The sequence below is a fragment of the Amycolatopsis sp. NPDC051373 genome (assembly GCF_040689465.1).
Lineage (GTDB): Bacteria > Actinomycetota > Actinomycetes > Mycobacteriales > Pseudonocardiaceae > Amycolatopsis.
The window spans coordinates 1-110,467 of record NZ_JBFBAE010000034.1; the positions used below are offsets into that span (position 1 = coordinate 1).

The window sequence follows — 110,467 nt, forward strand, 5'->3', positions numbered from 1 at the left end:
ACTTCGACGACCCGTTCGCCCTGTTCGCTGAGGAAGGCGGCGAGTCCGGCACCGTAGCTGCTGGTTCCTTCGACGGCCCAGCACCGCTGGCCGGGCACCTGCGCTCGCGCGAAGTCGAGCAGTTGCTGGTAGCCCTCGGCGCTGGCCGGGGCATCGGCATGTCCCAGTGTTGCGCCGACCGCGGTGACCGCGGCCGCGGCGAGAGTGTCGCGGTGGGTGTCGACGCCGATGACGCCTTCGAGCGACTCGAACAGCATGTTCACGCGGTACCTTCCAGCAGACGACGTTGTCTATGGGCGTCGGCCGTGGTGGGCACCCAGGCGAAACTGTGACGAGTCACGCCGTGCGGGCGGACGGGCTGCTTATCAAGCCACTGGGTGGGCCAGGCCGGCCCGAACGGCTTGGGAGACGTGTCATAGGCAAGGCACGCCCGAAAACGGCCAAGTTGTCAACGAGTCATCCCGCACCGCCGGACCATCCTGACAGCGACCACCAGGCCGCCCGCGCAGTCTCACAGCAGTTGTCAAACAGCGAGTGGGACGATGGGGTCATGCCACGCGAAGAACCCCGTCCCTCCGACACCTCGGCCGAGCGCCGCCGGGTCGACGAGATCTTCGGTGACGTACTGCCCGAGACCACCTCGGACGAGCGAGGCCTGAGCGGGGACGCCCCTGACTCCTGGTACCTGGAGAACCGGCCACCGCACCACGACCGCTGACCCTCAGTCGCCCGACCTGGTGGTCTGCGCGCGCAGCAGGTCGCGGATCTCCTTGAGCAGCTCGACGTCGGTGGGCTCCGCCGGACCCGGCTCCTGACCGCGCTTGCGGCGCTCCTGCAGGTGCTTCACCGGCAGCACGAACAGGAAGTACACGATCGCGGCGACGATCACGAAGTTGATCGCCGCGTTGATCACCGAGCCGAAGTCCAGGAACGTGCCCTTGTTCGACTCGAAGATGTAGAAGCCGAGGCCCTGAGCGGCGTCGCTGCCCCCGATCGCGTTGATCAGCGGCTTGATCAGACCCGTGGTGAACGCGGTGACGATCGCGGTGAACGCGGCGCCGATCACGACCGCGACCGCGAGGTCCACGACGTTTCCGCGCATCAGGAAGTCTTTGAAGCCCTTCAGCATGTGCCACTCCTCGAGAGGTTCAGATGGGGGTGCCGTCGCCCATCGGAACAGGGACGGGTTAGCGGAGAGTAACCGTAATCGGTCGTTCCAGCGACGTCGCAGCGACCTCGGTGGCAACGCTCACAGGGAGCGCGAGGAGCACCAACGGGCCTTTGTCGGGTGCGATCACCCCCTGACCCCCGCGTTCGGGACGGTGCACGGTGACCACCATGGCGTCCTTCACCAGCTCAGCGGCGGTGTGCGTGGCGTCGGGAGCCGCCACGACGGCCACGTGCTGGCCGGGCTGCAGCAGCTCCGCCACGCCCGCGTCGGCGAGTCGGACGGCGACCGTGACCGTGCCGGATTCACCCTTGGCAGCCGGCGTTGTTCCCAGTAGGCGGACGTCTGTGAGCGGCTCACCCGCACGAGCGGCACCGGACAGCATCCGGCCCACGGCCGCCCCGACGTCGCCGAGCGCGCCGGCCGGCCGGACGTCGTCGGGAAGGTCGGCCAGCCGGAGATCGGTGGCGCGCAGCATCGCGCCCGCGGGCAGATCCCGCGCGGCTACGGCGGTGGCGGTGGAAGGTGCACCACGCGCGGAAGCGGGGTGCAGAAGGACGAGCAAGCCGGCCAGCAGCAGGGCCGCGGCCAGGAACCGGCGAAGCAGCCGGGCGCGCCTGCCGCGCAGCAAGTGCAGATCGGTCAGGCGGTTGAGCAAGGTGTCCACGGTCGTCCCCTCGTCGGTTCCCGTGCGGCGCGATGCCGCACGAAACCGACGTTAGAGACGGTGATGACCAGCGGAAAGAGGAACTTCCGCGACCTGTGGACAACTACCCCCTTGTGGATAACTCCGGGGTCAGGAGGCGGTCGAAGCCGTTTTCGTCGTGGTCGAGGAGGACGATGAAGAGTCCGTCTTCGACTCGCTCTTGGTCTCCGTCTTGGTCTCGGACTTCGCCGGGGTGGCGGCCGTGGTCGAGGACTTCGACGCGTCGCGCGAGTCGGTGCGGTAGAACCCGCTGCCCTTGAAGACCACGCCGACCGAGCTGAAGACCTTGCGCAGCGGACCGGAGCACTGGGGGCAGACGGTCAGGCTGGCGTCGGAAAAGGATTGCACCGCCTCGAAGCGGTGGTCGCATTCCTTGCAGGCGTACTGGTACGTGGGCACTGGAGCTCCTTCATGCAACTGGCACTCGTGAGACAAGAGTGCCAACCCAATTGTGCTGGACGGCATTCCCCGTGCGCAATTCCCCCTGGCTCACATCACTGTGGCAGTGGGCAACCGAACCAGGCCCGCAGGGGTCAGTGCCCCGGTCATCGGGACATCGTGGGCCTCACCTGGGAGCGAATCCACCAGCTCCTCGGCCCGGACCACGGCGAACCGGTCCGCGTGGCCCGAAGTGAGCGACCGGTCGTAGTGACCAGCGCCACGTCCGAGCCGTACCCCGTGGCGGTCCACGGCGAGCGCGGGCACGAGCACCACATCGGCCTCCGACACGGCGTCGACCCCCAACCTCGGCCCCGACGGCTCGAGGATGCCGCGCAGCCGACCGGGCACGAGCGTCGACTCGTCCGTGTAGACGGCCCAATCCAGCGGTCCGACGACGTCCGGGATCACCGGCAGCAATACGCGTGAACCCGCCTTGACCAGGGCGTTGAGCAGCGAAACGGACCCAGGCTCGGTTTCGAAGGGCACATACGCGCATACGGTTCCCGCCGCCACCGAAGCAGCCGCAGAAGCTAGCGCCTCGGCCTCCGCCGCGTGCTCCGAACGGCTCACTGAGGCGCGCGCCTGAAGAACTCGCGCACGCCACTCCGCCTTGCTCAGGTGCTCATTGCCCGGTGCCAGCATGCGACCACGTTAGGCTTTGCGCCCATGACGGGCGCCTCAACCTCCCAGACGTTCAGAACAGCCATCGTGCCTGCGGCCGGCCTCGGGACCCGGTTCCTGCCGACCACGAAGGCGGTGCCGAAAGAGCTGCTGCCCGTGGTCGACACACCGGGGATCGAGCTCGTCGCGAGCGAAGCCGCGGCTGCGGGGGCGAAACGCCTGGTGATCGTGACCTCGCCCGGCAAGGACGCCGTGGTCAAGTACTTCGAAACGCAGCCCGAGCTGGAGAAGACGCTCGAGGCCAAGGGCAAGACCGAGCTGCTCGAGAAGGTGCGCCGCGGGCCGGGGCTGCTCGAAGTCGAGGTCGCGATCCAGGAGCAGGCCCTGGGGCTGGGCCACGCCGTCGCGCAGGCCGAGCCGAACCTGACCGACGCGGACAAGGCCGTCGCCGTGCTGCTGCCCGACGACCTTGTGCTGCCCACCGGCGTGCTCGACCGCATGTCGGCCGTGCGCGCGCAGCACGGCGGCAGCGTGCTCTGCGCGTTCGACATCCCCAAGGAGCAGATCTCGCCCTACGGCGTGTTCGACGTCTCCGACACCGACGACCCGGACGTGAAGCAGGTTCACGGCATGGTCGAGAAGCCGCGGCCGGAAGACGCGCCGTCGACGTACGCGGCGGCCGGACGTTACCTGCTCGACCGGGCGATCTTCGACGCGCTGCGCCGGATCGAGCCGGGCTCGGGCGGCGAGCTCCAGCTGACCGACGCCGTGGCCCTGCTGATCAAGGAAGGCCACCCCGTTCACGTGGTCGTGCACCGCGGCGGACGACACGACCTGGGGAATCCGGGTGGTTTCCTGCGCGCCGCCGTCGATTTCGCGCTTGAAACGCCCGAATACGGGCCATCGTTACGGACGTGGCTGACCGAACGGATCGGGACCGAACGCCCATGACGGACTCCCTCGACGCTGCCCCGGCCGAAGAGGCCCCGGAACCCGTGGAGGCGGAGCTGCGCTCTGTCGACGCGCAGATCGCGCTGACGCTGGACGCCGCCGTCCGGCCGCGGCCGGTCCGCGTGGCGATCTCCGAGGCGCAGGGCCTGCTGTGCGCGGAGGAGGTGGTCGCCGAGCACGCCCTGCCCGGCTTCGACCAGGCCGCCGTGGACGGTTACGCGGTGCGCAGCGTCGACGTCCGCGCCGCCGGCGAGGAGCCGGTGCAGCTGCCGGTGGTCGGCGAGATCCAGGCCGGCTCCCGCCAGCCGCGGCGGCTGCAGCCGGGGCAGGCGGTGCGCGTGGATACCGGCGCGCCGCTGCCGACGCTCGCCGATGCCGTCGTGCCCACCGCGTACACCGACGGGCACCAGGCCAAGCTCACCGTGCACAAGTCCGTGCCTTCGGCCGCGTACGTGCGCCGCGCGGGCGAAGACGTGCAGATCGGCGACGTCGCCGTGCGCAAGGGCGACACCATCGGGTCCGCGCAGGTGGGCCTGCTGGCCGCCGTCGGACGCGCGAAGGTGCTGGTCTACCCGCGTCCGCGCGTGTCGATCGTGTCTGTGGGCGACGAGCTCGTCGACGTCGACCGCACGCCGTCGGTGGGGCAGGTCTACGACGTCAACTCCTACGCACTGGCCGCGGCCGCGCGCGACGCCGGGGCCGAGGTGAGCCGCGTCGGCATCGTGCCGAGCGACCCGAAGCGGCTTCGCGAGATCGTCGAGGGCCGGCTGCTGATGTCGGAGATCGTGGTGGTCGCGGGCGGCGCCGGCGGCGCTTCCGGCGACGAGGTGCACGCCGCGCTGTCCGACCTCGGCCACATCGACATGACGCGAGTGGGGATGCACCCGGGCTCGGTGCAGGGCTTCGGACGGCTCGGCCCGGACTCCGTGCCGACGTTCCTCATTCCCGGCAACCCGATGAGCGCCCTGGTGGTGTTCGAGGTCCTCGTCAGGCCGCTGATCCGCGCCGCGCGCGGCACGCGCAACCCGCACCGGCGGATCGTCGGCGCGCGCCTGCTGTCGCCGATCACGTCGACGAAGGGACGGCGCGGCTACCTGCGCGGCCAGCTGCTGCGCGACGAGGCGAACGGCGAGTACCTCGTGCAGCCGCTCGGCACGTCGGGCGCGCACCTGCTGGCGTCGCTGGCGGAGGCGAACTGCCTGATCACGGTGGACGAGGAACTCACCGAGGTGGCCGCGGGCGAACAGGTGAAGGTCACGTTCCTCGCGCAGCGGGCGTAGTGGGCTCGTACTCGTACCCGGTCGAGAGCCGCCACCCGGGCTGGCCCGCGAAGCTCGGCGGACTGCGCGTGCCGGCCGGCGTCGTCAGCGTGCGGCCCGTGCGGCTGCGCGACGCCGGCGAGTGGAGCCGCATCCGCCTGCGCGACCGCGACCACCTCGAGCAATGGGAGCCGACGGGGATCGGGCCGTGGCCCGACCGCAACGCGTTCTGGTCGTGGCCCTCGCAGTGGGCGGCCCTGAGGGGTCTCGCGCGGCGCGGGCAGTGCCTGCCGTTCACGATCACGGTCGACGGAAAGTTCGCGGGCCAGATCACGGTGGGTAACGTCATCCGCGCCTCGCTGCGATCGGCCTGGATCGGGTACTGGGTGTCGTCGGACATCGTGCGCGGCGGGGTCGCGACAGCGGCTGTGGCGCTCGTGACGGATCACGCCTTCGAAGCGTCCGGCCTGCACCGGCTCGAGGCGACCGTGCGGCCGGAGAACAACGCGAGCATCCGTGTCCTCACCAAGGCCGGCTACCGGCAGGAGGGCCTCTTCGAGCGCTACCTCGACGTCGCCGGCGCCTGGCGCGACCACCTCTGCTTCGCCGTGACGAAAGAGGAGATCGGCGACGGCCTCGTCTCCCGGCTCGTGGCCATGGGACGCGCCGACCTGCTCTGATGGTGACTACGGGTCCGGTTCCGATCACGCGCTACCACATACAGTGAGATTCACCTAATCCGGTGAGGCAATTTCGTGATCGAACCCGGCGAGTCTGCGTCCCGTGTGTGACTGTTGTGGCTAGCGTGACTACAGCAGAGGATCGGGGGAGGTGCGGGGGATGCCCAGCTCGCTGATCATCGTGGCGCTCGCCGCGGCATGGCTCGTCGTTCTCGTGCCCATGGTGGCTCGCAAGCGCCAGCAGGTGGCACGGACGCCGTCGTCCGCGCTCGCAGCGCGCGTCGTGCGCAGCGGGGGAGCTCGCAATGAAGGACAGGAGGAGTTCGCCGTGTCCGAAAGTGCGAAACCTTCGGTGGAGGACGACCTCGCCGAACTAGAGGCGGAGCTCGACGCCGACCTCGAAGAGGAAGAACCGGAACCCGAGCCGCTGCCCCAGCCGGCCGCCGACGTGCGCGACGAGCCATCGCGCGCCCGGTCCTCCGGCTACCGCCCGGGCCGCGGCGGCTTCGACCCGGAGGCGGCGGAGATCGCCGCGCGGGCGAAGTACGCGTTCCGCCAGCGGATCGTCGTGATCCTGCTGATCCTCGCCGTCGCGTCGGCCGCTTTCGCGGGCTTCGTGATGTCCGTGGTGTGGTGGGGCAACGCCGTGGTCGACGTGATCCTGGTCGGGTACCTCGCCTACCTGCGCCGCCAGGTCCGCATCGAAGACGACATCCGTCAGCGGCGGATGGCGCGGTATGCGCGGGAGGGCTCTCGAGAAGCTCGCGAGCCGCTCCCGGCGCCGCGCCGCACGGAACGCCCCGCTGCTTCGACCTCCGCCGCGGCTCCGGTCGCCGAGGAAGACGACGACTTGGAGGTCGTCTCCCCGACGCCCCGCGAGATCGTGGAGCGCAAGCCGTCGCCCATGTCCCGCATCCGCCGCCAGGCCGTCGTAGTCGACCTGGACGACGAAGACCCGGCCTTCGAGGAGCTCGACGAGCCGGGGACCAGCCCGTACCGCCGGGCGGTCGGGGAGTGACCCCCGAAGTTCGGTGCTCTTGGGGTAGCTGATACGCTCTGCGAGCACTGAACAAGGGGCTCACGCTCCTTGGGGGCTGTAGCGCAGTTGGTAGCGCGTCTCGTTCGCATCGAGAAGGTCAGGGGTTCGATTCCCCTCAGCTCCACCGTCACTCGGGGCGGGTTATGTTCGCTGAAAGCGCGAACTGGCTCGCTCCGTTTTGTTTTCTGGGGGTGCAATCCCCCAGGCCCCGCCCGGGGAGGGCTTCGCCCCCCCCCGGACCCCCCAGCGAGGTTCTTGGTTGCGGCGGTGAGATGGCAGCCGATGGTGATCCCGACGAGGGTTTGTTTGTCGGTGCCGAACTGGATGCAGCCGGCGTCGGTCTGGTTGTGGAAGAAGGTGTCGTGCGAGCCTGGGCATCGTGCATGCGTTGTGGCTGGGCTGTGAATCCGTACTTCGCCGCGACAGTACGACCTGGAGAAGATCATCAGCCTGCCGCTGGTCCTGCCAGGCATGTCGTCGGGCAGCCTGCGCCGGTTGCTGCGCGCACTCGTGCCGGAACAGACCACCGAAGACCGATCCCTCCCCGAGTCGCCGCCCCGGTCGACCGTTACGCAGCAAACCGTTTCGGACATCGAAGACGGGTCCGAAGTGGACGGTCGGCGGAGTCCCGGGCGAGGAGGACTTGCGCAGGTGTCGGCCGCGCTGGAGGTCGACGGTCTCGCCAACTTCCAGAAGTGGGTTCCGGTGATCCGCCGGTTCTCCTACGTACTCGCGCCGGCTGCCTGAACTTACGCCGGGATGCGGGCCGATTCACCAGGTGTGTCAGCGCCGAAGCGGGCGACGTCCGTGGCGAGGTCCAGAGGTCCGTTGTGGGCGCGATCGGCGTCCGTGATTTGCGACTGCGGGACCAGCCAGCAGATCTCGAACTCCAGGCCGTCCGGGTCCTTGGCGTAGAGGGCTTTCGTGGTGCCGTGGTCGGTGGAGCCGACGAGGGCGCCGGCGGCCCGCAAAGCGTCGAGGTAGGTCTGGAGGTCCGCGAGGGTGGGGACTTCCCAGGCCAGGTGGTAGAGGCCGACGGAACCGGAAGGGGCCGCGGTGGCGTCGGGGAGGGTGAAAAGGCCCAGGTCGTGGTCGTTGTGGGAGTCGGGGGCCTGGAGGAAGACGGCGCGGTCCGAGGTGTGCACCGCGCGGAAGCCCAGGACGTCGACGTAGAAGGCGCTGCTGCGGGCGGCGTCGCGGACCCAGAGGACGGCGTGGTTCAGGCCGCGGATCGGCATGGCGACTCCTTCACAGCGACGACTTCACAGTGGCAACTTCCCTGCGGGCAATTTTCACAGCGGCAGCGCGAACGCGGAACCGCCGTCGTGCCACCACTTCCGGTAGAACTGCGAGTCCTCGACCAGGGCGAGGTACCCGGCGTCGATCTTGGCACACATCTCGTCCACCAGTGAAGCGATCGGGGAGTCGGTGCGCCACGCGAGGACGAGCTCGCGGTAGAGCGGGGTGCCGGTCAGCGACACCGTCGAGATGCCCGTGCGGTCGGTGCCGATGGGGTAGAGCAGGCAGATCGCGCGGCCCTCAGCGGTGAGGGCGAACGCGACGTGCGCCTCGTTCGTCAGGTGCGTGATGCGCTGGTCGAAGCCGGCCGACGTGCAGGTGCGGGCGAAGAACTCGTTCATCCCGCTGTCGTCCGGGTCGGGCATCACCCACTTCTCGCCCGCCAGGTCGGCCAGCGCGACCTCGCCGCGCGCGGCCAAGGCGTGGTGGTCCGCGACGCCGATGAAAAACGGTTCCCGCAGCAGCACGCGGTACTCGACGCCGTCGGGCGGGATCAGCGGGAAGCCGGGGAACGCGCGCATCACGGCGACGTCGAGCTCACCCGAGCGCAGCAACGCCGTCAGCGCGCTGGTTTCGCGGATCGTGCGGCTGGTGACGTCGCGCCGGGGCAGCATGGTCGTCAACGCGTTCACCAGCAGGCTGAACTGCTGCGCCGGAATCCCGCCGACGCGCACCGGCGCGCCCGCTTCGTGTTGCGCGTTGAGGCGCGCGGCGCGTTGCAGGGTGTCGAAGCCGTGCAGCACTTTCTGCGCGTCGCGCACCAGTTCGGTGCCGGTGTGGGTGGGCAGCACACCTTCGGCCGAACGGACGAACAGCGGCCCGCCGAGGAATTGCTCGATCCGTTTGAGCTGCGTGGTCACCGCCGGCTGCGTGAGGTGCAGGCGGGCCGCGGCTCTGCGCAGGCTGCCGGCCTCGGCGATCGCGACCACGAGTTCGAGGTGCCGGATTTCCAGGCGCATGGGGAAAACATTATCGCCGGATGCAATAGGGCCGATCCCGTGATGATCATGGCCACACCGCATCGCGCCTGGTTACGGTGCCCGGCGTGACATCTCTGGTCTCCGTTCCGCTCATCGGGAAAACAACGCTTCCCGTGCTGTTCTCCGACGAAGTGCTGCAGCGGTTCCTCGACGCGGCAGCCATCGAATACGCGTTCATCACGCCCGAGGAACCGAGACCGTGCTTCGCTGTGCTGCTCGGCACCTTCGCCGAGGACGCGCTGATCGTCTCGGACCTCGCGTTCGGCCGCAACGCGCGGGTCACCGACCCCAGCGCGCGTGAAGAGTTCGCGACCACGATCGTGCCGAAATTCGGCTCCGCGTATGAGAATTCGGTGCGCGCGTGGTGGCTGGATCCCGCCGATCTGCTGCGCATCACCCGCGAGGCCGACGCGCGTGGTCTGGACGTGCTCGGGTCCGTCCACCTGCACCCGGACTGGCATCGCCTCGGGCCTGAATGCGAACGCGGCCGCCCGCTCAGCGAACGCCCGACGCCGATGGACGCGTACGTCTTCCACAGCGCGGGCTGGCCGCTCAACGTCGTGTGTTATCTCGAACGGCAGCACGGCGAGTTCTATTACTCGCTGGCCGCGTGGAATGGCGACTGCGAATCGCTCCCGCTGCGCGTCGGGATGGTGACGGCGTGAACGAGTCGATTCGCGCGCTCTGGCGCACCATGGCCGACGGCTGGGCCCGCGGCGACGCAACGCAGTTCGCTTCCGTCTTCGCGTCCGACGTCGACTTCGTCAACGTGCGCGGCGAAGCGCTCGTCGGGCGCGAAGCCGTGGAGACGGGCCACGCGCAGCTGTTCGCCGCGGCGTACCGCGGCACCACGTTGTCCGCCGAGGTCACGTTGATCCGCCGCCTTTCGCCGGAGCTTTCCCTCGTGCACGCGACGTCGGAGATCGGGCCCGCCGGCGTGGTGACGCACGCGCAAGCTGTGGTTCGCCACGACGGCGAGCCGACGATCGCCGCTTTTCACAACATGATCCCGAAGGGACCCACCGCATGACCCGCCCTCGCCTGCGTCACCTCGCCTTCGTCGTGCAGGACGCGAAGCGCATGGCCGCGTTCTACTGCGAGCAGTTCGGCATGGAGCTGTTTCACACCGACCCCGACGGCAGCCACTTCGTGACCGACGGCTACCTCAACCTGGCGTTGATCCAGCAGCAGCTCGACGGCGACGTCGCCACCGGCTTCAACCACTTCGGTTTCCAGGTCCCGGAAATCCCGCCGATCGCGGAGAAGCTCGCCGAAGCGGGCGTGCCCCGACCGGTGCTGCGCGGCGGGGACCGCCCGTTCGCCGAGTACCGCGCGATCGATCCGGAAGGCAACTGGTTCGACCTGTCCGAGCACGGTTTCCTGCCGCCAGGCCTGGAGAAGTAGCTAGCGCAACGCGGCGACCAGATCGGTCGCGATGCGGTGCTCCACATCCGCGGGCACGGGCTGCACCTCGTCGGCCAGCCCACCCGCGGCGACGGCGGCGAGGCTGCGGGCCTGCAGCGTGAGGCCGAGGTCCATGGCCTGGATGGAGTTCCCGTTGGCGGCCGTGAGGTTGAGCATCCGGCCCTGGTCGAGCAGCACGATCTCGCGGCCGTCGTCGAGGACGTGGCCCGTGCGTCGCGAAGGCGCGCCGTACTCGACGGTGCGGACGGTCCGCGCGTCGAGCTCCGCCCGGTCGATCTCCCACGCGAAGTGCCCGACGCCGGCGAGCACCGCGCCGTCGCGCAACGCCGCGAGCTCGGCCGCGCCCAGCACGCCGGGGTGGCCGGTGGCGGTGAACACCAGCTGCGCTTCGACCACGACCTCGGTGGCAGTGCCGACGCGGTGGCCGTTGAGGATCGCCTCGAGCGCCCGCATCGGGTCGGTGTCGCAGACCGAAACGCGCGCGCCGAGGCGGCTCAACGTGTCGGCGACGCCCTTGCCACACGGGCCGTAGCCGAGCACCGCGGCCCGCGTTCCCGGCACCATGAGGTTGGTGGCGTTGAGGAAGCCCTGCACCACGCTCTGGCCGACACCGAACTCGTTCTCCACCAGGAGCTTCAGCCGCGAGTCGTTGATCACGACCACGGGTTTGCCGAGCCGTACTTTTGTTTCGCGCAGCCGGATTCCGCCGGTGGTGGTCTCCTCGGTGCCGCCGAGGTAACCCGCCGGCGTGCCGGAGCCGAGGAGTGAAACGGTGAGGTCACCGCCGTTGTCCAGCGTGAGGTCGGGCTCGACGTCGAGCACACGCTCGATGTTGCGGATGTGTTCGGCCTCGCCGTCGCCCCGGCGGGTGAACACGGCGACGCCCAGCTCGCCAAGCGCGTCGGCGACGTCGTCGTGGGTGGTGCCGGGCGAGCCGGTGAGCCGCACGTCGACGCCGGCGCGCACGAGCAGCGTCACGAGCGCAGCGGTCTTCGGCTCGACGTGCAGGCACATCGCCAGCCGCTTCCCGGCGAGCACCGGGGTCAGTTCGGCGACCGCCTGCGCGGTGAGGGGCATGTGCTTGAGAGCCCAGGCCGTGGCGGGATGGGTTTCAGGCATGACTGTGTTCCTCTTCGGTTGTGGTGACCTTCGAACGGGGACGGAAGACGTCGTCAGCCGTAGAAGTCACACCGGTAGGAGTGGTCGCCGAAGATCGGCGTCACGAGCTCCTGCCGACGAGTGCACACGCCACCACGATAACCGAGGTCAGAGCGGGTGCTCCAGCCACACGTTCGGCTCCACGTACACACCGAGGTCTTGCGCCACCGACCCCAGTACGGGCGCGATCCCGCCGGGCACGGTCGTGAGGCCGTCGCCGGGCCGCACGCCGGTCCACTCCTCCCACTGGTCCAGCGTGCCGATCACGGTCATCGCGAACGGCGCGATCTTCACCAGCCGCGCGCCCAGCCGTTCGTGGTTGCGCAGCCACGGGTCCGCCGGCCGGCCCCGCTCGTCTCGCCGCGCCACGTAGTCCACAATGGACTCGACGGCGTGGTCCGCCTTGCCCGTCGGCCGCACCGGCACCACGAGTCGCGACAGCCCCGCGCGCCGGGCGCGGTTCTTCAGCTCCGTGAGCGCCAGCGCCGCGACGCCCTGGCCCCGCGCGCGCTCGGCGACGTTGACCTCCAGCGCCACCAGCGTGGTCGGCTCGCGGTCGTCCATCACGTCCTGCGCGGCCCACAACAGCGCGCCGTCCCACCCGTGGTCGGGCAGCTCGGTGCGCTCGTCCGTCGGATACGCCACGGGAACCGCCGCCGCACGGGCGACCGGCACGTCGTCTTCCAGCAGCACCAAGAAGAACTCCGGCCAGCGTGCCGCCAGCCTTGCGGACGCCGCGAGGTCGCCGATCACGTCGTGCGCCAGGAACTCTCCGCCGACCACACCCAGCTTCAGCGCGGGCCGGCGCAGATCCGGACGCGTCGCGAGGTCTTCGACTCGCACGGCCGGCTCGCCGCTCACGACCGGGCACCGCTTCTCCCGCCGGAAGCCGAGGGCGGCTCCGAACGAGGGACGAGGTGACCGGCAACATTCATGGCTCGCAGGGTAAACCGCGAAGCCTCGGGACAGCCCCAGAATTTGATCAACGCACCGGCAGGGCCTGCCTGCGCCGGGCCAGCGCGGCCGGGTCGAGCGTGGCGCGCGTGCCCGCCTGATGGCCTTCGCGGTACCCCGAACCGGAGAGCCGGCGCGGCGCGGCCGCGCGCAAGTCGCCGTATTCGCGGTCGAACGCACTTTGCACGAGCGTGTTCCGGTCGCGCACCACCAGCTCGGCCGACTGCCCGCCCGAACCCGGGTGCTCGCGCGCCGCCGTGTCCTCCGCGCGCACCAGCCGATCGTGGACGGCGCGCGCGAAACCGTGCAGCCAGGTGCGGCGGTAGGCGGCGAGCGATTCTCGGAACACCCGGTCGTCGGGTCGCACGCGCGTGAGCTGGGTGCTCGCCTGCAGCAACAGGCTTGTGAACAGCAGCTCCACGCGCCCGAGATCGGACTTGAAGCCGAACACCGTGACCGCGTCCACGCCCTGGCCCACGCGGTGCAGCAACGTGCGGCAGCGCAACGGGTACGCGATGTTCGTGAGCAGGCTCGCCTTGTCACGGCTGTACGGGTTTTCGATGGGGATCTTCAGCACGGCGATGTCGTCCGAGCCCTGCCCCGCGGCGGCGAGCATCGCGTTGTCGATGCCGTACCGGGCGATCAGCTCGGCCGCCTTCGTGTTGTACAGCTCGGCTTCTTCCGCGGTCACCGCCGGGTCTTCGGCCTTGGCGAGCAGCTTGCGGATGCGCTCCAGCTGCGTGTCGTGGGCGGGCATGATCCCCCTCTCCTGCTGGGCCGGGCCCGGACGGGCCGGCGTGGGGTCCAAGGTAGGCGCGGGGTACGACAATATTCGATCAGGTGTTCGGGCAAGTGGCAGGGTGCCCGCGTGTCGATACGATCCGTGAGTGGATTCGCCCGCGGACGTCCCTGATGCCGTGGTCGTCGGCTCCGGCCCCAACGGCCTGGCCGCCGCCGTGCTGCTGGCCCGCGCCGGTCTCGCGGTCGACCTGCACGAAACCGCGGCGGAGCTCGGCGGGGGCGCGCGGTCGGCGCGGCTGTTCGACGCCGACGTCGTCCACGACGTCTGCTCGGCTGTGCACCCGATGGCCGTCGCTTCGCCGTTCTTCCAGGGCTTCGACCTCGCCGCGCACGGCGTCGAGCTGTGCCGGCCTGAAGTCGCGTACGGGCACCCCGTCGACGAACGCCGCACCGGCCTCGCCTACGCGGACCTCGACCGCACCTGCGCCCGCCTCGGCGCCGACAGCGAGCGCTGGCGCCGCCTGATGGGACCGCTCGTCGAGCACACCGCCGAGATCACCGACCTGCTGCTGGGCGACCTGAGACGGCCACCGCGGCCGTCCGTCGCCGCTCTGCTCGCGCCGCGGATCGTCGCACTCGGCACCGGCATCGACGAGGTCCTGTTCCGCGGTCCCGAAGCCCCCGCGTTGCTCGCCGGCGTCGCCGCGCACCCGATGGGTCGGCTGCCGTCGTTGGCCGGCGGGGGCACCGCCGTGCTGCTCGGCCACCTCGCGCACGCGGGCGGCTGGCCGGTCCCGCGCGGAGGCACGCAGGTGCTCACCGACGTGCTCGCCGCCGATTTCGTCGCACACGGCGGCCGCGTCCACACCTCCAGCCGCGTCACGGACCTGCGGGAGTTCGCGAAAACGCGCGCCGTGCTGCTCGACGTCAGCCCGCGTGGCCTGCTTGAACTCGCGGGTCCCTTCGCGCCACCCGGCTACCGTCGTGCGCTCGAGAACGTGCGCTACGGACCGGGCGCGGCGAAGGTCGACTTCCTCGTGTCGGAGCCGATCCCGTGGCGCGAGCCGGAGCTGGCCAGGGCCGCGACCGTCCACATCGGAGGGACGGCCGCGCAGGTCCGCGCCGGCGAGAACACCGTGGCCGGCGGGCAGCGCGCCGAGGAGCCGTACGTGCTGCTCGCCCAGCCGATGGCAGCCGACCCCTCCCGCGGACTTCCGCACAAGCAGCCGATCTGGGCCTACGCGCACGTGCCCAACGGCGATCCGCTCGACGCCACCGACGTCGTCCGCCGCCGCATCGAACGCTTCGCCCCGGGGTTCGGCGACACGATCCTCGCGTCACGCGGGGTTCCCGCGGTCGAATTGGAGAACTACAACGCGAACTACGTCGGCGGCGACATCTCCGGCGCCGCCGTGACCCTGCGGCAGCTGCTCGCCCGCCCGGTCATCCGCTGGAATCCCCACACAACCCCGTTGAGCGGTGTCTACCTCTGCTCCGGCGCGACCCCGCCGGGCCCCGGTGTGCACGGCATGGCCGGCCTGCACGCCGCGAAAGCCGCGCTGCGCAGAGAGTTCGGCCTCGCGCTGCCCGCCGGCTGGTGATCAGCCGCGCGGCCGCACCATGCCCGTCTCGTACGCCACGACCACGGCCTGCGCGCGGCTCGAAACGCCGAGCTTCGTCATCAGCCGGTTGAGGTGCGTCTTCACGGTCGCCTCGCTCACCAGCAGCTCGGCCGCGATGTCCGCGTTGGTCGCGCCGGTGCCGACGAACCAGAGCACCTCCAGCTCGCGCTCGGTCAGGCACCTCACGTCTCCGGCGGGCTGTCCTTGAGCAGGAACCCGGCCGCCCCCGCGCGCAGGGCCGCGTAGACGTACTCGTCGAGGTCGAGCACGGTCAGGATCAGCACGCGCGGCTTCTCCGGCCCGGCCGCGCCGAGGATGCGTCCCGTGGCGGTGACACCGTCGAGCCCGGGCAGGCGGATGTCCATCAGGATCACTTCGGGCTTCAGCCGCAACGCCTTGTCCACGGCTTCGAGCCCGTCGCGCGCTTCGCCGAGCACGTCGATGCCGGGCACCGCACCGAGCAGCGCGACGAAGCCCGCGCGGACGAGATCCTGGTCGTCCACCACGAGCACACTGGTCACGACGGTTCTCCGGTGTCCGCCCGGTGGCCGGGTAGGGCAGGGTCAGCTCGATGGCGAACCCCGCGGGTTCGCGCGGTCCGATCTCGATCACGCCACCGTACATACGCGCGCGTTCCCGCATCCCCACCAGCCCGTTGTCAGCGTGGTTGACGCGCGGCGGCGGCCCGCCGCCGGAGTCGACGACCAGCACGCGCAGGCCCTCGTCGCGGTAGTCCGGCGTGAGCTCTGCGGTGGCGTCGGCGGCGTGCTTGAGCACGTCGGTGAGGGCCTCTTGCGCCACGCGGTACGCGCACAACTGCTGGCCGGGCGGCAACGGCCGCGGCGTGCCGGTGACGCGCAGCCCGAGCGTAAGGCCGGCGTCGCTCAGCCTCGCGACGAGCGCGGGCAGGTCGGCGAGACCCGGTTGCGGGCGGTACTCGCCGGGTTCGTACCGCGGCGGCTGAAGCACGCTGAGCAGGCGGCGCAGCTCGTCGAGGGCTTCGGTGGTGGTTCCGGTGATCGTGTCGAGCGCGCCACGAGCCGTGTCCGGTGCGTTCTCGAAGACGTACTTAGGCGACGGCCTGCTGCGCCTCCAGCTCGATCTCGCGTTCGGCCCGATCGGCGCGTTCGGCGGTGGCGCGCAAGCGGTTCGCGCGGACGTGGGCCGAGTGTCCGATCAGGATGGTCGCGGACGCCTGCAGCAGGGCGATCACCGAATCGCCGACGGGGTGCGACGCGCCGCCGGCGATCATTGTCGCCTCGTACGCGGCCATCGCGAGCGCCGAAGACGGCCATGCCTTGCTCGCCGGGTAGCGCGCCCACACCGTGTACGCGGCGATCAAGATGCCGGGCTGGCCGAGTGTCGCGCGGAAACCGCAGAGGTAGAACGCGCCCATCAGCGCCGTGACGGCCAGCAGCGAGCCGATCGGGAACCGGCGGCGGACGAGTAGCGGCGCGGCGCCGACGGCCGCGAGGACCAGCCCGAACGCGCCCGGCCGGTCGCCCAGCTCGCCGCCGCGCACGGCCGCGCCCGCCAGCAGGAACACGGCGACCGCGGCCGCGAGCAGGTTGTCCGCCAGCACCGGGTGCATGCGAAGCCCGCGCACCACCCCCACCCCGTACACCGGCACGGAGGCGAAGCTACCGGCCTGACCGGCGGAAACCCAGTCGGCTACGACCGGCGCGGTAGTACGGCGCGGCGCGTACCGCCAAGGTTTACCGCCGGCTGCGGCGGAAGAGGGATTCGAGCGGGCGGTTCGTCCGGATAGCGTCTGGCGCGAATGGTCACCCATTCGGCGTTGCTCGGCGGGGAGCGCCCGAGGCCGGGGAGGTCCCCGGAGCTGCTCCCCGCCGAGCATCAGCCCAGGTATGCGTCGAGCGTCACCGCGAGGGCCGATTCCGGAGACGGTGCGAAGCTGGCGCCGGCCAGGCCGCCCCACAGCCACAGCTGCGCGAGCCCGTGCAGCGCTGCCCACAGCGAAGCTGCGACGAGCCGCGGGTCGGTGCCGGGCTTGAGCCGGTCGTCGTACGCGGCTTCGCGGTCGAGGCGCACGAGGTCGGCGAAGTAGTCGAAGACGGCGCTGCTCGCGGCCACAAGCCCGGGTTCGGCCGGGTCGATGAGGTCGCGGCGGAACATCAGCTCGAACATCGCGGGGTTGGCCAGCGCGAAGGCCACGTACGCGTGGCAGGCAGCCGTCACGCGCTCACGCGGGTTGCCTTCGGGCAGCTTCGCGCCGCGTTCGAGCAGCTGCGCGAAGCCGAGCGTCGCGACGGCCGACAGCAGTTGGGCGCGGCCGGAGAAGTGCCGCAGGGGCGCGCCGTGGGAGACGCCGGCGGCCTTCGCGATGCCCCGCAGCGTCACCGCGTCCACGCCTTCGTCGGCGAGCAGAGTCTCCGCGGTGGTGATCAGCCGCTGGCGGGCGCTCATAGCTGCGCTTCGGAGAACGCGACGGGCAGCAGGTCGGGGCGCTTGGGGAAAAAGCCGTCGCCGGGCGAGCGGCCGATCAGGCGGTTGTGCAGACGGGTGAAGGCGACCGGCATGACCTCCTGCCAAAACCACTGCAGGTCCGCGCGCAGGCTCGGGCGCGCGGGCAAGCCGGGGAGCGGCTGGAGCCAGCCGTCGTTGTGGCCGATGTGGAGGCGGTTCAGGACGTGGCCGGCCACCCGCAGGTGGCCCGCTTCGGACAGGTGCAGGCGGTCGGGGCCGAAGTAGCGCGAGTCGTGGGCGGCGTGGTCGGGCCACAGGTCCACAAGCTTGGCGCCGTAGCTCACGGACGCTTCGCGGATGGCGTCGTTGAGGGCGGTCACGCGCGGGTGCATGCGGGCGCCGAAGGGCATCCGGTGGGCGATGTCGCTCAAGGTGAAGGTGATCACCGTAGGCGCGATGTGCGTGCACCGGCGGATCGCGGCGTCGACGCGGCGCGCGACGGTGCGGGGGTTCCAGCCGCCGCTCATCACATCGTTGCCGCCGCCGAACAGGGCGATCAGGTCGGGCGCGTGGCGCTCCGCGGCCGGCAGCTGCTCGACGATGATCTGGTCGAGGCGCCGGCCGCGCACCGCGAGGTTGGCGTAGCGGAAATCGGGCTCATCCTGCGCGAGGCGGCCCGCGACGAAGTCCGCCCAGCCGCGGTACTGGCTGTGGTCCGGGTACGGATCGTCGAGCCCTTCGGCGCAGCTGTCGCCGACGGCGACGAATTTCTGAAAGCTCATGTCGATCTCCGTAACCCGTGGTTCACCTTGTAGACACTGTCTATCAAACTCTAGTAGACGGTGTCTACGTGAGGTTCACTTCTTCACGGGGTTCCGGAGTTTCACCCGGATCAGTTTTGCCGACATATATCGTCCGGCGATACATTGGGTCCATGGCGATGTCCGAGCAGGTCTTCTTCATCCTCACCGCGCTGGTCGGCGAGCCGCGGCACGGCTACGGCATCGTCGGCGAAGTCGCGGAACTGTCGGAGGGGCGTGTGAGGCTCAAGGTCGGCACGCTCTACGGCGCCCTCGACCGCCTCACCGCGGAGGGCCTCGTGGAGCACGACCGCGAAGAGGTCCTGCAGGGCAGGCTGCGCCGCTACTACCGCCTGACCCGCTCAGGCGCCGACGCGGTCGCAACCGAGGCCGCCCGCCAACACGCCAACGCCGAGGCGGCGACGGCCCGCCTGCGCGGCCGGCAGACAAGACACGCGTGAACTTCGTAGCCGGGGAGGGAAAGTGACGGAACTGGAGAGACGGTACCGAGCCGTCCTGCGGCTTTTGCCGCGGTGGTACCGGGAGCGCTGGGAGGAGGACATGGTCGCGACTCTCCTGGGAGGGGAGCTGGGGCGGGTCGGAGTTCTTTCTGGTGGAAACGTTGTGGTGGTGGGGAAACCACCGGTGGCGGTTTCGGCTGGGTCGACCGCGCTGGGGTGAGGGGTGTGGCCGGAAACGGCTTGGCTGCGGGGATTGGCAGACGGCGAGGGCGCTGGGGCACCTGGTTTCGGTGGACGTGAGCCGGGGCGAGGCGCTGGGAGTTCTGTGAGCCCGGGAAAAACGGTCGGCGAGGCCGACGCGGACGCCGGGTTGCCCGGGGCTCTGCCGAGCGGCCTGGCGGGCGAAACTTCGGAGAGCGGTTCGGCCGGGGCAGGGATACACGGTCGTGCGGCTGCACCCGGAAGGGGCGTGGCCGCAGGCGAAAAAGGCGACGAGACCGGTTCGGCACCCGAATTGAGGCAGCCGTCGTCCGAGGGCGTGGCCGGCCGCCGCGTGGGTGCCGGCGATGCGTCGGAAGGCGACTTGCGTGGCCGTGCCGTCGGGCCGAGGCGGTCCGCCGGTGATGAAGCTGGAGAGGCATCGCGGCCGCGACCCGGCGTGAGGGTGGGGTGAAGGCCGCTGGACCATGGCCGGGCCCGTCCGCGATGATCTTCGCCATGAAAATCCTGGTGGTGGGTGGAAGCGGCTTGCTGGGGCACCACGTGCTGGAGCAGCTGAGGCTGCGCGGGCACGAGGCGACCACGGTGGCCCGCACGCCCCGCGAAGGCGTCGACCGAGTCCTCGACGTCACGACGGCCTCGGAAGACGACCTGCGTGAGCTCCTCGCCGGCCACGACGGCGTGGTGTTCGCCGGCGGCAGCGACGACCGGAGGGTCGACAAGGGACCGGTCGCGCCGCGGCTGCACGCGGGCAACGTCGCGCCGGTGGTCGCGCTGCTGAAGGCGGCGCGCGAGGTCAGGTGCACCAGGGCGGCGGTGCTCGCGTCGTACTACACGTACTTCGACCGCGTGCACCCCGAGTGGGGCCTGGCGGCGAAGCACCCGTACGTGCGCAGCCGGATCGAGCAGGCGAAGCTCGCCCGCGAGACGGCCGGGCCGGACCTGCCGGTGGCGATCATCGAGGTGCCGTACGTGTTCGGCGTCGCGCCCGGGCGGGTGCCGGAGTGGTCGGTGCCGGTGGTGAAGTGGGTGCGGTCGTCGGCACCGCTGTTCGCGCCCCGGGGCGGCAGCGCGGCGACGAGTGCGCGGGGCGTCGGCGTCGTGACCGTCGACGCTCTCGAGGACTGCTCGGGCGCGGACCTCCCCGTGGTCGAGGAAAACCTGCGCTGGACGGACATGCTCACCCGCATGGCCGGCGCCGCCGGAAAGCCTCGCTCGGTTCGCACGGTGCCCGCCGGCGTCGTCCGGGCGATGTTCCGCCTCGGCGGTCGCGTGAACGGCCTCACCGGCAAGCAGCCCGGTCTCACCATCGAGCACCTCGACGGGCTGTTCCTGCGCGAGCTGTTCGTCGACCCGCCCGTCCACCGCTCGGTCGACGAGGCCATCCGGGAGACGGCGAAAGCCTGACGCAACGCCGGAACAAGGCCGAGGCCGCGACATCCCCAGCAGACGAAGAACATGCTCGTGTCGTACTCCGATCAGGCGCTGGGATTCTTCTGATGGATGTCTCCCGAGTGGACTTCACCGAGGCCTCGGTGAAGTCCTGCGCACGCTAGTGACGCGGAGTCGGCGGCACTCATCGGCTGAGCCCGAGGGGGCAGGCGTGGCCCGGATCCGGCGAAGAAGCCGGGGTCCGGGCCACACCCGGTGCGCCGGTGCCGTTTCCCGTGGGAGGAAACGATTCCGGTGAGACGCCCTCCGCCCATCTCCCGAATCCACCGGTTCGGACCGGTGCGGCCGCGGATGCCGCTGTGCTCACGCCGTCAGGCGGCCCGCGACGTCGGCGATCAGGGCGAGCCGGTCGCGCTGGGGCTGGATGAGGTTTTCGAGCTGCACGCTCGCCCCGTCCCGGATATCGGCGTTGAGCGGATCAGTGGCGTCGTCCTCGACGCGGCCGATGTGCCACTCCTCGATGTTGTCGATACCCAGCTCGACGCTCAGCTGTTTGCGAAGCTCGGTCAGCTCACCGCAGCTGTAGGTCAGCTCGGCGCCGACAGTGACCAGTTTGCGGGCGTGGACGTGCTCCCAGTTCTCCACGATGGGCCTCGCGTGGTCATGGGCATCGAGCAGGCGCTTGACCGCGACTTCCCAGCTGTGCGGTGGGTCGTCGAGGTCCGACCAGGCCTGGCCGATCCGGGCGAAGGCCTCGGCGACCTCGGGCCAGGCCGACGCGGCGGCGCGCAGCACCGGCGTGGCCTCACGCCGGTAGACCGCCTTCGCCCACAACGCGCGAGCCACGTCGAACTCGTCGCAGACCAGGCGCCGCCGCTCGTCATCGGTGTCGCCGCGCTCGGGCATGGCCGGTTCCGGCTCGTCGCCGGTGAACTCGGCGAAGTGGAACTTCACCCGATCGACGGGCTGCCCACCGGCCGTCATCCGGGTGGCCTTGATGAACTTGTCGTGGTGCGCGATCGGGGAGTCGTCGCCCGCTTCGGCCAGCACGACTTCCTTCGGCTGCCGCGCTTCCCACGCGGCTTTCTCCGCTCGCACCGCTTCGAGGACCTGCTCGGCCTCGAGGGCGTGGCGGGCCGCCAGATCCTTGGCGCTCGGCGGGGCCAGTTCGGCCATCAGCGCGGTGATCTCGGGCGGCAGCCCGACGTGCCGTGTTCCGTCCGCGTGGAGGTAGGAGCCCTCGACATCCGGCTCGAAAGCGCTGCGTCGGTCGTGGAGGAGCACGCTCGTCAGAGTGGGAGCGTGCTGCTGCCACGCGGTGTGGCACCGCGTTGCCTCGTCGGGGTCGGTGAAACAGCAATACGCGACGTTTCGCCCTTCGGCACCAGGCTCGAGGGAGTCGTCGCGGACGCGCACGGAGGAATACGGGCCGTAGGGCATCAGCGCTGCGATGTCGTCGCGGGCGCGCCGCGAAGATCGGGAGGCGCGGCGCCGGGGCCACAGTCTCATCGTCGGAACCCTCCTTCCGGCGTGCAGTAGTGCTCCAGACCACACCGCAGGACTCCCCGAATCAAGATCAATCGGCTCGTGTCGCCACCAAAACGACCGAATTCTGCCGATCGCACCAGTCGGGCCGGGTCGTGTGCCGACCGTGCCGACGAGGTTCTGCGACGCTCGGCGCAAGCGTTTGCGACCACTGCGTCGGCACGCTTCGCGGTCCGGCTTCAGCGGCGGCCAAAAGCACCTGACCTGCAGCGGGCCGCGTGCTAGCTTCGCGAACGTGACCACACTCGAACTCGCCGGTGTTTTCGTCGGACGGCCCGCCGTGCTCGGGCAGCGACGGGAGCGCCCGGTGCTCAGCGCGATCGTCAAGGACCGCGTGGCCGCGCGCGAGCTGGAGCTCACGCGGCTGAACCTCGACGGCGACGAGCAGGCCGACCTGCGCGTGCACGGCGGGATCGACAAAGCCGTTTACGTCTACCCCGCGCAGCACTACGCGGCGTGGGCGGCCGATGGGTTCGACGTCGAGCTCGGGACGTTCGGGGAGAACCTCGCGGTGAGCGGCGCGGACGAGACGCGCGTGCGAATCGGCGATGTCTGGGAGTGGGGCGACGCGCGGCTGCAGGTGTCGCAGCCGCGGCAGCCGTGTTTCAAGCTGGCCATGCGGACGGGACGCAAGGACCTCGTGCCGGCGATGATCGACTCCGGGCGGTGTGGCTGGTACCTGCGGGTGCTGCGGCCGGGTCGCGTACCGACGTCCGGGGCCGTGCGCGTGGTCGAGTCCGACGCCCAGGCGCCGACCGTGGCCGAGGTGCACCTGATCGCGTTCGCCAATTTCGCGCAGCTCGAGCCGCGCATCGCGGAAGCGGGAGTCCAACGCGCGGAGAAGATCCTGGCGACGCCGGCGCTTTCGTCGTCGTACTCGGGCGGCATCCGCTCGTCGGTGAAGCGCTGGCGGATGCGCAACGCGGGCTGAAAAAGGGCCCCTCCCCTGAGAACCCAGGGAAGGGGCCCTTCGGCAAAGAACTACTTCCAGTCCACCTGCGGGGAGCGGTAGAAGTCGATCCCCTGCGCCACCCAGCGCGGCGCCTGCTTCGCCAGCCGGACGCGGTAGGTGTCCCAGTCGCGTCCGGACTGCTGCGACCAGCCGATCTCGGCCAGGCCAGGCAGGCGCGGGAACGCCATGTACTCGATGTTGTCGTTGGTGCGGATGGTCTCCGTCCACAGTGGAGCCTCGACACCGGAGACGGAGCTCTCGCCGACGCCCGGCACGAGCGTCGCGGGATCCCAGTCGTAGGAGTCCTTGACCTCCACGAGACCGGCCCAGTCCTGGCCCAGCGGCGTGTCCTCGGTGTACTTCATGTCGAGGTACGCGTGGTTCGACGGCGCCATCAGCACCTTGCCGCCGCGCGCGGCGAACGCGGCGAGGTCGGGGTTCGCGCCGCCCTGGTCCCAGTACTCCGGCATGGCCGTGGCGGGCAGGTCCGACTTCGTGATCTCGTGCCAGCCCGTGATGAGCTTGCCGTACTTCGCGACGAGCGGGTTCACCTTGGCGTAGAAGGCTTTGTAGTCCGGGTCGGACGTCGAGTGTGCCTCGTCGCCGCCGATGCCGAGGTACTTGCCGGGCGTGATGGCGGCCAGCTCGCGGATCACGTCTTCCACGAACTTGTACGTCGTCGGCGAGTCGATGCACAGCGAGCTGTAGCCGACCTCGGTGTCGGTGCGCGGCGGGACCGCGACGCCGTCGCAGTTGAGCTCCGCGTACACCGACTGGGCCGCGTTCGTGTGACCGGGCATGTCGATCTCCGGCACGATCGTGATGTGCCGCGACGCCGCGTAGGCGACGATGTCCTTGTACTGCGCCTGCGTGTAGTAGCCGCCGGGGTCGCCGTCCGCGGCGCCCTTGCCGCCCTCGGTCGCCAGGCGCGGCCAGCTCTTGATCTCGATGCGCCAGCCCTGGTCGTCGGCCAGGTGCAGGTGCAGCGTGTTGATCTTGTACTGCGCCAGCTGGTCGATGTACGTCTTCACCTGTGCCGGGTTGAAGAAGTGCCGCGCGACGTCGAGCATCGCGCCGCGCGTGCCGAAGCGCGGGTAGTCGAGCACGGTGCCGCCCGCGATCGTCCACTTGCGGAACTGCACGCTCTTCGCCTCGATCGCCGACGGCAGCAGCTGCCGCAGCGACTGCACACCCTCGAACAGGCCGTCGGCGGTGTTGGCCTTCAGCGTCACGCCCGATTTCGCCACGGACAGCTGGTAACCCTCGGTGCCCACGCGGCTGTCGGCGTGACCAAGGTCGAGCGAGATGGCGGGCAGGCCGGCGTTCACCGGCACGACCGGCAGCGGGTATCCGGTGGCGGGGCGCAGCAGGCCGCGCAGGTAGTCGGCCACCTGGTTCGTGCCCTTGCCCGCGCGGATCACGGTCAGCGGGGACAGTGTGAAGTTCGCCTTCGGGTCGGCCTTGGCCTGCACGGGCAGCGGGACGATGTCGGTGACGCTGCGTTCGGGTGCGGCGGTTGCGGCCGTCGCCGACGCCGGCAGGCCGAGCGCCGCGAGGCTCAGCACGGTCGCCCCCAGCACGGCTCTGGACAAGCTCTTCCTCACGGACTACCTCCGGTCGGGGAGAAGACAGACCTTAAGAGGTATAGACCACTAGGCAGGCCGCGGACAACAGCCGAAAGGATCGCCCGGACCTCCCGCACCCGGTTGCCCCCCGTCACGCCCGTCACGCCCGTCACGAACGGTTCGGCGCGGCCGGCCACGCGACGTCGTCGATCGCCAGCCACGGCGCCACCGCGACGGCCGCGGGCGTCAGTCCCGAAAACGCCCTCACCTCGTGGTGCAGGTGCGACTGGTCGGAGAACCCGCTCTCCGCGGCAACCTCGGCAGGCGCCCGCCCCGACGCCAGCAAATGCGCGGCATGGTCGAACCGCACCAGGCGAGCGGCGCGTTTCGGCGTGATGCCGAGCTGCGTCCGGAACCGCGCCCACAGCCGTTTGCGGCTCCACCCGACCTCGTCCGCCAGCCCCTCGACACGCGCGAGCCCCCGAGCCGCCAACGTCTGCCGCCAGCTCTGGGCCACCTCCGGATCGACGCGGCGGGACCCCAGCCGCCGCCTCAGCAACTCGGCCGCGAGTGCGAACCGGTCGTCCCACGACGCCGCCGCGCGTAGCCGATCCTCCCAGCGCGCGGCGTCGCGGCCCACGACGTCCTCGAGCGAGACCGCCCCACTCAGCGTGTCCCCGAGCACCGCCGCGGCCACGGCCGGGTCGAGCCGGATCTGCAAGCACTCGCCGATCCGGCCGGCGGCCCGAAGCTCGCCGGGACACAGCCCGACGACGACGCTGCCGCGCCCACGCCGTCCGAAAGCCTCGTAGCCGAGGCCGTCGCTCAGGTCCACGAGCACCGTGACGGCCGGGTGCGCCACCATCGTGATGTCGACGGGCGCCGGCACGGCCTGCCGGAACCCGGCCATGCGGATGCCCGGCAGCCGTCGCGTCGGGACCGCGATGTCCACGCCCGTCCAGTCGAAGGCCTGCACGTGACCACGCTAGGCGTCGCGGGTCACAGGCGGGTTGCCGCGAAGGCCAGCAGCAGCTCGCCGGTCTTCGCGGGCTCCTCGACGAGCGGCACGTGCCCCACGCCCGGCAGGTACTCGACGCGCGCCACGGCGTCGTAGTCGTGCGCCGACGACGGGTCCCATCGCGGGTCCGCCGCGCCGAACACCACCAGCGCCGGCACGTCGAGCGCGGCCAGCCGCTCGGGCATGGTCCGCTCGGCGAGGTACGCGCCGTTGTGGTGCAGCACTTGCCGGAACGCGCGATAGGTGGTCCCGCGAAGTTCGGTGACCATGTCGTCCGGGATGGCCACGGGGCGGGCCATCGTCGCCCCGATTCCGCGTCGGATGACCGCGTCCGAACGCCTCCGCCACAGCAACGGGCCGAAGGGCGGCGCCAGCAGCAGCCGCAGGATGAGCGGCTGCGGCAGGAGTGCGTCGAGCCGCGGGCCGGTGCTGATCAACGCGAGCGAGCCCACCAGGTCGGGCCGCTGTTCCGCGAGCGAGGTGGCGACGTAGCCGCCGCTCGAATGCCCGGCGACGACCACGCGGGCGACGCCCAGCTCGTCGAGCACCGCCGCGACCCGGCTCGCCTGCCGCGGCACGGCGAACGACGGTGGTGGCGTCGAGCGCCCGCAGCCGGGCAGATCGACGCGGATGACGTGGTGGTGCTCGGCCAACGCCGGCACCACCTCGCTCCAGGAGCCGCTCGTGGCTCCCGAGCCATGGATGAGCAGCAGCGGCGGCGCGTCGGCCGGGCCGTCGTGGACCACGTGGAGGTAGTCGTTCATGCCGGCGACGATGCGCCCGCGCACCGCCGCCCGTCTTGGAGAAATGTCAGCGCTGCAGCACGGCCCGCAGGGCGTCGAGCACCGCCGGGTCCTCGATCGTCGAGGGCACCGGCTCCTCGCGCCCGTTGGCGATCCCGCGCATGGTCTTGCGCAGGATCTTCCCCGAACGCGTCTTCGGCAGCGCCTCGACCACGGCGACGTCGCGGAACGCCGCCACCGGCCCGACGTCGCGGCGCACCACGGCCACGAGCTCGTCGCGCAGCTGGCCCTCGTCGACGTCCACGCCCGCCTTCAGCACGACGAACCCGCGCGGCACCTGGCCTTTGAGCTCGTCGGCGACCCCGATCACCGCGCACTCCGCCACGGCCGGGTGCGACGCGAGCGCGGCCTCCATCGATCCCGTCGACAGGCGGTGGCCGGCCACGTTGATCACGTCGTCGGTGCGGCCCATCACGAAGAGGTAGCCGTCTTCGTCGAGGTAACCGGAGTCGCCGGTGAGGTAGTAGCCGGGGAAGCGCGACAGGTAGGCCTCGCGGTAGCGCTCGTCGTCGCCCCACAACGTCGGCAGTGAGCCGGGCGGCAGCGGCAGCTTGATCACGATCGCGCCTTCGCGGCCGGCGGGCAGCTCGTCGCCGCCCTGGTCGAGCACCCGCACGTCCCAGCCCGGCACGGGCTTCGTCGCCGACCCGGGCTTCACGGGCATCGGCTCGAGGCCGCGCGGGTTGGCGGCGATCGGCCAGCCCGTTTCCGTCTGCCACCAGTGGTCGATCACGGGCGTGCCGAGGATGTCGCTCGCCCAGTGGTAGGTCTCGGGGTCGAGGCGCTCGCCGGCCATGAAGAGCGTGCGGAACTTGGCCAGGTCGTACTTCTTGAGCTCCGCCGCGCCCGGGTCGATCTTCTTCACCGCGCGCAACGCCGTCGGCGCGGTGAACAGCGCCTCCACGCCGTGCTCGGCGATGACGCGCCAGAACGCGCCAGCGTCGGGCGTGCCGACGGGCTTGCCTTCGTACAGGACGGTTGTCGCCCCGATCAGCAGCGGTGCGTAGACGATGTAGGAGTGCCCGACGACCCACCCGACGTCGGACGCCGTCCACCACGTGTCGCCCGCGTGGACGTCGTAGACCGCACCCATCGACCAGGCCAGGGCGACGGCGTGGCCGCCCGCGTCGCGCACCACGCCCTTCGGCTTCCCGGTGGTGCCGGACGTGTAGAGGATGTAGAGCGGATCCGTCGCCTTCACCGGCACGGGATCGGCCGGCTGCGCGGTCTCGACGAGGTCCACCCAGTCCAGGTCCGTGCCCGAGAGCTCCGCGGGCGCCTGCTCGCGCTGGAACACCACGACGTGGTCGGGCTGGTGCTCGGTCAGCTCCAGCGCCGCGTCGATGATCGGCTTGTACTCGACCACCCGCGTCGGCTCGATCCCGCACGACGCGGCGAGCACGAGCTTGGGCTTCGCGTCCTCGATGCGCGCCGCCAGCTCCTTCGGCGCGAAGCCGCCGAACACCACCGAGTGCACCGCCCCGATCCGCGCGCACGCCAGCATCGCGACGACCGCCTCGGGGATCATCGGCAGGTACAGGATCACGCGGTCGCCCCGCGTCACGCCGAGCGCCTTGAGGGCCCCCGCGAACACCGCCACCTCGTCGCGCAGCTCGGCGTAGGTGTAGCGCCGCTTCTGCCCCGTGACCGGGGAGTCCCAGATCAACGCGGGCTGTCCGCCGCGGCCGCCGTCGGCGTGGCGGTCGAGCGCGTTGTACGCCGTGTTCAGCTCGCCGTCGGGGAACCAGCGGTAGAAGGGTTCCCGTGAGGCGTCCAGGGCCTTCGTCGGTGGCTTCGTCCAGTCGATCGCCCTCGCCGCGTCCAGCCAGAATCCCTCGGGATCGTCCAGGCTGCGCCGGTAGGTCTCGGAATAAGCGCCCACGGTGTCTCCCTCGACAGCGTCACTCGATCCGGTCGGCCGGACCCGTCACTCATGATGGCCCTGGCGAGGGTGTCGCGCAGGTTTCACGACGGTCACGACCCACTGACCCGGCAACCCCGCGAAGGTGGCGTGCGTCCTAAGCTGGACTACGGAGTTCGGCCGCGTGGCGGTACCACGTGACCACCGAGAGTGAGGGGAACCAGGCGGTGAGCGGATTCGCGAGCGCGCTGCTCTCGTTCGCCCACACCCTGTTCGGCCCGGGGTTCTGCCCGGGTGACTGGGTTTGGGCGACGACCACAGCCGGTGCGCTCGTCGCGCTGTTCCCCGCGCTGGGGGCGCTGGTGGTGGCCATCGTCCGCAAGGGCACGGGCAACCGCTACGACGCGACGACGCTCACCGTGTTCGGGTTGATCGGCGTGGTCACCGTGCTGGTGCTGCCGTGGGTGCTGTCCAACGGCATCTCCGAGACGTTCCGTGCGATCAACGCTGGTGGCAGCGGCGGTCTGTCGCACGCCGAAGCCGCGTCGCTGAGCACCAACTACTGCTTCGCCGGCGTGCAGAAGACGTACCTGGGTGGGGGCAGCAACGTCTACGAGGCGCTGTTCTACAACCAGGGCCTCAAGCTGTCGTTCGGGATCTACCTGCTCGCGTTCACGGTGCTGCCCGCGGGCTCGCTGCTGTTCGTGATGCTGCAGGCGCGCACGGCGTTCCGGCGCGGGCCGAAGTGGCCGTCGCGGTTCTTCTGGATCCCGTTCGTGGTGATGGCGGTGGCGAGCGTCGGGATGACGGCCAACGTGGCCGTGCACTTCTGGCTCGGGTTCCTGCCGTTCAGCGTGCTGGGGTTGATCCCCGTCGGCCTGGTCGGGCCGCCGCCGTGGTCGGTGATCAACCGGCCGGAGCCGCGTCCGGAGCCGCGGCGGGAGCCGGAGCGTCCGGAGGTTTCGCAGGCCGCGCCGCGTCCGCAGCTGCCGCCGCCCCCGCCGCCTCCGATGAACAAGCCGTACCCGGCCACAGCGCTGGCTTCCGCACCCGAGCCCGGGTTGCTGGCCGCCGCTCCCGGTGCGGTCCCACCGCCACCCGGCTCGCGCGGCGCGGGCGGGAGTCGTTATCGACGCGTCCGCCGGCTCGGTCACGGCGGTTTCGGCACGGTCTGGGAAGCGGTCGACACGCAGCTCAACCGCACCGTCGCGCTGAAGATCGCGCACGCCCCCGACCGCGACACCGAGGAGCGCATGCAGCGCGAGGCTCGCGCGCTGGCCGCGGTGAACCACCCGAACTGCGTGAAGGTGTACGACCTCGTCGAGGAGCCCGACGGCCTCGCGCTCGTGATGGAGTATCTGGAGGGCCGCCCGCTCGCCGAGGTCGTCGACGGTCAGGGCCCCCTTGACGACGTCGCCGCCGGCCGCCTCTGGTCCACGATGGCCGGCGCCCTCGTCGCGGCCCACGAGAAGGGCGTGCTGCACCGCGACATCAAGCCGTCCAACATCGTCCTCGACCCGGCCGGTCTGGCGCACCTCATCGACTTCGGCATCGCCCGCAGCCAGGGCGACTCCAAGATGACCGCCACCGGCATGATGATCGGCACGCCCGACTTCGTCGCCCCGGAACAGGCCATGGGCGCGCAAGCCAGCCCGGCCTCCGACGCCTGGCAGCTCGCGGCGACCATCAGCTATGCGTTGACCGGCCAGCCTCCGCGCGGAACTCGGGAGACGCCGATGGCGGCCCTGATGGCGGCTGCGCGGGCGGAGCCTGTGTCCCGGCTGCCGGTGCGGTCTGCGCACGCGCGGATCTTGGGTGCTTCGCTGGATCCGGAACCGCGTCGTCGTCCGACGTTGAACGCGGTGCGCCGGGAGGTGGAGGGCTGGCTGTCGCGTGCCGGGAAGTCTCCGGACGGCCCGGTGACGCAGATCGTCCCGCGGCGGCTGCACCGCTGATATTCGGTGGCGGTGGGTGGGATGATCGGGGCATGACGCTTCGAAGGGGCCATGGCGCGTAGACCGCCTGCCGCCGTCCGGGCCGGTTTGCCCGTGCGATCTCGTCCGTGTCACCGGTTCTCCACGATTCCCGGGTTACCGCGCTGGGTTTTGCTCGACGTGCACCGCGTCGAAGCGACGGTGCTGCATCCCGGCGACGTCGCCGCCGCGCTCCGCGGTCTGCGACGGCATGTCCACAACCCCTGGCGCCTCGAGGTGCACCGCGTCGACGACTGCCCCTGCGGGGAGAACCTGATACGCTGGAATCGGCCCTCCAAGCCCTGCCGCGCCCCAGCCGCGCCGCCCTGCGCTCACTCATCAGACCGCTCGACGCCGAGCTGCGCCGCCGGACCGTGCTCGACTACTCGGCCCCGCCTGAGTGGCCCTGGTGGCGGCGGCGCAGGCCCCGCGGGACGCGTGGTCATGGCGCGTAGACCACCGGCGTCCGTCCGGGCCGGCCTGCCGGTCAGACCGCGCAGCGGCCGGCAGTTCTCGACGATCCCCGGGTTGCCGCCCTGGGTTCTTGCCGACGTCCATCGCGTTGAGGCGAGGGAATTGCGTCCCGGCGCAGTCGGCCGGGCCGTTCGTGACCTGCGGGGTTACGCACGCGACGCCCACCGCAACGGCTCGTCCGAGACCCTCGGCTGCCCCTGCTGCGAGCCCGGGACCCGGTGGACGCTGGAGGAGGCGCTGCGCGCGTTGCCGCCGCGCAGCCGAGCCGCACTGCGGGCAGTGCTGCGACCGATCGACGACGAGGTCCGGCGCAAAACCCTGCCAAACCCGACCGCACCGCCGGACCGGCCGTGGTGGGAGCGGCGTATCGCCTATCCGGCGTCCGGGAGAAAGGGCCATGGCGCGTAAGCCACCATCTGCCGTCCGCGCTCGCCTGCGGGTCACAGCGCTGTCCCGTCACGTGGGCGCAGCCGCGGATCGTCGCGGTGGGACCGCTGCTGCGTGAGCTGCTGGAGTACCTCACGGGCAACCCCGAGCCGGACGCCCGTGAACGCGCCGAGGCCGTGGTGTTCGACGTGCTGGAGCCGGTGGACGTCGCGCCGATCGTGGTGCCGTCGCCGGAGGATCCGCGGGCGCGTGACGTGGAGGCGATGGTGCTCGCCGATCCCGCCGACCGACGCGGGCTGGCCGAGCTGGGCCGCGCCGTCGGAGCGAGCGAGCGGACGCTGGCGCGTGCGTTCGTGCGCGACTGCCGCGTGACGTTCGGGACCTGGCGCACGCAGGCGCGGCTGCGGGCGTCGCTGCCGTTGCTCGCCGAAGGCCTGCCGATGACGACCGTCGCGCACCGGGTGGGGTACGCGACGGCGAGCGCGTTCGTCGCGGCGTTCCGGCGCGCCGTCGGGGTGCCGCCAGGCGCCTACTTCACCGCCACGAAGGCAACCACATCTCCGCGTTCCATTGCGCGGTCGTGATCGGCACCCCGTTGAGGATCGGCCACAGCCACACGAAGTTCGCCACCACGAGTCCCGTGTAGAGCGCCACGACGAGCAGCCCGGTGCCCCGGCGCTCGAACCCGCGCCGGGCGCCGCCGAGGATCTGGCCCAGCACCAGTACGAGGCCGAGCACCAGGAACGGCGCCATCGGCGTGGCGTAGAAGAAGTACATCTGCCGGTCGATGTTCGTGAACCACGGGAGCAGTCCGGCGAAGTAGGCCGTGAGCACGGCGGCGTAGCGCCAGTCGGCGCGGAAAATCCAGCGCCACAGGCCCCAGCCGAGCATCGGCAGCGCGAGCCACCACATCGCGGGCGTGCCGATCAGCATCGTCGCGCCGACGCAGCGCGACTCGCCGCAACCGGTGACGGCGCCGTCGTAGTAGTAGAGCATCGGGCGCAGGCCCATGGGCCACGTCCACGGCTTCGACTCCCACGGGTGCGGGTTGTCCTTGGGGGTCAGCAGCGTCTCGTGGAAGTGCAGGACGTTGAGCGTGTAGTCGCCGAGTGAGCGCAACGCGGGCGGCACCCAGGCGAACAGGCCGGGGTCGATGTCCTTGATCTCGGTGTAGTGCCGGTCGGTGGCCGTCTCGCTGGCGAACCACGCCCAGAACGCGGCCAAGTACATCAGCAGCGGGATCGCGACGATCGCCCACAACGCCGGCGCGACGTCCCGCCGGATCGTCCCCATCCACGGCCGCTCGACACCCGCCGCCCGCCGCGCCGCGACGTCGAAGAACACCGTGAGCAGCCCGAACGCCGCGATGTAGTACAGCGCCGACCACTTCACGCCGAACGTCAGCCCGATCATCAGGCCCGCGGCGAAGCGCCACCAGCGGAACCCGAGCTTGGGCCCCCACACCGACTCGTTGGCCCAGCCCTCACGCACCGCGACCGCCAGCCGCTGCCGCACCTGGTCGCGGTCGCACAGCACACACGCGAACGCCGCCAGCACGAACAGCGCGATGAAGATGTCGAGCATCCCCATGCGCGACTGCAGGTGCAGCACGCCGTCGCTGATCACGAGGACGCCCGCGATGCCGCCGAGCAGCGTCGAGCGCGTGAGCCGCCGCGCGATGCGGATGGTGAGCAGGATGATCAGCGTGCCCGCGAGCGCCGGCATGATGCGCCAGCCCCAGCCGTTGTATCCGAACAGCCACTCGCCGATCGCGATGAAGTCCTTCGCCAGCGGCGGGTGCACGATGAGCTCGTAGCCGGCGTTGTCCTCGTACCCGCCGTTGCGCAGCATCTGAGCCGCCTGGGGCACGTAGTGCTTCTCGTCGAACACCGGCGTGCCGTGATCGGTGGGCACCCCGAGGTTCTGCAGGCGCACGACGCCGCCGATCACCGTGAGGATCAGCGTGACGAGCCAGCCGCGCAAGCGGTCGCTCGGCATGCCACGGCCCAGCAGCGTGGCCACGCGGTCGGTCGGCGGACGCAGCGCGTCGACCGGGTCCGGCCGCACGCTCTCGTCGTCGGGACGGGTCAGCAGCGCGGTCACGGGGCCTGATACTACGACCCTGGGTGTGATGGTCGTGTCGTTAGGCTGGCGGGCATGGGACGTCTCGTGCTCGCCGCCACCCCGCTGGGCGACCCGGGTGACGCTTCGCCGCGCCTGGTCTCCGCCCTGGCCTCGGCGGACGTCATCGCCGCCGAGGACACCCGCCGCCTGCGCTCACTGGCCGCGGCCTTGGGCGTCACCCCTTCCGGGCGCGTGGTGTCCTTCTACGAGGACGTGGAGGTGTCCCGGCTGCCTCGCTTGCTGGAGGCCTTGCACTCCGGCGAGACGGTGCTGCTGGTGACGGACGCCGGCATGCCCTCGGTGTCCGACCCGGGCTTCCGCCTGGTTGCGGCTTGCGTCGAGGCGGATATCCCGGTGACCTGTCTGCCAGGCCCGTCCGCGGTGACGACGGCGTTGGCTTTGTCCGGTTTGCCTTGTGACCGGTTCTGCTTCGAGGGCTTCGCGCCGCGGAAGCCGGGGGAGCGTTCCCGGTGGTTCGCTTCGCTGGCTTCCGAGCCTCGGACGGTGGTGTTCTTCGAGTCGCCGCACCGGGTGGGGTCTCTGCTGGCGGACGCTGCTGCGGCTTTGGGTGCTTCTCGTCGGGCTGCTGTGTGTCGTGAGCTGACCAAGACGTACGAAGAGGTCAAACGGGGCACTCTGGCTGAGCTGGCTTCGTGGGCTGCAGATGGGGTTCGCGGTGAGATCACCGTCGTGCTGGAGGGGGCTGTGGCGCCCGAGGTGTCGGTTTCGGACCTCGTGGGCGAGGTTTCCGCCCGGGTGGCGGCCGGGGAGCGGCTGAAGGCAGTGGCGGCCGAGGTGGCGGAGGGGGCTGGGGTGTCTAAAAAGGACCTTTATGACGCTGTGGTCGCTTCTCGGAAGTGATCGACCTCAGCTTGCCCCGGGCGCAGGCGGGGATCTTCGTTGCTGACTGCGTTGGCGTGCGGGATCTACCAACTCGCCCTGGTTGTGAGCCGTGACGAGTCGGTGCGCTCGTTGCTGAGCATGCCACCCGGTCGCCACGCGAGGCGTGAGTTGGCGGAGTCGCCTTGGGAGGTCTTGAATTGGACCTACGGCGGATGAGTGATGAACACGATCTCCCCGAGTTCTCTGATGTTTCCACCCAGGATTTGGTGGGTCTGTTCGGAGACCTTGAAGAGCTGGTCGTTTCGTTGGCCAGGTTGATGTCCGGAATCGGCAGCGGCGCGGATCCTTCGATACTGGTTCAGTACATGGCTGATCGTTCGATCCGTGCACGTTTGGCGCCGTGACGTGGGAGACGTGTTGGCGCCTTCGATCGGGGAAGCGGCTGTCGAATGTGTCGCCGAGAGCCAGTACCGATACTCAGAACGGAATTGAACGTAGTGGTGCGGCGGTCAGCTGAGTAACGCGGACACCGCAGCCCGCGCCTTCTCTGCGTCGGGTTCTTCGCCGGTGATCACGTCCGTGTAGATGAAGGACTCGCCGAGGCGGACGAGGACGTAGGCGAGGTCCGGCAGCGGCAATGGGGGAGTCAACCGGCCTGCTGAGGTTTCCGTTGTCAGGAGGTCGAGGAGCTGGGCGATGGTTCGCGACTGGACCACGCTCGCCTTGGTGGTCAAAAGTCGCAACGCCCGTTCCGGTTCACGCTGCAAGAAGGCGCGGAAGGCCGGCGACGAGTTGACCGTCGAAACAAACGAACCGATGGCATCCGCCACTCCGGCCCCGCCGCGGCCGGTGAAGGTGACGGCGTTGAACACCAGGGAAGTCTCGGCCCACAAGATCTCCGCCAGCAGGTGGTCGCGGCTGCCGACCCAGCGGTGGAGGGTGGCGCGGGAGACGCCGAGCGCCAGCGCCAGTTCGCGCATGTCCACGCGGCGGCCCGCGGCGAACCACGAGCGCGCCAGGGCAAACGCGGAAGCCGCGTCCGGGCGGGAGGGGAAGGGCGTGTCGATGAGGTGAGACGTTACCACGGAGTGTCGCACCGATGAGACATCTGGCAGAATGTCTCATCACCCGACGACGAAAGAAGAAGCCATGCGTGCTGTGCAGGTGACCGAGTTCGGCGGTCCCGAGGTCCTCACCCCGGTCGAGCTGCCGGAGCCGACGCCCCAAACCGGGCAGGTGCTGATCGACGTGGATCGCGTCGGGGTGAACTACGCGGATACGCATCAGGCGGAGAACTCGTATCTGGCGCCGAGCAAGTTGCCGCTGGTGCCGGGCGGCGAGGTGGTCGGGCGGACGCAGGACGGGAAGCGGGTCGTTGCGCTGCTCAACGGTGGGGGTGGCTACGCGGAGAAGGCCGTCGCCGAGGAGGCGATGGCGTTCGAGGTGCCCGAGGGCGTCGATGATCTCAACGCGCTGTCCATGCTGGTCCAGGGTGCGACCGCGTGGATCCTGCTGCGCAAGAACGCCCACCTGCAGCCCGGTGAGTCCGTGGTCGTCCACGCGGCGGCGGGCGGGGTCGGGTCGATCGCGGTGCAGCTGGCGAAGGTGTGGGGCGCGGGGCGGGTCATCGCGACGGCCAGCAGCGAGGAGAAGCGTGACCTCGCACTGGAGCTCGGCGCCGACGTCGCGGTCGACTCCCGAGCCGAGAACATGACCGAGACGCTCATGCAGGCCAACGGCGGCAAGCGCATCGACATCGTCCTCGACATGGTCGGCGGCACGACCACGGATCAGAGCATCGCGGCGCTGGCCCCGTTCGGCCGTCTCGCGTTCTACGGCATGGCCGGCCGCCAGCAGCCCAAGCCTGTCGAGCTGCGCAACCTGCTCGGCCACAGCACCACCGTCACCGGCATGTGGCTGCCACACGTCTTCCGCCTGCCCGGCAACGTCTTCGGCACCGCCCTGACTGAGCTCTTCACCCTGATTCAGGACGGCAAGCTCCGCGCCATCGCCGGCGGCGAGTACGCCCTCGCCGACGCCCGCGCGGCCCACGAAGCCCTCCGCTCCCGCGGCACGGTCGGTAAGCTCCTGCTGGATCCCCGCAAGTGAGCTAAACCGCAGGTGGAGTGGCCAGGAGAGCTTCCAGAGGCGCAGCCTTGTGAAGACACTCCTGCCACTCCGCCGCGCTGTCCGAGTCGGCCGTGATACCGCCGCCGACGCCGAGGGAGATCTGCCCGGACGGCGAAATCTCGAAGGTGCGGATGGCGACGTTCAGCTCGAGCCCGGCCACCGGAGACAGCATCCCGACTGCGCCCGTGTAGACGCCGCGCGCTGCCGGTTCCAGCAAAGTGATCTCGTCCAGAGCCCGGATCTTCGGCGCCCCCGTGACTGAGCCTGGCGGGAAAGTCGCGGCCAACAAAGCAGAGTCCGAAACACCTGCCGGCAACACGCCCTCCACTGTGGACGCCAGATGCCACACCCCGGGCGCCGGCGACACCGTCAGCAACGACGGCACCACTACGCTCCCGACCGCGCACACCCGCCCCAGGTCGTTGCGCACCAGGTCGGTGATCATCACGTTCTCGGCGACGTCCTTGGCCGACTGCCGCAGCAGCAGGGCGTTGCCGTCGTCAGCCGGGCCCCGACGCGGCAAAGTCCCCTTGATCGGCACGGAAACAACCTGCCGTCCGTGCCGTGCCAGGAACAGCTCGGGCGACAGTGACACCACGGAACCCCAGTCGCCGGCAACAAAAGCTGCCCGCGTAGGCGACAACCGGCGTACGCCCTCCGCGAACAAAGCTGCGGCAGAGCCCGAAAAAGTTCCCGTGAACCGCGTGCAGATGTTCGCCTGAAAAAGCTCCCCGGCCTCAATCGCGGAAACGCACGACTTCACCGCCTGCTCATGCGAAGCAGCCGAAGGGCGCTCCAACGTGGAAGCCGCCCACGACAGCGAAGCAGGCCCGCCCAACGCCTGCTCCACAGTGGACAACAACGGCGCAGGATCATCCGCCAACGACTCGAACCAGCAGTCGCCGGAAAGATCCCACCGCAGCACGTGATCCGCCCACCCCCACGCAGAAGCAGGCACCCCCGTGGAGCGGCCAGAAGGATCCGCCGAGTCGTAAGACAGATACCCGAACCACCCACCCCCGACGCCCCCCGCCGGTGCATCAAGAGAGAACCCCACCGGAAACGGAGAAGAAGACACCCCCACAAACGGCGCCACCACCGCCGCGGACCCGAACCACGACCCGCACAACGCCGCCGGCTCCGGAAACCCCCGCGAAGCAGCAAACGCGGACAACAGCACCACGGCCCGTGAAGGTGTCACGTCCGTCGCCAGCCGCTGTCGGGAGAAGCGCACCCACACATCTTGCCAAGCGCCCCCGGCAAGAAATTCAAAGCAGTACGTCAGACATCGTGAATGGATAGACCACAGCGTCCTGCGCCACCGGTCCCGCCACGCCCGGCAGCGCGGAGAACGCGTGCTGGTGCAACCCCAGTCGCGCGTGGAACCAGCCGGCGCGGCCGGGGATGCCGTTGTGGCGCACGAGCCAGAGCACCACGTCGGGGTCGGCCCAGCGGTCGGGGTGCAGGCGGTGGGCCCAGCAGTCGTGGCCGGCGTACACGAGCACGCGGCGGATCCGGGCCGCGTGGCGCACGTGCTTGATCCACGCCTTCACGAACCGATCGTCGACACTCAAGGCGTCGACCTCCAGAGCGGGCGCCAACGACCCGGGCGCGAAAGCCCCGAGCTTGCTCGCCGTCCGCACGAAGTGGTCGGCCTGGTCGTGCACGGCGCCCGGCCGCGCGAAGTGGCGCGCGCCCGTGTGGAGGCCGGCGTGCTGGGCCGCGGTGAGCATCCGTTCGGCGCCCGGGTCGCGCCAGTTCACGTTCTCGCTGATCGTGACCGACGCGAAGCGGACGTCGGCGGCGCGCACCGCCGCCCAATCGAGCACCTGCTCGCGATGGGTGAGGGTGAGCCCACGCTCGCTCTCCGGTTCGGTCACGCTGCGCCAGCCCCACGTCCGGTGAAGTGAAAGGCCACCCTACGTCGGCAAACGCGACGCCGCACCGAAGAAACCCCGGCGTGTCCAGCCTCCGATCAGGCGTTTTCCCGCTGGAACGTGCGTGTGCCCCACCAGATCGCGAGCACGGCCATCACGAGCACCACCACGCTGCCCGTGAACAACGCGTCCATGGAGTAGTCGCCGCGGAAGCTGTTGCGCTCCACGTCCACCACGTGCCGGAACGGGTTGATCTGCGAAATCGTGTACAGCCACTTCGGCGCCAGCCCGGCCGTGATCGGGATGAGGATCCCGGACAGCAGGAGCAGCGGCATGAGCACGGCGTTGAGCAGCGCGGGGAACGACTCCTCGCTCTTCAACGTGAGCGCCAGCGCGTACGAGCACGAGGCCAGCGTCAACGCCAGCAGGAACACGATCAGCAGGCTCAGCAGCACCCCGCCCACCGGCGCGTCGAGGTCGAACACCAGGTACGCGAGCACGATGATCAGCACCGACTGCACCACCGCCTGCAACGCGTTGGCCAGCACCTTCCCGAGCAGCAGCGCGGCGCGGCTCACCGGCGTGACGCGCAGCCGCTCGACCACGCCGGAGCGGTAGTCGGCCAGCAGCGAGAACCCGACGAACGAGCTGCCGAACAGCGCCAGCTGCGCGATGAGCGCGGGCGTGAGCACCATCCAGCCGTCGACGTCGGACATCCCCTGCGCGTTGAGCGTCTTCACGAGCAACGGCCCGAAGAAGAACAGGTACAACAGCGGCTGCATGATCCCGATCAGCAGCCACGCGGGATTGCGCAGCGCCGCGGTCATGTCGCGGCGGAAGATCAGCCACGTGTCAAGCAACACCGGACACCTCCGGGGAACTCGGCTGCTCGGCGTCGCGCAGGGTCCGGCCGGTCAGCGTGAGGAACACGTCGTCGAGTGTCGGGCGCGTGACCTGCATGGACTCCATCACGATGCCCTTCGCGTCGAGCGCGCGCAGCAGCTCCGGCATGGCCGTGTCGCCGCGCGGCACGCGGAAGCGGATCAACCCGTCCGCCACGTCGAACTCGTGCGCACCCGCCAGCTGCCGGGCGACGTCGGCGGCCTCCGTCGTCACGGCCGGGTCGACGCCGATGACCACGCCGTCGCCGGAAACCCGGGACTTCAGCGAATCGGGCGTGCCCTCGGCGACGATCCGGCCGTCGTCGATCACGATCAGCCGGTCGGCCAAAGCGTCGGCCTCGTCGAGGTAGTGCGTGGTCAGGAAGATCGTCACGCCGTGCTCCGCGCGCAGCCGGCGGATGTGGTCCCACAGGTTCGCGCGGCTCTGCGGGTCGAGCCCGGTCGAGGGCTCGTCGAGGAACACGAGGCCCGGGTTGTGCACGAGCCCGAGCACGATGTCGAGCCGGCGCCGCTGACCCCCGGACAGCGTCTTCGTGAGCCTCTGGTACAGCCCCGCGAGGTCGAGCTGCTCGCTCAGCACCGCGCCGCGCGCGATCGCGTCGGCCTTCGACATGCCGTAGAGCCGGCCCTGCAGCTCGATCTCCTCGGCGACGCGCACCTCCGGCGACGCGCCCCCGCCCTGCGCGACGTAGCCGATGTTGCGCCGGACCCCCAGCGGATCGGCGAGCAGGTCGTGCCCGCCGACGGTCGCCGTCCCGGCCGACGGTTTCAGCAGCGTGGTGAGCATGCGCAGGGTCGTCGTCTTGCCCGCCCCGTTCGGGCCGAGGAACCCCACCAGCTCGCCGGCCTCCACGTCGAGGTCGACCCCCTTCACGGCGTGCACTTCACCGCCGCCTCGGCCCTTGCGGCGAAACCGCCGCTCGAGACCGCGTGCCGTGATCATGAAGAACCCCTCTCCTCCCAGAGATCAACTAGTCAAAGTTGACTAATCGAAGAGCGCACAGTGCCGGAGTCGCGAACGCTAGTCAAATTTGATTACTCCGAGAGCTTGCGGAACAACGGTTGGGCGTCGTCAGCCATCACGTACTCGCCCTTCTCCAGGCGCTCGATCAGGTTCTCCAGCCACGTGTGGCTCGCCCCCGCGATGCCCGCCCGCAGCCGGAACAGCTCCACGACGTGCGCCGGCTGGCCCCAGTCGGCCTGATCGTCGAGCATCAGCCGCGCCCGCCGTTCCTCACCTTCGAGGTGCACGAGCCGCTGCCGCAACAGGCTGATCGCGTGCTGGCGGGGCAGCGCGGGCATGAGCCCGATGCCGGCCGACATCTCCGGATGACCCACCTCGGGATCGGACAACGCCCGGGTCAGCAGCAGCTGGAACTCCTGCTCGCCGTCGTCGGTGAGCCGGTAGGCGACGCGGTCGGGCCCCGAGTCGCCCGGCTCGACGTCCACCTTCTCCAACAGGTTCTCGGCCGTCATCTTCTTCAGCGCGTGGTAGATCGAACCCGGCTGGACGTTCGCCCACTTCTCCGCCGACCACGTGAGCAGCTCCCGGCGCACCTGGTAGCCGTGCGCCCGGCCGAACATGCGCACGACCCCGAGCACGAGCAGACGCGTCGCCGACACCGCTTCTCCCTTCGCGTACCGCCCACAAACGCCTTGGACGGTTTCCGTAGGCTAAACAGGTATGAGCACCTCTGTGTTGACAGCGGTGGCCTGGCCCTACGCCAACGGCCCCCGCCACATCGGCCACGTATCCGGATTCGGCGTCCCGTCCGACGTCTTCTCCCGTTACCAGCGAATGGCCGGCAACCGGGTGCTCATGGTGTCCGGGACCGACGAGCACGGCACTCCGATCACCGTCCAGGCCGACAACGAGGGCCTCACCCCGCAGCAGACCGCCGACAAGTACACCCGTCAGATCGACGAGGACCTGCGCGGTCTCGGCCTGTCCTACGACCTGTTCACGCGCACGTCCACCGGCAACCACGCCGAGGTCACGCAGCAGATCTTCCTCGCGCTCAACCGCAACGGGTATGTGGTCCCGAAGACCACGCGCGGCGCGATCAGCCCGTCGACCGGGCGCACGCTGCCCGACCGCTACGTCGAGGGCACCTGCCCGATCTGCGGTTACGAGTTCGCGCGTGGCGACCAGTGCGACAACTGCGGCAACCAGCTCGACGCCGCCGAGCTGATCAACCCGCACTCGCGCATCAACGGCGAGACGCCGAAGTTCGTCGAGACCGAGCACTACTTCCTCGACCTGCCGGCGTTCACCAAGACGCTCGGCGACTGGCTGTCGACGAAGAACGACTGGCGCCCGAACGTCCTCAACTTCACCAAGAACCTCATCGACGACATGCGGCCGCGCCCGATCACGCGCGACCTCGACTGGGGCGTGAAGATCCCGCTCGACGGCTGGCGCGACCAGTCGATGAAGCGCTTCTACGTGTGGTTCGACGCCGTGATCGGCTACTTCTCCGCCAGCGTCGAGTGGGCGCGGCGCACCGGCAACCCAGACGCGTGGCAGGAGTGGTGGAACAACGCCGACGCCCGCTCCTACTACTTCATGGGCAAGGACAACATCACCTTCCACGCCCAGATCTGGCCGGCGCTGTTGCTCGGCCACAACGGCGAGGGCGACCACGGCGGCCAGGCGGGCAAGTACGGCAAGCTGCACCTGCCGGACGAGATCGTGTCCAGCGAGTTCCTCACCATGAGCGGCTCGAAGTTCTCCACCTCGCGCGGCACGGTCATCTACGTGCACGACTTCCTGCGCGAGTTCGGCCCCGACGCGCTGCGCTACTTCATCTCCGTGGCGGGCCCGGAGACGCAGGACACCGACTTCACGTGGGACGAGTTCGTCCGCCGCACCAACTTCGAGCTGGCCAACGAGTGGGGCAACCTCGTGAACCGCTCGATCTCGATGGCGCACAAGAACGTCGGCGCCATCCCGCGGCCCGACGCGCCCACGGCGGCCGACGAGGAGCTGAAGGCGTTGTCGCGCAAGGCGTTCGACGTCGCCGGCGCCCACCTGGGCCGCTCGCGCTTCAAGGCGGCGGCGTCGGAGGCGATGCGCGTGGTCACGGCCGCCAACCGGTACCTGTCGGACCAGGAGCCGTGGAAGCTCAAGGACGATCCCGCGCGCCGCGACAGCGTGCTGCACACCGCGTTGCAGGTGGTCAGCGACGCGAACACGCTGCTCACGCCGTTCCTGCCGCACTCGGCGCAGAAGGTGCACGAGGCGCTCGGCGGCACCGGCGTGTGGGCCGCGCAGCCGGAGCTGCAGGAGGTCGAGGACCTCGACATCCCGGGCCGGATCAACCCGATCCTCACCGGTGACTACGCGGGCGAGCAGGCCAAGTGGGAGTCGCGGCCGATCGAGGTCGGTCGTCCCCTGCAGAAGCCGACGCCGCTGTTCACCAAGCTCGACCCGAAGCTCGGTGAAGACGGCCCCGACTGGGCGCCGATCGTCAAGTAAGTATGACTAGCTGGCCAAAACCAGCCGACGTTGACAACCACTGCGCGAGATCGCGCCGGCTTGGGGCGATCTCGCACGCGGCGGCGGAGCCGACGCAGTAAATTCACAGCATGGGTGAAGACAAGCGCGAACTGCCGCCGATTCCCGACCGCCTGCCCGCCGCGGTCGTGGACGCCCACACCCACCTCGACGCCTGCGGGGCGGTGACCGCCGCCGACGTGACGGCCATGGTCGACCGCGCCGAACGCGCCGGTGTGGCCCGTGTCGTCACGGTCGCCGACGACCTCGCCTCCGCGCGCTGGGCCGTCGACGCGTCCACGTGGGACGGGCGCGTGTTCGCCGCCGTGGCGATCCATCCCACGCGTACCAAGGAGTTCTCCGACGCGGACAAGTCCGAAGTGGAGCGTCTGGCGTCGGCCGAGCGCGTGGTCGCCGTCGGCGAGACCGGCCTCGACTACTACTGGGACTACTCACCGCACGACGCCCAGCAGGACGCGTTCCGCTGGCACATCGACCTCGCCAAGCGCCTCGGCAAGACGCTGATGATCCACGACCGCGACGCCCACGAGGACGTGCTGCGCATCCTGGACGAAGAGGGCGCACCGGACACCGTCGTCTTCCACTGCTTCTCCGGCGACGAGCACATCGCCCGCCGTTGCCTCGACAAGGGCTACGTGCTCTCGTTCGCCGGCACCGTCACCTTCAAGAACGCCCGCGGGCTCCACGAGGCCGCTCGGCTCGCGCCGGCAGGGCAATACCTCGCCGAGACCGACGCGCCGTTCCTGACCCCCCACCCGTTCCGTGGGCGCCCGAACGAGCCCTACTGCACCGCCTACACCGTCCGGCACCTCGCGGCGCTGAGGGGCGAAGCGGTCCACGAAGTGGCCGAAGCGGTCCGGACCACCGCCGAGCACGTCTACCAATTGCCCAGTGTCACAACGGGTTGAACGGATTGCGACGTTCGGGGAATGCGGTAGCCCACACTGACGAGTGACACAGGTCACGACACTCCGGGGGGTGTTTGCGCAACCCGGCGACCTCCGTTACTGTCCCGTGATCGTGCCGGTCGGAACCGCAGACGCGGATCCGGCTGATACGCCCACAGTCACGTCAGTGCACGTCGGGGAAGCGGCACCGAGGTTGGTACGACTCGGGACCGTGACGATGGCGCTGACTGGGGGTGTCGGACTTGAGAGGCGCGCCGAATGGTGCGTCGCGACGAAGGAACAGGTCGTGGCGACACGTCCTGTCCTGGGAAAGGGAACGACCCAGTGACTGGTAGCAGGCAGGGTGCCTCGCGCCATAGCACCGAGAACCGTGGTGCTGCGCAGACCCTATTCTCTTCCGCTGGTTCGGTGGCCGTGCTCGAGCGAGAGCTCGACGACACCGCCTATGGAGAGCTTGAATTCTCCGACGAGCTGTATGTGACCCAACAGGATGTGCTCGCGGCCCTCGGGCCCGACGCCGACGCGATGATGGCCGAGATCGACGTCGACGTCGACGAGCTGATCCGCCTGATCAACGCCGAGACGACGATGCTCCCGCCGCTCGCCCTCCCGGACGAGCTCGCCGAGGACCGCACCGCTTCTCCGGAGGCCAAGAAGGCCGCCGTCGAGGACGGCCTGCGTGAGGCCACCCGCGTCTGGAAGCGCCGCTTCCTCAAGGGTGCCGTGCTGTCGGTCCTGATCGCCGTCGGCGGCGGCGGTGCCGCGGCGCTGGCGATGAACAAGAGCGTGACCGTCGACGTCGATGGTCACGAGGTCACCGTCCACAGCTACGGCGACACCGTCGGCGAGGTTCTGGAAGACGCCGGCCTTTCCGTCGGCGCCCACGACTCGCTTTCGCCCTCGCCGCAGGCCGAGGTCGGCGACGGCGGCGTCATCAAGCTCGAGCGCGGCCGTCAGCTGAACCTCGTCGTCGACGGTGTGTCCCGCCCGTCCTGGGTGCGCGCGACCACGCTCGGCGAGGCCATGACCCAGCTCGGCATGGCCGACATGATGGGCAAGGGCGCCTGGACCTCGATGCCGGGCACCGGCGAGCTGCCGCTCGAGGGCTCGACCGTGCAGGTCAAGACCCTCAAGCACATCACGCTCTTCGACGGCACCAACGCGCCGCGCCAGGTCGCCACCAACGCGGTGACCACCAAGGAGTTCCTCTCCGACTTCAAGATGAGCCTCGGCCCGGACGACGCGGTCGAGGGTGGTCTGGACGTCTCCCTCAAGGACGGCGCCGAAGTCCACGTCAGCCGCATGGGCGTCTCGATGGTCAACCAGCAGGAGACCATCGACCCCGACGTGCAGAAGGTCGACGACCCGACGCTCGAACAGGGCAAGACCACCGTTCAGGACCCGGGCACCGCGGGCCAGAAGATGGTGACCTACAAGGTCACCAAGAAGAACGGCGAAGAGATCTCCCGCGAGCAGGTCTCGGTGAAGGTCCTCCTCGAGGCCAAGCCGAAGATCCTCAAGGTGGGCACGAAAAAGCCTGCCGACCCGGCGATCGGCGACGGTTCCGCGTGGGACCGCATCGCGGCGTGCGAGGCCGGCGGCAACTGGGCCATCAACACCGGCAACGGCTACTACGGTGGCCTCCAGTTCGACAAGCAGACCTGGGACGCCTACGGCGGCGACCAGTACGCGTCGTACCCGAACCAGGCTTCGCGCGCCCAGCAGATCTCGATCGCCGAGAAGGTCCGCGACGCCCGCGGTGGCTACAGCGCCTGGCCGGTCTGCGGCAAGCGGGCCTGAGTTCCGCGGTTCCCGAGGCTCGGTAGGCTTCCCCGGTGGTTGAACTGCTGGGGCCTGCCGAGATCCGCGGGCTGGCGGACGAGCTCGACGTCCGGCCGACGAAGAAGCTCGGCCAGAACTTCGTGCACGACCCCAACACGGTTCGCCGCATCGTCGAGCTGGCCGGAGTTCAGCCGGGCGACGTCGTCCTCGAGGTCGGCCCCGGACTGGGGTCGCTGACGCTGGGCCTGCTCGACGCCGGGGCCCACGTGGTGGCCGTCGAGATCGATCCGAAGCTGGCGGCGCGGCTTCCGCGCACTGCCGCCGAACGCGCTTCTTCCGTCGCGGATCAGCTGACTGTGGTCGGCGCCGACGCGTTGCGGATCAGCGCGGCCGATCTGCCGGCCGAACCCGTGTCACTGGTGGCGAACCTCCCGTACAACGTCGCGGTCCCCGTCGTGCTGCACCTGCTGGCCGAGCTTCCCTCGCTGCAGCGCGGGATGGTGATGGTCCAGACGGAGGTCGCCGACCGCATGGCCGCCGGTCCCGGCAGCCGCATCTACGGCGTGCCCAGCGTGAAGCTCGCTTGGTACGGGCCGGCGCGCAAGGTCGGCGCCGTGCCGCGGTCGGTGTTCTGGCCGGTGCCGAACGTCGACTCGTCGCTCGTGGCTTTCGAACGCGGCACTCCGGTGGAGGGCGTCGAGCGGCAACGCCTGTTCGAGGTCGTGGACGCCGCGTTCTCCCAACGCCGCAAGACGCTGCGCGCGGCCCTCGCGGGCTGGGCCGGTTCGGCCGATCGCGCCGGCGAGCTCCTCGTGGCGGCCGGAATCGACCCGAAGACGCGCGGCGAGCAGCTCGACGTGCACGACTTCGTCCGGCTCGCGGCTCAAGCCTGAAAGAGCCGACCCAGGTGGTAGTCCAGCGTCGCGAGGACTTCGGGCTGGGTGAAACGGCTGTGCAGGACGTCGAGACCCAGGCCGGTGAAGCCCGCGACCAGCAGGTTGGCCTCGTGCCGCGGCTGGACGCCGGGTGGGAGCACCGCGCGACGCAACAGGCTGGTGAGCAGGTCTTCGATCGGCGTCTCGGCGTGCAGGAACACCTTCGCCAGCGCCGGGTCGCTGTGGGTGCGGCTGAAGTAGGCGCGGTTGACGCGTAGCGACAGTTCGCGCTCGGCGTCCAGCGGGAGCAGCTCCGTGAGAAGAGTCCGGACCACGCCACGCACGCTCTGGTCGACCTGCGCCGCGATGCGGACCTGCGTGCGCTGCTCGCCGCGTTCATGGAGGTAACGCAGCGACAGCACGAGCAGGTTGTGCTTCGTTTCGAAGTAGTACTGCACCAGCCGCAGCGACACGCCTGCCTCGGCGGCCACCTCGCGCATGCTCACGGAGTCGAGCCCGCGTTCGGCCGCGATGCGCCACACTGCCGTGGCGATCTCGCGCCGGCGCTGTTCGTGGTCGACTCGGTGCGCCACGGTCCTCCTCCGCTGTTGTGGTACGATTGTATCCGATACGCGCGTATCACAGCCGGGTGTGACGGACGTCCGGATTCGGCTCGCGGACGGGAGTGGGGTGTCCGGCCGGGAAGACGGAGTGTCTCGCCGTGGCGAACTACCTCGCCGAACCGTCATTTACCCACGCGCGAGCTGCTCCGCGTCGCCCGTGCCGGAATCGGGTCTCCACCAGGGATCGGCAGCGTCCACAGTGGAATAGGTCGCCGGATTCGCCGCGGGGAAGAAATTCGGTGCCGGAGCTTTCGGGGTCCAGGATGTGGCTGCGGGTGTCCCGGTATCCGGGCACCACCACTCGTGTGATCTGCACCAACGCGCTTGCGTTCACCCAATGGGATCGGCTTTACTCAGAATGTCCATCCCGAGCGACTGAGAGACCTGGCTCGCCGAAGTCGCAGCAACCACCCCCCATGGGGCAGGTGCTACAGCCAGGACCGATGGAGGCTGTTTCCGATGCAGAGGGTAGCCCGCCCGCTCCTGTTGACCCGGCGGCGCGTCGTCGATGAAGGTCGCCGCACGGTATGTGCGTGTCGACGCTCCACAGTCATCGCCTGATCTTTTCTACCGCAATTCTGCGCACCGTCCGAAAAGGACGGTAATTCGGTGACGCCCGGCGCGCCCGGAAACGGTGCTGCGCCTCATGCCTGGAGCTCCCTTCGTGATCACTGTCGAAAACGTGTCCAAGTCCTTTCCCCTCAACGGAAATCCGGTCGCCGCGCTGCGTGATGTGAGCGTCGACGTGCAGGCCGGTTCCCTCTTCGGCGTGGTGGGGCCAGCCGGCTCCGGCAAGTCCACACTCGCCCGCTGCATCGCGCTGCAGGAGCGCCCGGACCGCGGTGTCGTGCGGCTCGACGGCCTCAACACCGGTGCGCTCGACGGCCGCCGGCTGCGTGAAGTCCGCCGCCAGCTGGGTGTCGTCGGCACCAAGCCGGAGCTGCTCGCCGAGCGCACCGTCGCCGGCAACATCGCCACCCCGCTGGAGCAGCTCGGCATCGAGGGGCCGCAGCGCAAGACCCGCGTCGGCAACCTGCTCGACCTCGTGGGCCTCACCGCCCGTGCCGCACAGAAGCCGGCCGACCTCACGCCCGGCCAGCTGCGCCGTGTCGCCGTGGCCAAGGCGCTCGCCGCCGGCCCGGCCGTGCTGCTCGCCGACGACCCCACCGCCGGCATCGCACCCGAAGAGGCCGGCGCCGTGCTGGCCGTCCTCGACCGGGCGCGCGCCGAGCTGGGCACCACCGTGCTGCTGACCACTCCGGACGCCGGTGTCGTCCGCCGCGTCTGCGACGACGTCGCGGTGCTCGAAGACGGCGCGGTCGTCGAACGCGGTCACGTGCTCGACCTCATCGCCTCGCCGGGCAGCTGGACCGCGCAGGCGGTGCTGCCGGCGATCGAGACCGCTCGCGCGCAAGCCGCGAAGTACGACCGGTCCGCCGACGTCGTGCTGATCGGCTTCGCGTCCGTCGGCGCCCTGCTGCCCGAGGCGGCCGGCCGTTTCGACGTGGAGGTCGCCACCATCGGCGGCGGACTCACGCGCATCGGCGACACCCCGATCGCCCGTTTCCGCATCGGTGTCCGTGGCGAGCGGGCCGACGCGGCGCTGGCGTGGATCGCCGACCGCGGCGCCCACGTGACGCCGGTCGTGCGGGCCGCGCACAGCGTCGCCGCCTGACCCCAGCCGAACCCGTCGGTGCCGTGAAGGGCCCGCTGAAGGACTCCGATTCCTTCAGCGGGCCCTTCACGGCTCGGTGCGCGGGTCTCGGGGTCCAAGGTTGGCGACGAGGTGTCCGAGAGGTTGGGACAGGCGTCCCGAAAACGGCTGTTTTCTCCTGGTGGGGAGCCCAGGCGCCCGGCCACGTAGGCTTGACGGGTGCTCGCCGTAGTTCCACCACCAGTCACCGTCCGGGTCCCGGCCAAGGTCAACCTGCACCTGGCCATCGGTGACCTGCGCGAGGACGGCTACCACGACTTGGTCACCGTCTTCCAGGCGTTGTCGCTCACGGACGAGGTGACCGTCGCGGCCACCGACGACCCGGGGCTCGAAGTCTTCGGCGAGGGGGAGGGGTCGGTGCCCACCGACGCCACCAACCTCGCCTGGCGCGCGGCCCAGGAGCTTTCCACCTACACCGGCCGCGCCGAGGGCGACGACCCGAAGTTGCGGATCGTGCTGCGCAAGGGCATCCCCGTCGCCGGCGGCATGGCGGGCGGGAGCGCCGACGCGGCGGCGACGCTCGTCGGCCTGGCCTCGCTGTGGAAGCTCGACGTGACGCGCGACGAGCTGGCCGCCATCGCGGGCAAGCTCGGCAGCGACGTGCCCTTCGCGCTCTACGGCGGCACCGCGCTCGGCACCGGCCGCGGTGAGCAGCTCGTGCCCGTGCTGTCGCGCCACACGTTCCACTGGGTGCTCGCGTTCGACACCGAAGGCCTGTCGACGCCGAAGGTGTTCGGCGAGCTCGACCGCCTGCGCGCCGAAGGCAACCCGCCGCGCATCGGCTCGCACACCCCGGTCGTCGAGGCCCTCGCGTCGGGCGACCCCCGTCAGCTCGCGCTGCTGCTGGGCAACGACCTGCAGGCGGCCGCCGTGTCCCTGCGTCCTGGCTTGCGTCGCACGCTGCGCGCGGGCGTGAACGCGGGTGCTTTGGCCGGCTGCGTGTCCGGCTCGGGGCCCACGTGCGCGTTCCTCTGCGCCGACGCGCAGGCCGCCGTCGAGGTGGCGGCCGAGCTGTCCGGCGCCGGCGTGTGCCGAACGGTGCGCGTCGCCCACGGCCCGGTGCCCGGCGCTCGGCTGGTCGGCGGCGACGACGCACCCCGTGGCGCGCCACCGCGCGTGCACGCCTGAACATCTAGTCCACTGTGGAAAGGATCGGCTGAATCGGATGGCCAACCTGGTCAACCTGGAGTCGGTGAGCAAGTCGTACGGGGTGAAACCGCTGCTGGACAGCGTTTCGCTCGGCGTCGCCGCCGGACAGCGCATCGGCGTGGTCGGTCTCAACGGAGGCGGCAAGACGACGTTGCTGGAGGTGCTCGCGGGTCTGAGCGAGCCGGATTCCGGCCGGGTGAGCCATGTTCGTGACCTGCGCATGGCCGTCGTCACCCAGCGCACCGAGCTGCCTTCGGGTAGCACGGTCGGCGACGTCGTGCTCGAACGCTATGGCGCGGAACACGAATGGGCCGCCGACGCGCGCGTCCGGTCCATTGTAGACGGACTCGGCATCACGGCGATCGGCCTCGACACCCCGACCGCGAACCTCTCCGGTGGCGAACGCCGTCGCGTCGCGCTGGCCGCGGCGCTGACCGGCGAGCTCGACCTCGTGGTGCTCGACGAGCCCACCAACCACCTGGACGTCGAAGGTGTCCGCTGGCTGGCCGACCACCTGCTGGCGCGCCGGATCGCCGTGGTGGTCGTGACCCACGACCGGTGGTTCCTCGACACCATCGCGAGCCTCACCTGGGAGGTCACCGGAGGGCGCGTCGAGCAGTACGAAGGTGGTTACGCCGACTGGATCTTCGCGCGCGCCGAGCGCGCGCGACTGGCCGCGACGGCCGAGGAGAAGCGGCAGAACCTCGCGCGCAAGGAGCTGGCGTGGCTGCGCCGCGGCCCGCAGGCGCGCTCGTCGAAGCCGCGCTACCGCGTGGAAGCCGCCGAGGCACTGATCGCCGACGTGCCGCCGCTGCGCGACTCCGTGGAGCTGATGGCGTTCGCCAAGCGCCGCCTCGGCAAGACGGTGCTGGAGCTGGAAGACGTGTCGTTCAGTGTCGGCGACCGGACGCTGCTCGACCACGTGACGTGGCGGATCGGGCCGGGCGACCGCGTGGGTCTCGTCGGCGTGAACGGATCCGGAAAGACGTCGCTGCTCAAGCTGCTGGGCGGCGACGTCGCTCCCGAGACGGGGCGGCGGGTCGAGGGCAAGACGGTCGCGCTCGCGCACCTGCGCCAGGAGCTCGACGACCTGCCGGCCGACCTGCGCGTGCTGCAGGCGATCGAGCAGGTGGCCGGGCGCGTGGTGTTCGGCAAGCAGGAGATGACGGCGTCGCAGCTGGGCGAGAAGCTCGGCTTCCCGGCCGAGCGGCAGTGGACGCCCGTCGGTGACCTGTCGGGTGGCGAGCGGCGCCGGCTGCAGCTGTGCCGGCTGCTGATGGCCGAGCCCAACGTGCTGCTGCTCGACGAGCCCACCAACGACCTGGACATCGACACCCTGCAGCAGCTCGAAGACCTGCTCGACGGCTGGCCCGGCACGATGGTCGTGGTCTCGCACGACCGCTACCTCGTCGAGCGCGTCTGCGACACGACCGTGGCTCTGTTCGGCGACGGCCACGTGACGAACCTGCCCGGTGGCATCGAGGAGTACCTCAACCGCCGCACGAAGCTGCGGGAGGCGGCGCCGCGGCGCCGTGACATGGCGCCGGGGCGCGGGGCGTCGGCGGCTCCGGAGAAGGCCGAGGCCAAGCGCAGCAACGCGGAGATCCGGGCCGCGCAGAAGGAGCTCGGCCGGCTGGAGCGCAAGCTCGACCAGCTGGCCGCGCGCGAGGAGAAGCTGCACGCGGCACTGCTCGAGGCGGCCACGGACCCGGACAAGCTCATCGCGTTGAACACGGAGCTGAAGGGCGTGCACGCGGAGAAGGAAGACGTCGAGGCGAAGTGGCTGGAGACGTCCGAAGCGCTCGAATGACGGCTCGATCGACGCTGTTCACGCCGCCGCAGGCGAGCGTTGACAACCAGACAGTAATCTGTCGCGCATGAGTCGGTTCGTGGACACGCTCGTCGAGACGGCGACGGGGCGGGGTCAGCAGCGCGGCATGGTCACGGGCGAGCCCAAGGAGCCGGTTCGCCGGACGTGGGCCGAGGTCCACGACCAGGCCAAGAAGATCGCCGGTGGGTTGGTCGCGGGCGGGTTGAAGCCCGGGAGCGCGGTGGCCGTGCTGGCCGCGGCGCCGGTGCTCATCGCGCCCACCGTGCAGGCCGTGTGGCTGGCCGGCGGCAGCGTGACGATGCTGCACCAGCCGACGGCGCGCACGGACCTCGCCGAGTGGGCCGAGGACACGGTCAAGGTGCTGGGGATGATCGGCGCCGGGCTGGTGGTGCTGGGCGAGCCGTTCGACCAGCTCGCGCCCGTGCTGGCGGAGAAGGGCATCGAGCACCGCCTGATCACCGAGCTGGCCGAGGGCGAGCCGCTGGCCGAGGTCGTGCCCACCGACGAGAGCGACACCGCGTTGCTCCAGCTCACCAGCGGTTCGACGGCTGAACCCAAGGCCGTGCGCATCACCTACGGCAACCTCTACACCAACGTCAAGGCCATGGTCGAACGCGCGGAGTTCGACTTCGACGTCGACGTGATGGTGTCGTGGCTCCCGACGTTCCACGACATGGGCATGGTCGGCTTCCTGACCGTGCCGATGACCTTCGGCGTGGAACTGGTGAAGATCACGCCCGTCGAGTTCCTGTCCGGCCCGCTGATCTGGCCCGAGCTGATCTCCAAGTACAACGGCACCACCACGGCCGCGCCGAACTTCGCGTACGCCATCGTGGGCCGCCGCATGGCCCGCGTCGAGGACGACAACGCCTACGACCTGTCCAAGCTCCGCATCGCGCTCAACGGGGCCGAGCCGATCGACGAGACGGCCGTCCAGACCTTCGTCGACGCGGGCGCCCGCTTCAAGATGCCGGCCGAGTGTGTGTTCCCGGCGTACGGCATGGCCGAGGCGACTCTGGCGGTGTCTTTCGCGCCGCTGTTCACAGGTCTCACCCTGGACGTCGTCGAGGCCGACGCCCTGGAGGCGGACGATCGCGCCGTCCCGGTCCCTGAGGGCGACTCTCGGCGGGGCACGGACGCGGTGCGCTCCTTCGCCGTGCTGGGCCGTCCGCTGGACGGCCTGGAGGCGAGCATCGTCTCCGCGGACGGTTCGCTGCTGGGCGACCGCGAAGTCGGCGAAATCCGCCTCCGCGGCCCGGCCGTCACTCCGGGCTACCTCACCGTCGACGGGCCCCTCGACACCCAGGACGCCGACGGCTGGATGAAGACGGGCGACCTCGGCTACCTCATCGACGGCCAGATCGTCATCTGCGGTCGCCGCAAGGACGTCATCATCATGGGCGGCCGGAACCTGTACCCCACCGACATCGAACGCGCGGCCACGTCGGTCGAGGGCGTGCGGGCCGGTAACGCCGTCGCCGTCCGCCTCGACGCGGGCAGCCGCCGCGAACGCTTCGCCGTCGTTGTGGAATCCAAGCTCGCCGGCGACGCGGAGGCCGAACGCGCGTTGTCGAAGCAGGTCGCCGCCCGCGTCCGCGACGCGGTGGACATACGCCCGTTCGCCGTGGTGGTCCTCCCGGCCGGCAGCCTCCCCAAGACGCCCTCGGGCAAGGTCAAGCGCGCGGCGACTGCGGTGCAGTACGCGGACAAGATCGCGCACAACGCGGACCACTGACCTCGGCTTCGAACAGCCGCACGCAGACACGGAACCGGCCCCCTCACCACAGTGAGCGGGCCGGTTCCGTGTTCTCGGGGCTTGGGAAGTCCGGAGGGCGGGGTTGTTTCAGGAAGAAGGACAAACGCAGGCCAGGAAAACGCCGCGGGGGAACGACGCGGTCAAGGCCGGAAAGACCTACCGGTCCTGGAAGGACTTGGCGTTCTCCGTCACCTCCGGACGCGGGGCCCGGGAGGCGGTCGCCTCGTGTTCGTCGCGCGCGCCGGGCACGGCGGGAGCGCGCCGGCCGGACAGGTCGGCCAGCTGTTCCTCCACGGTGTCCAGGAAGTGGTCGACCTCGCGTTCGTCGTAGCCGCGCTTGCCGATCAGCGGCTTGTTGAACATGACGTGGTGGACTTCGGCCGCGGTCAGGTCGTCCTCTTCGGCGATCGTTTTCGCGATGCGCCGCACGAACTCGTCGACCTCCTGTTTGGCATAGCCACGGCGGCCGATCGGGGCGTTACCGAAGGTGACCTCGGTGAGGTCCTCGGCGGTGAACGACATGAAGCATTCTCCGATTCAGGGTCGGTGTGCGGACTCCCGCATTCCGTCCTAACCGGTCACCGAGGCACCGGGAACCCCGAGCGCGTCGGGACGACTCGATCAGGGCCCCATAAGCCGCCCATCGAGTGAGGAAAAACTACGCAGCGCCACTCTTGATCACTAACAGAGAGCAACCGGCTGATCAGCCTGCGTGGAACTCGTTCTGGGCCGCGGTGAGCCCCTTGGCCACGAGCGCCTCGGCGGCGTCGGCGGCCACGGAGACCTCGAACGGGAGCTCCTTGCGCTCGACCGTCGAGAAGTCCTTCAGCACGAAATCGGCGGGATCCTGGCGGCCCGGGGGACGGCCGATGCCGAAGCGCACGCGGTAGTACTCACGCGTGCCGAGCGACTTGGTGATGGAACGAAGGCCGTTGTGCCCGTTGTCGCCGCCGCCGAGCTTGAGCTTCAGTGCGCCGAACGGCACGTCGAGCTCGTCGTGTACCACGACGACGCCCGAGGGCTCGACCTTGAAGAACCGGGCGGCACCGACCACGGGCCCGCCGGAGAGATTCATGAACGAACGCGGCTTCACCAGCACCACGCGACGGCCCGAAAGCCGTCCTTCCAGCACCTCGGCGCCGCTCTTGTGCGCCTTGAACTTGCCCCCGATACGGGTGGCCAGTTCGTCGAGCACCATGAAGCCGACGTTGTGGCGGTTGCCGGCGTACTGGGGCCCGGGATTACCGAGGCCGGCGAGCACGATCAGCTCGCCGGCCCCAGGCAGGTCTTCACTCACGGAAGTGAGTTTATTCGGCGTCCCCGGCGGGAGCCTCGGCGCCTTCGGCGGCGGCCTCTTCGTCGCCGGTCTCTTCACGCTGCGGCTCGTTCACGGCCACGACCAGCGCTTCGCCGTCGGTCACCAGGTTCGCGCCCTGCGGCAGCGTGAGCTGCGCGGCGGTGATCTGGGTGCCGATCTCGAGACCCTCGACCGAGACCTCGATCTGGTCCGGGATGTGCAGCGCCTCGACCTCGATCTGCACGGCGTCGAGGTCCTGGTTCACCAGGCCACCCGGGCCAGCGGTGCCGGTGACGACCACCGGCACGTCGACGGTGACCTTCTCGCCGCGGCGAACCACGAGCAGGTCGACGTGCTCGATGTAGTTCTTCAGCGGGTGCACGACGATGGTCTTGGTCAGCGCCAGCTCGCTGGAGCCCTCGAGGTCCAGGGTGAGCACGGCGTTGCTGCCGTTCTCACGGACGACGCGGGCGAACTCGAGGGCCGGCAGCGCGAAGTGCCGCGGGTCCGAGCCGTGCCCGTAGAGGACCGCGGGGATCTTGCCGGCGCGACGGGTGCGCCGCGCGGCGCCCTTGCCGAACTCGGTGCGCGGCTCGACGGAAAGACGTACCTCGGACACGGTGTAGCACTCCTTCAAATCACAATTCGGTGCAGCAGGTGGCGGCGGGGATCGTCGATCTCTGCTCGGGGCGGTGTTCACAAATCAGCGTTCACAATCGGCTGCATACGGCGGCGAGTTTCCAAGCGTGCACATTCCACGGGGCTTCTCGAGCCGCCGCGTCGATCACGCTGGGCACCACAGGGTGCACCCGCCTCGCCGAGACAACTCGAGAAGTGTAAACCCTCGTTCGACAAGGAGGTTGCGGTGGGTGGCCCCGCACGACTAAACCTTGGGTCGGCCGGCGGGTGGCGACTCGATTCCGGTGGTGCAGGTTCGTGCCGCGGGCATGGGATGATCCCCGCGGAAAAAAGGGGCGAGAATGCGGGCTCGATGGATCGCCGCGGCGGTCGTACTACTGGGTGGGGTGCTGGCGGGTTGTCAGGTCGCGGTGACGGGTTCGGCGGGGGTTTCCGCCGCTGACCAGCAGATAGCCGACCGGCTGGCGCAGCAGCGAGATGCCGTGGACGCCGCGTTGGACGCGCTGGGCAAGGCGCCCGCGCTGGAGCTCGACACCACGGTGAAGGACGCGTCGGGCAAGCCGATCGGTCTCGGTTTCCGCATCACGCGCAACGGTGACGGGTTCGGCGCGCTGCCGTTCGAAGGTCACGTGGTGCAGGTCACCGAGCTCGGGGACGATCTCTACCTCTCCGCCGACGCCGACTACTGGAAGTCGCACGGCCTCGAGGAAAACAGCACGCAGTTCGGTGCGGGTTGGGTGCACACCGTCGGCACGGAGCTGCCGATGGACCCCGGCGCGCGGTTCGCCCCGGACCAGCTCGTGACCGGGCTGGTCAAATCGTTGTCGAGTCTCAACCAGACGGCCGACCCGGTGAAACGCAAGCTCGAGGACGGCACGGAGGTCTACCAGCTCGGCGGCGGCCTCGGCGCGCTGCAGGTGACCACCGCGCAGCCCTTTCGCGTGGTCTCGTTCGCGCCGGCGCTGCTCGACCCGCTGGGCGGCCCGAAGCTCGGCACCGGGTTCCAGGTGAAGCCGCTGACCGGCGACGCGCTCAAGAAGTTCCACACCGACTTCGACAACACGGTCGGCGGGCTCGGACAGCCGTTCGACGGGCTCGCGCAGTCGAGCGTGGTGGTCACCAACGACCGCCTCGACTGTAAGGACTTCGTCGGCTCGTGCACCGCCACCGTCGACGTGACCAACAGCGTCGTCGGCAACAGCTCGGGTTCGAAGCCCGTGGTGCACGTGACGCTCACGATCGACATCAGCGCCGATTCGCTCGGCTCGAAGACCTGCACCACGCAGGGTGACGCGGCGGCCGACGCGACCATCACGATGTCGTGCTCGGTCAAGTTCTCGCTGCCCAACCGCACCGCCAGCTACCAGGTGCTCGCGAAGCCGACGGCTGTCGGCGAGGTGCACGTGCCCTTCGACGCGAACGCCGTGAAGGCCGAGCTCGCGAAGTCGTTCGCCCAGCTCGGCGCCTGACCTGCACGCCTACCGCGGGGTGCGTTGGTTTCGTTGAAGTAGTGGATCTTCCGTTCGTACCCTCGACGTCGTCGAGGTGTCCTCAGGAGGAGCGGAAGATGAGCAAGCTGGTGGTGTTCGGCGCGACGGGGTACGCCGGTGGCCGGATCACGGACGAGGCGCTGCGGCGCGGGCACGAGGTCGTCGGGGTGGCGCGCAAGGCCGAGGGCCTGCCCGCCGACGTCGAGGCCCGCGCGGGCTCGATGCACGACGCCGGGTTCGTCGCCGACGTGACGAAGGGGGCCGACGTGATCGTGATCGCGACCCCGGGCCGGGTGAACGACGAGGGGCAGAAGCTGCTCGATGCGTTGCCGACGCTCGCCGACGCGGCCCGCGCGGCCGGTGCGCGGTTGTCGTTCGTGGGCGGTGCGGCCTCGCTGCTCGTGGCCGAGGGTGGCCCGCGGCTGCTGGACACGCCGGACTTCCCGGACGCGTACAAGTCCGAGGCGAGCAGCCACGCCGAGGTCCTGGCCGCCCTGCGTGAGCTGCCCGGCGACGTCGAGTGGTTCTACGTGAGCCCGGCCGCGGAGTTCGGCGCGTGGAACGCCGGCGAGCGCACCGGGTCGTTCCGGGTGGGTGGCGACGTGCTGCTGTCCGACGAGGAGGGCCGTTCGCAGATCGGCGGTGACGATTTCGCGATCGCGTTCGTGGACGAGATCGACGAGCCGCGCCACAGCCGGGCGCGCTTCACCGTCGCGTACTGACGGCGGACGGGGCCCCTCGAGACCGAGGGGCCCCGGCTCGGGTCAGCCCGGGGAGCCGACGGTGCAGAAGAACTTCGTGGCGTGGGCGGGGTCGAGGGCGTTGGTGACGAGGTTCCAGACGTTGAGGTCATAGGCCTCGCCGATGTGGCCCACCGGGTCGAACGGACACGTGTCCTGCACGTATTCGTTCACCACACCCGACTCGCGCACGAACGACGTGTCGGTGGGGGTCACGAGCTCGTCGTAGCGCGAGGTGATCACGGTGTACTTCACGCCGGGCTGCGCGATGGGGCCGGTGGTCAGCTTCGTCACGGCGGCGCCGTCGGTGATCAGGTCATCGCAGGCGGGGCAGCCGAGCGTCTGCAGGGCCTTGCCGACGGCGTCGCGCTCGCCCTGCCCGAGCAGGTACGCGAGCTTGGTGAGGCCCGCGAACGTGGTCCCGTGCGTGGGCGGCGCGATGGACACGACCGAGCCGATCTTGTCCGCGATGCCCTGGGTCTTCGTGACGTAGAGGGACTGGAAGCCGCCCTCGGAGTGGCCCACGATGTCCACTTGCGACGCCCCGGTCTCGGCGAGCACCTGGCCGATGAACTGCTTGATCTCGCCCGCCGAGTCGGCGATCGGGCGCAGGCCGCCGACCACGGGAAAGCCCGGGTAGACGCCGTAGGTCTGGCTGAAGGTGCAGTAGCCCTTGGCCGCGACGGCCGACTGCAGGAAGTTGAGGTCCTCGTAGTAGGTGGCGCCCAGGCCGTGGAGGAAGACCACGGGCCGGGGGTGCGCCGCGCTCGGGCGGCACGACGGGTCGTTGTTGCCGCCGGCCGCCTGCACTGTCGCCTGCGCCGGCCCCGCGGCGAACGCGGCTGCCACGAGCGCCACGGCGGCCAGCACGGCCGCTTTGGTCCGCAGTTTCCTCATGGAGAAGGGTCCTTCCTCACGGTCACCGGCGGCGTTGCCGGTGGTTCAGGGGGTGGAGTAGAGCGCGTCGTGGCGCCGGGCGACGACGTCCCTGCGGATCTTGAGGGCCGGGGTCAGCTCACCGGACTCGACGGAGAACTGCTCGGGTACGAGGGCGAAATCCCGGATTCGCTCGCGCGGAGAATAGCGTGCGTCACCGATTCCACGTCACGGGCGATGACCGAGCGCAGTCGCTCGTCGGTGTGCCGGCCGGGGGCGTCGGTGTTGATCCCTTCCGCGGCCGGCGCCGGCAGCTCGTCCGGATCGACGCTCAGCAGCGCCACCGGGTACGGCCGGCGGTCGCAGAGCAGTACCGCCGGTGATCCAGCGCGTGCGGCGCAGGTCGTTCTCGATGGCGGCGGGGGCGAGGTTCTTGCCGGCCGAGGTGAAGACCAGGTCTTTCTTGCGGTCGGCGAGGGTGAGGAAGCCGTCGAGCTCGCCGAGGTCGCCCGTGGGCAGCCAACCGTCCACAATGGTCTCTCCGGTGGCCTCGCGATTGTTGTCGTAGCCGTTGAAGACGCCTTCCGAGCGCGCGAGCACCTTCGAGCGGGAGGTAGGCGAACACGACGTCGCCCGGGCCGGTGGCTGTATGTCGGGGATTTCGGTGGCGAGGACGGGGATCGTGGTGATCCGCCCGGGCTGGTCCGCGAACGCCGCGACGGCGGCGGAGTCTTCGGGGATCCACCTGATCTGCCTCGGTGTGCTCGTGGGGTGGATCGGCACGCAGATCGCGCCGATGCGGGCGATCGCGAGGTCGCAGATCGTCCACTCCGGACTCGTGGCGGCGAGCAGTGCGACTTTGTCGCACCTCTTTGTGTGGTGTCGCAGGCGGGTCGCCACGCGGTCGACGTCTTCGTGGGGCTGGGTGAACGTGCGCTCGTGCCAGGTGCCGTTGTCGAGGTACCGCTGCACGCTTGACATCGAATACCTCCCGGTATTGGATACCTGAAGGTATTGAGTTGGCTTCGTGAAAGTCAAGCCCTTGATCAGGAGGATTCACTCCGATGCCCGCACCGGGCCGCACGCGGCCGACGCGCGCTGAAACGCGCCGGCGCGTCCTCGACGCGGCGTTCCGAGTCTTCGGCGACCAAGGCATCGAGGCTTCGAAGCTGACCGAGGTCGCCGCCGCCGCCGGACTGACGAAGGGCGCGGTCTACTCCAGCTTCGCGTCGAAGGACGAGCTCGTGCTCGCGTTGATGGAAGAACACGCGGCGCACCGGCTTTCCGCCAGCCTCGAGAGCTTCGCCTCCGCCGGCACCGGCGCGGCCGGGCTCGCGGACATCGCGGCGGTGTTGATGCACGAAATGCGCACGGACGCGGTGTGGCACCGGCTGTTGGCGGAGTTCTTCGCCCTGGCGCACCACGACGCTGACCGCCGGCTTGCGTTGCGCGACCGTCGCCGCGCTGTCCGGCGGACGATCGCGGCCGCGCTGGAGCGCTTGGCTTCGGGGTTCGGCTTCTCCTTGCCGTTGCCGGCCGAAGAGTTCGCGGTGATCCTGCTGGCACTGAGCAACGGCCTGGCCGTGGAAGGGGACATCGACGAGGAAGCCGTCCCGGAGGGCCTGCTGGGCCGGGTCCTGACGTTGATCGCCGGCGACGCGGTGGCTGCCGTGCGTTCCGCGGCGGAAAGCGTGGCGGGGGACTGAATACCGCGTCAGCCGGCTGCGTTGCCCGGGACCGCTCCCGAAACGCACGGTTACCGTCGCGCGCATGACTGAACCGCTCGGAAGCCACGCCACTGATCGCGAACCGCCGTGCACTCGACGGCGCGAGGTCCGGCTGTGACGCGCCGCGATGACGTGGCTCGGCGGCTGCGCGGGATTCTCCGGCCCGCCACCGGAGCCGTGCGGGCGCAGCGGGACCTGGGTGACGAGCTGGCTTCCGAATCCGCGGCCGCCGCCGGGAGGGCGGGCGGAACTGGCGAAGAGCCCGGCCGCCGCGACATCGACGAGACCGAGGGAGGCATTGCCTCCCGCTATGTTTCGGGCCCCTCCGACGTCCGACACCCCGGTTCCGCTGGGCACCCGGCGTCGGCAGATCATGCCGGCCACAGCGAGCGAGAGCCGGCCGGCGGATCCCCCAGCCTCGACCTCAGTGCGCACGCCGAACAGCTGCTGCGAAAGCGCATCGTCGTGCTGAGCGCCGAGATCGACGACGCGATCGCCAACACGATCACCGCGCAGCTGCTGCTCCTCGAGGACGCGGACGCGACTGCCGACATCACCTTTTTCATCAACTCGCCCGGTGGCTCCGTCACGGCCGGCATGGCCATCCTCGACACGATGAACCTCGTCAAGCCGGACGTCGCCACCTGCGCTATGGGGCTGGCCGCCGGGATGGCACAGCTGCTCGTGTCGTGCGGCACTCCCGGCAAACGGTCCGCCATCCCGCAGGCCCTGATCGCGTTGAGCCTTCCTCAGCTCCAGCCGGATCCGTCGCCGGTGCGGCTCGCTCTGCTCGACAAGTGGACCAGCGAAGTCGTGGGGTTGATCGCCGCCGGCAGCGGCCAACCCGTCGAGCGAGTTCGCGCGGATGCCGAGCGGCGGCGGCGATTCACCGCGGCCGAGGCGGTGGAGTACGGCTTGGTCGACCGGGTGACGCAGAACCGCGCACGGGGGTGATCGAGCGGTGGATCACCGGGTGGTCAACGGCCGCGCAACCGAGCGACCACCGGCGCCAGCGTCTCCATCATCGAGTCGAACACGGTGATGTACGAAAACCCGTACCGTTCCCGGCGCTCGACGAGCTGAGTGACGATTTCGTCGACCGTCCCGAGCAACAGCTGCGGAGCTTCGAGGAGCTCGTCGACGCCGGGTTCCGGGTCTGTCAACGCCTGCCATTCCGCGGCGGCGGCGCGGCGATCGTCGGTCACGACCACCCGCTGGACCAGCAGGTTGTACTCGATTTCCCGACCTCCCGCGAGTGACCGGAAGTACGCCACCCGCGCATCCATCGTCGAAGCCGGATCCAGCACGAACGTCCCCGGCGGCTTGCCCGGCGCCTGGCGCAGACCAGCGAAGCCCACGATGTCCGCATCGGACGCGGCCAGCGACAGCACCCCGTCGCTGTTGCCCGCGATCAGCAGCGGCGGAAGATCCGCGCCGAGCCGAGAACGCAGCTCGGCCAAGCCGTCACGCAGGTAAGCGATCCGATCGGCAGCTTTCAGCCACGGCAACCCGGCCTCGTCGAACTCCGACTTCATGTGGCCCGAACCCAGCCCCAGCTCCAGCCGCCCACCGGTCAGGACCCAGGTGTTCGCCACATCTCGCGCGAACAAAGCCACGTTGTAGAACGGCAGGTTCGACACCAACGTCCCCACCCGCGGTCGAGAAGTGGCAGCCGCCGCGGCCACCAGCGCGGGAAACGGCGCGGGGCGACCGGCGCCCAGGTGGTCGGGCACGCTGATCGCGTCGTACCCGAGCTCCTCGGCCCGCCGGCACAAGCCGACGAACGACGAATCGACAGTCCGCAGACTGACACCGAACTTGAAGTTCCCCATGACGCACGAACCTAGCCGCGCCACGCCAGGCGGCACACACAGTTTCGCCGCCGGCGGACCGAAATCCACCGACGGCGAAAAGGAAAACTCAAAACTCTCAGGCAGCCCCGTCGAACAACGAAGTCACCGAGCCATCCTCGAACACCTGCTGAATCGCCTCCGCCAGCATCGGCGCGATCGACAGCACCGTCAGCCCCGGGAACCGCTTCTCGTCGGGGATCGGCAGGGAGTTCGTCACGATGACCTCCCGCGCCTTACACTGCGAAAGCCGCTCGGTCGCCGGGTCCGACAAGATCCCGTGCGTCGTGGCGATGACGACGTCCGCGGCACCTTCCTCGATCAAAGCCTCCGTGGCCTTCACGATCGTGCCGCCGGTGTCGATCATGTCGTCGATCAGCACGCAGAGCTTGCCCTGCACCTTGCCGACCACGCGGTTGGCCACGGCCTGGTTCGGCTTGTCCGGGTCGCGCGTCTTGTGGATGAACGCGATCGGCCGGTCGCCCAGCTGCTGCGCCCACTTCTCCGCCAGCCGCACGCGGCCCGAGTCGGGCGAAACGACCGTGATGTCGGCATCGCCGTAAGTCGCCTTGATGTGGTCGGCGAGGACGGACTGCGCCATCAGGTGGTCGACCGGACCGTCGAAGAAGCCCTGGATCTGGGCGGTGTGCAGGTCGACGGTCATGATCCGGTCGGCGCCCGCGGTCTTGAACAGGTCGGCGATGAGCCGGGCCGAGATCGGCTCGCGGCCCTTGTGCTTCTTGTCCTGCCGCGCGTACGGGTAGAACGGCATGACCACGGTGATCCGCTTGGCGGAGGCGCGCTTGAGCGCGTCCACCATGATCAGCTGCTCCATCACGTACTCGTTGATGGGCGTCGTGTGCGCCTGGATCACGAAAGCGTCGGTGCCGCGGACGGACTCCTCGAACCGCACGAACAGCTCACCGTTGGCGAACGTGTGCGCGGTCTGCGGGGTGATCGTCACATTGAGGTGCTTGGCGACCTCTTCCGCGAGCTCCTGGTGCGCACGGCCGGAGAAGAGCATCAGATTCTTCTTCGGCGTACCTTGCTTCGGACTCATGCTGGCGACTCCCCGTCGTTTCCTGCTTCCGACACGGACACGGCGGTGTCCTCACTCGCGGCGAGGGCGGCTTCCGCCGCTTCCGCCGCCGGCGTGCCCGGCCTGCGCCGGACCGCCCAGCCCTCGACGTTGCGCTGCGGCCCCGCCGAGAGCGCAAGTGCACCAGGCGGCACGTCGTCCCGGATCACCGCACCCGCTCCACTGTAAGCGCCGTCACCGATCCGCACCGGCGCGACGAGCGTGTTGTCGGCACCGAGTCGCACGTAGGAGCCCACGACGGTGTGGTGCTTGTTCACGCCGTCGTAGTTCACGAAGACGCTGGAGCAGCCGATGTTGCTGTAGTCGCCGACGGTCGCGTCGCCTACGTAGGTGAGGTGCGGAACCTTCGTGCCGGTGCCGATCTGCGCGTTCTTCGTCTCCACGAACGCGCCCAGCTTGCCCTTCGCGCCCAGCTTGGTGCCAGGCCGCAGGTAGGTGTACGGGCCGACGTTCACGCCGTCGCCCAGCTCGGACTCGTCGGCGTGCACGCGGACCACGGACGCGCCGGCCCCGACCGTCACCGAAGTCAGCGTTGTGTCCGGGCCGACCACGGAGCCCTCGCCGACCGACGTGGTGCCCTTGAGCTGCGTGTTCGGCTCCAGCAGCACGTCGCGCGCGAGCGTCACATCCGCTTCGATCCACGTGGTGTTCGGGTCGGTCACGGTCACGCCCTCGCGCTGCCAGCGGCGCACGATCCGGCGGTTGTACTCCGCGCCCAGCGTCGCCAGCTGCACGCGGTCGTTCACGCCCTCGGTGACCCACGGGTCGTCGACCACCAGCGCACCGACGCCCTTGCCGTCGTGGTGGGCGATGCCCAGCACGTCGGTGAGGTACAGCTCGCCCTGCGCGTTGTCCGTCGACAGCCGAGCGAGACCGTCGGTGAGCACCGCGGCGTCGAACGCGTAGACGCCCGAGTTGATCTCCGTGATCTCGTGCTGCGTCGGCGTCGCGTCCTTGTGCTCGACGATCGACTGGACCACGCCGGCGCCGTCGCGCACGATCCGGCCGTAGCCGGCCGGGTTGGCGACCACGGCGGTGAGCACCGTGACCGCGTTGCCCGAGCCGGTGTGCTCGGCCAGCAGCGCGGCGAGGGTCTCGGTGTCGAGCAGCGGCACGTCGCCGTAGCTCACGAGCACGGTGCCGGTGAGGCCGGCGGGCAGCTCGTGCAGCGCGCACGACACGGCGTGGCCGGTGCCCTTCTGCTCGGCCTGCACGGCGGTGGTCACCTCGCGGCCCAGCACCCCGCCGACGCGCGCCAGCTCGGCGCTGACGGCTTCGCGGCCGTGGCCGATCACCACCACCAGGTGTTCGGGGTTCAGACCGGCCGCGGCGCGGACGGCGTGTTCCACCAAGGGGCGCCCGGCGATCGGGTGCAGCACCTTCGGGGTGGACGAACGCATGCGGGTGCCCTCACCCGCGGCGAGGATCAGCGTGCTCAGCGGGCCGCTCAACGAGACTCCCAACAACGATTTACCGGCTCGTTCCGACGGGCAACGATCCTACGTGGGCTCCTCGGCGCCCCACGAGGGGTCGGCCGGGATGCTCTCCGCGGGCCAGCTCGCGCCGGCGTCGCCCGCCATCGAATTCGCGGAGGCGACCTGGTTGCCCCCACCGCGTTTTGCTTCGTACATCGCCGCGTCCGCGCGCGCGAGCACCTGCTCGGCCCGCTCCTGCGGCCGCAGCGACACCAGCCCGATGGACAGAGTGACGCCGTGCGAAAGGTGGTGTGGCAGCTCTGCCACCGACTTCACTGCGCGCCCCAGCGCCATCTTCGCGGCCGACGCGGGCGCGCCCGGCAGCAGGACGATGAACTCGTCCCCGCCGTAGCGCGCGACGACGTCGTCGCCGCGCAGGGCGTCACGCAGTGTGCTCGCGACGACGCGGAGCACGTTGTCTCCTTCGGCGTGCGACTGCTTGTCGTTCACGCCCTTGAACCCGTCGAGGTCCACGAGGCCGACGGCGAGCGGCTGCGCGTCGGCCGACGACGCGAGCGCGCGCAGGCGTTCGTCGAGCGCGCGGCGGTTGGGCAGGCCGGTGAGCGGGTCCTGCAGCGCCTGCTGCGTGATCGCACCGTGTTCGGCCGACAGCCGTTCGTGCTCGCGGCGCGCGTTGAGCGTGGCGATCTGCGACTCGCGCAGCGTCCACATCTCGGCCTCGAGCGTGGTCGCGTAGTCGATCAGCGAATTGCCAGCGCCCGACGCGTAGTCCGGCGTGGTGTCGAGCCGCGCGAGCTCGCGGGCGATGTTGAGGCGCATCGACGGCTGGGAGATGTCCTCGGACATCGCCTTGCGCGTCTCGCGCAGCACGTCGAGCGCTTCTTCGCGGCGCCCGGCGCGATCGAGGCAACGCGCGAGCGCGATGGCGACGATCTCCTGCTCGTGCGGGAAGTGGTGACCGCGCTGCATCTGCTTGAGCCGGTCCACGTGCTCCGAGGCCGGGTTGTGCAGCGCGAGCGCGGAAGCGAGCACACCCACCTGGTCCACGGCGGAGACGCCGGGCTTGCGCGGGAACAACGACTCGGCGAACGGGCCCTCGGCCGCCACCGCCATCGACGCGGCGGTGCGGAACTTCTCGGCCGCCTCGTCGTACTGCTCGATGCGCTCCAGCCGCAGGCCCCAGCCCACCAGCATTTTCACGCGGTTCATCAGCTGCAGCGTGATCTCGTGGGGGCTCGCGCTCTCGCGGATCGCCTGGTGGGCGCGACTGATGACCTCTTCGGCCGCCTCGTACACGCCGAGCTGGTTGAGCACGATCCAGCAGTCGATGAGCGCCATTGACTGCATGCGGTTCCAGTTGCGCACGCCGACCTGGCGGTCGGGGATCGTGGAGTCGTCGAGGATCGCGAGCGCGCGGGCGATCTCGGTGAGCGCGGCGTCTTCCTGCGCGGCCAGCACCAGCCGGCGTCCGCGCAACGCGTGCGCGTCGGCGCGCAGCAGCGACAGGCCGTGGCGGCGGGTGTGGGCGAGCATCTCGTCGAGCCGCGGCTCCGCTTCGGCGGCCAGCCCACGCGTGACCAGGCGGGCGAACGCCGACGCGCGCAGCAACTGCGCGACCAGCGTCGGTTCACCGCGGCGCAGCGTTTCCTCGAGCAGCCCGTCCATGATCTCGACGATCTCGAGCTGCTTGTCGAACTCCTGCCGCTGGACGGCGGCGATCAGCTCACGCGCGCGGCCGACCAGCCACGCGTCGGACATCTCGACGAGGGTCGGACGCCGGGCGGTTCCGGGGTCGATCGCTTCATCGCTCAGCCGCCCCACACCCCCATCGCTTCGCTGTCTCGGCTCGGGTTGGTCACATGCCTGCTCCGCCGCCAGGATTCGAACCTGAACTGTCAGAACCAAAATCTGAAGTGCTGCCGATTACACTACGGCGGATCGATCCTGGTCAGGATAGCGATGATCGGCGACAGTGGTGGCGGGAGGGTGAAGCGCCCGCTTCCGGGGTACCTCACCGGTTGAACCGCGCCGGAGCGGAACGGACGTTTCGGGCCTCCCCAGGGCTCGAAACCTCCTGTACCGTAACTTACGGCATCGTAGGTTAGGTCACCCTTCGCAGGGGCTCGTAGGAAGAAGTGAACTGTATGACGGCCACCCTCGACCGTTCCCAGCCAGCTGGAGAGCAACCGGCCCCGAAGGGCCCCAAGCCGATCGTCGAAGGTCAGCGCGGCATCGGCGTGCAGCTTTCCGTGTACTTCGGCGTGCTCGCGCCGCTGGTGGCCCTGCTGGTCGCCGTCCCGTTCGCCTGGGGCTGGGGACTGACCTGGGTCGACGTCGCGCTGTTCGTGGTGTTCTACGGCGTCAGCGGCCTCGGCATCACCGTCGCGTACCACCGGTACTTCACCCACGGGTCGTTCAAGGCGAAGCCGTGGCTGCGTGTGGTGATGGCCATCGCCGGCAGCATCGCCCTGCAGGGCCCCGTGATCACCTGGGTGGCCGACCACCGTCGTCACCACGCGTTTTCCGACCGCGACGGCGACCCCCACTCGCCGTGGATGTTCGGCACCTCGCCGGCCGCCATCGCCCGCGGTTTCTGGCACGCGCACATGGGCTGGCTGTTCGAGCGTGACACGAGCAACCAGGCCCGCTTCGCGCCAGACCTGGTGAAGGACTCCGCCATCCGGAAGGTCGACGACCTGTTCTGGCTCTGGGCGCTCCTGTCGCTGACGCTGCCGGCGCTGTTGGGCGGTCTGATCTCGTGGTCGTTCTGGGGTGCGCTCACCGCGTTCTTCTGGGCCGGCCTCGTGCGCATCTGCGTGCTGCACCACGTGACCTGGTCTGTGAACTCCATCTGCCACATGATCGGCGAACGCCCCTTCGCGGCGCGTGACCGCTCGGCCAACTTCTGGCCGCTGGCGATCTTCTCCTTCGGCGAGTCGTGGCACAACCTGCACCACGCCGACCCGACCTCGGCCCGCCACGGCGTGAAGCGCGGCCAGATCGACATGTCGGCCCGCCTGATCTGGATGTTCGAGAAGTTCGGCTGGGTGCACGACGTGCGCTGGCCGACTCCGCAACGGCTGGCGCGGATCGCTTCCGAGGGCTGAGTCTTTCTGTTTTCCTCTGCGGACCACCGGTTTTCGGTGGTCCGCTTCTCTTTGAGGACGTCCGCGAGCCGCTCGTGTTCGTCGCCGGTCGCGCGGCGGCGTGAGCGGTCCGCCCGGCCACCGCGGGACCACGTGAACGTGCAGGTGCGGCACGCTCTGGCCCGAGCCGGGCCTGCCGGCGTTGAGGACGTCCACACCGGTTGCGCCCAGGGCGCGCGTCATCGCGTCGCCGACGCGGCGCACCAGGCTGATGGTGTGGTGCGGCGCGGCGTCGGATGCGTCGAGGACGCCGACGCGATGCTCCGGCGGCGCCACGAGCGCATGGCCCGGCGCGAGTGGACGCTCCGGCAGCGGTGCGGAGGCGGCGGCGTGCGGTTCGCGGACGAGCCAGGTCGCCGCGCCGGTCTTGAGCAGAGCGCAGAACACGCCGGTCACTGCTCGTCCTCGGTCGATTGGGTGGCCAGCCGGGCGGCGCGGGCGTACCCGTGGACCAGCGGGCGGGTGTCGTCCTTGCGCCATGCCAGCGCGAGGCGGCTGGGGGACACGCCGCGCAATGGGAGGGCGACGACGTCGCCGCGGGTGAGCAGGGGCGCGTTGCCGGCGGCGATGAGGCAGACGCCGCGGCCGTCGACGAGCGCCTCGTAGGTTTCGTCCGCGCTGCTGATCTCCGCGCCGATCACGGGGGCGCGGCCGCCGCGGGCTTCGGGGGCGAGCCAGTAGTCGCGCAGCGGGCCAGCGTCGGCGGGCAGGGCGAGGAACGGTTCGTCGAGCAGGTCGGTGAAGTCCACTGTGGACTGCCCGGCGAGCGGGTGGGCGGCGGACATCGCGACCAGCCGGGGTTCCTCGGCGACCACGACCCAGCTGTAGCGTTCGGCGCCCGGCACCGGGAGCCAGACGAAGGCGACGTCGGTGGAGCCGTCGGCGAGCCCCGCCGTGGAGTCGTGCCAGCCGACCTGGCGCAGCGTGAGCCGGGCGTGGGGGTGCTCGTCGGTGAACCTCGACCGGATCGCGGGCAGCATGCCGCCGCGGCCGGGGCTCGTGCTCATACCGACGACGAGCGTGCCGCGTTTCTCGGCCTTCGCCTGCGTGACGGCGTCGTGCGCCGCGTCCCACTCCGCGAGCACCCGGCGGGCGTGCGGCAGCAAGGCCTCGCCCACCGGTGTCAACCGGACCTCGCGGCGGTCGCGATCGAACAACGGGGCCCCGAGCTGGCGTTCGAGCATGCGGATCTGCTTGCTCAGCGCGGGCTGGGAGACGTAGAGCCGCTCGGCCGCGCGCGTGAAGTGGAGCTCTTCGGCGGCCGTGACGAAGTACCGCAGATCGCGGCCGTGCACGTCCATAGCCAATGGTTATCGCAGCAGGTCTTGGACCCGCGAGCGATTTTCGCCCAGAGTCGGTGGCAGCGAAAGGGGCTCAGGACATGAACAAGGTTTGGCTGATCACCGGCGCGAACAGCGGCTTCGGCCGCGCGCTCACCGAGGCCGCGGTGGCGGCCGGCGACGTGGTGGTCGCGGCGGCGCGGCGCACCGAAACGCTCGCCGACGTCGTCGCCGCGCACCCGGACCAGGTGGAGGCGGTGGCGCTCGACGTCACGGACCTCGCGGCGGTCGACGTGGTCGTCGCGTCGGTGATCGCGCGGCACGGCCGGCTCGACGTGCTGGTGAACAACGCCGGCCGCAGCCACGTCGGCGCGTTCGAGGAGACCACCGACTCGGAGCTGCGGTCGCTGTTCGACGTGCACGTCTTCGGCCCCGCGGCCCTCGTGCGCGCAGTGCTGCCGTACATGCGCGAGCGACGTTCCGGCGCGATCGTGCAGATGAGCAGCATGGGCGGGCAGCTGTCGTTCGCGGGGTTCTCCGCCTACAGCGGCACGAAGTTCGCGTTGGAGGGGCTGTCCGAGGGGCTCGCAGACGAGGTGGGCCGCCTGGGGATCAAGGTGCTGATCGTGGAGCCGGGCGCGTTTCGCACCGGCCTGTGGGGCAGCACGACCCGCAGCGGCGAGATCGACGACTACGCCGAGTCGGTCGGCCCGACGCGCCGCCTCGTCGTCGACGCCGACGGCACGCAGGCCGGCGACCCCGCCAAGGCCGCCGCCGCGATCCTCACCGCGCTCGACGCCCCCGACACCCCGCTGCGCCTGGCCCTCGGCGCGGACGCCGTCGACGCCATCGGCGGCCACCTCGACCAGGTGCGCGCCGATCTGACGGCCTGGGAGGGCCACGCGCGCGACACCGCGTTCGCCTGAGCGCGCCGCGTCTTCGCCGGCGGCTCGTGTCGTGCCCGGACCATGCGGATTACGCACACCCGGGTTGACTGATCTTCGCTTCCGACATGGCTCCGAGTGGTCCTACTGTTCGGGAAAGTGCTTGAGCAGAAGGGCTTTCCCGTGCGCGCAGCGACTCTGACCGCTTTCGGTTCCCCGCTCGTCGTCGGCGAGGTGCCCGATCCGCCGGACGGCGAAGTGCTCGTCGAGGTCCTCGCGACGATCGTGCCCCCGTACGCCGCCGAAGTGTTCAGCGGTGAACGGCGGTATCCGCTCGAACCGCCGGTGGTGCCCGGCATCGGGGGGATCGGGCGGGTTCGACGCGCCGGGGCGGACGCGACCAAACTGACTCCGGGTGACCTCGTGTGGTGCGATTCGACCGTTCGCGCCCGCGACGACGCCCTCACCCCCGACATCACGCTGCAGGGCTGGAGCTCCCGCGGAGAAGGCGGCGCGCGCCTGTCGCGGTACTTCCACGACGGCGCGTTCGCCGAGCTCATGCGCGTGCCCACTGAAAACGTCCATCCGCTGCCCGCCGGCGTGGATCCCGTGCGGTGGGCAGTGCTGGGCGTGCACGTGATCCCGTATGGCGGCCTGCTCGCGGGTGGGCTCGCGGCCGGAGAGACGGTGCTGGTCAGCGGCGCGACCGGCAACCTGGGCAGCTGCGCGGTGGCCGTGGCCCTGGCGATGGGAGCCGGCCTCGTCGTGGCGCCGGGCCGCAACCGGGCGGTGCTCGACCTGCTGGCCGAGCGGTTCGGCCCGCGCGTGCGGCCGGTCGAGCTCTGCGGCGACGCTGACACGGACCGTGCCGCGATGCGTGCGAACGGTCCCGTCGACCTGGTGCTCGACCTCCTCCCGCCGCGGGCCTCGGCGTCCGTCGCCCGCGCCGCCGCGTGACCGTGCGCGAACACGGCCGTGTGGTGCTGATGGGCGGTGTCGGCATGCTCGGTGGCGCGGATCTGTCCCTGCCGTACCCGTGGCTGATGCGGAACTCGGTGACGGTGCGGGGCCAGTGGATGTACCCGCGCGCGGCCAACGTCGGGATCATCCGCCTCGTCGCGTCGGGTGCGCTCGACCTGGCACCGGAGCGGGTGACGCGGTTCGGGTTGGCCGAGGTCGACAAGGCTGTCGCGCACGCCGCCGCTTCGGGCGGCACCTTCTCCCGAACGGTGCTCACTCCGATGGCGTGACACCCGGCGGCTACCCTGCTGCGCATGGCGGGGAGACGAAGGGCGAAGCGCGAAGCAGCGGTCACCGGCGCGCGACCGGCGGCGCCGGTGACGCGCGTCCGCATGACGGGCAGCGAGCGCCGGCAGCAGCTGCTCCTCGTCGCGCGCGCGTTGTTCGCGGAGAAGGGCTTCGACGGCACGTCGGTGGAAGAGATCGCCTCCCGCGCGAACGTCTCGAAGCCCGTGGTCTACGAACACTTCGGTGGCAAGGAAGGCATCTACGCGGTCGTCGTGGACCGCGAAACTCAGCTCCTGCTCGACCGCATGGTCAACACCCTCCACGGCGGCCACCCGCGCGTCATGCTCGAACAAGCGGCGATCGCCCTGCTCAGCTACGTCGAGGACTCCCACGACGGCTTCCGCATCCTCGTCCGCGACTCCCCGGTGGCCAGCTCCACGGGCACCTTCTCCACCGTCCTGAACGACATCGCGGGCCAGGTCGAACACATCCTCGCCCAGCAATTCGCGGCGCGCGGGTACGAGGAGAAGCTGTCGGCGCTGTACGCGCAGGCCTTGGTGGGGATGGTGGCGCTGACGGGCCAATGGTGGCTGGACGCGCGCAAGCCGAAGCGGGATGAGGTGGCGGCGCATCTGGTGAACTTGGCTTGGAATGGGTTGTCGCATTTGGAGCACAAGCCGAGGTTGCTGGGCTGAGCCGGGGACTTGTCCCGGTGTCAGCGGGTACCGACGGGCGGACCCCACTGGTGCCGAGCTCGGGCTTGTCCGAACGGCGCAAGTGCTTGACGATCATCCGATGAAGACTTTCCGGGAAGCCGTCGAGACCAAAGACTTCACCGCCGCCATCGCGTTGTTCGCAGAGGACGCCGTGTTCCGCAGCCCCGCCGTGCACCGGCCCTACCAGGGGCGCGAGCAGGTCGCGGCGATCCTGCGCGCGGCGTTCGCGGTGTTCGAGGACTTCGGCTACCAGCGGGAACTGAAAGACGACCACGGTCACGCCCTCCTCTTCACCGCGCGCGTCGGCGACCGTGAGGTGGAGGGCTGCGATTTCCTGCGCACCAACGAAGCCGGTGAGATCGACGAGTTCGTCGTCATGGTGCGCCCGCTGTCGGGGCTCAACGCGCTGGCCGCGGCGATGCAGAAGCAGCTCGGCTAGAGCAGGCCGCGCGCGTGCAGGTCGTCGAAGATGAGCTGCACCACCGCGGACACCCGGGGACGGTCCTCGAAACCCAGCCAATCAAAGGCGGCGATCTCGCTTGAGGCCGCCAACGTGCCGGAAAACGTGCCGGTGTAACAGGTCATCCGCACCACCGTGCCCGCCGAACGCCCGTCCGCCTGCGCCTCCCACACGCCGGCGGGCGCGAGCGACGACGGGTCCAGCGCGACCGACAGTTCCTCCGCGATCTCCCGCACCAGCGCCTCGGCGTCCGACTCGCCCGGCTCGCGCTTGCCGCCCGGCAGGTACCACGTGTTCTTGCCGGAGGACACCGCCGCGAGCGCGCGGCCGTCCACCACGTGCAGCCACGCGAGTTTGTCGATCATCGCAGCGCCGCAAGGGTTTCGGCCGTGGTGAGCACCGTGCCGAGGCGCTGGAAGATCTTGGTGGTGGATGATTCGTGTGACACGTCCGAAAGGCCCGTCATCGCGTCGGACACGCCGATCACGGCGTACCCGTGGTCCGCGGCGGCCCGCAGCGTCGACTCCACGCCGAACTCCGTCGCGATGCCGCCGAAGACGACGGTGCGCACGCCCGCGTCGCGCAGGTGCGTGTGGAGGCCGGCTTCGGAAAACGCGTCGCGCAGGCGCACGGCGTTGGCGGCGGCCTCGGGCCCGGCGAACGGCGTCGTCGGCATCGCGACGATCCGCTCCTGGAAGTCGACGAGCACGAGCGCCGTCGACGCGGGGTCGATCTCAGTCATACGGCAGATCCTAGGCCGATCCCGGTACGGTCTGTGTTCGTCCACTGGGGAAAGGATGTCCGTGATGAACCGGGAAGTAGTGGTCACCGGCGGTGGTACGGGAATCGGCTACGCCATCGCGGCCGCGTTCGCGCGCGCCGGCGACCGCGTGACGATCACCGGCCGCCGCGAGAGCGTGCTCGCCGAGGCCGCGGCGCTGCTCGGTGCGAAGGCGGTCGCGTTCGACGCCGGCGATCACGAGGCCGTCGAGGCGGCCTTGCCCGAACTGCCGGAACGCGTTGACGTATTGGTGAACAACGCGGGCGGCAACACCGATTTCCTCCGCGACGACAACATCGACCTCGCCACCCTGAACACCGCCTGGACGGCCAATTTCCGCGCCAACGTCTTCACCGCCGCGTTGGTGACGGCCGGTTTGCGCGACCGGATCGCCGACAACGGCCGAATCATCACCATCGGGTCCATCGCCGCACACACCGGCGCCGGTTCGTACGGCTGGGCCAATGCGGCCGTCGAGGCGTGGAACTCGGATATCGCCAAGGTTCTGGGGCGACGGCGGATCACCGCGAACGTGGTCGCGCCCGGCCTGGTCGTGGACACGGAGTTCTTCCACGGCAAGCTCACCGACGAACGCCGCGGCCGGCTGGTCGCCAACACGATGAACAAACGAGAGGGCCGTCCGGAAGACATCGCGGAAGTCGTGGAGTTCCTCGCCGGTCCCGGCGCGGGCCATGTGACGGGTCAGGTCGTGCACGTCAACGGCGGCGCGTACCAGGGCTCTTAGGTGCCCGGAGTGACACGCAGCAATTTGTCATCCGATCCGTTCGAGGTGGTCACGTAAAGCGCGCCGTCCGGCGAGGAACGGACGGCGCGCAACCGCCCGAACCGGTCGTCGAATTCGGGCGGAAGCGTCACCGAAGTGACATTCGCCGCGGCATCCAGGTGCAGTAGCAACAGTTTCTGCCCCTTCAACGCCACCACGGCCAACGCGCCCTCATTGGCACCCCACTGAGATCCGGTCAGGAACGCGTCACCGGAGGTCGCCTCGGTGATCTCCCCGGAAGTCCAGAGTGGACGAACCGCGTCGGGGAACCGCGTGAGGTCCGTCATCGGCACGCTCTCGTCGTACGAAGAATCCGTGCCGCCCTTCGACGGATCCCACCCGTAGTTCGCGCCCGCGCGCAGAAGGTTCACCTCGTCGTCGAACGTCGGCCCGTGCTCGGAAGTCAGTACCTGCCCGGTCCCGGGCCGGATCGCGACGCCCTGGACGTTGCGGTGCCCGTAGGTGTAAATCCGCCGCTCACGCGGATCTGTCGAAGCGAAGAAAGGGTTGTCCGGCAAAGCTTCCCCGGTCTTCGCGTTGATCCGCAGCACCTTCCCGCCCAGGCTGTGCCGGTCCTGCGCGATCGTCGACCGCGCTGTGTCCCCGGTCCCGACGAGCAGCGCGCCGTCCGGAGCGAGTGTCGGCCGGCAGCCGGAGTGCCGGCCACTGGGGTTCACCGGCAGCCCCGTCAGCAGGTCCCGCACCTTCGACGCGCTCGCCCCATCGGGCGCGAGCCGCCACGTGATCAGCCGGACGTCGACTGCCCGGCCGCCCTCCTGATGCGTCTGGCACGTTGTGAACTCCCGCGACGAAGGGAAATCCGCCGCGAGCACCATCCCCATCAACCCGCCCTCACCCTGCACGAGGACGTCGGAGAAGTCGGCGCGCACCTCAGTGGTCCGCCCACCCCGGATCAAGGCCAGCTTGCCCGGCCGCTGCGGCACGAGCAGCGACCCGTCCGGCAGGAATCCGACGTCCCACCCGTGCTCGAGCCCGCCCGCCACCTCTTCGACGCGAAACCCGGTGGCAGACGCCGACGAAGGCGCGTTCGTCAACGGCGGTGGCGCACTTGCCGCCCCCGTACAAGCGGCAGCGAGCACCGCGACCGACGCGAGCAGCACGACTCCGGGCAGGCGCATACCACCCAGCATGCCCGACAAAAGCGACGTTCGCGTCTCAATCGCCGGGCCGGACCAGCCCCGACTCGTACGCGAACACCACCGCGTGCACCCGGTCGCGCAGGCCGAGCTTGGCGAGGACCCGCCCGACGTGCGTCTTCACCGTCGTCTCGCCGATGATCAGCTTGCCCGCGATCTCGCCGTTCGACAGCCCGCGAGCGATCAGTCCGAGCACGTCCTTCTCACGCTCGGTGAGCGAACCCAGCTTCGCCGACTCGACGGGCCGCCCGGTCAGGTAGCGGTCGAGCAGCCGCTGAGTGACCGACGGCGACACCATCGCGTCGCCGCGCAGCACGCCGCGGATGGCCACCAGCATCTCGTCCGACGGCGCGTCCTTCACCAGGAACCCGCTCGCGCCGGCGCGCAGGGCCGAGTAGGCGTATTCGTCGAGGTCGAACGTCGTGATCACCAGCACCCGCACGTCCGGCAGGGCGGCGCAGATGCGCTCGGTCGCGGCGACGCCGTCGAGCACCGGCATGCGCACGTCCATCAGCACCAGGTCAGGTCGCCGTTCGCGGGCGATCCGCACCGCCTCCGCGCCGTCGCCCGCCTCCGCGACGACGTCGAGGTCCGGCTGACTGTCCACGATCATCCGCAGCCCGACGCGCACCAGTTCCTGGTCGTCGCAGATCAGCACGGACGTCATCGCGCCGCGTCCGTCCGCAGTGTCGCGAGCACGCGGAACCCGCCGTCGGGCAGCGGGCCCGTTTCGAGTTTGCCGCGGTAGAGCTCCACGCGCTGCGCCATCCCGGCCAGCCCGCGCCCCGACGACGGCAGCCCGGCCGCCACGGGCTCGTGGCCCCCCGTGTTGGTCACCTCGACCAGCACCTCGGTGCGCGTGAACTCCACGCGCACGCGGGCGGACGCGTCGGCGGGAGCGTGTTTGAGCATGTTGGTCAGCGCCTCCTGGACGATCCGGTACGCCTGCAGCGCGGCGCCCGTGGGCAGGTCGGTGGCATCACCGGTCACTTCGAGCTCGACGTCCCGCCCGGACTGCTCCACGAGGGTGCGCAGCTCGTCGAGCGTCGGTTGTGGCGTGCGCGCGGGCTCGCCGGCGTGCATCACCTCGAGCAGCCGCCGCAGCTCCGCGAGGGCACCGCGCCCGGTCCGGCTGATGGTGTCGAGCGTGCGGTCCACGGCGTTCGGGTCCTGGTGCCGCGCGAGCTTCGCGCCCTCCGCGTTGAGCACGATCACGCTCATGCTGTGGGCGAGAACGTCGTGCAGCTCGCGCGCGATGCGCGTGCGCTCCTCCGCGACGGCCGCGCGCGCCTGCGCCTGCCGCTCGGACACCGCGAGGTCCGCCCGCAGCCGTTCCTCGTCGGTCAGCTGCTCCTTCGCGCGGAAGAACTCGCCGAGCGCCCACGCCGCGATGTGCAGCGGCAGCACCCCGACGATCGTCAACGTCGGGTTCTGCGTGGCGACGCCCCACGTGGCCCCCCACATCCAGTCGAGGCCCAGCACGGCCGCCGCGATCACCGCCGCGAACCGGCGGTCACCCTTCTTGACCAGCGTGAACAGCACCACCGCCATCGCCAGCTCACTGCGCCCGCGGTCGAACGCCCACACCTCGTTCGTGTAGACGGCCACCACCCCGGCGATGATCAGCACCGCCGTCGTCCGCGGCCAGCGCCGTCGCACGAGCAGCGGCAGCAGGAACGACAGCGGCACCAGCCGCAGGGACCAGTCGCCGGCCGCGATGTTCGGCCCGAGCAGCACGAAGACGGCGTACAGCGGCAGGTCCAGCGTCCAGCGCTGCCTGCGTACCCACATCACCAGTGCTCGCACGTCTCCGAACGTAACGCTCGCCGGCCACTCGCGGCGTCCTTCCGCGGTATGCCTCGCCTCCTCCGATGGGACGACCCACGCGGCCCGATCGGCCGATCCGCGGCCACACCCGACGTCCCTAGTTTCGGGAACATGTCGATCACCACGGAGTTCTTCCGGCACCCCATGCTGACGGGTGCTGTCGCGGCGAGTTCGGGGTTCCTGGCCACGGCCATGACCCGAGGCCTGGGTCTCGAGGGCGCGTCTTCGGTCGTCGAGCTGGGGCCGGGGACGGGGGTGTTCACGTCGGCGGTGCTGGCGTGGCTGCCGGCGTCTGCGTCCTTCACGGCTGTGGAGATCAATCCCCGGCTGGCCTCTTCGCTGCGTTCGCGGTTTCCCTCGGTCTCGGTGGTGTGCGGCTCGGCTTCCTCGTTGGGTTCCCTGGGGCTGGCCCCACCGGACGTCGTGATCTCCGGCCTGCCCTGGACGGCCATGCCTTCTTCGCGACAGCAGGAGATTTTGGACTCGGCCTGCTCGATCCTGTCCCCGCGCGGCTGCTTCACGACCTTCGCCTACGCGCACACCGCCTGGACACTGCCGGCCCGCCGCTTCGCCCGCCTGTTGCGCAGCCGCTTCTTCGTGGTCGAGCGGACTCCGGTGGTGTGGCGGAACTTGCCGCCGGCGTACGTGTATCGGGCCGCTTTGCCGGTTTGCGTTGGGGTTTCCCGTGAACGCTCTGCTGCACCCGCTTCTTGACGCACCCGCGGTGGTCGTCTACGTCGTGTGTGCCTTGGTGATCACGGCGGAAACGGCTCTGCTGCCGGGAATCGTGCTGCCGACACTGTCCACTTTGCTGCTGATGGGTTTCCTCGTGCAGCGGGGGACTTTGTCCTGGTGGGTGGCTTTGGTGGTGTGCGTTTGCGCCGCTGTTCTCGGCGACCAGGTCGCGTACTGGGAGGGGCGGATGTTGGGCCCGCGGCTGCGTTCTTCGCGGCTGGGGCGCCGGGTTGGCGCGGCGCGCTGGGACCGGGCCGAGTCGGTGATCGTGCGGTTCGGCGTGCCGGCGGTTGTTTTGGGCCGGTGTTTGGCGGGGGTGCGGACGTTGGTGCCCCGAGTGGCGGGCTCGGCCGGGCTGCCGTATCGGCGGTTTGTGGTGGGGAGTGTTTGTGCCGCGGTCATGTGGGCGGGGGTGGAGTTGCTGGCGGGGCAGCTGGCGGGGTGGGTTGTGCCGTAAGCAAAGCCGCCGTTTGTGCGTCCGCCGGCAGGAACGTCTCCAGGCTCAGCTCCGCGATCGTCACGTCGACGGCCGTCGTGAGGCGGGTGATGGCGGTGATCAGGTGGAGGTCGCCCAGAGAGGTGGACAGCTGCAGGGGCACCGCGAAGCCGAGGTGGTCCGGCGAAGGCGGCGAAGGCGCGGGCAGGTACGACGTCAGCTCCGCCAGCAACTCGGCCTGACGCGGATTCGGCAGGCCCTGGCGGGGGCGTTCGAGCACGTGTTGCGCCCAGTCGGCGAAGTTGTGGATGCGCGGGGCCATGCCGTCGGGGTGGAGGGCGAGGCGCAGGACGTTCACGGGTGGAGCCAGCAGGTCCGGCGAGACGCCTTCCGTCAGGAGAGTGAAGGCGTCGTTCGCGGAGACCAGCGTGCCGTAGCGGTCGATGATCAGCGCCGGGTACGGGCGGTGGCCGTCGAGCAGGGCCGTCAAGGAATCGAGGACGGGGGCCAGCCGGGGGTCGTCCAGTGGCGTCTCGGCGTAGCGCGGGGCGAAGCCGGCCGCCAGGAGCAGGGCGTTGCGTTCGCGCAGGGGCAGGCCGAGGGCTTCGGCCACGCGGACGACCATGCCGCGGCCAGGAGCCGAACGGCCACGTTCCAGGAAGCTCACGTGCCGCTGCGTGGTGCCGGCGGCCAGGGCCAGGTCGAGCTGGCTGAGGCGGCGGCGGGTGCGGGCGTCGCGCAGCGCGGTGGCGAAGGCCGGGTCCATGGGGCCAGGCAAGCAGAACCCGTGCCATTCCTTCAAGGGAATTGCCGCCGGACCCGCGGCGGAACAATCTCGACCCCATGCACTACGGACTCCTCCTGCCCGCCGGGCAGGCCCAGCTTCCCGTCACCGCCGTCGTCGAGCTCGCGCGCGAGGCCGAGCGCCTCGGCTTCGACTCCGTCTGGGCGGGCGACTCGCTCGTGCGTGCCCGGGCCGAGCCGCTCACCTTGCTGACCGCCGTCGCGCAGGCCACCGAGCGCGTGACGGTGGGGACCGCCGCGCTGTTGCCCGCGTTCCGCCAGCCCGTGCAGGCCGCGTGTGCGGTCTCGACCCTCGACCAACTCTCCGGCGGCCGCCTCGTGCTCGGCCTCGGCGCGGGGTTCCCCGGCTTCAGCGAGCCGGAGTTCGACCTGGTCGGCGTGCGGTTCAAGACGCGCTTCTCCCACCTCGACGACGTCGCCCGCCTCTGGCGCGACCTCTGGACCGGCACGCCCCGCTCGTTCCACGGCAAGGTCCTCCACCACGACTGGCTCCCCGACGTCCCCGCGCCCTCCCGCCCCGGCGGCCCCCCGCTGTGGCTCGCCGGCGCGACGCCGTCCGCCCTCCGCCGCACGGCCGACCTCTACGACGGCTGGCTGCCCTACCCGCCCGACCCCGCCGACTACGCCCGCGGCCTCACCACCATCCGCTCCCTCTCCGACCGCCCCATCACCCCGGCCCTCTTCGCGACGGCCTTCATCGCCGACGAGCCCGCCCGCGGCAGCCAGTCGCTGGACACCTACTGCCAAGCCACCTACGGCCGCCCGCTGTCCGCGATCGGCACCATCCAGACGATGCTCACCGGCCCGGTCCAGACCGTCGCGGCCGGCTTGCGCGAGTACGAACTCGCTGGTGCAGACCATATTCTGATCCGCATCGCCGCCCTGGACGCCGGCGTGGTGGCCGACCAGTTGCGCCTGCTGTCCGGACTCTTGCCGACCAATTCCAAAGAACGCTGAACCCTCGAGTGCCTTCCATCCGTGTCATGAACGGATCCCCACCCGGGGGATCCGTTGACACGAAAGGAAAGCCATGAAGATCACCGGAGACCCCGACTGGAACCGCGATGCCACCCGGGCAGCGTTTGTGCCCGTTCGAGTGAACCCCTGAACCAGCGCCCAGGTCCCCGCCGTGTCACCCGCGGACTCGATCACCGGGATCCGTTGCCACGGAAAGGAAGTGCAGTCATGACCACTCCTCACGTCTTCCGCGCGGGCGCGCCCGCCAACCTCGCGACGTTGCGCTCGCTGCGGGAGCTGCCGGGTAGGTGGATGGGCAAAGGGTTCAACCTGATCTCGCGCCCGGACAAGCACGACGAACAGCCGTTCTTCCTGCAGCTCAGCGCGACGCAGGAGACGATCGAGTTCGCGCCCATCGGCGCTCCGGTGCCGAACCGCGGTTCGGCGCAGGACGACATCTTCTTCCGTGGCGTGCACTACACACAGCAGATCGCGGACGCGGCCACGGGCGGTGCGCTGCACTTCGAAACGGGCATGTGGCTTGACGTTCCGGCCACCACCGCGCCGGCCGCTCCCGAGACCGTGACCAGGCTCGCCACCATCCCCCACGGGGATGCCTTGCTGGCGCAGGGAAAACCGCTGGCCGTGCCAGGCGGGCCGCGCATCGATCCGGTGGATTCGACGCCCATCACGACCAGCACGGGCAAACCGGTCACCGACGACAAATACCTGGCGCCGTTCAAGAACACCGCGCTGCCCGTCGGCATCCCGGCCGAAGCGGTGCTGAACCCGAACGTGCTGCTCACCGACGCGATCAAGGGCCAGAAGATCACCGAAACCGTGGTGCTGCCGCTCTCGACCACCGACGCGATCGGCGGCACGGCCGGCGGCATCCAGAACATCCCGTTCGTGGTGGCGAACGCCAACGCCACCAGCATGACGGCCGTGTTCTGGATCGAGAAGGTCGAGGACCCGGTGCTGGGCCACTTCCTCCAGCTTCAGTACACGCAGACGATCATCCTGCGCTTCCTCGGCATCGACTGGCCGCACATCAACGTCGCGACGCTCATCAAGCAGTAAGCGGCACTCCGGCCGGCCGGCGGCAAGGACTCCAGCCGGCTGGAGACACCGGCCGGCTCAAGGCACATGCGCCGCCAGCCCATCCAGGACCCGCGCCAGCCCCGCTTCGAACAGCCGATCCTGCCGGTCCTCCGCATGCGGCGTCTCCGCTTCCACAATCACCCGCGTGAACCGCGGATAGAGGCCACTGCCGACGATCCTCGGGCCGTACTCGCCTTGCTGGTCCATCCATTGGGCGTGCGTGAGGCCGGAGCGGTGGGCGGCGGCGCGGTCGCCGAGTTCGCCGAGGACGTGGCCCAGCACGAAGGCCGACAGGGTACCCAGGTTGGCCAGCATGTCGTCGGTCGAGAGGTCAAGGCCGTCGAAGGCCGACAGCGAGAGTTCCAGCCAGCGCAGGCTGTTCGGGCCGTGGTTGGTGCGCCGGAGGACAGGCCGGCCAGCCACGGGTGCCGTAGCGCGAGGCCGCGCTGCGCGCGGGCGATCGTGGCGAGGTCGGTGCGCCAGGGCCCGCTCAGCCGCGTGCCGGCGAGGGAACCCATGACCTCGTCGACCATCAGCTCGAGTACATCGTCCTTTTTGGACACATAGCGGTACAGCGAGGTCGTGCCGGCGCCCAGCGCCGAGGCGATGCGCCGCATCGACACGGCGTCCAGGCCCTCGGCGTCGGCGAGCTCGATGCCCGCGCGCGCCACATCGGCGCGGCTGTGGGCGGGGCGGGGGCCGCGCGTGCCGTGTTCGGGGCGCATCCAGATCACGGGGTAGTCCGCCACCGCCCGGGCCTCCTCGCCGACTCGAAAAACAAGCTATTGCGTACCCAGTTCGGTATACCAGGAACACTGTAACCGGGTTTTGGGGGCGAACATGGACTACGACGTCGTCGTGGCCGGTGCGGGGCCGGTCGGCCTGATGCTCGCCGCGGAGCTGAGGCTGGGCGGCGCCAGTGTGAAAGTCCTGGAGCGCGAGACGGAACGCCCGCCGGCGCGGTACGGCTCCATGGGCGCCCGCGCGCTCAACGCCCCCAGCGTCCACGCCCTGCACCTGCGCGGGCTTCTGCCCGAAGTCGAGTCCGCCGCCCTGTGGTGGTTCAACGAGCAAGCCCCGCAACGGGAACAACCACAATAAGACATCTTCGTCGGCCACTTCGCCGGCATCGGCGTCCGCGCCAGTCGACTCAAGCCGGACACGCAGCAGGAGTTCCTCGGTGCCGGCGTGGTCGCCCAAGCCGATCTCGAAACCATCCTCGAAGACCACGCCACCCGCCTGGGCGTGCACGTCGAAAGAGGCACCGAACTGGTCGGCTTCGAAGACGGCACCGTCCACACCACAGCCGGCACGATCACCACGAACTGACTGGTAGGCGCCGACGGCGGCCGCAGCACCGTCCGCAAGCTCGCCGGCTTCGAGTTCCCCGGCGAAGATCCCGTCTTCACCGGCCGCCAGGCGATCGTCGAGCTCGACGACCCGGCCGAACTCACCGCGGACGGCTGGCAGCGCACCGAAAACGGCTCCTACACCGTTGGCGGCTGGGCCCCCGAAGCCGGCAAAGCGCTGCGCACCCACACCGTCGAGTTGACCGCCCCCACCGACACCGGCCCCGTCACCCGAGAAGAACTACAAGCCAGCCTCCGGCGCACCACCGGCACCGACTTCAAGATCACCAAGCTCCATCAAGCCACCCGCTACTCCGACACCACCCGCCAAGCCACCACCTACCGGCAGGGCGACGTCCTCCTCGCCGGCGACGCCGCCCACGTCCACTCGCCGGCCGGCGGCCAAGGCCTCAGCGTCGGCCTCGGCGACGCCACCAACCTGGGCGGGAAGCTCGCCCTCGTCGTCCGCGAGCAGGCCCCCGAAACGCTCCTGGACACCTACACCGAAGAACGCCATCCCATCGGAGCCTGAGCCCAGCGCTGGAGCATGGCCCAAACCGCCCTCACCCAGCACCGCGGCGCCCGCGCCGACGCGCTGCGCGAGGTGATCACCGACCTCCTCGACACCCCCGACGGCGCCACCCACGTCGTCACGCGGATCAGCGGCACCTGGCAGCACTACGGCGAAGGGACCGACGAAACCCTCCTCGGCCACCGCGTCCCCGACCTCCCACTGGACGACGGCACCACCCTCGCCGCCCACTTCCGCGCGGGCAAAGCCGTCCTCCTCGACGCGGGCGCCAACGCCACAGCCACGGCCGCACCCTGGTCGGACCGCCTGACGATCACCACCGCCAGGCCCACCGCCTTCCCCGACCAGCCTCTCGCGGCCTTCATCCGCCCCGACGGTTACGTCGCCTGGGTGAGCCCCGGCCAAACCGACCTGCGCGCCGCCCTCACCACGTGGCTAGGTCGCCCCCGGACTGTCGGTGCCCCGACGTAGTCTGGAAGACGTGACCGACGCTCCACTGTCCGGACTCCTCCAAGCCATCCTCCCCGACCCCGCCCTGCGCGGGGTCGTCGAACGCGCCGGCGCCCCGCTGCTCGAGCTGCAGGGCGCCGTGACCGCACGTCAGCTGGTCGCCGCCGCGCTCGCCGAAGACGAATCCAGAGGCGGCGCGGGCCGCCACGTGCTGGCCGTGACCGCCACCGGCCGGGAAGCCGACGAGCTCACCGCCGCCCTCGAAGCCCTGCTCGGGCGCGAGAAGGTCGTCGATTTCCCCTCGTGGGAGACGCTGCCCCACGAGCGTCTCTCGCCGCGCGCCGACACCGTCGGGCGGCGCCTCGAGGTGCTGCACCGCCTGCACAAGGGCGACGACGAGCTCAAGGTCGTCGTCTCCACCGTCCGCAGCCTGATCCAGCCCATGGCCCCCGGCCTCGGCTCGCTCGACCCCGTCGACCTGGTCGTCGGCGAGGAGCAGAGCTTCGAAGGCTTGCTGGAGCGCCTGGTCGAGCTCGCCTACACCCGCGTGGACATGGTCGAGAAGCGCGGCGAGTTCGCCGTGCGCGGCGGCATCCTCGACCTGTTCGGGCCCACCGCGCAGCACCCCGTGCGCGTGGAGTTCTGGGGCGACGAGGTCAGCGAGATCCGCGCGTTCGCGGTCTCCGACCAGCGCTCCCTGCCGGGCGAGATCCAGCACGTCACCGCGCCGCCGTGCCGCGAGCTGCTGCTCACCGCCGACGTCAAGGCCAAGGCCGCCGAGCTCGCCGTCACGTATGAGGCAGACGCCCAGCTGGCCGAAATGCTCACGAAGCTCGCCGACGGCATCGCCGTCGAAGGCATGGAAGCCCTCATCCCGGTGCTGTGCGCCGGCGAGCTCACCCTGCTCACCGACGCCCTGCCGCGCGGCAGTCACGTGCTGCTCGCCGACCCGGAGAAGATCCGCGCCCGCGCCCACGACCTCGTGCGCACCGGCCAGGAGTTCCTCGAAGCCTCGTGGACCACGGCCGCGGCGGGCGGGCAGGCGCCCATCGACCTCGGTGCTTCGGCCTACCGCGACCTCGCCGAGATCGCCGAGCACGCGCAGGACACCAAGCGTGCCTGGTGGACGATCACCCAGCTGAGCAGCGAAGACCCCGACGTCTACCGAGTCGGCGTCGAGGCCGCGCCCGCTTACCGCGGCGAGTTCGACCGCGCGATGACCGACTTGCGCGCCCACGTGGCCGCCGGCGGCACCGGCGTGCTCGTGGTCGCGGGCCACGGCACGGCCAGCCGCGCCGTCGAGCAGCTCACCGCGGCCGAGGTCCCGGCGGCGCTGGCCGGCGAAGGCATCACCGAGGCCCCGCACGCCGGCGTCGTCACCGTCACCTGCGGCGCCCTCGTCGACGGCTTCGTCTCACCCGAGCGCGCCCTCGTGGTGCTCTCGGAAGCCGACCTCACGGGCCGCGGCGCCACTGCCGGAACGTCCACAAAGGACCTCAACGTCAAGATGCCGTCGCGGCGGCGCAACGCCGTCGACCCGCTGGCCCTGAAGGCCGGCGACTACGTGGTGCACAACCAGCACGGCATCGGCCGCTTCGTCGAGATGGTGCAGCGCACCGTCGCCGGCGCCACGCGCGAGTACCTGCTGCTGGAGTACGCGAGTTCCAAGCGCGGCCACCCCGGCGACCGCCTGTTCGTACCCACCGACCAGCTCGACGAGGTCTCCCGCTACGTCGGCGGCGAGCTGCCCACGCTCAACAAGCTCGGCGGCTCCGACTGGAAGAACACCAAGGCGCGCGCCAAGAAGGCCGTCAAGGAGATCGCGGCCGAGCTCGTGCAGCTCTACGCGGCCCGCCAGGCCGCGCCCGGCCACCCCTTCGGCCCCGACACGCCGTGGCAGGGCGAGCTCGAAGACGCGTTCCCGTTCACCGAGACCAACGACCAGCTCGCCGCCATCGACGAGGTCAAGGCCGACATGGAACGCGGCGTCCCCATGGACCGCGTGATCTGCGGCGACGTCGGCTACGGCAAGACCGAGATCGCCGTGCGCGCCGCGTTCAAGGCGGTGCAGGACGGCAAGCAGGTCGCCGTGCTCGTGCCCACCACGCTGCTCGCGCAGCAGCACCTGAACACCTTCACCGAGCGCATGCAGTCGTTCCCGGTCACCATCAAGGGCCTTTCGCGGTTCACGCACAAGGCCGAGTCCGACCAGGTCCTGGAGCAGCTCGCCGAGGGTGAGGTCGACATCGTCATCGGTACGCACCGCCTGCTGCAGACCGGAATCCGGTACAAGGATCTCGGCCTCGTGATCGTCGACGAGGAGCAGCGCTTCGGCGTGGAGCACAAGGAACACATCAAGGCGCTGCGCACCCACGTCGACGTGCTCACGATGTCGGCCACCCCCATCCCGCGCACGCTGGAGATGTCGCTCGCCGGCATCCGCGAGATGTCCACCATCCTCACCCCGCCGGAAGACCGGCACCCGATCCTGACGTATGTCGGCGGCTACGACGACAAGCAGGTCGGCGCCGCCGTCCGCCGCGAGCTCCTGCGCGACGGCCAGGTCTTCTACGTCCACAACCGCGTGTCCTCCATCGAGAAGGCCGCCAAACGCATCCGCGAGCTGGTGCCCGAAGCGCGCGTCGTGACCGCCCACGGCCAGATGAACGAGGACAAGCTCGAAAAGATCATCCAGGGCTTCTGGGAAAACGAGTACGACGTGCTCGTCTGCACCACGATCGTCGAAACCGGCCTGGACATCTCCAACGCCAACACCCTCATCGTCGAACGCGGTGACCTACTGGGATTGGCCCAGCTCCACCAGCTGCGCGGACGCGTCGGCCGCGGTCGTGAACGCGGCTACGCCTACTTCCTGTACCCGCCGGAAGCGCCGTTGACGGAGACCGCGCACGACAGGCTCGCGACCATCGCGCAGAACACCGAGCTGGGCGCGGGCATGGCCGTCGCGATGAAGGACCTGGAGATCCGCGGCGCGGGCAACATCCTCGGTGCCGAACAGTCCGGCCACATCGCGGGCGTCGGCTTCGACCTGTACGTGCGCCTGGTCGGCGAAGCCGTCGAAGCCTTCCGCCGCCACGCCGGCGCCGAGCCTTCGGAGGAAGAGGAACTCGCCGAAGTCCGCGTCGACCTCCCCATCGACGCCCACATCCCCCACGACTACGTCGAAGGCGAGCGGTTGCGGTTGGAGGCCTACCGCAAGATCGCGGCCGCGCCCGACACCGCGGGCCTCGACGCCGTGCGCGAAGAACTCATCGATCGCTACGGCCTGCCGCCCGCGCCCGTCAACCGTCTGCTTGCGGTGGCCGCCTTCCGCCACACCTGCCGCGCGGCGGGCGTCACGGAGGTTGCGGTGCAGGGCAACACCATCCGCTTCGCGCCATTGCCATTGGCCGATTCGCAAATGGTGCGGCTGAAACGCTTGTACCCCAAGGCGCTGTACAAGGCGGTGACCAACACCGTCTCCGTGCCCAAACCCACCGAAGGCCCGGCCGGCGGCCGCATGGGCGCGCCGACACTGCGCGATGTCGAACTGCTCGAGTGGTGCACGAAGCTCCTGAGCCAGCTCACGAAAAGCCCCGCCGTCGTGTGACGCTGTACGCGGCTGGGCACAGCGCGACCTTTGGGCGAACTACCAGCGGAAACGTTGGAGTGGAACCGGTTTCGACCGTACGCTTCCTCGCATGGACGACCGCTATTCGACCGTGCGCAGCCGCCAGCTCGGTGTCCGTCTGCGAGAGCTGATGGAAGAGCACCACTGGGGAGTGCGGGAAATGGCGCGCCGGTTGGGCTGGCCGCCCACCCGCATCTCCAACATGTTCAACGCGCGGCGGGGCAGCAAGTACATCGACGTGGTCAAGATGCTCACGCTCATGGGAGTGATCGGTGACGAGGCCGATGAGATCTACGCCCTGTGTGACGACCTCGATGAGCCAGGACTGCTGGAGACCTATCCGAACCTGCCAGCGCAGGTGAAAACGTTGGTGTGGCACGAAGAGCGCGCGAGCGCGATCGCTGCATACCAAGAGATGATCGTGCCCGGCCTTCTGCAAACTCCGGCCTATGCACGAGCGCTGGCCGAGGAAGCTGGCACGGTGCCTGACCGTGACGACCTTGATCAGCTGATCTTCGCGCGCATGTCGCGGCAGACGCTCCTGAGCCGGCAGCCTCTCATCACGTTCGACTTCTTCTTGCACGAGTTCGTTCTGCGACTTGAGGTGGGCAGGACTGACAAGAGTGTGATGTCGGGGCAGCTGCACCACCTCTTGCAGCTGGCGGTTCGGCCGAACGTTTCGATCCGGATCGTGCCCGCAGCGCTCGGTGGTCACGCTGCGGTGGCAGGTCACTTCCAGCTGATCGATTCGGAGGACTTCGGGCCGGTTGCGTATATCGACAGCGAGGTGGCTTCGCTCTTCCTGGAGAAACCTGAGGAGATCAAGGCCTATCGAGGTGTTCTTAAGCGCCTTGGTAGCGCTGCGCTCGGTGAGGCAGAATCGAGGGAGCTCGTAGCCGACATGGCCATCGAGCTCTACTCACCAGGAGAGCAGTCGCATGTCCCTCGAATGGCGCAAGAGCAGCTACAGTCCCAATGCCGGTGACTGCGTGGAGGTTGCGACCGGTCGCGAGGTGCTCGTTCGCGACACGAAGGACCGCGAGGGCGGCCACCTCACCGTCCCCGCGGTTGCCTGGCAGGAACTTCTCAGCCGCTTGAACTGAGCTGGAACATCGGCGGCTCACCTGTTGCCAGCTGTAAACGGACTTCCTCTTTCGGCGTAGGCACCGCGCCCGCGCCGGCCATCGGCAGGGGCCGGGGGTGTCGCGGCACGCGTGAGCCTGAGCCGCCGCCGCGGCCGGGGTACACCAGCAGCCCGTGTTCGGGGTCGGGGACGGCGTCGAGGGCGGCCGTCACTGCCGGGAGGCCGCGGAACCGGTCGCGTTGTGCCTCCGTGGCGAACTCGATCTCGAGCGTGACGCCCCACCGGTGGACGTGCCACGTCCACTGTTCGGCGCCATGGGTCAGGGCGGCTTCGGTGAGGTTGTCGCCGTGCGCGCGTTGCCAGCTGTGCGCTGCGAACTCCCCATCGAGAACCTCGATCGACAACCACGAGTCCATTTGTCGACAATAATGCTTCGCGCACCCCGATGGTGTTGCGTTTCGGGGGCGGCGGTGTGAGAGGGTATGGCCTGTGATGCGGATCATGGGGCGCCTCGGCTCGAAAAAACGGTCTAGCGCGCTGGTGGGTGTCGTTGCCAGTGGTCTCCTGCTCGCCGGGTGCGGCGCCGGCCCCAGCCAGGTGGGCACCGCGGCCGTCATCGACGGCCAGGTCACTACCATCGACCAGGTGCAGGGCCTGCTGGACAAGGCCGTCCAGGAGCAGCCGTACGCGCAGCAGCTCGCCGCGCAGCACAAGCTCGACCTGGTGGGCCGGGAGATCGTGCGCCAGCAGCTGCTCCACGCCGTGGTGCGCAAGGCCGCCCAGAAGGAAGGCCTCTCCACCGACGACGCCGCCATCTCCGCCGCGATGTCGCAGGGCGATCCGCTGGCCGGGGCGCTGCCGGAGAACCTCGCGCAGGACCAGCCCGCGGCCGTGACGCAGCTCGTCTGGCGCGTACGTGACCACCGTGAGGCGATCACCGACCAGTACCTGGAGCAGAAGCTCGCGGCGAAGTACCTGCCGACGCTGTCGGTGAACTTCGACTACACGAGCATCGGTGCGCCGACGTCCGACAGCGAAGCGCCGGCCATCGACGCGGCGACCGCGCGGAGCCAGGCCATCGCGAAGGCCGAGGAATACGCGGCCAACCCCAACGCCATCCAGGCCGAGATCCAGAGCGGCGCGCAGGGCAACGTCGGGCAGCAGGCGCCGGCGCTGTCGTCGCCGGAGGACGCCGCGACGGTGCTGTTCGGCGTTCCGGCGAACACGGCCATCGCGTTCCAGCCGAACCCGACGTCGGCGCCGACGTGGTGGGTCACGGCCATCGTGCGGCAGCGCGCCACCGACAAGCCGGTGGCCACCGACCAGGTCCAGCAGCCGACGCCCGACCAGATCGGGGCGATCGGGGTGCGGTTGCTGCAGCCGTACGTGAACGACGTGGACTACAAGATCAACCCGCGCTACGGCGTGTGGGACCCGGTCGGCATGGACCTCGCGGCCAACGCGAACAGCTTCCAGGGAATCGTGCTGCCGGTCCGGGGTAGTGCTCCGGCTCAGCAGTGAACTCAGCAGTGAGCGGGTCGGTTGTCGTCGTCGCGCATGGGGCGACGGTGCCGGCCGAAGCGGTCGGTTTGGTGCGTGGCGCCGCTGTGTACGCGGCTTCGGACGTTGACGCTGCGCAGTTCGGCGTGGCGCCGGTTCCGTCCGGTGTTTCCGGTGATTTCGTGCTGATCACCGGGTCGACGTCGTCGCCGGAAGCTGCCGCGCTGGTGGCCGCGGGTGCGCGCGTGATCGAGGCTCCGGTGGCGCCGCTGGTGGAAGCCGCCGAGGTCATGGACCGCCTGCGCTCGCCCGGCGGCTGCCCGTGGGACGCGGTGCAGACGCACGAAACGCTCCGCCAGTATCTGGTCGAGGAGACCTACGAGCTGCTCGACGCCATCGAGGAGAACGACCGCGAGGCCCTGCGCGAAGAGCTCGGCGACGTCCTCCTGCAGGTGCTCTTCCACGCTCGCGTGGCCGCGGAGGACGCCGAGGATCCGTTCACGATCGACGACGTCGCGCGAGCGTTGACGGCGAAGCTCGTCGGGCGGCACCCGCACGTGTTCACCGACGCGGCGAAGGTGGCCACGGTCGACCAGCAGAACCTGAAGTGGGAAGAGCTCAAGCAGGCGGAGAAGCAGCGTCGCTCCATTGTGGACGGTGTTGCGCTCGGCCAGCCGGCGGTCGCGTTGGCCGCCAAGCTCGGGCAACGCAGTGGGCGGGCGGGGATTCCGCTGGACCTGTTCCCGGCCGGCTCCGATCCGGCCTCGCGGCTGTTCCGCACGGCGGCCACGGCGCGCCGGGCGGGCACTGACCCGGAGGGTGAGCTGCGGGCCGTCGCGAAGCAGTTCGAGCGTGACATCCGGGCGGCTGAGGAAGCGGCGCGGGACGCGGGCGTGGAGCCGTCGACGTTGGAAGCGGACGGCTGGCGCAAGTTCTGGCCGTAACGGGCATTTCGGGTTTTCTTTTTTCGCGATGCGATGGTGCGGTGGGCGCCTGTTCGGCCACGCTGTGTGCCCTGGGCGGTACGTCACGCAGTGATCGCGCGCACTCCCGCGTGCCTTCTGTCCCGGGTGGACCGACGATGGTGGCTGGCTGGTCGTCGGTGGAGGAGTTGGGTATGAGCGTGCTGGACGGGATTCTCGAGGGTGTCCGCGAGGATCTGGAGGAGCGCAAGCGGTCGACGTCGCTGGCCGACCTGCAGGCGCGCGTCCGTGATCTGCCGCCGACGCGGGATCCGCTGCCGGCGTTCCGCGCACCCGGCGTGTCGATCATCGCCGAGGTGAAGCGCAAGAGCCCGAGCAAGGGCGCGCTCGCCGACATCACCGACCCGGCCGCGCTCGCGGGCCAGTACGAGCAGGGCGGTGCGGCGGCCATCAGTGTGCTGACGGAGCGTCGCCGGTTCGGCGGGTCGCTGGCGGACCTCGAAGCCGTGCGGGCGCGGGTGGACGTTTCGGTGCTGCGCAAGGACTTCATCGTGGAGCCGTACCAGCTGTGGGAGGCGCGGGCGTTCGGCGCGGATCTGGCGTTGCTGATGGTCGTCTCGCTCGAGGGTTCGCTGCTCGACGACCTGCACGGCCTCGCGGTGGAGCTGGGCCTGACGCCGCTGGTGGAATCGCACACGGCCGGTGAGCTGGAGCGCGCGGTCGCTTGCGGGGCGCAGGTGCTGGGGATCAACGCGCGTGACCTCACGACGTTGGAGGTCGACCGGACCGTGTTCAAGGAGCTCGGCCCGCAGATCCCGGCCGACCGCGTGCGCGTGGCGGAGTCGGGCGTGGCCGGCCCGGGTGACGTCGCGGAGTACCGCGGCTGGGGCGCGGACGTCGTCCTGGTCGGCGAGGCGCTGGTGCGCTCGGGCGACCCGGTGACGTCCGTCCGCGACTTCATCCAGGGTTAGGGCTTCAGGACGATCCGGCCGAAGACCTCACCGTCGTCCATCTTCCGGTGGGCCAGTGCGGCTTGGTCGAGCGGCAGGATCTCGTGGACGACGCTTTGGAACCTGTCGTCGTCGAACTGCTCCAGGCGCACTTGTCGCAGCTCCTCGCGGGGCACGGTGTCGGCGCTGAAGGTCATGAACGACAGGGACTTCTGGAAGTTCTGCAGGAGCTTCGCGGCGAAGTCGCCGGGGGGCATCCCGCCGACCACGCCGACCACGACGAGGCGGCCGTTGGGGTTGAGCTTGTCGAAGAAGTCCGGCAGGTTCGGGCCGGCGATCAGGTCGATGATGACGTCGTAGGTGCCTTCGCCGGTCCCCGCGCGGTCCAGGACTTCCGTCGCGCCGAGCTTCTTGAGGCGCCCACCTCGCTCTCGGTTCGAGGTCGTGACGGCCACCGTTTTGGCACCGTTTCGCGCCGCCAGCTGAACCGCCGACACCCCGATGCTCCCGGCCGCCCCGCGCACCAGCACGGACTCGCCGGCCTCGAAGTGCGCGTGCGCCAGCGCGAAGTGCGCGACGGCTCCCGAGGTGCCGATGGCCACGGCATCTTCGCTGGTCAGAGCCTCGGGGATCGGCAGGAAATCACTGGCCACCGCTTTTTCGGCGTACCCGCCGCCCGTGCCGGTGAACGCCCACACCCGCCGGCCCTTCAGGTTCTCGTCGAGGCCCTCGCCGACCGCGACGACCGTCCCGGCGACTTCGCTGCCGGGGATGTGGCCGGGTTTGAAGCCGTAACTGCCGAGCGTGCCGCGCCGGATCACCGCGTCGACCCCGCCGACCCCGATGGCCTCGGTCTCGATCAGCACCTGCCCCGCACCGGGCGAGGGCTCCGGTGTCTCGATGACCCGCAACCCCTCGGGCGGCCCGAACTCCTGAATCGCCACTGCTTTCACCTGCGTGTTCTCCTCTCGATCTCGCACCCGACGCTAACGGACGGGGGCGTCCGTTTCGGCTAAAGTGAGAGCGTGACGGCTCGTTTGCCTCAGACCTCGCACCCCGACTCCGCGGTCTCGGGCGTTGCTGCTTCGGCCGCTGCGGCCTCGCGCGCCGCCCTGGGCTCGGACGCCGCTGCGTCGGGCCCGGCGGCGCCGCGCGCTGTTGCCTCGCGCGCCGCTGTCCTGCCTGTGGATGCTGTGCGTTCGGCTGCTTCGGGCCCGGCGATGCCGAGTGCTGCTGCTTCGCGGGCGGATGTTGTGCGTTCGGCTGCTTCGGGCCCGGCGATGCCGAGTGCTGCTGCTTCGCGGGCGGATGCTCTGCGTCCGGCTGCCTCGGGCCCGGCCATGCTGAGCGCTGCTGCTTCGCCTGCGGATGCCATGCGCCAAGCTCCCTCGGACCCCGCCACGCCGAGCGCTGCTGCTCCGTCGGCGACTGTCTCGCGCCCCGCCACCCCGCGCTCTGCTGTTCCGCCCGCAGCGGCCTCGCGCGCCGACGTCGGTGACTCGGCCGCTTCGCGCACCCTCCGCTCCGACGCCCGCGACAACCACGACCGCATCCTCACCGCGGCCCGCGAGGTCTTCGCCGCTGAAGGCCTCGACGTCCCGATGCGCGAAATCGCCCGCCGCGCCGGCGTCGGACCCGCCACGCTCTACCGCCACTTCCCGACCAAGGAAGACCTGGCGGGCGCGGCTTTCGCGGACCAGCTCCAGGTCTGCCGGCAGATCGTCGACGAGGGCCTCGCGACCCCCGGCCCGTGGCTCGGCTTCTGCCTGGTGATCGAAAAACTGTTCGACGTCCACGCCCGCGACCGCGGCTTCACCGCGGCCTTCCTCTCGCGCTTCCCGCGCGCCTTCGACTTCACCACCGCCCGCGACTCCGCCCTCACCTCGATCGCCGAACTGGCCCGCCGCGCCAAAGCCACGGGCCACCTCCGCCCCGACTTCGTGGTCGACGACCTGGTCCTGGTCCTCATGGCCAACAACGGCATCCATGCCACCTCGCCCGCCGCGCGCGTCGCGGCTTCGCGTCGCTTCGCCGCACTCGCCATCCAGGCCTTCCGCGCCACCCCGCAGCCGTCACCGCTCCCACCCGCGGCTCGCCTGCCTCTGCACCCGGTGGTGTGACCACGGCGGTGCTGGTCGGCGGTTGTCGGTGCTTCTCGTCGTTTCGCCGTGTTGGCGGTCCAGGCCTGTCGCGCCGCTCCTCAGCCGTCTCTCACCGGTGGTCCGCATGTCCTCTGCGCGCGGTGGTGTGAGCACGGTGGCGCTGGTCGGCGGTTGTCGGTGCTTCTCGTCGCTTCGCCGTGTTGGCGGTCCAGGCCTGTCGCGCCGCTAGGCAGCCGTCTCCCACTGGTGGTGGCCCGCTGCCCGCTGCACCCGGTGGTGTGACCACGGCGGTCTGCCCGCCTCCGCCGGCCGACGAATTCCGCCTTCCCGATGGCGCGGCCCTGCGCCGATCGGCCCGACATGCCTGTCGCTCAGGTGACGGACTCGCGCAGCCGCCCACGCGCTCCGCGTGGCAACGCCGGATTCCCGTGGCGCCGCGAGCACGCCGGAGCATCCACGCCACCTCGTCCTTCGCGCGCGTCGCGGCGCTTCGCCGCCCTCGCCGTCCAGGCCTTCCGCGCCACCCCGCAGCCGTCACCACCCCCACCTGTGGCCCACCTGCCCCTGCACCCACTGGTGTGACCCAAACCACACAACCCCGAGAACCGTGGGATGATTCGCGGCGTCTTGCCTGATGTGAAGCACCAGAAGCCCGCGCCAGAGGTGGACGAGGAACAGCTCGTCCGCCGAACTGCGCGGGGCGATCGAGCGGCGTTCGAGGAGTTCTACCGTCGCACGGCGCCGTGGTTGGCGGTGCGGTTGAGGCGCCGCTGTGCGGATGAGCAGGTTGTCTCCGAGGTCATGCAGGAGACGTACCTGGCGGTGTGGCGGGCGGCCGGGTCGTTCGCGGGGGCGGCGGCCGGCGGGTCGGCGGTCGGGTGGGTGTGGACGATCGCCGCGAGAAGGCTGGTTGACGCGTTTCGGCGGAGGGCGCAGCACGCGCAGGTGCCGACCGTGACGCAGGTCGACGTCACCGCGCCGGCGGCGGAGGAGGAAGCGCTCAGGGGCACCGTCGGCGACGAGGTGGGCGACGCGTTGCGCACGCTCGCCCCCGAGCTGCGGCAGGTCCTGCAGGCGATGGTGCTCGACGGGCTGTCTGTCCGCGAGACCGCCGTGCTGCTGGGGCTGCCGGAAGGAACTGTGAAGACGCGGGCGCGCCGTGCGCGGATCGCCATGCGAGAGGCACTGGCATGAAACACGTCCCGGATCGACTCCTCACCGGCTACCTCGAAGGCGGCAAGCTGCCGGCGGACGAGGAGTGGGCCGCCGAGGCCCACCTTGAGACGTGTGCCGTCTGCCGCGCGCGGCTGGCGCAACTGTCCACATCAGACTCGCTGGTCACCGAAGTCTGGAATGGACTCCAGGCCCAGCTCACCACCAAGCCACAACGCGTACCCGGCCGCTTCAAGGCTCGCAGCTGGGCGACCCCGGTGATGCTGCCGTGGCTGGTGATGACGGTGCTGGTGGCGGTCGTGGCGGTGCTGCTCGACCGCGGGTTCCAGGGCAACCTGTCGTTCGTCCAGATTTTCGCGCCGGTGCTGCCGGTGCTGGGCGTCGCGGCGTCGTGGTCACGCGGTCTCGACCCGGCGTACGAACTGGTCGCCGCCAGTCCACGTGCTGGTCTGGACCTCGTTCTTCGCCGCACCACGGCGGTACTGGTGGCCGTGGTTCCCGTGCTGCTGGTCGCGGGTTGGCTCACCGGCACGAATCTGGGGCTGGCGCTGCTACCGAGCCTCGCGTTCACCACGGGAACTCTGGCGCTGGGCGGGCTCATCGGCGTGAGCCGGGCGGCGTTGGTGCTGGTGGCCGCGTGGATCGCGGTGCTGGTGCTGCCGACGTTGGCCAAAGGGTCTTCGTTCGCACTGCAACCGGGATCGCTCCCGGTCTGGGGCGGGATCTTCGCGTTGACGGCCGTGGTGGTGGTGCTCCGCCGGAGCGCTTTCACCCGGCTCGACGCGCACCACTGAGGGAGGAAGGGGACAATGGACATGCGGGCAGTCGAAGCCGCTGAGGTCGCTCCGTCGACCTATGCCTGGGAAATCCAGGCGGAAGCGCTGAAAGTACGGGTGGGGCGGCGGAAAATGGCCGTCGATGGCCTGGATTTGTCCCTGGGCAAGGGAGTCCACGGCCTGCTCGGGCCCAACGGGGCCGGCAAGACCACGCTGATCAGAGCACTGGCGACAGTGCTCCGGCCGGCGGAAGGCGGGCTGGCGCTGCTCGGTGAGTCGGTCGGGGGACACATCGACCAGCGCCGCCTGCGCCGGCGGATCGGGTACTTGCCGCAGACGTTCGGTTATTACAAGCGGTTCACGGTGCGGGAGTTCGTCGAGTACCTGGCGTGGTTGAAGGAGATGTCCAAACAGGACATCCCCGCCGCCGTGCAGCGCGCGATCGAGCGCGTGGGCCTCGCCGACCGCGCCGACGACAAGCTCAAAACCCTGTCGGGAGGCATGGTCCGCCGCGTCGGTATCGCGCAGGCCATCGTGAACGACCCGCAGATTCTGCTGCTGGACGAGCCCACCGCGGGCCTCGACCCGGCGCAGCGCGTGCGGTTCCGCGAGCTCATGGCGCAGCTCGGACAGGACGCGTGTGTCGTCGTGTCCACGCACCTGGTGGAAGACGTCGCCACGGCGTGCACCGATGTGGTGCTGTTCGCCGAGGGCAAGCTCGTCTTCCAAGGCACGCCCGACCAGCTGGCCGCCGCGGGCACTCCCGAATACATCGGCGACAGCCCCATCGAACGCGGCTACTCGGCGCTGCTCAACCACGACCGGGGGAGGGGTTCCTGGTGAGCGTGCTGCGCACCGAGGCGCGGCGGACGATCGCGCCCTGGCTCTTGTTCGTGCTCCTGGCCGTGGGGCTGGGGTTCTTCTTCCTGTTCAGCGGGCCGTGGTGGAAGGACGCCAGCGCCTGGAACCTGCAGTGGACGCCGTCGATCCTGTGGTCGCGCTACCTGCTTTCCCTGCTGTGGCCCATCATCGTGTGCGCCGCGGCGATCCAGGGGATGCGCGATCGACGGTCCGGAATGGACGAACTGTTGGCCACGACCCGCTGCCCGTCGCGCGGCGCACCGCGAAGGTCGGGCTGGTGATCGGACTGTCCGCGGTGGTCGGTTACCTCGTGATCGTCGCGGTCGGGCTCGGGCAGGTGATCGCGAACGACGGGATGTTCACCTTCACGTGGGTGCTGCCGTTGCTCGTCGGCGTCGCTTCGGTAGTGGCGGGTGCCGCCGTCGGGCTCGCCGTCGGCCGGCTGCTGCCGCACCCGCTGACGGCGCCGGCCGCCGGGGTCGTGGCGCTGGTGGTGGGCGTGTTTCTACAGACCGCGGAGGTGCGCGGGAGCGCGGTCCAGGCGACGGTGCCGAACCGCATCGCGCTGCTCTCGCCCGCGGGTGGGCAGCCGTACAGCGCTTTCGTGGACCCGGTTCCCTCGGTGTCGATCGGTCAGCTGTGCTGGCTGATCGGCCTGGCGGCGACGGGGTTCCTGGTGCTGGCGGCCCGGCGCTGGTTCGCGGTGTTGCCGGCCCTTGTCGGGCTGGCCGTCGCCATCCCGATCTTCCCAGCCGCGGTGACCGACAACTTCGTCGACAACCCCAGCGCCGCCGCGCCCGTGTGTGAAGGTCCGGTGTGCGTCACCACCCTGCACGCCGAATGGCTGTCCACTGTGGCCGGACCGGGCAAGGACGCCTTGGCCTTGCTGGCGAAACTGCCTTCCGCGCCGACGCACATCGTCGAGACGACGACATCGGAGAACCGGTCCCACGGCCCCGGCGACCCGTCCGCGCTCGTCATCCGCCGCGACGCCTTCGCGCTTCGTGACGTTTCCGGCCACGACCTCGAGTACGAGCTCCTCGCGACCGCCCCGTTCTGCTCCACCGAGCCAACCGCCACGAAGGCGCACTACATCATCGCCTCCTGGCTGCTCGGCGACCCGGGCGCGCCGCCCCACTCCGACGTCTACGGTTCCTGGCTGACCACACCGGTGCACGACGTGGGGACGCAGTTGCGCGCCCTGCCCGCTTCCGAGCAGCTCGCACGCGTTTCCGCTGCGTACCAGGCTCAGCGGACGTGTTCGGGTGACCCGTACGCCTTGCTGACCGGGGCGTCGCGATGAGGTGGCTGACGCTCTACGCCCGCTCGCGCCGCCTGCCCGCGTCCCTCGCGGCGCTGGCCCTGTGCCCGGTCGTGATCCGGATCCTGGCGGGCGCCGACTGGTCCGTGCTATTCGCCTCGCTGGCCCTCGGCGCGGCCATCGCCGTCGCGGCCACCGGGCTCTCGGGCCAAGACGTGGACCTCGACCGCACGGCCGCGTTCGGCTGGTTCCCGCGGCGGCTCGTGCACTTGGTCCTGCTGGGTTTCGGGGCGGTCGGTGTCCTGCTCCTGTTGCGCGCCTCCGCGGTCCCGGCCTCCGTCATCGTGCGCGACGGCCTCGGCCTCGTCGGCCTCGCGGGCCTGGCCGCGTTCGCCTTCGGTGGCCAGTTCGGGTGGACGCTGCCCTTGCTGTGGCTCGTGCTCGCCCTCTTCGCGCCGTCCGACCCGGCGGGTCTGTTCCACGTGCTGGCGTGGCCACTGCAACCGTCGGACGTCGCCGTCTCGTGGTGGCTCGCGGGCGCTCTTTTCCTGGCGGGCGCGGGGGTGTACTCGGCGGCGGGGGCGCGCCGCTGAGCCTGGGGGGACCGCCGGTTGTCGTACTCGCACGAGGGGCGGGTGCGGCAACCGGCTTTTTTAGTCGCCTTGACCACGGCCGAAGCGATCGGTGGCGGCGACGATCGCCGCGGTCATGCTGCCGCCGCCGTGACCGGTGTCTTCGAGCACCACGAGCTCGCTTCCGGGCCAGGCCCGGTGCAGCGCCCAGGCTGTGCCGAGCGGACCGCTGACGTCGTAACGCCCGTGGATCAACACGGCGGGAATCCCGTGGAGCCGCTCGATGTCACGCAACAGCTGCCCGTCGTCGAGAAAGCAGCCGTGGGACCAGTAGTGCGTGACGATCCGGGCGAAGGCCAGCTGAAACGCCGGCTCGGCAACCGACAGGAACGGTGCGGCGTCGGGGGCCAGCGACATGTGCGTGTCCTCCCACTCGCACCACCCGCGTGCGGCCTTGGCGCGGACCTCAGGATCGGGGTCGTGGAGCAGCCGGCTGTAGGCGGCGGACAGGTCGCCATCGCGTTCGGCGGCGGGTACGCCGTCGCGGAACTGTTCCCACTCGCGCGGGAAAACGCGGCCCATGTCACGAGTGATCCAGTCGGTGTCGCGGCGGTCGCCGTTGGTCACGGCCGCGAGCACCAGCTCAGTCACGCGCTCCGGATGTGCCTGCGCGTAGGCGAGAGCGAGCGTGACGCCCCACGAGCCACCCCACACGAGCCAGCGCTCGATTCCCAGGTGGACCCGCAGGGCCTCGATGTCGGTGACGAGGTGCTGGGTGGTGTTCGCCGACAGGTCGACGACCGGGTCGGTTGCCGAAGGGGTGCTGCGCCCGGAGTTGCGCTGGTCGAACAGGACCACGCGGTAGCGGTTCGGGTCGAATAGACTCCGCGTTCTCGGAGAGCTCCCCGAGCCGGGACCACCGTGCAGCGCGACGGCCGGCTTGCCGTCGGGGTTGCCCGACACCTCCCAGTACAGCGAATGGCCGTCGCCGACCTCCAACATGCCTGACTCGTGTGGCTCGGTCGAGGGGTGACGCCCGTCGTCGGATTTGCTCGCCATGCAGACATGATCTCGCACCGGCGCCCGGTGCGAGGGCGGAAGCGTGAATGCGCCCGTTCGTCACCACGGACGGGCTGCTCGGACGCCGATTGGTGGTGCTGATTGAACAGCCCTGCTGGCTTTTGAACACGCCTGTTCAAGATGCTCGGGAAGGCGAGGCCGCGTCGTTCATCCACGCGGCCCGTCGCGAGCAGTTGGTGCGGTGTGCGATCGAGCTGATCGCCGAGGTGGGGCCGGCGAAGGCGTCGACGGTGCGCATCGCCGAGCGCGCCGGGGTCAGCCGAGGCGTATTGACCTACCACTTTCGCGACCGGGCCGAGCTGATCGAGCAGGTGGTGCGGTCGGTGTACGACCTCGGGCTGGAGTTCCTGGGGCCGCGGATGGGGGCGGCGGCGTCGCCGCGCGAGGCGTTGCTGACGTTCATCGGCGGCAGCGTCGAGCTGTACGCCGCGCACCCGACCGAGATGGCCGCGCTCGGCAAGATCTACTCGGACAAGGACGGTGTGCCCCGTGCCGGGCACCACCGGCACACGCGGGAGATGGCGGACCTGGCGGCCGGTCTGCGCGCGGGCCAGGAGCAAGGCCAGTTCCGCGCGTTCGACGTGGACGTCATGTGCGCCACCGTCCGCGGTGCGCTGGACGCGGAGCTGGCCCACATCGCCGGCGGCGGTTCCGTCGAGCCGTACGCGTCGGAATTGCAGACCCTTTTCGCCCTCGCAACCACTGCGACACCCACTGCACCAAGGGGAGACTGATGAGGCTCCACAGGATCGTCGCCGCCGCAGCCGTAGTCGTGATGGCGTTGTCCCCCGCGACCGGCACCGCGGCTGCGGCACCCGAGGACGCGCCGCTGACCGTACGGGTCGACACCGGCCTGCTGCACAGCGACGCGAATGCGACCACCCGCCACTTCCTCGGCGTGCCCTACGCGAAACCGCCGGTCGGCGCGTTGCGCTGGGTCGCACCGCAACCCGCGGTCCCGTGGTCCGGCGTCCGCGAGGCCACGAAGGCCGGCAGCCAGTGCCCGCAGACCGCGGCCGGGCCGGGACAACCCGCGTCGGCCGATGAGGACTGCTTGTTCGTCAACGTCACCACCCCGCGCAAGGTGGCGCCGGGTGCCAAGCTGCCCGTGATGGTGTGGTGGCACGGCGGCGGCTACACCAGCGGCGCCGGCGACGGCTACACCGCCGACCGGCCGGCCGACCAGGGCAACGTCATCGTCGTGACGCTCAACTACCGCCTCGGCATCGTCGGCTGCTACGGCCTCCTCGGCCTGCGCGGATTGGGCACCTTTGGGCTGCAGGACCAGATAGCCGGCCTGAGGTGGGCCAAGCGCAACGCGGCCGCGTTCGGCGGGAATCCGAACAACCTGACCATCTTCGGCGAGTCGGCCGGCGGCATGTCGGTGTGCGCGATGCTGACCTCGCCGCAGGCCCGGGGCCTGGTCGACAAGGCGATCATGTCCTCCGGATCGTGCCTGCTGAACTGGCCGGCCGGCGCGTTGTTCCCGGGCGCGCCCGCGGACCGGCTATACGTCGCTGCGGCAGGACCAGGCCGAACGGCCTCGAGGCCGCGCGCGGCAAGGGCTGCCAGAGCGACGAACTCGCGTGCATGCGCGGCAAACCGGCCGCGGACCTGGTGGCGCTCAACCGGAGTTTCTCCGACCACCTCGCCTACGGCACGCCCGTGCTGCCGCTGGACCCGGCGACGGCGTTGCAGCGCGGCCTGTTCCTGCGCGTGCCGGTGATCTCCGGCGGAAACCGTGACGAGGAGCGCGCGTTCGTCGGCGGCGCCGTGATGGCCGACCCGACCCTGATCACCGACCAGACCTACCCGGCTCTGCTGCAAGCCGCCTTCGGGGCAAGCGCCGGCCGCGTGGCCGCCCAGTACCCGTTGGCGCGCTACGGATCCGCGCCACTGGCCTGGGCCACCGTCACCACCGACGCCGGCTGGGCCTGCCCCACGGTGACCGCCGACCAGGAGCTGGCCCGGCACACGACCGTGTACCCGTACGTGTTCGCGGATCCCCACGCCCCGAACGTCAACGGGATCAACGTCCCCGGGTTCTCCCCGGGCGCCGCGCACGCGTCCGACCTGCCGTACCTATTCGACCTGGGTGGTCTTGACCTGCTGAAAACCCAGCCGCGGCAGGACCTGGCGGCGAGCATGATCGCGTACTGGACCGCCTTTGCCCGGACCGGCGACCCGAACCACGCCGGAGCACCGAGGTGGTCCGCCGGAACGGCGCACGCGCGGCTTCAGCTGGTGCCGAACCAGATCCAGCCGGCGGACGCGGCGGCCGAGCACCGGTGCGGATTACGGTCGACGATCCGGTAGCGGCCTCAGACGTTGCGGTTGTTCGGCTTCATCTCCAGCGGCGGCACATCGGCGTTGTCGATGCCCATGCTGATGATGCGTTCCGGGTGGAGCCGGATGACCGCTCCGTCGAGGTGCCCGTCCGGCGCGAACACGTCGGTCAGCACCTCCGCGCGGCCGCGGATCTCCAGGCAGCGCACGCGCATCGGGTTCAACGACGGCCGATCGTCCACCACGAAGGCGGCGCGGCCGTTGGCAGCGACGTTGCGGTACTTGCGGCTCTGCGTGAGGTGGTAGCCGGTGATGTCGATGGCCTTGGCCTCGGCGTTGTAGGTGAAGCCCACAGGGCTGACCTGCAGGGTCCCGTTCGGCTGCTGCGTGGCGAGCCGCCCGAGACCCTGCGTGGCGAGGTAGTCGAGTTCTGCTGAGGTGAACATGCACTCCACCGTGCAAGTTCAACCCCACTTGAAGTCAAGCGAACAGGCCGTCGCCCCAGTTCGAGGTCGGGGTCAGGCCCGGCGGAACCGCGAAGTGCGCCGAACCCGTGTGCTGCACGTACTCCATCATCGCGTCCTTCGACGACAGCGCCTGCTGCATGGGCACGTACTGCTTGCGCGTATCGCGGTTGAAGGCCAGGAAGAACAGGCCGGCTTCGAGGTGGCCGACGCCGTCGGAACCGTCGACGAAGTTGTAGCCACGCCGCAGGATCCGGGTCCCGTTCAACGTCTGGTGCGAAGCCAGGCGGATGTGCGCGTCGTCCGCGATCAGCGGCACGCCGCCCTCGCCGCGGACGCCCAGGTCGACCTCGTCGAACTCCGCCGTCTGGCCCAGCGGCGCGCCGGAACCCTTGGTGCGGCCGACGATCTGCTCCTGGCCCTCCAGCGGCTCGCGATCCCACGTCTCGATGTGCATCCGGATCCGCCGCGCCACCAGGTACGAGCCGCCCGCCATCCAGGCCTGGCCGTCGCCGGCCACGGCCCACACCTCGTCGCGCAGGAAATCGGTGTCCTCGGACTTGATGTTGTTGGTGCCGTCCTTGAAGCCGAACAGGTTGCGCGGCGTGGCCTGCTCGCGCGACGTCGACGCGCTGCGCCCGAAGCCGAGCTGCGACCAGCGCACCTCCGTGACGCCGAAGCCGAGCCGCGCGAGGTTGCGCACGGCGTGCACGGCGACCTGCGGGTCGTTGGCGCACGCCTGGATGCACAGGTCACCGCCGGTGCGCGCGGGGTCGAGCTTGTCCTTCGGGAACAGCGGCAGGTCGATCAGCTGCGCCGGCCGCTTCGACGCGAGCCCGAACCGGCCGTCGAACAGCGACGGGCCGAAGCCGATCGTCAACGTCAGGTCGGACGCCGGCAGATCCAGCGCCTCACCCGTGTCGCCGGGCGGGGCTTCAGCGGCGCCGCCGACGGCTCCGTTGGGCACGACCTCCTGCCCGGCCGTCATCCGCCGTGCCGCCGAAGTCCACGTGCGCAGCAGCTGCCGCAGCTCGCCGACGTCGGTCGTCGTCACGTCGAACGCGGCGAAGTGCAAGTTCTGCTGGGTCGGCGTGACGATGCCGGCCTGGTGCTCGCCGTGGAAGTCCACAGTGGTCACCGCGGCCTGTGCGGTGGAGCCACCCATCCTGTCGATGCCGACCCCGGCCGCCGCTCCCGCGCCGGCCAGGGCGACCCCCGCTCCCGCCAGGCCGAACAGCTTCCTACGGGAGACGCGGGTGCCCTCTTCGTTCACTTCGACACAACCTCCGCGACCTTGCTCAGCGGCTCGCTCAGCGCGTCGACCGCCGAGGCGAACGCCTTGATCTCGTCCTGCGACAGCTGGTTGTAGTACTTGAACCCGTCACCCACACGCGTCTTGTCCAACAGTGACTGCACTCCTGTGAACTGCTTGTCCAGAGTGGACACCAGCGCCGGGTCGCGATCCTGCAGGATCGGGCGCAGCGAAGCGATCGCGCCCTTCGAACCGTCCACGTTGGCCTGGAAGTCCCACAGGTCCGTGTGCGAGAACGTCTCTTCCTCACCGGTGATCTTGCCGGTGGCGACCTCGTCGAGCAGGCCCTTGGCACCGTTGGCGAGGTCGATCGCGCTCAGCTGCAGCGTCTTGGTCTTGGTGACCAGGTCCTTGACGTCGGTGAGCAGCTTGTCGGCGACCTGCGGGCTGTCGGGCTGCAGGCCGGTGACCCACAGGTCCTTCTCCAGCCGGTGGAAACCGGTGAACTGCTGGCCCGACTCGAGGTCGGCCTCGCGCACGTCGATCAGCGGGTCGAGATCGCCGAACTTCTCCGCGACGGGCTCGATGCGCTCGTAGTACACGCGCGTGGTGGCGTACTCGGCTTTCGCCTCGTCGACCTTGCCGGCCTTCACGAGGTCGACGAACTTCTGCGTCTCGGTCTCGAGCGCGGCGGTGTTGTTCGCGACGTAGGTGGCGTAGCTCTTGGTGGCTTCGGCCTTCTGCGCGTTGGTGTCGGTTTGCTTCTGCGCGCCGCCGGTGATGGTGAAATCGCCCCGGATGCCGTTGCCGACCATGCCCGGCTTGCACGCCGTCTGGTACTTGCCGGCCTCGGGGACCTCGACGATGAGCCGGCGGTTGAGGCCGGGGGCGATGTTCTCGACCTCGCCCATGATCCGGTCGCCCTCGGCGTAGAGGTAGAACTCGGTGACCTTGGTGCCCTTGTTGGTGATCTCGAACGTCACGTTGCCGGCGTTGGCGGTGTTCGCGGCGACGGCGCACGTGCTGTCGGAGGCCTCGACCTTGATCGGGCCCGCGGCGCCGGAGCCGGTCGACGCGGAATCGGTGCTGTCACACGCGGACAGGGCCACGAGGGCGCCGACTCCGGCCAGCACGACCAGTGGGGTTCTGGGAGAAAGGGGCACGGTCACTCCTTGACAGCGGCCGCAGCGGCTTCAGCCGTGACGGTTTTCTTCTTGGTGGGCTTGAGGAAGAGCGGGAGCACGATCACCACGTAGGCGACCCAAGCGATCGCCTGCAGCACGGTGGTCTGCTGCGAGTAGTTGAAGATCCCCTTGAGCAGCGCGCCGTACCACGAGGTTTCGGGCAGCGCGCTCGACGCGTCGAACGCGAGGGTGGTCAGGCCCGGGATGAAGCCGGCTTCCTGCAGGTCGTGCAGGCCGTAGCCGAGCACGCCGGCGGCGACGAACACCAGCAGCACGCCGGTGACCGTGAAGAACTTCGCGAGGTTGAACCGCACGGCGCCGCGGTAGAGCAGGTACGCGATCACGATCGCAGCGGCGATGCCGACCACGAACCCGATGAGCGGCTGGATCGTGTCCGACTGCGCGGTCTGCACGGCGGAGTAGAAGAACACGGCCGTCTCGAGCCCTTCGCGGCCGACGGCGAGGAACGACAGCAGCAGCACGGCGGCGGGGCCGACGTTGAGCGCGTCCTCCATCTTGCCGCGCAGCTCCGCGGCCATCTGCTTGGAAGCCTTGCGCATCCAGAAGATCATCGCCGTGACGAACGCGACCGCGACGATCGAGAGGCTGCCGCCGAGCAGCTCCTGGTGCTCGAAGCTCAGCTGCGCGGTGCTGTAGGTCAGGATCGCGCCGACGGCGACTGACAGCAGCACCGCGGCACCCACGCCCGGCCACACGAACTTCAGCGCGTGGCGCCGGTCCGTCTTGACCAGGAACGCCACCAGGATGCTGACTACGAGGGCGGCCTCGAGCCCCTCGCGCAACCCGATGAGCGCGCTCGAAAACACCACTGCTCAGCCCTCCTCCGCATACCTGACCTGATGTTTTTAGGTAAGCCTTGCCTGTAAGTCCAGAGGAGCGTACGCCCGAGACCCCCTGTGTGATCGGACAAAACGGACCACCCGGTCGGGTTAGGTTAGGGTAACCGCAGGTCAGCGAGCTGAACGGCGGATCCATAACGAATTGTGTGATGTGGGCGGCTGGGGCTGGGAGTTAACCGTCCGCTTGCCTTTCGTGAGGTGGGACGGCATCAGGGAGTGTTCGATCGGAGCCTGGCTGTGTGCGGGGGTGGGATGCCTTTCGGGGTCTCCACGCGGCGTTTCGTGATCACCCGATGTGGCGTCACGCGAAGGTGGGAGAAGTAGCCTGTCCGGGTGGCCGATACCACTCAGACGACGTCTCCGCCTCGTCGCTACGTCAGCCGGATCGCGTTGTCGCTGGGGCTGGTGCTCACGGGGATCGTGCTGGTGGTGACTATCGGGGTGCGCAACCCGGCTCCTTCGGCCGCTCCGCCTGCTCCGGCTGCGACGTCGTCGTTCTCGGTGCCCCCGCAGCGTCCCCAATCGGGTGCTTCGGCTCCGCGCGCCGGTTTGGCCGCCCCGCCCGATCGCCCGACGGAATCGGATCAGGCGGAGCTGGACGCGTGGGCCGCGCGCGTGGCGGGCAAAACTCAGCTGTCCGCCCGGGTTCTCGCCGCGTACGGCCGCGCGGAAATGTGGATGCGCCGCCAGAAACCGGCTTGCCACCTGTCCTGGGCGACTCTCGCCGGCATCGGCCATCTGGCCACGCCCTCGCTGACGGTGTCTTCCTCCGGTGACGTGACGCCCGCTGTCGTCGGCGCTTCCGTCGGCGCGGACACCGACTCCGGCGCCCTGGACGGCGACCGCAAAGCCGACCACGAACTCGGCCCGCTCCACTTCACCCCGGCGACGTGGAAGAAGTACGCCGAACGCGCCAACGGCGACGGCAAACCCGCCAACCCCCAGAACATCGACGACGCCGCCTTCACGGCCGCCCGCTACCTCTGCTCCGGCGGCGACGACCTCGGCACCCCCACGGGCTGGTGGCGCGCGATGCTGTTCTACAACGCTTCGGTGGACTACGTGCAGAGCGTGTTCTCCGCTGCGGATTCTTACGCTGCGGCGAGCGTCGCTGCCTGACCGCGGGCCGGGAAGACCGGCGTCCCACCCTGCCGGAATGGCATGTGACCTGCGAAACGATCCATTGAGTCTTGTATGTGCGGGCCCGCGTTGTTGCGATGTGAAGTCGCGGGCTGGTTGCGAGCCGGGCCGGTCCAGCACCTGGCGCGTGTCCGGCCCTGATCACCAGCGTGACGGATGTCCACTGAGGTGGTGATCATCTGCGAACGCTCGGCCGAAGTCGCCGACCGCGCGATCCCGGGCCATGGGGCGGGAGACCTGGTCCTGGCCGCATTCAACCGCTCTACCATCGGGACCGTGGTCGAATGCGCGACCCGCTACGGGATGCCGCGGCGCCTGCCCGACCGCTACGCGCCCGGCCTGGTCCGCGACACCCTCGTGGCGAAGATCGCGACCCCCGCCCACCCGACTGCAACGCTCGCTGACCTCGGACCACGGCAGCGAAGTGCATGTGTACGGCCAGTTCACCGAGGCGACAGGGATGCCGGTCTACTTCTGCGATCCGCACTTGCCTTGGCAGCGCGGCAGCAACGAAGCCACCAGCGGCCTGCTGCGCCACTACGTCCCCGCAGGCACCGACCTGCCGGTCCACACCCCGAACACCTCAACGCAGTCGCGGTCGAGCTCAACTCGCCAAGGACGACCCTGGCCCGGGATAGTCCCCGAACGCATGACACGGAACTGACCACCACCTGGCAGCGGTGTTGCCCCTGACCGCGGGCCGGGAAGACAGGCCCCCGCCCTCCCGAGGGGGGCGTCCCCGAACCCAGTCTACCGAGGTCAGCGGCCTGGAAACGGGTTTCGCGGAATCTGTGGACAACCTCGCGAGCGAGAGCCACGGTGTGGATAAGTCGGCGAGTTGGCAGGGTGCCGCACCGGCGCCGTGGCCAGAGCGGCGCGTCACCGGCGCTGCGCCTCAGGCGTGGGCGGTGATCCGCGTGCCCTTGAGGGCCTTCGCCGGACGCGGCGCGGCAGGTACGGCGGGCCTGGCGGGCGAAGCGGCGGCGGCGCGCTGGCGGCGGCCGACCGGGAACCGCGCGTCCAGTTCGACGATCACCGGCGAGAGCGCCGCCAGCACCAGGACGGCAAGGCCGGCGTAGACGGCGATGAAGGTGAAGACGTTCATCTCGAGCTCCTCGGGTCGTTCTCCGTGATGACTCAAGGTTCGCCCACGAGGAGGGTCGGCCGGATCAGCCGACCGGCCGAGCGGAAGCGCCGAAAGGCCACACCCGCGCGACCGCTGACCATCCGGAAGACCGAGCCCGAAAGCGCGGAGCCCGAACAACGCGTCAGCGATCCTGCAACGTGATCCGCGCCGTCACTTCCGCGATCGCCTCCAGGTACTCCGGCACGGGGTTCATCGCCGAAGCCATCCGCAGTTGCGCCAGCGCCTCGGCCAACCGGCCGAGGCGCTGGAGGGTTCGCCCGAGGACGAAGCGGGCGTAGTGATCCGTCGGATCCAGCTCGAGGACTCGCGTGAACGCGCGTTCCGCCCGGCGCAGCTGCGCGGAGTGGAAGTACGCGCGGCCCGCGAGGAGCTGGACACTCGGTTTGTCCGTCTCGTCGAGCAGGGGTTCGAGCGCCTTGAGCGCGTCGAGCGGGCGGTGGCGTTCGACCAGATCCTCGGCCTGGCGGAAGGCGCGGAAACGGTCTTCGCCGGTGGGCTCTGGTGCTGCTGCGGCGTCCGTCATGGTCACTCCGACGATACCGCTCCGGAGGGCCTCGCACGAGGCGGCGGACGGGTCGTGGTGGACTGTCCTGCCATGAGCAGCGGACAGGAACCCGGCTACCTGGGCCTGGCGCCCTACCTCTACTACACCGACGCGACGGCGGCGCTGGAGTGGCTGACCAGGGTCTTCGGCTTCCGGGAGGAAGTGCGGTTCGAGGACGCGTCCGGGGAGGTCTTCCAGGCGACGCTCTGCGCGGGCACCGGAACGGTCCAGCTCGCCGGCGTCGGTTCCGAATACTGGGCGGCCAAGGGCGTCGAGGGACCGGTCGGGCAGCTCAACATCATCTACGTGACCGACGTCGACGCGCAGTACGAGCGCGTGCGTTCGGCGCTGGGCGAGGACGCCGAGCCGGAGCCGCCGCAGGACCAGCCGTACGGCGCGCGCGTGTTCACGGTGGCGGACCCCGGGGGCAACAGCTGGACGTTCTGGCAGCAGACGTCGGAGACCGTCGAGCTGCCGTCCGGGTGGCGTGAAGTGCGGCCGGAGAGCTCGGAAGGCCACTGACGGGCACTGAGCGGAATGGCCGTGCCTCCAACGGGTGAAAGCCGCGGACGGCTACTCTGGGCGGCGTCACCGCAGGCACGACCCACTGAGGAGCATGGCGTGGCTCTCATCGAGCAGGTAGGCGCGCGCGAGATTCTGGACTCGCGTGGCAACCCGACCGTCGAGGTGGAGGTGGCGCTCGACGACGGCACGCTGGCGCGGGCCGCTGTCCCGTCGGGTGCGTCCACCGGCGAGCACGAAGCAGTCGAGCTGCGTGACGGGGACACCGGCCGCTACAACGGCAAGGGCGTGGAGCGCGCGGTCGCCGCGGTGCTCGACGAGATCGGTCCGGACCTGGTGGGCGTCGACGCCGTGGACCAGCGGATCGTGGACCAGAAGCTCGTGGACCTCGACGGCACGCCCGCGAAGTCGCGCCTGGGCGCCAACGCGATCCTCGGCGTCTCGCTGGCCGTCGCGAAGGCCGCCGCCGAGTCGGCCGAGCTGGAGCTCTTCCGCTACCTGGGCGGGCCGAACGCGCACGTGCTGCCCGTGCCGATGCTCAACATTCTCAACGGTGGCGCCCACGCCGACACCGACGTGGACATCCAGGAGTTCATGATCGCGCCGATCGGCGCCGAGTCGTTCCGCGAGGCGCTGCGCTGGGGCACCGAGGTCTACCACGCGCTCAAGGGCGTGCTGAAGGGCCGCGGCCTGTCCACCGGCCTCGGCGACGAGGGCGGCTTCGCGCCGAGCCTGGGCAACAATCGCGAGGCGCTCGACCTGATCCTGCAGGCCATCGAGAAGGCCGGCTACGCGCCGGGCCGCGACGTCGCGCTCGCGCTGGACGTCGCCGCGACCGAGTTCTTCGCCGACGGGGCCTACACGTTCGAGGGCACCAAGCGCAGCGCCGAGCAGATGTCGGCCTACTACGCCGAACTGCTGCGCGACTACCCGCTCGTGTCCATCGAGGACCCGCTGAGCGAGGACGACTGGGACGGCTGGGTCCAGCTGACCGCCGAGGTCGGCGACAAGGTCCAGCTCGTGGGCGACGACCTGTTCGTCACCAACCCGGACCGCCTCGAAGAGGGCATCACCCGCCGCGCCGCCAACGCGCTGCTGGTGAAGGTCAACCAGATCGGCACCTTGTCGGAGACGCTGGACGCGGTGTCGCTGGCCACGTCGTACGGCTACAAGTCGATGATGAGCCACCGCTCCGGCGAGACCGAGGACACGTTCATCGCGGACCTCGCGGTCGCCACGGGCGTCGGCCAGATCAAGACGGGCGCCCCGGCGCGCGGCGAGCGGATCGCGAAGTACAACCAGCTCCTGCGCATCGAGGAGACGCTGGCGGACGCCGCGCGCTACGCCGGCGACCTCGCCTTCCCGCGGTTCACCGCGGAGGCCTGAGGGTTTCCATGGCCGACCGGGGGAGGGCGCGCAGCCGCCGCGGAGGCCGAGCCGACGGCGCCGGGTCCACGCGGAGGCGGCGTGCCGAGGGAGGCGGGTCCACACGGGCCCGTCGTCCCGCGTCGGCCCGGCGCCGGACGGCGGAGGCTTCGTCAGCGGAGACGACGAGGGCTCGGCTACGCCGTGGCCTCGCGGCCAAACGCGCGTCGGGCGCGGCCAAAGTGCTCGGCATGTCGACCACCCGGCGCGCGGCCGTGGTGGCGATCGTCGTGTGTGCGCTGGCGTTCACCGTCGCGGTGCCGCTGCGGACGTACCTGAGCCAGCGGTCGGAAGTGCGTGACCAGGAGGCGCAGCAAGCCCAGCTGCAGAAGGAAGTCGACGTCCTGCGCGACCGCAAGGCCCAGCTGAGCGACCCGGCGCAGATCGAGGCGGAGGCCCGCCGTCGGCTGCGGTACGTGAAGCCGGGGGAGACGCCGTACATCGTGCAGCTGCCGGAGGACCAGCCTTCCGCGCCGCCTCCTGCGGCGAACCCGGCGGCGGTTCCGCAGGGGTCTTGGTACGAGAAGCTGTGGGACTCGGTTTCCGGTGGGTGAGGGTCTGGGTTCGGGCTGAGCGGCGGGGTGCCTCCGGGTACCCCGTCGTTTCTCTTTTGCGACTTGCCTAGGCTATCGACAATCGATAGATTCCCATCGTAACTCGATGGGAGGATGGCTTATGGGAAAGCTGGCAGTGAACGCGCTGCGCACGGTGCTCGCGGTGGTGCTCGCGGGAACCGTGTTGATCCAGGTGCTGATGGTGTGGGTGCTGGTCACCAGAAGCGACCCGGAGGGCGGGACGCTCCCGCTGACCGCGTTTCGCCTCCTCGCGATCCTGGGCCTGGTGACGGTGCAGGTCGCCGTGGTCAGCGTGTGGCGGCTGGTGACGATGGTGCGCCGCGGCACCGTGTTCTCCCGCGCCGCCTTCCGCTACGTCGACACCGTCATCGGCGCCATCGTGGCGGCGGCCCTCGTGTGGTT

At 70.1% G+C, this 110,467-nt stretch carries 113 protein-coding genes, 2 tRNA genes, 6 pseudogenes and 1 riboswitch (1 of these 122 cut by a window edge); of the genes and pseudogenes, 65 read left to right on the forward strand and 56 right to left on the reverse strand.

Annotation, left to right across the window (positions count from 1 at the left end):
* Positions 1-257: transposase (locus tag AB0383_RS42450; protein ID WP_366190291.1), on the reverse strand; the 257-nt coding region annotated here is incomplete at its 3' end.
* 293 nt (positions 258-550) lie between these two features.
* Between AB0383_RS42450 and AB0383_RS42455 the strand changes: the two genes are divergently transcribed.
* The gene (locus AB0383_RS42455) at positions 551-718 is read left to right on the forward strand and encodes a hypothetical protein (protein WP_366190247.1); all 168 of its coding nucleotides are present in this window, start codon (positions 551-553) and stop codon (positions 716-718) included.
* A 3-nt stretch (positions 719-721) separates the two neighbouring features.
* On the opposite strand, the gene mscL is transcribed toward AB0383_RS42455, so the two are convergent.
* The 4 genes from mscL to AB0383_RS42475 form a co-directional block, all read right to left on the reverse strand.
* Positions 722-1,129: a large-conductance mechanosensitive channel protein MscL gene (gene mscL / locus AB0383_RS42460; protein WP_364182117.1), complete on the reverse strand. Its 408-nt coding sequence runs from the start codon at positions 1,127-1,129 to the stop codon at positions 722-724.
* A 58-nt stretch (positions 1,130-1,187) separates the two neighbouring features.
* Positions 1,188-1,835 carry an SAF domain-containing protein gene (locus AB0383_RS42465; RefSeq protein WP_366190248.1) on the reverse strand — a complete coding sequence of 216 codons (648 nt, stop codon included), beginning with the start codon at positions 1,833-1,835 and terminating at the stop codon, positions 1,188-1,190.
* A 129-nt stretch (positions 1,836-1,964) separates the two neighbouring features.
* Positions 1,965-2,273, reverse strand: coding sequence for an FmdB family zinc ribbon protein (locus tag AB0383_RS42470; protein ID WP_354875013.1), 309 nt, complete (start codon positions 2,271-2,273; stop codon positions 1,965-1,967).
* Between the two features lie 90 nt (positions 2,274-2,363).
* On the reverse strand, positions 2,364-2,957 hold the full coding sequence (locus AB0383_RS42475) for a 5-formyltetrahydrofolate cyclo-ligase (RefSeq protein WP_364182111.1): 594 nt from the start codon (positions 2,955-2,957) through the stop codon (positions 2,364-2,366).
* 24 nt (positions 2,958-2,981) lie between these two features.
* On the opposite strand from AB0383_RS42475, the gene AB0383_RS42480 reads away from it, so the two are divergent.
* The 6 genes from AB0383_RS42480 (at position 2,982) to AB0383_RS42505 (ending at position 7,612) form a co-directional block, all read left to right on the forward strand.
* Entirely contained in the window at positions 2,982-3,887 is a 906-nt protein-coding gene (locus AB0383_RS42480) for a UTP--glucose-1-phosphate uridylyltransferase (RefSeq protein WP_364182108.1), read from the forward strand.
* Positions 3,884-5,167 carry a gephyrin-like molybdotransferase Glp gene (glp, locus tag AB0383_RS42485; protein ID WP_364182105.1) on the forward strand — a complete coding sequence of 428 codons (1,284 nt, stop codon included), beginning with the start codon at positions 3,884-3,886 and terminating at the stop codon, positions 5,165-5,167. The genes AB0383_RS42480 and glp overlap by 4 nt, the downstream gene beginning before the upstream one ends.
* Complete coding sequence (locus AB0383_RS42490; protein WP_364182103.1) at positions 5,167-5,826, forward strand: GNAT family protein; 660 nt, start codon at positions 5,167-5,169, stop codon at positions 5,824-5,826. Before glp ends, AB0383_RS42490 begins: the two co-directional genes overlap by 1 nt.
* Positions 5,827-5,986: 160 nt before the next feature.
* Positions 5,987-6,844 (forward strand): gephyrin-like molybdotransferase receptor GlpR, encoded by an 858-nt coding sequence (glpR, locus tag AB0383_RS42495; protein ID WP_364182100.1) that lies wholly within the window; start codon positions 5,987-5,989, stop codon positions 6,842-6,844.
* Positions 6,845-6,916: 72 nt separating this feature from the next.
* Positions 6,917-6,989 (forward strand) — tRNA-Ala (locus AB0383_RS42500).
* A gap of 347 nt (positions 6,990-7,336) precedes the next feature.
* Positions 7,337-7,612: a hypothetical protein gene (locus AB0383_RS42505; protein ID WP_366190249.1), complete on the forward strand. Its 276-nt coding sequence runs from the start codon at positions 7,337-7,339 to the stop codon at positions 7,610-7,612.
* Positions 7,613-7,614: 2 nt separating this feature from the next.
* On the opposite strand, the gene AB0383_RS42510 is transcribed toward AB0383_RS42505, so the two are convergent.
* Together AB0383_RS42510 and AB0383_RS42515 are read right to left on the reverse strand one after the other, a co-directional pair.
* Positions 7,615-8,103: a VOC family protein gene (locus AB0383_RS42510; RefSeq protein WP_364182097.1), complete on the reverse strand. Its 489-nt coding sequence runs from the start codon at positions 8,101-8,103 to the stop codon at positions 7,615-7,617.
* Between the two features lie 54 nt (positions 8,104-8,157).
* A complete protein-coding gene (locus AB0383_RS42515) occupies positions 8,158-9,123 on the reverse strand; it encodes a LysR family transcriptional regulator (protein WP_364182095.1) in 966 nt (321 codons plus the stop codon).
* An 86-nt stretch (positions 9,124-9,209) separates the two neighbouring features.
* Here AB0383_RS42515 and AB0383_RS42520 point away from each other — a divergent pair, with 86 nt between their 5' ends.
* From AB0383_RS42520 to AB0383_RS42530, 3 genes are read left to right on the forward strand one after another with little or no spacing between them, the layout of a single operon-like run.
* Positions 9,210-9,809 (forward strand): hypothetical protein, encoded by a 600-nt coding sequence (locus AB0383_RS42520; RefSeq protein WP_364182092.1) that lies wholly within the window; start codon positions 9,210-9,212, stop codon positions 9,807-9,809.
* Positions 9,806-10,174: an SgcJ/EcaC family oxidoreductase gene (locus AB0383_RS42525; protein ID WP_364182089.1), complete on the forward strand. Its 369-nt coding sequence runs from the start codon at positions 9,806-9,808 to the stop codon at positions 10,172-10,174. Before AB0383_RS42520 ends, AB0383_RS42525 begins: the two co-directional genes overlap by 4 nt.
* On the forward strand, positions 10,171-10,548 hold the full coding sequence (locus tag AB0383_RS42530; RefSeq protein WP_354875029.1) for a VOC family protein: 378 nt from the start codon (positions 10,171-10,173) through the stop codon (positions 10,546-10,548). Before AB0383_RS42525 ends, AB0383_RS42530 begins: the two co-directional genes overlap by 4 nt.
* Here the strand turns inward: AB0383_RS42530 and AB0383_RS42535 are convergent, their stop codons facing one another.
* The 3 genes from AB0383_RS42535 to AB0383_RS42545 all read right to left on the reverse strand — a co-directional run bounded on the left by AB0383_RS42535 (position 10,549) and on the right by AB0383_RS42545 (position 13,438).
* The gene (locus AB0383_RS42535; protein ID WP_364182085.1) at positions 10,549-11,688 is read right to left on the reverse strand and encodes an adenosylhomocysteinase; all 1,140 of its coding nucleotides are present in this window, start codon (positions 11,686-11,688) and stop codon (positions 10,549-10,551) included. It abuts the gene before it with no gap.
* A gap of 147 nt (positions 11,689-11,835) precedes the next feature.
* Positions 11,836-12,570 carry a GNAT family N-acetyltransferase gene (locus AB0383_RS42540; RefSeq protein ID WP_364182306.1) on the reverse strand — a complete coding sequence of 245 codons (735 nt, stop codon included), beginning with the start codon at positions 12,568-12,570 and terminating at the stop codon, positions 11,836-11,838.
* 139 nt (positions 12,571-12,709) lie between these two features.
* A complete protein-coding gene (locus AB0383_RS42545) occupies positions 12,710-13,438 on the reverse strand; it encodes a DUF2786 domain-containing protein (RefSeq protein ID WP_364182082.1) in 729 nt (242 codons plus the stop codon).
* Positions 13,439-13,637: 199 nt separating this feature from the next.
* Here AB0383_RS42545 and AB0383_RS42550 point away from each other — a divergent pair, with 199 nt between their 5' ends.
* The gene (locus AB0383_RS42550) at positions 13,638-15,023 is read left to right on the forward strand and encodes an NAD(P)/FAD-dependent oxidoreductase (RefSeq protein WP_366190292.1); all 1,386 of its coding nucleotides are present in this window, start codon (positions 13,638-13,640) and stop codon (positions 15,021-15,023) included.
* On the opposite strand, the pseudogene AB0383_RS42555 reads toward AB0383_RS42550, so the two are convergent.
* From AB0383_RS42555 to AB0383_RS42570, 4 genes and pseudogenes are all read right to left on the reverse strand, one after another.
* Positions 15,024-15,565: pseudogene (locus AB0383_RS42555) on the reverse strand (response regulator transcription factor). It abuts the gene before it with no gap.
* Positions 15,566-16,113: 548 nt separating this feature from the next.
* Positions 16,114-16,674, reverse strand: coding sequence for a hypothetical protein (locus AB0383_RS42560; protein WP_366190250.1), 561 nt, complete (start codon positions 16,672-16,674; stop codon positions 16,114-16,116).
* Positions 16,675-16,901: 227 nt separating this feature from the next.
* A complete protein-coding gene (locus tag AB0383_RS42565; protein ID WP_366190251.1) occupies positions 16,902-17,471 on the reverse strand; it encodes a TetR/AcrR family transcriptional regulator in 570 nt (189 codons plus the stop codon).
* Positions 17,468-18,253 (reverse strand): SGNH/GDSL hydrolase family protein, encoded by a 786-nt coding sequence (locus AB0383_RS42570; RefSeq protein WP_366190252.1) that lies wholly within the window; start codon positions 18,251-18,253, stop codon positions 17,468-17,470. The genes AB0383_RS42565 and AB0383_RS42570 overlap by 4 nt, the downstream gene beginning before the upstream one ends.
* A gap of 152 nt (positions 18,254-18,405) precedes the next feature.
* Here AB0383_RS42570 and AB0383_RS42575 point away from each other — a divergent pair, with 152 nt between their 5' ends.
* Together AB0383_RS42575 and AB0383_RS42580 are read left to right on the forward strand one after the other, a co-directional pair.
* Positions 18,406-18,732: a helix-turn-helix transcriptional regulator gene (locus tag AB0383_RS42575; protein ID WP_366190253.1), complete on the forward strand. Its 327-nt coding sequence runs from the start codon at positions 18,406-18,408 to the stop codon at positions 18,730-18,732.
* A gap of 717 nt (positions 18,733-19,449) precedes the next feature.
* Entirely contained in the window at positions 19,450-20,358 is a 909-nt protein-coding gene (locus AB0383_RS42580; protein WP_366190254.1) for an NAD(P)H-binding protein, read from the forward strand.
* 348 nt (positions 20,359-20,706) lie between these two features.
* Here the strand turns inward: AB0383_RS42580 and AB0383_RS42585 are convergent, their stop codons facing one another.
* On the reverse strand, positions 20,707-21,852 hold the full coding sequence (locus tag AB0383_RS42585; RefSeq protein WP_366190255.1) for a hypothetical protein: 1,146 nt from the start codon (positions 21,850-21,852) through the stop codon (positions 20,707-20,709).
* Positions 21,853-22,123: 271 nt separating this feature from the next.
* On the opposite strand from AB0383_RS42585, the gene AB0383_RS42590 reads away from it, so the two are divergent.
* The gene (locus AB0383_RS42590; RefSeq protein WP_366190256.1) at positions 22,124-22,819 is read left to right on the forward strand and encodes an MOSC domain-containing protein; all 696 of its coding nucleotides are present in this window, start codon (positions 22,124-22,126) and stop codon (positions 22,817-22,819) included.
* Between the two features lie 50 nt (positions 22,820-22,869).
* On the opposite strand, the gene AB0383_RS42595 is transcribed toward AB0383_RS42590, so the two are convergent.
* From AB0383_RS42595 to AB0383_RS42610, 4 genes are all read right to left on the reverse strand, one after another.
* Positions 22,870-24,444 (reverse strand): beta-N-acetylhexosaminidase, encoded by a 1,575-nt coding sequence (locus tag AB0383_RS42595; RefSeq protein ID WP_364182058.1) that lies wholly within the window; start codon positions 24,442-24,444, stop codon positions 22,870-22,872.
* A gap of 130 nt (positions 24,445-24,574) precedes the next feature.
* Positions 24,575-25,381 carry a helix-turn-helix domain-containing protein gene (locus tag AB0383_RS42600; protein WP_366190257.1) on the reverse strand — a complete coding sequence of 269 codons (807 nt, stop codon included), beginning with the start codon at positions 25,379-25,381 and terminating at the stop codon, positions 24,575-24,577.
* A 23-nt stretch (positions 25,382-25,404) separates the two neighbouring features.
* Positions 25,405-26,187 (reverse strand): alpha/beta fold hydrolase, encoded by a 783-nt coding sequence (locus AB0383_RS42605; protein ID WP_366190258.1) that lies wholly within the window; start codon positions 26,185-26,187, stop codon positions 25,405-25,407.
* A 46-nt stretch (positions 26,188-26,233) separates the two neighbouring features.
* Complete coding sequence (locus tag AB0383_RS42610; RefSeq protein WP_366190259.1) at positions 26,234-28,108, reverse strand: propionyl-CoA synthetase; 1,875 nt, start codon at positions 28,106-28,108, stop codon at positions 26,234-26,236.
* Between the two features lie 206 nt (positions 28,109-28,314).
* Here AB0383_RS42610 and AB0383_RS42615 point away from each other — a divergent pair, with 206 nt between their 5' ends.
* Positions 28,315-30,042, forward strand: a complete 1,728-nt coding sequence (locus tag AB0383_RS42615) for a serine/threonine-protein kinase (protein ID WP_366190260.1) — start codon at positions 28,315-28,317, stop codon at positions 30,040-30,042.
* A gap of 938 nt (positions 30,043-30,980) precedes the next feature.
* A pseudogene (locus AB0383_RS42620) lies at positions 30,981-31,505 on the forward strand (AraC family transcriptional regulator); the annotation flags it as partial.
* On the opposite strand, the gene AB0383_RS42625 reads toward AB0383_RS42620, so the two are convergent.
* The gene (locus AB0383_RS42625) at positions 31,456-33,024 is read right to left on the reverse strand and encodes a phospholipid carrier-dependent glycosyltransferase (RefSeq protein ID WP_364182043.1); all 1,569 of its coding nucleotides are present in this window, start codon (positions 33,022-33,024) and stop codon (positions 31,456-31,458) included. The pseudogene AB0383_RS42620 and the gene AB0383_RS42625 sit on opposite strands and share 50 nt — an antisense overlap.
* Before the next feature lie 54 nt (positions 33,025-33,078).
* On the opposite strand from AB0383_RS42625, the gene rsmI reads away from it, so the two are divergent.
* Positions 33,079-33,906, forward strand: coding sequence for a 16S rRNA (cytidine(1402)-2'-O)-methyltransferase (gene rsmI, locus AB0383_RS42630; protein ID WP_366190261.1), 828 nt, complete (start codon positions 33,079-33,081; stop codon positions 33,904-33,906).
* Positions 33,907-34,100: 194 nt separating this feature from the next.
* Positions 34,101-34,292 (forward strand): hypothetical protein, encoded by a 192-nt coding sequence (locus AB0383_RS42635; RefSeq protein WP_366190262.1) that lies wholly within the window; start codon positions 34,101-34,103, stop codon positions 34,290-34,292.
* Between the two features lie 105 nt (positions 34,293-34,397).
* Here the strand turns inward: AB0383_RS42635 and AB0383_RS42640 are convergent, their stop codons facing one another.
* Positions 34,398-34,868 (reverse strand): QsdR family transcriptional regulator, encoded by a 471-nt coding sequence (locus tag AB0383_RS42640; RefSeq protein ID WP_364182035.1) that lies wholly within the window; start codon positions 34,866-34,868, stop codon positions 34,398-34,400.
* Between the two features lie 169 nt (positions 34,869-35,037).
* Between AB0383_RS42640 and AB0383_RS42645 the strand changes: the two genes are divergently transcribed.
* The gene (locus AB0383_RS42645) at positions 35,038-35,997 is read left to right on the forward strand and encodes an NADPH:quinone oxidoreductase family protein (protein WP_366190263.1); all 960 of its coding nucleotides are present in this window, start codon (positions 35,038-35,040) and stop codon (positions 35,995-35,997) included.
* 1 nt (position 35,998) lies between these two features.
* Here the strand turns inward: AB0383_RS42645 and AB0383_RS42650 are convergent, their stop codons facing one another.
* From AB0383_RS42650 to AB0383_RS42670, 5 genes are all read right to left on the reverse strand, one after another.
* Positions 35,999-37,252 (reverse strand): aminodeoxychorismate synthase component I, encoded by a 1,254-nt coding sequence (locus tag AB0383_RS42650; protein ID WP_366190264.1) that lies wholly within the window; start codon positions 37,250-37,252, stop codon positions 35,999-36,001.
* 34 nt (positions 37,253-37,286) lie between these two features.
* Complete coding sequence (locus AB0383_RS42655) at positions 37,287-37,898, reverse strand: GH25 family lysozyme (RefSeq protein ID WP_364182027.1); 612 nt, start codon at positions 37,896-37,898, stop codon at positions 37,287-37,289.
* Between the two features lie 95 nt (positions 37,899-37,993).
* Positions 37,994-38,758, reverse strand: a complete 765-nt coding sequence (locus tag AB0383_RS42660; RefSeq protein WP_364182024.1) for an ABC transporter permease — start codon at positions 38,756-38,758, stop codon at positions 37,994-37,996.
* Positions 38,748-39,740 (reverse strand): ATP-binding cassette domain-containing protein, encoded by a 993-nt coding sequence (locus tag AB0383_RS42665; RefSeq protein ID WP_366190265.1) that lies wholly within the window; start codon positions 39,738-39,740, stop codon positions 38,748-38,750. The genes AB0383_RS42660 and AB0383_RS42665 overlap by 11 nt, the downstream gene beginning before the upstream one ends.
* A gap of 92 nt (positions 39,741-39,832) precedes the next feature.
* Positions 39,833-40,420 (reverse strand): helix-turn-helix transcriptional regulator, encoded by a 588-nt coding sequence (locus AB0383_RS42670; protein WP_364182021.1) that lies wholly within the window; start codon positions 40,418-40,420, stop codon positions 39,833-39,835.
* Between the two features lie 61 nt (positions 40,421-40,481).
* Here AB0383_RS42670 and metG point away from each other — a divergent pair, with 61 nt between their 5' ends.
* The 4 genes from metG to rsmA all read left to right on the forward strand — a co-directional run bounded on the left by metG (position 40,482) and on the right by rsmA (position 45,897).
* Positions 40,482-42,275, forward strand: a complete 1,794-nt coding sequence (gene metG, locus AB0383_RS42675; RefSeq protein ID WP_354875078.1) for a methionine--tRNA ligase — start codon at positions 40,482-40,484, stop codon at positions 42,273-42,275.
* Positions 42,276-42,385: 110 nt separating this feature from the next.
* Positions 42,386-43,222 carry a TatD family hydrolase gene (locus AB0383_RS42680; RefSeq protein WP_364182018.1) on the forward strand — a complete coding sequence of 279 codons (837 nt, stop codon included), beginning with the start codon at positions 42,386-42,388 and terminating at the stop codon, positions 43,220-43,222.
* A 414-nt stretch (positions 43,223-43,636) separates the two neighbouring features.
* Positions 43,637-45,022, forward strand: coding sequence for a transglycosylase family protein (locus AB0383_RS42685; RefSeq protein WP_364182303.1), 1,386 nt, complete (start codon positions 43,637-43,639; stop codon positions 45,020-45,022).
* A 35-nt stretch (positions 45,023-45,057) separates the two neighbouring features.
* Positions 45,058-45,897, forward strand: a complete 840-nt coding sequence (rsmA, locus tag AB0383_RS42690; RefSeq protein ID WP_364182015.1) for a 16S rRNA (adenine(1518)-N(6)/adenine(1519)-N(6))-dimethyltransferase RsmA — start codon at positions 45,058-45,060, stop codon at positions 45,895-45,897.
* Here rsmA and AB0383_RS42695 read toward each other — a convergent pair.
* Positions 45,888-46,472, reverse strand: a complete 585-nt coding sequence (locus tag AB0383_RS42695) for a TetR/AcrR family transcriptional regulator (protein ID WP_364182012.1) — start codon at positions 46,470-46,472, stop codon at positions 45,888-45,890. The two genes, rsmA and AB0383_RS42695, sit on opposite strands and share 10 nt — an antisense overlap.
* A gap of 389 nt (positions 46,473-46,861) precedes the next feature.
* Positions 46,862-46,968, forward strand: a riboswitch (SAM riboswitch).
* A 198-nt stretch (positions 46,969-47,166) separates the two neighbouring features.
* Here AB0383_RS42695 and AB0383_RS42700 point away from each other — a divergent pair.
* The 4 genes from AB0383_RS42700 to AB0383_RS42715 all read left to right on the forward strand — a co-directional run bounded on the left by AB0383_RS42700 (position 47,167) and on the right by AB0383_RS42715 (position 52,931).
* Positions 47,167-48,177 (forward strand): ATP-binding cassette domain-containing protein, encoded by a 1,011-nt coding sequence (locus tag AB0383_RS42700; RefSeq protein WP_364182009.1) that lies wholly within the window; start codon positions 47,167-47,169, stop codon positions 48,175-48,177.
* Positions 48,178-48,375: 198 nt separating this feature from the next.
* Complete coding sequence (locus tag AB0383_RS42705; protein ID WP_364182007.1) at positions 48,376-49,344, forward strand: 4-(cytidine 5'-diphospho)-2-C-methyl-D-erythritol kinase; 969 nt, start codon at positions 48,376-48,378, stop codon at positions 49,342-49,344.
* A gap of 37 nt (positions 49,345-49,381) precedes the next feature.
* Positions 49,382-51,175 (forward strand): ABC-F family ATP-binding cassette domain-containing protein, encoded by a 1,794-nt coding sequence (locus AB0383_RS42710; RefSeq protein WP_364182004.1) that lies wholly within the window; start codon positions 49,382-49,384, stop codon positions 51,173-51,175.
* A 67-nt stretch (positions 51,176-51,242) separates the two neighbouring features.
* Positions 51,243-52,931, forward strand: coding sequence for a fatty acyl-AMP ligase (locus AB0383_RS42715; RefSeq protein WP_364182002.1), 1,689 nt, complete (start codon positions 51,243-51,245; stop codon positions 52,929-52,931).
* 177 nt (positions 52,932-53,108) lie between these two features.
* Here the strand turns inward: AB0383_RS42715 and AB0383_RS42720 are convergent, their stop codons facing one another.
* The 3 genes from AB0383_RS42720 to AB0383_RS42730 form a co-directional block, all read right to left on the reverse strand.
* Entirely contained in the window at positions 53,109-53,474 is a 366-nt protein-coding gene (locus AB0383_RS42720; RefSeq protein ID WP_364181999.1) for a DivIVA domain-containing protein, read from the reverse strand.
* Between the two features lie 181 nt (positions 53,475-53,655).
* Positions 53,656-54,249 (reverse strand): aminoacyl-tRNA hydrolase, encoded by a 594-nt coding sequence (gene pth, locus AB0383_RS42725; RefSeq protein ID WP_285972352.1) that lies wholly within the window; start codon positions 54,247-54,249, stop codon positions 53,656-53,658.
* Between the two features lie 10 nt (positions 54,250-54,259).
* Positions 54,260-54,868, reverse strand: coding sequence for a 50S ribosomal protein L25/general stress protein Ctc (locus AB0383_RS42730; protein WP_364181997.1), 609 nt, complete (start codon positions 54,866-54,868; stop codon positions 54,260-54,262).
* Between the two features lie 361 nt (positions 54,869-55,229).
* Between AB0383_RS42730 and AB0383_RS42735 the strand changes: the two genes are divergently transcribed.
* Together AB0383_RS42735 and AB0383_RS42740 are read left to right on the forward strand one after the other, a co-directional pair.
* Positions 55,230-56,357, forward strand: a complete 1,128-nt coding sequence (locus AB0383_RS42735; protein WP_364181995.1) for a hypothetical protein — start codon at positions 55,230-55,232, stop codon at positions 56,355-56,357.
* Positions 56,358-56,455: 98 nt separating this feature from the next.
* On the forward strand, positions 56,456-57,100 hold the full coding sequence (locus AB0383_RS42740; RefSeq protein ID WP_364181992.1) for an NAD(P)H-binding protein: 645 nt from the start codon (positions 56,456-56,458) through the stop codon (positions 57,098-57,100).
* Between the two features lie 42 nt (positions 57,101-57,142).
* Here AB0383_RS42740 and AB0383_RS42745 read toward each other — a convergent pair whose 3' ends face one another.
* Together AB0383_RS42745 and AB0383_RS42750 are read right to left on the reverse strand one after the other, a co-directional pair.
* Complete coding sequence (locus tag AB0383_RS42745; protein WP_364181989.1) at positions 57,143-58,015, reverse strand: alpha/beta fold hydrolase; 873 nt, start codon at positions 58,013-58,015, stop codon at positions 57,143-57,145.
* 207 nt (positions 58,016-58,222) lie between these two features.
* Positions 58,223-58,975, reverse strand: coding sequence for an AMP-binding protein (locus tag AB0383_RS42750; RefSeq protein ID WP_364181986.1), 753 nt, complete (start codon positions 58,973-58,975; stop codon positions 58,223-58,225).
* A gap of 83 nt (positions 58,976-59,058) precedes the next feature.
* Here AB0383_RS42750 and AB0383_RS42755 point away from each other — a divergent pair, with 83 nt between their 5' ends.
* Complete coding sequence (locus AB0383_RS42755) at positions 59,059-59,700, forward strand: TetR family transcriptional regulator (RefSeq protein ID WP_364181983.1); 642 nt, start codon at positions 59,059-59,061, stop codon at positions 59,698-59,700.
* 135 nt (positions 59,701-59,835) lie between these two features.
* The gene (locus tag AB0383_RS42760; RefSeq protein ID WP_364181980.1) at positions 59,836-60,675 is read left to right on the forward strand and encodes an ATP-dependent Clp protease proteolytic subunit; all 840 of its coding nucleotides are present in this window, start codon (positions 59,836-59,838) and stop codon (positions 60,673-60,675) included.
* A gap of 23 nt (positions 60,676-60,698) precedes the next feature.
* Here the strand turns inward: AB0383_RS42760 and AB0383_RS42765 are convergent, their stop codons facing one another.
* From AB0383_RS42765 to AB0383_RS42785, 5 genes are all read right to left on the reverse strand, one after another.
* The gene (locus tag AB0383_RS42765) at positions 60,699-61,553 is read right to left on the reverse strand and encodes a TIGR03621 family F420-dependent LLM class oxidoreductase (RefSeq protein WP_364181977.1); all 855 of its coding nucleotides are present in this window, start codon (positions 61,551-61,553) and stop codon (positions 60,699-60,701) included.
* A 97-nt stretch (positions 61,554-61,650) separates the two neighbouring features.
* Positions 61,651-62,631: a ribose-phosphate diphosphokinase gene (locus tag AB0383_RS42770; RefSeq protein ID WP_220244310.1), complete on the reverse strand. Its 981-nt coding sequence runs from the start codon at positions 62,629-62,631 to the stop codon at positions 61,651-61,653.
* On the reverse strand, positions 62,628-64,121 hold the full coding sequence (gene glmU / locus AB0383_RS42775; RefSeq protein ID WP_364181974.1) for a bifunctional UDP-N-acetylglucosamine diphosphorylase/glucosamine-1-phosphate N-acetyltransferase GlmU: 1,494 nt from the start codon (positions 64,119-64,121) through the stop codon (positions 62,628-62,630). The genes AB0383_RS42770 and glmU overlap by 4 nt, the downstream gene beginning before the upstream one ends.
* Before the next feature lie 48 nt (positions 64,122-64,169).
* Positions 64,170-65,864, reverse strand: a complete 1,695-nt coding sequence (locus AB0383_RS42780) for a GGDEF domain-containing protein (protein ID WP_364181972.1) — start codon at positions 65,862-65,864, stop codon at positions 64,170-64,172.
* A 108-nt stretch (positions 65,865-65,972) separates the two neighbouring features.
* Positions 65,973-66,044, reverse strand: a tRNA-Gln gene (locus tag AB0383_RS42785).
* Positions 66,045-66,250: 206 nt separating this feature from the next.
* On the opposite strand from AB0383_RS42785, the gene AB0383_RS42790 reads away from it, so the two are divergent.
* Positions 66,251-67,213: an acyl-CoA desaturase gene (locus tag AB0383_RS42790; RefSeq protein ID WP_364181969.1), complete on the forward strand. Its 963-nt coding sequence runs from the start codon at positions 66,251-66,253 to the stop codon at positions 67,211-67,213.
* A gap of 132 nt (positions 67,214-67,345) precedes the next feature.
* On the opposite strand, the pseudogene AB0383_RS42795 reads toward AB0383_RS42790, so the two are convergent.
* Positions 67,346-67,732, reverse strand: a pseudogene (locus AB0383_RS42795) (HIT domain-containing protein); the annotation flags it as partial.
* Positions 67,645-68,553 carry a LysR family transcriptional regulator gene (locus AB0383_RS42800; RefSeq protein WP_364181967.1) on the reverse strand — a complete coding sequence of 303 codons (909 nt, stop codon included), beginning with the start codon at positions 68,551-68,553 and terminating at the stop codon, positions 67,645-67,647. The pseudogene AB0383_RS42795 and the gene AB0383_RS42800, both read right to left, overlap by 88 nt.
* Before the next feature lie 80 nt (positions 68,554-68,633).
* Here AB0383_RS42800 and AB0383_RS42805 point away from each other — a divergent pair, with 80 nt between their 5' ends.
* The 5 genes from AB0383_RS42805 (at position 68,634) to AB0383_RS42825 (ending at position 71,819) form a co-directional block, all read left to right on the forward strand.
* Positions 68,634-69,458 (forward strand): oxidoreductase, encoded by an 825-nt coding sequence (locus AB0383_RS42805; RefSeq protein WP_364181965.1) that lies wholly within the window; start codon positions 68,634-68,636, stop codon positions 69,456-69,458.
* A 141-nt stretch (positions 69,459-69,599) separates the two neighbouring features.
* Positions 69,600-70,373, forward strand: coding sequence for a zinc-binding alcohol dehydrogenase family protein (locus AB0383_RS42810; protein ID WP_364181963.1), 774 nt, complete (start codon positions 69,600-69,602; stop codon positions 70,371-70,373).
* A complete protein-coding gene (locus AB0383_RS42815; RefSeq protein ID WP_366190266.1) occupies positions 70,370-70,666 on the forward strand; it encodes a hypothetical protein in 297 nt (98 codons plus the stop codon). The genes AB0383_RS42810 and AB0383_RS42815 overlap by 4 nt, the downstream gene beginning before the upstream one ends.
* Positions 70,667-70,768: 102 nt before the next feature.
* A complete protein-coding gene (locus AB0383_RS42820) occupies positions 70,769-71,359 on the forward strand; it encodes a TetR/AcrR family transcriptional regulator (protein WP_220247130.1) in 591 nt (196 codons plus the stop codon).
* Between the two features lie 100 nt (positions 71,360-71,459).
* Positions 71,460-71,819 (forward strand): nuclear transport factor 2 family protein, encoded by a 360-nt coding sequence (locus AB0383_RS42825; protein WP_366190267.1) that lies wholly within the window; start codon positions 71,460-71,462, stop codon positions 71,817-71,819.
* On the opposite strand, the gene AB0383_RS42830 is transcribed toward AB0383_RS42825, so the two are convergent.
* Together AB0383_RS42830 and AB0383_RS42835 are read right to left on the reverse strand one after the other, a co-directional pair.
* A complete protein-coding gene (locus AB0383_RS42830; protein ID WP_366190268.1) occupies positions 71,816-72,205 on the reverse strand; it encodes an NUDIX domain-containing protein in 390 nt (129 codons plus the stop codon). The genes AB0383_RS42825 and AB0383_RS42830 overlap by 4 nt on opposite strands.
* The gene (locus AB0383_RS42835; protein WP_366190269.1) at positions 72,202-72,582 is read right to left on the reverse strand and encodes an isochorismatase family protein; all 381 of its coding nucleotides are present in this window, start codon (positions 72,580-72,582) and stop codon (positions 72,202-72,204) included. The genes AB0383_RS42830 and AB0383_RS42835 overlap by 4 nt, the downstream gene beginning before the upstream one ends.
* A 64-nt stretch (positions 72,583-72,646) precedes the next feature.
* Here AB0383_RS42835 and AB0383_RS42840 point away from each other — a divergent pair, with 64 nt between their 5' ends.
* Positions 72,647-73,366, forward strand: coding sequence for an SDR family oxidoreductase (locus tag AB0383_RS42840; protein WP_366190270.1), 720 nt, complete (start codon positions 72,647-72,649; stop codon positions 73,364-73,366).
* Here AB0383_RS42840 and AB0383_RS42845 read toward each other — a convergent pair.
* The 3 genes from AB0383_RS42845 to AB0383_RS42855 are packed head-to-tail and all read right to left on the reverse strand — an operon-like array spanning position 73,363 to position 76,353.
* Complete coding sequence (locus AB0383_RS42845; RefSeq protein ID WP_366190271.1) at positions 73,363-74,544, reverse strand: PQQ-dependent sugar dehydrogenase; 1,182 nt, start codon at positions 74,542-74,544, stop codon at positions 73,363-73,365. The genes AB0383_RS42840 and AB0383_RS42845 overlap by 4 nt on opposite strands.
* Positions 74,545-74,581: 37 nt before the next feature.
* The gene (locus AB0383_RS42850; protein WP_366190272.1) at positions 74,582-75,229 is read right to left on the reverse strand and encodes a response regulator transcription factor; all 648 of its coding nucleotides are present in this window, start codon (positions 75,227-75,229) and stop codon (positions 74,582-74,584) included.
* Complete coding sequence (locus AB0383_RS42855) at positions 75,226-76,353, reverse strand: histidine kinase (protein WP_366190293.1); 1,128 nt, start codon at positions 76,351-76,353, stop codon at positions 75,226-75,228. Before AB0383_RS42855 ends, AB0383_RS42850 begins: the two co-directional genes overlap by 4 nt.
* 147 nt (positions 76,354-76,500) lie before the next feature.
* Here AB0383_RS42855 and AB0383_RS42860 point away from each other — a divergent pair, with 147 nt between their 5' ends.
* Positions 76,501-77,103 (forward strand): methyltransferase domain-containing protein, encoded by a 603-nt coding sequence (locus AB0383_RS42860; protein ID WP_366190273.1) that lies wholly within the window; start codon positions 76,501-76,503, stop codon positions 77,101-77,103.
* Positions 77,075-77,581 carry a DedA family protein gene (locus tag AB0383_RS42865; RefSeq protein ID WP_354863998.1) on the forward strand — a complete coding sequence of 169 codons (507 nt, stop codon included), beginning with the start codon at positions 77,075-77,077 and terminating at the stop codon, positions 77,579-77,581. Before AB0383_RS42860 ends, AB0383_RS42865 begins: the two co-directional genes overlap by 29 nt.
* Here AB0383_RS42865 and AB0383_RS42870 read toward each other — a convergent pair.
* On the reverse strand, positions 77,523-78,326 hold the full coding sequence (locus AB0383_RS42870; protein ID WP_366190274.1) for a helix-turn-helix transcriptional regulator: 804 nt from the start codon (positions 78,324-78,326) through the stop codon (positions 77,523-77,525). The genes AB0383_RS42865 and AB0383_RS42870 overlap by 59 nt on opposite strands.
* A 77-nt stretch (positions 78,327-78,403) precedes the next feature.
* Here AB0383_RS42870 and AB0383_RS42875 point away from each other — a divergent pair, with 77 nt between their 5' ends.
* Positions 78,404-79,321, forward strand: a complete 918-nt coding sequence (locus AB0383_RS42875; protein WP_366190275.1) for an LLM class flavin-dependent oxidoreductase — start codon at positions 78,404-78,406, stop codon at positions 79,319-79,321.
* A gap of 228 nt (positions 79,322-79,549) precedes the next feature.
* On the forward strand, positions 79,550-80,401 hold the full coding sequence (locus AB0383_RS42880; RefSeq protein ID WP_366190276.1) for a heme-binding protein: 852 nt from the start codon (positions 79,550-79,552) through the stop codon (positions 80,399-80,401).
* 57 nt (positions 80,402-80,458) lie between these two features.
* Here the strand turns inward: AB0383_RS42880 and AB0383_RS42885 are convergent, their stop codons facing one another.
* Both AB0383_RS42885 and AB0383_RS42890 read right to left on the reverse strand, forming a co-directional pair.
* Entirely contained in the window at positions 80,459-80,845 is a 387-nt protein-coding gene (locus AB0383_RS42885) for a TetR/AcrR family transcriptional regulator C-terminal domain-containing protein (RefSeq protein WP_366190277.1), read from the reverse strand.
* A gap of 125 nt (positions 80,846-80,970) precedes the next feature.
* Positions 80,971-81,147 (reverse strand): annotated as a pseudogene (locus tag AB0383_RS42890) (TetR family transcriptional regulator); the annotation flags it as partial.
* 115 nt (positions 81,148-81,262) lie between these two features.
* Here AB0383_RS42890 and AB0383_RS42895 point away from each other — a divergent pair.
* The 5 genes and pseudogenes from AB0383_RS42895 to AB0383_RS42915 all read left to right on the forward strand — a co-directional run bounded on the left by AB0383_RS42895 (position 81,263) and on the right by AB0383_RS42915 (position 87,487).
* Positions 81,263-82,303 (forward strand): annotated as a pseudogene (locus tag AB0383_RS42895) (FAD-dependent monooxygenase).
* A gap of 15 nt (positions 82,304-82,318) precedes the next feature.
* Positions 82,319-82,774 (forward strand): hypothetical protein, encoded by a 456-nt coding sequence (locus AB0383_RS42900; RefSeq protein ID WP_364181932.1) that lies wholly within the window; start codon positions 82,319-82,321, stop codon positions 82,772-82,774.
* 25 nt (positions 82,775-82,799) lie between these two features.
* Positions 82,800-86,363, forward strand: a complete 3,564-nt coding sequence (gene mfd, locus AB0383_RS42905) for a transcription-repair coupling factor (RefSeq protein WP_366190294.1) — start codon at positions 82,800-82,802, stop codon at positions 86,361-86,363.
* 91 nt (positions 86,364-86,454) lie between these two features.
* Positions 86,455-87,369: a helix-turn-helix transcriptional regulator gene (locus AB0383_RS42910; RefSeq protein ID WP_366190278.1), complete on the forward strand. Its 915-nt coding sequence runs from the start codon at positions 86,455-86,457 to the stop codon at positions 87,367-87,369.
* A complete protein-coding gene (locus AB0383_RS42915) occupies positions 87,323-87,487 on the forward strand; it encodes a DUF397 domain-containing protein (protein WP_364181927.1) in 165 nt (54 codons plus the stop codon). Before AB0383_RS42910 ends, AB0383_RS42915 begins: the two co-directional genes overlap by 47 nt.
* On the opposite strand, the gene AB0383_RS42920 is transcribed toward AB0383_RS42915, so the two are convergent.
* On the reverse strand, positions 87,471-87,884 hold the full coding sequence (locus AB0383_RS42920; RefSeq protein WP_366190279.1) for a hypothetical protein: 414 nt from the start codon (positions 87,882-87,884) through the stop codon (positions 87,471-87,473). The two genes, AB0383_RS42915 and AB0383_RS42920, sit on opposite strands and share 17 nt — an antisense overlap.
* A gap of 124 nt (positions 87,885-88,008) precedes the next feature.
* On the opposite strand from AB0383_RS42920, the gene AB0383_RS42925 reads away from it, so the two are divergent.
* From AB0383_RS42925 to trpC, 3 genes are all read left to right on the forward strand, one after another.
* Positions 88,009-88,989 carry a hypothetical protein gene (locus tag AB0383_RS42925; RefSeq protein ID WP_366190280.1) on the forward strand — a complete coding sequence of 327 codons (981 nt, stop codon included), beginning with the start codon at positions 88,009-88,011 and terminating at the stop codon, positions 88,987-88,989.
* Between the two features lie 8 nt (positions 88,990-88,997).
* Positions 88,998-89,912 (forward strand): MazG family protein, encoded by a 915-nt coding sequence (locus AB0383_RS42930; protein ID WP_366190281.1) that lies wholly within the window; start codon positions 88,998-89,000, stop codon positions 89,910-89,912.
* Positions 89,913-90,085: 173 nt separating this feature from the next.
* Positions 90,086-90,862, forward strand: coding sequence for an indole-3-glycerol phosphate synthase TrpC (gene trpC, locus AB0383_RS42935; RefSeq protein ID WP_364181914.1), 777 nt, complete (start codon positions 90,086-90,088; stop codon positions 90,860-90,862).
* On the opposite strand, the gene AB0383_RS42940 is transcribed toward trpC, so the two are convergent.
* On the reverse strand, positions 90,859-91,794 hold the full coding sequence (locus AB0383_RS42940; protein ID WP_366190282.1) for a zinc-binding dehydrogenase: 936 nt from the start codon (positions 91,792-91,794) through the stop codon (positions 90,859-90,861). The genes trpC and AB0383_RS42940 overlap by 4 nt on opposite strands.
* Positions 91,795-92,214: 420 nt before the next feature.
* On the opposite strand from AB0383_RS42940, the gene AB0383_RS42945 reads away from it, so the two are divergent.
* The 7 genes from AB0383_RS42945 to AB0383_RS42975 all read left to right on the forward strand — a co-directional run bounded on the left by AB0383_RS42945 (position 92,215) and on the right by AB0383_RS42975 (position 97,607).
* Complete coding sequence (locus AB0383_RS42945) at positions 92,215-92,961, forward strand: helix-turn-helix domain-containing protein (RefSeq protein ID WP_366190283.1); 747 nt, start codon at positions 92,215-92,217, stop codon at positions 92,959-92,961.
* A gap of 594 nt (positions 92,962-93,555) precedes the next feature.
* Positions 93,556-94,137 carry an RNA polymerase sigma factor gene (locus tag AB0383_RS42950; protein ID WP_364181906.1) on the forward strand — a complete coding sequence of 194 codons (582 nt, stop codon included), beginning with the start codon at positions 93,556-93,558 and terminating at the stop codon, positions 94,135-94,137.
* Positions 94,134-94,910, forward strand: a complete 777-nt coding sequence (locus AB0383_RS42955) for a zf-HC2 domain-containing protein (RefSeq protein WP_366190284.1) — start codon at positions 94,134-94,136, stop codon at positions 94,908-94,910. The genes AB0383_RS42950 and AB0383_RS42955 overlap by 4 nt, the downstream gene beginning before the upstream one ends.
* Positions 94,911-94,931: 21 nt before the next feature.
* Entirely contained in the window at positions 94,932-95,735 is an 804-nt protein-coding gene (locus AB0383_RS42960; protein ID WP_366190295.1) for an ABC transporter ATP-binding protein, read from the forward strand.
* Positions 95,732-96,034 (forward strand): hypothetical protein, encoded by a 303-nt coding sequence (locus AB0383_RS42965; protein WP_366190285.1) that lies wholly within the window; start codon positions 95,732-95,734, stop codon positions 96,032-96,034. Before AB0383_RS42960 ends, AB0383_RS42965 begins: the two co-directional genes overlap by 4 nt.
* Positions 96,031-97,056 carry a hypothetical protein gene (locus tag AB0383_RS42970; protein WP_366190286.1) on the forward strand — a complete coding sequence of 342 codons (1,026 nt, stop codon included), beginning with the start codon at positions 96,031-96,033 and terminating at the stop codon, positions 97,054-97,056. Before AB0383_RS42965 ends, AB0383_RS42970 begins: the two co-directional genes overlap by 4 nt.
* Positions 97,053-97,607, forward strand: a complete 555-nt coding sequence (locus AB0383_RS42975; RefSeq protein WP_364181899.1) for a hypothetical protein — start codon at positions 97,053-97,055, stop codon at positions 97,605-97,607. Before AB0383_RS42970 ends, AB0383_RS42975 begins: the two co-directional genes overlap by 4 nt.
* A gap of 60 nt (positions 97,608-97,667) precedes the next feature.
* Here AB0383_RS42975 and pip read toward each other — a convergent pair whose 3' ends face one another.
* Positions 97,668-98,645, reverse strand: a complete 978-nt coding sequence (pip, locus tag AB0383_RS42980) for a prolyl aminopeptidase (RefSeq protein WP_364181897.1) — start codon at positions 98,643-98,645, stop codon at positions 97,668-97,670.
* Between the two features lie 47 nt (positions 98,646-98,692).
* Between pip and AB0383_RS42985 the strand changes: the two genes are divergently transcribed.
* The 3 genes and pseudogenes from AB0383_RS42985 to AB0383_RS42995 all read left to right on the forward strand — a co-directional run bounded on the left by AB0383_RS42985 (position 98,693) and on the right by AB0383_RS42995 (position 100,982).
* Positions 98,693-99,400: a TetR family transcriptional regulator gene (locus AB0383_RS42985; RefSeq protein ID WP_366190287.1), complete on the forward strand. Its 708-nt coding sequence runs from the start codon at positions 98,693-98,695 to the stop codon at positions 99,398-99,400.
* Between the two features lie 41 nt (positions 99,401-99,441).
* Positions 99,442-100,122, forward strand: a pseudogene (locus AB0383_RS42990) (carboxylesterase family protein); the annotation flags it as partial.
* Positions 100,123-100,256: 134 nt separating this feature from the next.
* Positions 100,257-100,982 (forward strand): carboxylesterase family protein, encoded by a 726-nt coding sequence (locus AB0383_RS42995; protein ID WP_366190288.1) that lies wholly within the window; start codon positions 100,257-100,259, stop codon positions 100,980-100,982.
* A 5-nt stretch (positions 100,983-100,987) separates the two neighbouring features.
* Here the strand turns inward: AB0383_RS42995 and AB0383_RS43000 are convergent, their stop codons facing one another.
* Genes AB0383_RS43000 through efeU form a run of 4 tightly spaced genes read right to left on the reverse strand, consistent with a single transcriptional unit; the run spans position 100,988 to position 104,682 of the window.
* Positions 100,988-101,398, reverse strand: coding sequence for a PPOX class F420-dependent oxidoreductase (locus AB0383_RS43000; protein WP_364181887.1), 411 nt, complete (start codon positions 101,396-101,398; stop codon positions 100,988-100,990).
* A gap of 34 nt (positions 101,399-101,432) precedes the next feature.
* Positions 101,433-102,689, reverse strand: a complete 1,257-nt coding sequence (gene efeB, locus AB0383_RS43005) for an iron uptake transporter deferrochelatase/peroxidase subunit (protein ID WP_364181884.1) — start codon at positions 102,687-102,689, stop codon at positions 101,433-101,435.
* The gene (gene efeO / locus AB0383_RS43010; protein WP_364181882.1) at positions 102,686-103,837 is read right to left on the reverse strand and encodes an iron uptake system protein EfeO; all 1,152 of its coding nucleotides are present in this window, start codon (positions 103,835-103,837) and stop codon (positions 102,686-102,688) included. The genes efeB and efeO overlap by 4 nt, the downstream gene beginning before the upstream one ends.
* The gene (gene efeU, locus AB0383_RS43015; protein WP_220244280.1) at positions 103,834-104,682 is read right to left on the reverse strand and encodes an iron uptake transporter permease EfeU; all 849 of its coding nucleotides are present in this window, start codon (positions 104,680-104,682) and stop codon (positions 103,834-103,836) included. The genes efeO and efeU overlap by 4 nt, the downstream gene beginning before the upstream one ends.
* Before the next feature lie 435 nt (positions 104,683-105,117).
* On the opposite strand from efeU, the gene AB0383_RS43020 reads away from it, so the two are divergent.
* Positions 105,118-105,831: a murein transglycosylase gene (locus tag AB0383_RS43020; RefSeq protein ID WP_364182295.1), complete on the forward strand. Its 714-nt coding sequence runs from the start codon at positions 105,118-105,120 to the stop codon at positions 105,829-105,831.
* Between the two features lie 916 nt (positions 105,832-106,747).
* Here the strand turns inward: AB0383_RS43020 and AB0383_RS43025 are convergent.
* On the reverse strand, positions 106,748-106,957 hold the full coding sequence (locus tag AB0383_RS43025; RefSeq protein WP_366190289.1) for a hypothetical protein: 210 nt from the start codon (positions 106,955-106,957) through the stop codon (positions 106,748-106,750).
* A 163-nt stretch (positions 106,958-107,120) separates the two neighbouring features.
* A complete protein-coding gene (locus AB0383_RS43030) occupies positions 107,121-107,522 on the reverse strand; it encodes a tetratricopeptide repeat protein (protein ID WP_220244278.1) in 402 nt (133 codons plus the stop codon).
* A gap of 72 nt (positions 107,523-107,594) precedes the next feature.
* Here AB0383_RS43030 and AB0383_RS43035 point away from each other — a divergent pair, with 72 nt between their 5' ends.
* From AB0383_RS43035 to AB0383_RS43050, 4 genes are all read left to right on the forward strand, one after another.
* Complete coding sequence (locus AB0383_RS43035; RefSeq protein WP_364181877.1) at positions 107,595-108,065, forward strand: VOC family protein; 471 nt, start codon at positions 107,595-107,597, stop codon at positions 108,063-108,065.
* A gap of 99 nt (positions 108,066-108,164) precedes the next feature.
* On the forward strand, positions 108,165-109,451 hold the full coding sequence (gene eno / locus AB0383_RS43040) for a phosphopyruvate hydratase (RefSeq protein WP_220244276.1): 1,287 nt from the start codon (positions 108,165-108,167) through the stop codon (positions 109,449-109,451).
* Positions 109,452-109,681: 230 nt separating this feature from the next.
* A complete protein-coding gene (locus AB0383_RS43045; RefSeq protein ID WP_220244275.1) occupies positions 109,682-110,044 on the forward strand; it encodes a septum formation initiator family protein in 363 nt (120 codons plus the stop codon).
* 121 nt (positions 110,045-110,165) lie between these two features.
* Positions 110,166-110,467: the 5' portion of a DUF2975 domain-containing protein gene (locus tag AB0383_RS43050; RefSeq protein ID WP_366190290.1), read on the forward strand. Its footprint extends 190 nt past the window's final position; 302 of the gene's 492 nt are visible here — the first part of the coding sequence; it begins with the start codon at positions 110,166-110,168; the stop codon falls past the right edge of the window.

Bases quoted from the DNA above. Each gene is read 5' to 3' on its own strand.
- AB0383_RS42455 (WP_366190247.1), top strand. From the start codon at position 551: ATGCCACGCGAAGAACCCCGTCCCTCCGACACCTCGGCCGAGCGCCGC.
- mscL (WP_364182117.1), bottom strand. From the start codon at position 1,129: ATGCTGAAGGGCTTCAAAGACTTCCTGATGCGCGGAAACGTCGTGGAC.
- AB0383_RS42475 (WP_364182111.1), bottom strand. From the start codon at position 2,957: ATGCTGGCACCGGGCAATGAGCACCTGAGCAAGGCGGAGTGGCGTGCG.
- AB0383_RS42480 (WP_364182108.1), top strand. From the start codon at position 2,982: ATGACGGGCGCCTCAACCTCCCAGACGTTCAGAACAGCCATCGTGCCT.
- glp (WP_364182105.1), top strand. From the start codon at position 3,884: ATGACGGACTCCCTCGACGCTGCCCCGGCCGAAGAGGCCCCGGAACCC.
- glpR (WP_364182100.1), top strand. From the start codon at position 5,987: ATGCCCAGCTCGCTGATCATCGTGGCGCTCGCCGCGGCATGGCTCGTC.
- AB0383_RS42505 (WP_366190249.1), top strand. From the start codon at position 7,337: ATGTCGTCGGGCAGCCTGCGCCGGTTGCTGCGCGCACTCGTGCCGGAA.
- AB0383_RS42510 (WP_364182097.1), bottom strand. From the start codon at position 8,103: ATGCCGATCCGCGGCCTGAACCACGCCGTCCTCTGGGTCCGCGACGCC.
- AB0383_RS42515 (WP_364182095.1), bottom strand. From the start codon at position 9,123: ATGCGCCTGGAAATCCGGCACCTCGAACTCGTGGTCGCGATCGCCGAG.
- AB0383_RS42530 (WP_354875029.1), top strand. From the start codon at position 10,171: ATGACCCGCCCTCGCCTGCGTCACCTCGCCTTCGTCGTGCAGGACGCG.
- AB0383_RS42535 (WP_364182085.1), bottom strand. From the start codon at position 11,688: ATGCCTGAAACCCATCCCGCCACGGCCTGGGCTCTCAAGCACATGCCC.
- AB0383_RS42545 (WP_364182082.1), bottom strand. From the start codon at position 13,438: ATGCCCGCCCACGACACGCAGCTGGAGCGCATCCGCAAGCTGCTCGCC.
- AB0383_RS42565 (WP_366190251.1), bottom strand. From the start codon at position 17,471: ATGAGCGCCCGCCAGCGGCTGATCACCACCGCGGAGACTCTGCTCGCC.
- AB0383_RS42570 (WP_366190252.1), bottom strand. From the start codon at position 18,253: ATGAGCTTTCAGAAATTCGTCGCCGTCGGCGACAGCTGCGCCGAAGGG.
- AB0383_RS42575 (WP_366190253.1), top strand. From the start codon at position 18,406: ATGGCGATGTCCGAGCAGGTCTTCTTCATCCTCACCGCGCTGGTCGGC.
- AB0383_RS42580 (WP_366190254.1), top strand. From the start codon at position 19,450: ATGAAAATCCTGGTGGTGGGTGGAAGCGGCTTGCTGGGGCACCACGTG.
- AB0383_RS42585 (WP_366190255.1), bottom strand. From the start codon at position 21,852: ATGAGACTGTGGCCCCGGCGCCGCGCCTCCCGATCTTCGCGGCGCGCC.
- AB0383_RS42605 (WP_366190258.1), bottom strand. From the start codon at position 26,187: ATGAACGACTACCTCCACGTGGTCCACGACGGCCCGGCCGACGCGCCG.
- rsmI (WP_366190261.1), top strand. From the start codon at position 33,079: ATGGGACGTCTCGTGCTCGCCGCCACCCCGCTGGGCGACCCGGGTGAC.
- AB0383_RS42635 (WP_366190262.1), top strand. From the start codon at position 34,101: ATGAGTGATGAACACGATCTCCCCGAGTTCTCTGATGTTTCCACCCAG.
- AB0383_RS42640 (WP_364182035.1), bottom strand. From the start codon at position 34,868: ATGCGCGAACTGGCGCTGGCGCTCGGCGTCTCCCGCGCCACCCTCCAC.
- AB0383_RS42645 (WP_366190263.1), top strand. From the start codon at position 35,038: ATGCGTGCTGTGCAGGTGACCGAGTTCGGCGGTCCCGAGGTCCTCACC.
- AB0383_RS42665 (WP_366190265.1), bottom strand. From the start codon at position 39,740: ATGATCACGGCACGCGGTCTCGAGCGGCGGTTTCGCCGCAAGGGCCGA.
- metG (WP_354875078.1), top strand. From the start codon at position 40,482: ATGAGCACCTCTGTGTTGACAGCGGTGGCCTGGCCCTACGCCAACGGC.
- AB0383_RS42680 (WP_364182018.1), top strand. From the start codon at position 42,386: ATGGGTGAAGACAAGCGCGAACTGCCGCCGATTCCCGACCGCCTGCCC.
- AB0383_RS42710 (WP_364182004.1), top strand. From the start codon at position 49,382: ATGGCCAACCTGGTCAACCTGGAGTCGGTGAGCAAGTCGTACGGGGTG.
- AB0383_RS42715 (WP_364182002.1), top strand. From the start codon at position 51,243: ATGAGTCGGTTCGTGGACACGCTCGTCGAGACGGCGACGGGGCGGGGT.
- AB0383_RS42720 (WP_364181999.1), bottom strand. From the start codon at position 53,474: ATGTCGTTCACCGCCGAGGACCTCACCGAGGTCACCTTCGGTAACGCC.
- AB0383_RS42735 (WP_364181995.1), top strand. From the start codon at position 55,230: ATGCGGGCTCGATGGATCGCCGCGGCGGTCGTACTACTGGGTGGGGTG.
- AB0383_RS42740 (WP_364181992.1), top strand. From the start codon at position 56,456: ATGAGCAAGCTGGTGGTGTTCGGCGCGACGGGGTACGCCGGTGGCCGG.
- AB0383_RS42745 (WP_364181989.1), bottom strand. From the start codon at position 58,015: ATGAGGAAACTGCGGACCAAAGCGGCCGTGCTGGCCGCCGTGGCGCTC.
- AB0383_RS42750 (WP_364181986.1), bottom strand. From the start codon at position 58,975: ATGTCAAGCGTGCAGCGGTACCTCGACAACGGCACCTGGCACGAGCGC.
- AB0383_RS42755 (WP_364181983.1), top strand. From the start codon at position 59,059: ATGCCCGCACCGGGCCGCACGCGGCCGACGCGCGCTGAAACGCGCCGG.
- AB0383_RS42765 (WP_364181977.1), bottom strand. From the start codon at position 61,553: ATGGGGAACTTCAAGTTCGGTGTCAGTCTGCGGACTGTCGATTCGTCG.
- AB0383_RS42770 (WP_220244310.1), bottom strand. From the start codon at position 62,631: ATGAGTCCGAAGCAAGGTACGCCGAAGAAGAATCTGATGCTCTTCTCC.
- AB0383_RS42780 (WP_364181972.1), bottom strand. From the start codon at position 65,864: ATGTCCGACGCGTGGCTGGTCGGCCGCGCGCGTGAGCTGATCGCCGCC.
- AB0383_RS42790 (WP_364181969.1), top strand. From the start codon at position 66,251: ATGACGGCCACCCTCGACCGTTCCCAGCCAGCTGGAGAGCAACCGGCC.
- AB0383_RS42800 (WP_364181967.1), bottom strand. From the start codon at position 68,553: ATGGACGTGCACGGCCGCGATCTGCGGTACTTCGTCACGGCCGCCGAA.
- AB0383_RS42805 (WP_364181965.1), top strand. From the start codon at position 68,634: ATGAACAAGGTTTGGCTGATCACCGGCGCGAACAGCGGCTTCGGCCGC.
- AB0383_RS42820 (WP_220247130.1), top strand. From the start codon at position 70,769: ATGACGGGCAGCGAGCGCCGGCAGCAGCTGCTCCTCGTCGCGCGCGCG.
- AB0383_RS42825 (WP_366190267.1), top strand. From the start codon at position 71,460: ATGAAGACTTTCCGGGAAGCCGTCGAGACCAAAGACTTCACCGCCGCC.
- AB0383_RS42830 (WP_366190268.1), bottom strand. From the start codon at position 72,205: ATGATCGACAAACTCGCGTGGCTGCACGTGGTGGACGGCCGCGCGCTC.
- AB0383_RS42835 (WP_366190269.1), bottom strand. From the start codon at position 72,582: ATGACTGAGATCGACCCCGCGTCGACGGCGCTCGTGCTCGTCGACTTC.
- AB0383_RS42840 (WP_366190270.1), top strand. From the start codon at position 72,647: ATGAACCGGGAAGTAGTGGTCACCGGCGGTGGTACGGGAATCGGCTAC.
- AB0383_RS42845 (WP_366190271.1), bottom strand. From the start codon at position 74,544: ATGCGCCTGCCCGGAGTCGTGCTGCTCGCGTCGGTCGCGGTGCTCGCT.
- AB0383_RS42850 (WP_366190272.1), bottom strand. From the start codon at position 75,229: ATGACGTCCGTGCTGATCTGCGACGACCAGGAACTGGTGCGCGTCGGG.
- AB0383_RS42855 (WP_366190293.1), bottom strand. From the start codon at position 76,353: ATGTGGGTACGCAGGCAGCGCTGGACGCTGGACCTGCCGCTGTACGCC.
- AB0383_RS42860 (WP_366190273.1), top strand. From the start codon at position 76,501: ATGTCGATCACCACGGAGTTCTTCCGGCACCCCATGCTGACGGGTGCT.
- AB0383_RS42870 (WP_366190274.1), bottom strand. From the start codon at position 78,326: ATGGACCCGGCCTTCGCCACCGCGCTGCGCGACGCCCGCACCCGCCGC.
- AB0383_RS42875 (WP_366190275.1), top strand. From the start codon at position 78,404: ATGCACTACGGACTCCTCCTGCCCGCCGGGCAGGCCCAGCTTCCCGTC.
- AB0383_RS42880 (WP_366190276.1), top strand. From the start codon at position 79,550: ATGACCACTCCTCACGTCTTCCGCGCGGGCGCGCCCGCCAACCTCGCG.
- AB0383_RS42900 (WP_364181932.1), top strand. From the start codon at position 82,319: ATGGCCCAAACCGCCCTCACCCAGCACCGCGGCGCCCGCGCCGACGCG.
- AB0383_RS42910 (WP_366190278.1), top strand. From the start codon at position 86,455: ATGGACGACCGCTATTCGACCGTGCGCAGCCGCCAGCTCGGTGTCCGT.
- AB0383_RS42915 (WP_364181927.1), top strand. From the start codon at position 87,323: ATGTCCCTCGAATGGCGCAAGAGCAGCTACAGTCCCAATGCCGGTGAC.
- AB0383_RS42920 (WP_366190279.1), bottom strand. From the start codon at position 87,884: ATGGACTCGTGGTTGTCGATCGAGGTTCTCGATGGGGAGTTCGCAGCG.
- trpC (WP_364181914.1), top strand. From the start codon at position 90,086: ATGAGCGTGCTGGACGGGATTCTCGAGGGTGTCCGCGAGGATCTGGAG.
- AB0383_RS42945 (WP_366190283.1), top strand. From the start codon at position 92,215: ATGCGCCAAGCTCCCTCGGACCCCGCCACGCCGAGCGCTGCTGCTCCG.
- AB0383_RS42950 (WP_364181906.1), top strand. From the start codon at position 93,556: ATGATTCGCGGCGTCTTGCCTGATGTGAAGCACCAGAAGCCCGCGCCA.
- AB0383_RS42955 (WP_366190284.1), top strand. From the start codon at position 94,134: ATGAAACACGTCCCGGATCGACTCCTCACCGGCTACCTCGAAGGCGGC.
- AB0383_RS42960 (WP_366190295.1), top strand. From the start codon at position 94,932: ATGCGGGCAGTCGAAGCCGCTGAGGTCGCTCCGTCGACCTATGCCTGG.
- AB0383_RS42975 (WP_364181899.1), top strand. From the start codon at position 97,053: ATGAGGTGGCTGACGCTCTACGCCCGCTCGCGCCGCCTGCCCGCGTCC.
- pip (WP_364181897.1), bottom strand. From the start codon at position 98,645: ATGGCGAGCAAATCCGACGACGGGCGTCACCCCTCGACCGAGCCACAC.
- AB0383_RS42985 (WP_366190287.1), top strand. From the start codon at position 98,693: ATGCGCCCGTTCGTCACCACGGACGGGCTGCTCGGACGCCGATTGGTG.
- AB0383_RS42995 (WP_366190288.1), top strand. From the start codon at position 100,257: ATGCGCGGCAAACCGGCCGCGGACCTGGTGGCGCTCAACCGGAGTTTC.
- AB0383_RS43000 (WP_364181887.1), bottom strand. From the start codon at position 101,398: ATGTTCACCTCAGCAGAACTCGACTACCTCGCCACGCAGGGTCTCGGG.
- AB0383_RS43025 (WP_366190289.1), bottom strand. From the start codon at position 106,957: ATGAACGTCTTCACCTTCATCGCCGTCTACGCCGGCCTTGCCGTCCTG.
- AB0383_RS43030 (WP_220244278.1), bottom strand. From the start codon at position 107,522: ATGACGGACGCCGCAGCAGCACCAGAGCCCACCGGCGAAGACCGTTTC.
- AB0383_RS43035 (WP_364181877.1), top strand. From the start codon at position 107,595: ATGAGCAGCGGACAGGAACCCGGCTACCTGGGCCTGGCGCCCTACCTC.
- AB0383_RS43045 (WP_220244275.1), top strand. From the start codon at position 109,682: ATGTCGACCACCCGGCGCGCGGCCGTGGTGGCGATCGTCGTGTGTGCG.